This is a genomic window from Actinomadura alba (assembly GCF_014323705.1).
GTDB classification, from domain to species: Bacteria; Actinomycetota; Actinomycetes; order Streptosporangiales; family Streptosporangiaceae; genus Actinomadura_C; species Actinomadura_C alba.
On sequence record NZ_JABVEC010000031.1, the window covers coordinates 1 to 83,517 of the forward strand.

General features: G+C 71.7%; 75 protein-coding genes and 1 riboswitch. Of the genes, 32 read left to right on the forward strand and 43 right to left on the reverse strand.

Annotated elements, in window-relative coordinates:
* Window positions 1–9: 9 nt before the first annotated feature.
* The 7 genes from HKK74_RS30135 to HKK74_RS30165 all read right to left on the reverse strand — a co-directional run bounded on the left by HKK74_RS30135 (window position 10) and on the right by HKK74_RS30165 (window position 7,441).
* Window positions 10–537, reverse strand: a complete 528-nt coding sequence (locus HKK74_RS30135) for a hypothetical protein (RefSeq protein WP_187246778.1) — start codon at window positions 535–537, stop codon at window positions 10–12.
* A 134-nt stretch (window positions 538–671) separates the two neighbouring features.
* A complete protein-coding gene (gene thrS, locus HKK74_RS30140) occupies window positions 672–2,648 on the reverse strand; it encodes a threonine--tRNA ligase (RefSeq protein ID WP_187246779.1) in 1,977 nt (658 codons plus the stop codon).
* A 253-nt stretch (window positions 2,649–2,901) separates the two neighbouring features.
* A complete protein-coding gene (locus HKK74_RS30145) occupies window positions 2,902–4,056 on the reverse strand; it encodes an LLM class flavin-dependent oxidoreductase (RefSeq protein ID WP_187246780.1) in 1,155 nt (384 codons plus the stop codon).
* A 12-nt stretch (window positions 4,057–4,068) separates the two neighbouring features.
* Window positions 4,069–5,082, reverse strand: coding sequence for an ABC transporter substrate-binding protein (locus tag HKK74_RS30150; protein WP_187246781.1), 1,014 nt, complete (start codon window positions 5,080–5,082; stop codon window positions 4,069–4,071).
* Window positions 5,079–5,921 carry an ABC transporter ATP-binding protein gene (locus tag HKK74_RS30155; RefSeq protein WP_187246782.1) on the reverse strand — a complete coding sequence of 281 codons (843 nt, stop codon included), beginning with the start codon at window positions 5,919–5,921 and terminating at the stop codon, window positions 5,079–5,081. The genes HKK74_RS30150 and HKK74_RS30155 overlap by 4 nt, the downstream gene beginning before the upstream one ends.
* On the reverse strand, window positions 5,894–6,658 hold the full coding sequence (locus HKK74_RS30160) for an ABC transporter permease (RefSeq protein WP_187246783.1): 765 nt from the start codon (window positions 6,656–6,658) through the stop codon (window positions 5,894–5,896). The genes HKK74_RS30155 and HKK74_RS30160 overlap by 28 nt, the downstream gene beginning before the upstream one ends.
* 282 nt (window positions 6,659–6,940) lie before the next feature.
* Window positions 6,941–7,441, reverse strand: coding sequence for a cysteine dioxygenase (locus tag HKK74_RS30165; protein WP_187246784.1), 501 nt, complete (start codon window positions 7,439–7,441; stop codon window positions 6,941–6,943).
* 273 nt (window positions 7,442–7,714) lie between these two features.
* Between HKK74_RS30165 and HKK74_RS30170 the strand changes: the two genes are divergently transcribed.
* Entirely contained in the window at window positions 7,715–8,977 is a 1,263-nt protein-coding gene (locus HKK74_RS30170; protein WP_312881935.1) for a sensor histidine kinase, read from the forward strand.
* Between the two features lie 9 nt (window positions 8,978–8,986).
* Window positions 8,987–9,664, forward strand: a complete 678-nt coding sequence (locus HKK74_RS30175) for a response regulator (protein WP_187246785.1) — start codon at window positions 8,987–8,989, stop codon at window positions 9,662–9,664.
* On the opposite strand, the gene HKK74_RS30180 is transcribed toward HKK74_RS30175, so the two are convergent.
* The 3 genes from HKK74_RS30180 to HKK74_RS30190 form a co-directional block, all read right to left on the reverse strand.
* Complete coding sequence (locus HKK74_RS30180; RefSeq protein WP_312881936.1) at window positions 9,640–11,073, reverse strand: acetate/propionate family kinase; 1,434 nt, start codon at window positions 11,071–11,073, stop codon at window positions 9,640–9,642. The genes HKK74_RS30175 and HKK74_RS30180 overlap by 25 nt on opposite strands.
* Window positions 11,070–13,166, reverse strand: coding sequence for a phosphate acetyltransferase (gene pta / locus HKK74_RS30185; protein WP_187246786.1), 2,097 nt, complete (start codon window positions 13,164–13,166; stop codon window positions 11,070–11,072). The genes HKK74_RS30180 and pta overlap by 4 nt, the downstream gene beginning before the upstream one ends.
* Before the next feature lie 140 nt (window positions 13,167–13,306).
* Entirely contained in the window at window positions 13,307–14,077 is a 771-nt protein-coding gene (locus tag HKK74_RS30190) for an SDR family oxidoreductase (protein WP_312881937.1), read from the reverse strand.
* A gap of 46 nt (window positions 14,078–14,123) precedes the next feature.
* On the opposite strand from HKK74_RS30190, the gene HKK74_RS30195 reads away from it, so the two are divergent.
* From HKK74_RS30195 to HKK74_RS30205, 3 genes are all read left to right on the forward strand, one after another.
* Entirely contained in the window at window positions 14,124–15,347 is a 1,224-nt protein-coding gene (locus HKK74_RS30195) for an acyl-CoA dehydrogenase family protein (RefSeq protein ID WP_187246787.1), read from the forward strand.
* Window positions 15,344–15,985: a TetR/AcrR family transcriptional regulator gene (locus HKK74_RS30200; protein WP_187246788.1), complete on the forward strand. Its 642-nt coding sequence runs from the start codon at window positions 15,344–15,346 to the stop codon at window positions 15,983–15,985. Before HKK74_RS30195 ends, HKK74_RS30200 begins: the two co-directional genes overlap by 4 nt.
* 182 nt (window positions 15,986–16,167) lie before the next feature.
* The gene (locus tag HKK74_RS30205) at window positions 16,168–16,938 is read left to right on the forward strand and encodes an FAD:protein FMN transferase (protein WP_187246789.1); all 771 of its coding nucleotides are present in this window, start codon (window positions 16,168–16,170) and stop codon (window positions 16,936–16,938) included.
* A gap of 13 nt (window positions 16,939–16,951) precedes the next feature.
* Here the strand turns inward: HKK74_RS30205 and HKK74_RS30210 are convergent, their stop codons facing one another.
* Entirely contained in the window at window positions 16,952–17,614 is a 663-nt protein-coding gene (locus HKK74_RS30210) for a maleylpyruvate isomerase N-terminal domain-containing protein (protein WP_187246790.1), read from the reverse strand.
* A 371-nt stretch (window positions 17,615–17,985) separates the two neighbouring features.
* On the opposite strand from HKK74_RS30210, the gene HKK74_RS30215 reads away from it, so the two are divergent.
* The gene (locus HKK74_RS30215; protein ID WP_187246791.1) at window positions 17,986–18,480 is read left to right on the forward strand and encodes a TetR/AcrR family transcriptional regulator C-terminal domain-containing protein; all 495 of its coding nucleotides are present in this window, start codon (window positions 17,986–17,988) and stop codon (window positions 18,478–18,480) included.
* A gap of 39 nt (window positions 18,481–18,519) precedes the next feature.
* Here the strand turns inward: HKK74_RS30215 and HKK74_RS30220 are convergent, their stop codons facing one another.
* Complete coding sequence (locus HKK74_RS30220; RefSeq protein ID WP_187246792.1) at window positions 18,520–18,942, reverse strand: plectin; 423 nt, start codon at window positions 18,940–18,942, stop codon at window positions 18,520–18,522.
* Window positions 18,943–19,049: 107 nt separating this feature from the next.
* Between HKK74_RS30220 and HKK74_RS30225 the strand changes: the two genes are divergently transcribed.
* The gene (locus HKK74_RS30225) at window positions 19,050–19,625 is read left to right on the forward strand and encodes a TetR/AcrR family transcriptional regulator (protein WP_187246793.1); all 576 of its coding nucleotides are present in this window, start codon (window positions 19,050–19,052) and stop codon (window positions 19,623–19,625) included.
* Between the two features lie 279 nt (window positions 19,626–19,904).
* Window positions 19,905–20,108, forward strand: coding sequence for a DUF5999 family protein (locus HKK74_RS30230; protein ID WP_187246842.1), 204 nt, complete (start codon window positions 19,905–19,907; stop codon window positions 20,106–20,108).
* Between the two features lie 108 nt (window positions 20,109–20,216).
* Here HKK74_RS30230 and HKK74_RS30235 read toward each other — a convergent pair whose 3' ends face one another.
* The gene (locus HKK74_RS30235; protein WP_187246794.1) at window positions 20,217–20,810 is read right to left on the reverse strand and encodes an alpha/beta hydrolase family protein; all 594 of its coding nucleotides are present in this window, start codon (window positions 20,808–20,810) and stop codon (window positions 20,217–20,219) included.
* A gap of 105 nt (window positions 20,811–20,915) precedes the next feature.
* On the opposite strand from HKK74_RS30235, the gene HKK74_RS30240 reads away from it, so the two are divergent.
* Entirely contained in the window at window positions 20,916–21,341 is a 426-nt protein-coding gene (locus HKK74_RS30240; protein ID WP_187246795.1) for a PPOX class F420-dependent oxidoreductase, read from the forward strand.
* A gap of 22 nt (window positions 21,342–21,363) precedes the next feature.
* Here the strand turns inward: HKK74_RS30240 and HKK74_RS30245 are convergent, their stop codons facing one another.
* Together HKK74_RS30245 and gcvP are read right to left on the reverse strand one after the other, a co-directional pair.
* The gene (locus tag HKK74_RS30245; protein WP_187246796.1) at window positions 21,364–22,533 is read right to left on the reverse strand and encodes a tetratricopeptide repeat protein; all 1,170 of its coding nucleotides are present in this window, start codon (window positions 22,531–22,533) and stop codon (window positions 21,364–21,366) included.
* A gap of 109 nt (window positions 22,534–22,642) precedes the next feature.
* Window positions 22,643–25,489: an aminomethyl-transferring glycine dehydrogenase gene (gene gcvP / locus HKK74_RS30250; protein WP_187246797.1), complete on the reverse strand. Its 2,847-nt coding sequence runs from the start codon at window positions 25,487–25,489 to the stop codon at window positions 22,643–22,645.
* Between the two features lie 112 nt (window positions 25,490–25,601).
* A riboswitch (glycine riboswitch) is annotated at window positions 25,602–25,697 on the reverse strand.
* 249 nt (window positions 25,698–25,946) lie between these two features.
* Between gcvP and HKK74_RS30255 the strand changes: the two genes are divergently transcribed.
* Window positions 25,947–28,397 (forward strand): lysylphosphatidylglycerol synthase domain-containing protein, encoded by a 2,451-nt coding sequence (locus HKK74_RS30255; RefSeq protein ID WP_312881938.1) that lies wholly within the window; start codon window positions 25,947–25,949, stop codon window positions 28,395–28,397.
* A 208-nt stretch (window positions 28,398–28,605) separates the two neighbouring features.
* Here HKK74_RS30255 and HKK74_RS30260 read toward each other — a convergent pair whose 3' ends face one another.
* From HKK74_RS30260 to clsA, 9 genes are all read right to left on the reverse strand, one after another.
* Window positions 28,606–29,208, reverse strand: coding sequence for a MerR family transcriptional regulator (locus HKK74_RS30260; RefSeq protein ID WP_187246798.1), 603 nt, complete (start codon window positions 29,206–29,208; stop codon window positions 28,606–28,608).
* Between the two features lie 306 nt (window positions 29,209–29,514).
* Complete coding sequence (locus HKK74_RS30265) at window positions 29,515–29,985, reverse strand: bifunctional nuclease family protein (protein WP_187246799.1); 471 nt, start codon at window positions 29,983–29,985, stop codon at window positions 29,515–29,517.
* Between the two features lie 125 nt (window positions 29,986–30,110).
* Window positions 30,111–30,812 (reverse strand): transcriptional regulator FtsR, encoded by a 702-nt coding sequence (ftsR, locus tag HKK74_RS30270; protein WP_187246800.1) that lies wholly within the window; start codon window positions 30,810–30,812, stop codon window positions 30,111–30,113.
* Between the two features lie 33 nt (window positions 30,813–30,845).
* Window positions 30,846–31,373, reverse strand: coding sequence for an FHA domain-containing protein (locus HKK74_RS30275; protein ID WP_187246801.1), 528 nt, complete (start codon window positions 31,371–31,373; stop codon window positions 30,846–30,848).
* 206 nt (window positions 31,374–31,579) lie between these two features.
* A complete protein-coding gene (locus HKK74_RS30280) occupies window positions 31,580–32,335 on the reverse strand; it encodes a DUF881 domain-containing protein (protein WP_187246802.1) in 756 nt (251 codons plus the stop codon).
* Window positions 32,332–32,664 carry a small basic family protein gene (locus HKK74_RS30285; protein WP_187246803.1) on the reverse strand — a complete coding sequence of 111 codons (333 nt, stop codon included), beginning with the start codon at window positions 32,662–32,664 and terminating at the stop codon, window positions 32,332–32,334. Before HKK74_RS30285 ends, HKK74_RS30280 begins: the two co-directional genes overlap by 4 nt.
* Window positions 32,661–33,581: a DUF881 domain-containing protein gene (locus tag HKK74_RS30290; protein ID WP_187246804.1), complete on the reverse strand. Its 921-nt coding sequence runs from the start codon at window positions 33,579–33,581 to the stop codon at window positions 32,661–32,663. The genes HKK74_RS30285 and HKK74_RS30290 overlap by 4 nt, the downstream gene beginning before the upstream one ends.
* Before the next feature lie 76 nt (window positions 33,582–33,657).
* Window positions 33,658–36,156, reverse strand: coding sequence for a mannose-1-phosphate guanyltransferase (locus tag HKK74_RS30295; RefSeq protein WP_187246805.1), 2,499 nt, complete (start codon window positions 36,154–36,156; stop codon window positions 33,658–33,660).
* A gap of 19 nt (window positions 36,157–36,175) precedes the next feature.
* A complete protein-coding gene (gene clsA / locus HKK74_RS30300; RefSeq protein ID WP_187246806.1) occupies window positions 36,176–36,844 on the reverse strand; it encodes a cardiolipin synthase ClsA in 669 nt (222 codons plus the stop codon).
* Window positions 36,845–36,918: 74 nt separating this feature from the next.
* On the opposite strand from clsA, the gene HKK74_RS30305 reads away from it, so the two are divergent.
* The 4 genes from HKK74_RS30305 to HKK74_RS30320 all read left to right on the forward strand — a co-directional run bounded on the left by HKK74_RS30305 (window position 36,919) and on the right by HKK74_RS30320 (window position 43,306).
* The gene (locus HKK74_RS30305; RefSeq protein ID WP_187246807.1) at window positions 36,919–37,458 is read left to right on the forward strand and encodes an NUDIX hydrolase; all 540 of its coding nucleotides are present in this window, start codon (window positions 36,919–36,921) and stop codon (window positions 37,456–37,458) included.
* A gap of 164 nt (window positions 37,459–37,622) precedes the next feature.
* On the forward strand, window positions 37,623–39,107 hold the full coding sequence (locus HKK74_RS30310) for an MFS transporter (RefSeq protein WP_187246808.1): 1,485 nt from the start codon (window positions 37,623–37,625) through the stop codon (window positions 39,105–39,107).
* 58 nt (window positions 39,108–39,165) lie between these two features.
* Window positions 39,166–39,924 (forward strand): class I SAM-dependent methyltransferase, encoded by a 759-nt coding sequence (locus tag HKK74_RS30315; RefSeq protein ID WP_187246809.1) that lies wholly within the window; start codon window positions 39,166–39,168, stop codon window positions 39,922–39,924.
* Window positions 39,925–40,219: 295 nt separating this feature from the next.
* Window positions 40,220–43,306 carry a hypothetical protein gene (locus HKK74_RS30320; RefSeq protein ID WP_187246810.1) on the forward strand — a complete coding sequence of 1,029 codons (3,087 nt, stop codon included), beginning with the start codon at window positions 40,220–40,222 and terminating at the stop codon, window positions 43,304–43,306.
* Window positions 43,307–43,344: 38 nt separating this feature from the next.
* Here HKK74_RS30320 and HKK74_RS30325 read toward each other — a convergent pair whose 3' ends face one another.
* The 4 genes from HKK74_RS30325 to HKK74_RS30340 all read right to left on the reverse strand — a co-directional run bounded on the left by HKK74_RS30325 (window position 43,345) and on the right by HKK74_RS30340 (window position 46,653).
* Window positions 43,345–44,211, reverse strand: coding sequence for a universal stress protein (locus HKK74_RS30325; RefSeq protein ID WP_187246811.1), 867 nt, complete (start codon window positions 44,209–44,211; stop codon window positions 43,345–43,347).
* A 109-nt stretch (window positions 44,212–44,320) separates the two neighbouring features.
* Entirely contained in the window at window positions 44,321–44,569 is a 249-nt protein-coding gene (locus HKK74_RS30330; RefSeq protein ID WP_187246812.1) for a DUF1876 domain-containing protein, read from the reverse strand.
* Window positions 44,570–44,686: 117 nt separating this feature from the next.
* Complete coding sequence (locus HKK74_RS30335) at window positions 44,687–45,688, reverse strand: CapA family protein (protein WP_312881940.1); 1,002 nt, start codon at window positions 45,686–45,688, stop codon at window positions 44,687–44,689.
* A complete protein-coding gene (locus HKK74_RS30340; RefSeq protein ID WP_187246813.1) occupies window positions 45,685–46,653 on the reverse strand; it encodes a universal stress protein in 969 nt (322 codons plus the stop codon). The genes HKK74_RS30335 and HKK74_RS30340 overlap by 4 nt, the downstream gene beginning before the upstream one ends.
* Window positions 46,654–46,851: 198 nt before the next feature.
* Between HKK74_RS30340 and HKK74_RS30345 the strand changes: the two genes are divergently transcribed.
* Together HKK74_RS30345 and HKK74_RS30350 are read left to right on the forward strand one after the other, a co-directional pair.
* Entirely contained in the window at window positions 46,852–48,225 is a 1,374-nt protein-coding gene (locus tag HKK74_RS30345; protein WP_187246814.1) for a WS/DGAT/MGAT family O-acyltransferase, read from the forward strand.
* A 150-nt stretch (window positions 48,226–48,375) separates the two neighbouring features.
* The gene (locus HKK74_RS30350) at window positions 48,376–49,587 is read left to right on the forward strand and encodes a M20 metallopeptidase family protein (RefSeq protein ID WP_187246815.1); all 1,212 of its coding nucleotides are present in this window, start codon (window positions 48,376–48,378) and stop codon (window positions 49,585–49,587) included.
* Between the two features lie 108 nt (window positions 49,588–49,695).
* Here HKK74_RS30350 and HKK74_RS30355 read toward each other — a convergent pair whose 3' ends face one another.
* The 3 genes from HKK74_RS30355 to recQ form a co-directional block, all read right to left on the reverse strand.
* Window positions 49,696–50,964: an RNA polymerase sigma factor gene (locus HKK74_RS30355; protein WP_187246845.1), complete on the reverse strand. Its 1,269-nt coding sequence runs from the start codon at window positions 50,962–50,964 to the stop codon at window positions 49,696–49,698.
* Between the two features lie 4 nt (window positions 50,965–50,968).
* Window positions 50,969–51,364, reverse strand: a complete 396-nt coding sequence (locus HKK74_RS30360) for a YciI family protein (protein ID WP_187246846.1) — start codon at window positions 51,362–51,364, stop codon at window positions 50,969–50,971.
* A gap of 132 nt (window positions 51,365–51,496) precedes the next feature.
* Window positions 51,497–53,347 carry a DNA helicase RecQ gene (gene recQ / locus HKK74_RS30365; protein ID WP_187246816.1) on the reverse strand — a complete coding sequence of 617 codons (1,851 nt, stop codon included), beginning with the start codon at window positions 53,345–53,347 and terminating at the stop codon, window positions 51,497–51,499.
* A gap of 180 nt (window positions 53,348–53,527) precedes the next feature.
* Here recQ and HKK74_RS30370 point away from each other — a divergent pair, with 180 nt between their 5' ends.
* Both HKK74_RS30370 and HKK74_RS30375 read left to right on the forward strand, forming a co-directional pair.
* Complete coding sequence (locus tag HKK74_RS30370; protein WP_187246817.1) at window positions 53,528–54,718, forward strand: hypothetical protein; 1,191 nt, start codon at window positions 53,528–53,530, stop codon at window positions 54,716–54,718.
* A gap of 228 nt (window positions 54,719–54,946) precedes the next feature.
* Entirely contained in the window at window positions 54,947–55,537 is a 591-nt protein-coding gene (locus tag HKK74_RS30375) for an Rv1733c family protein (protein WP_187246818.1), read from the forward strand.
* 79 nt (window positions 55,538–55,616) lie between these two features.
* Here the strand turns inward: HKK74_RS30375 and HKK74_RS30380 are convergent, their stop codons facing one another.
* On the reverse strand, window positions 55,617–57,371 hold the full coding sequence (locus HKK74_RS30380; RefSeq protein ID WP_187246819.1) for a GAF domain-containing sensor histidine kinase: 1,755 nt from the start codon (window positions 57,369–57,371) through the stop codon (window positions 55,617–55,619).
* A 111-nt stretch (window positions 57,372–57,482) separates the two neighbouring features.
* On the opposite strand from HKK74_RS30380, the gene HKK74_RS30385 reads away from it, so the two are divergent.
* The 5 genes from HKK74_RS30385 (at window position 57,483) to HKK74_RS30405 (ending at window position 60,296) form a co-directional block, all read left to right on the forward strand.
* The gene (locus HKK74_RS30385) at window positions 57,483–58,175 is read left to right on the forward strand and encodes a response regulator (RefSeq protein ID WP_187246820.1); all 693 of its coding nucleotides are present in this window, start codon (window positions 57,483–57,485) and stop codon (window positions 58,173–58,175) included.
* Window positions 58,176–58,247: 72 nt separating this feature from the next.
* Complete coding sequence (locus HKK74_RS30390; RefSeq protein ID WP_246492138.1) at window positions 58,248–58,676, forward strand: pyridoxamine 5'-phosphate oxidase family protein; 429 nt, start codon at window positions 58,248–58,250, stop codon at window positions 58,674–58,676.
* A gap of 130 nt (window positions 58,677–58,806) precedes the next feature.
* Window positions 58,807–59,241: a pyridoxamine 5'-phosphate oxidase family protein gene (locus HKK74_RS30395; RefSeq protein ID WP_187246821.1), complete on the forward strand. Its 435-nt coding sequence runs from the start codon at window positions 58,807–58,809 to the stop codon at window positions 59,239–59,241.
* 85 nt (window positions 59,242–59,326) lie between these two features.
* Window positions 59,327–59,938, forward strand: a complete 612-nt coding sequence (locus HKK74_RS30400) for a CBS domain-containing protein (protein ID WP_187246822.1) — start codon at window positions 59,327–59,329, stop codon at window positions 59,936–59,938.
* A gap of 145 nt (window positions 59,939–60,083) precedes the next feature.
* Window positions 60,084–60,296, forward strand: coding sequence for a hypothetical protein (locus tag HKK74_RS30405; protein WP_187246823.1), 213 nt, complete (start codon window positions 60,084–60,086; stop codon window positions 60,294–60,296).
* A 38-nt stretch (window positions 60,297–60,334) separates the two neighbouring features.
* On the opposite strand, the gene HKK74_RS30410 is transcribed toward HKK74_RS30405, so the two are convergent.
* The gene (locus tag HKK74_RS30410; RefSeq protein ID WP_187246824.1) at window positions 60,335–61,480 is read right to left on the reverse strand and encodes a baeRF10 domain-containing protein; all 1,146 of its coding nucleotides are present in this window, start codon (window positions 61,478–61,480) and stop codon (window positions 60,335–60,337) included.
* Window positions 61,481–61,859: 379 nt separating this feature from the next.
* Here HKK74_RS30410 and HKK74_RS30415 point away from each other — a divergent pair, with 379 nt between their 5' ends.
* From HKK74_RS30415 to HKK74_RS30430, 4 genes are all read left to right on the forward strand, one after another.
* On the forward strand, window positions 61,860–62,072 hold the full coding sequence (locus tag HKK74_RS30415) for a hypothetical protein (protein ID WP_187246825.1): 213 nt from the start codon (window positions 61,860–61,862) through the stop codon (window positions 62,070–62,072).
* 100 nt (window positions 62,073–62,172) lie between these two features.
* On the forward strand, window positions 62,173–62,748 hold the full coding sequence (locus HKK74_RS30420) for a TetR family transcriptional regulator (RefSeq protein WP_187246826.1): 576 nt from the start codon (window positions 62,173–62,175) through the stop codon (window positions 62,746–62,748).
* Between the two features lie 214 nt (window positions 62,749–62,962).
* Window positions 62,963–64,048, forward strand: a complete 1,086-nt coding sequence (locus tag HKK74_RS30425; protein ID WP_246492139.1) for an RtcB family protein — start codon at window positions 62,963–62,965, stop codon at window positions 64,046–64,048.
* A gap of 137 nt (window positions 64,049–64,185) precedes the next feature.
* On the forward strand, window positions 64,186–64,629 hold the full coding sequence (locus HKK74_RS30430; protein WP_187246828.1) for an SRPBCC family protein: 444 nt from the start codon (window positions 64,186–64,188) through the stop codon (window positions 64,627–64,629).
* A 33-nt stretch (window positions 64,630–64,662) separates the two neighbouring features.
* On the opposite strand, the gene HKK74_RS30435 is transcribed toward HKK74_RS30430, so the two are convergent.
* The 3 genes from HKK74_RS30435 to thyX form a co-directional block, all read right to left on the reverse strand.
* Window positions 64,663–65,454: an enoyl-CoA hydratase/isomerase family protein gene (locus HKK74_RS30435; RefSeq protein WP_187246829.1), complete on the reverse strand. Its 792-nt coding sequence runs from the start codon at window positions 65,452–65,454 to the stop codon at window positions 64,663–64,665.
* A 79-nt stretch (window positions 65,455–65,533) separates the two neighbouring features.
* The gene (locus tag HKK74_RS30440) at window positions 65,534–66,292 is read right to left on the reverse strand and encodes a gamma-glutamyl-gamma-aminobutyrate hydrolase family protein (protein WP_187246830.1); all 759 of its coding nucleotides are present in this window, start codon (window positions 66,290–66,292) and stop codon (window positions 65,534–65,536) included.
* 801 nt (window positions 66,293–67,093) lie between these two features.
* Complete coding sequence (gene thyX / locus HKK74_RS30445; RefSeq protein WP_187246848.1) at window positions 67,094–67,891, reverse strand: FAD-dependent thymidylate synthase; 798 nt, start codon at window positions 67,889–67,891, stop codon at window positions 67,094–67,096.
* Between the two features lie 256 nt (window positions 67,892–68,147).
* On the opposite strand from thyX, the gene HKK74_RS30450 reads away from it, so the two are divergent.
* Window positions 68,148–70,259, forward strand: a complete 2,112-nt coding sequence (locus HKK74_RS30450) for a molybdopterin-containing oxidoreductase family protein (RefSeq protein WP_187246831.1) — start codon at window positions 68,148–68,150, stop codon at window positions 70,257–70,259.
* A gap of 244 nt (window positions 70,260–70,503) precedes the next feature.
* Here HKK74_RS30450 and prcA read toward each other — a convergent pair whose 3' ends face one another.
* Both prcA and prcB read right to left on the reverse strand, forming a co-directional pair.
* Window positions 70,504–71,343, reverse strand: coding sequence for a proteasome subunit alpha (prcA, locus tag HKK74_RS30455; RefSeq protein ID WP_187246849.1), 840 nt, complete (start codon window positions 71,341–71,343; stop codon window positions 70,504–70,506).
* Window positions 71,344–71,364: 21 nt separating this feature from the next.
* Complete coding sequence (gene prcB / locus HKK74_RS30460; RefSeq protein WP_312881941.1) at window positions 71,365–72,210, reverse strand: proteasome subunit beta; 846 nt, start codon at window positions 72,208–72,210, stop codon at window positions 71,365–71,367.
* A 205-nt stretch (window positions 72,211–72,415) separates the two neighbouring features.
* Between prcB and HKK74_RS30465 the strand changes: the two genes are divergently transcribed.
* Window positions 72,416–73,978 carry a hypothetical protein gene (locus HKK74_RS30465; RefSeq protein ID WP_187246833.1) on the forward strand — a complete coding sequence of 521 codons (1,563 nt, stop codon included), beginning with the start codon at window positions 72,416–72,418 and terminating at the stop codon, window positions 73,976–73,978.
* Between the two features lie 177 nt (window positions 73,979–74,155).
* Here HKK74_RS30465 and HKK74_RS30470 read toward each other — a convergent pair whose 3' ends face one another.
* The 5 genes from HKK74_RS30470 to HKK74_RS30490 all read right to left on the reverse strand — a co-directional run bounded on the left by HKK74_RS30470 (window position 74,156) and on the right by HKK74_RS30490 (window position 80,545).
* Window positions 74,156–74,365, reverse strand: coding sequence for a ubiquitin-like protein Pup (locus HKK74_RS30470; RefSeq protein WP_187238365.1), 210 nt, complete (start codon window positions 74,363–74,365; stop codon window positions 74,156–74,158).
* Window positions 74,366–74,557: 192 nt separating this feature from the next.
* Entirely contained in the window at window positions 74,558–76,075 is a 1,518-nt protein-coding gene (gene dop, locus HKK74_RS30475) for a depupylase/deamidase Dop (protein ID WP_187246834.1), read from the reverse strand.
* Between the two features lie 318 nt (window positions 76,076–76,393).
* Window positions 76,394–78,157, reverse strand: coding sequence for a proteasome ATPase (arc, locus tag HKK74_RS30480; RefSeq protein WP_187246835.1), 1,764 nt, complete (start codon window positions 78,155–78,157; stop codon window positions 76,394–76,396).
* Window positions 78,158–78,362: 205 nt separating this feature from the next.
* Window positions 78,363–79,346 (reverse strand): tRNA (adenine-N1)-methyltransferase, encoded by a 984-nt coding sequence (locus HKK74_RS30485; RefSeq protein WP_187246836.1) that lies wholly within the window; start codon window positions 79,344–79,346, stop codon window positions 78,363–78,365.
* Window positions 79,347–79,378: 32 nt separating this feature from the next.
* Window positions 79,379–80,545 carry a site-2 protease family protein gene (locus tag HKK74_RS30490; protein ID WP_312881942.1) on the reverse strand — a complete coding sequence of 389 codons (1,167 nt, stop codon included), beginning with the start codon at window positions 80,543–80,545 and terminating at the stop codon, window positions 79,379–79,381.
* 122 nt (window positions 80,546–80,667) lie between these two features.
* Here HKK74_RS30490 and HKK74_RS30495 point away from each other — a divergent pair, with 122 nt between their 5' ends.
* The 3 genes from HKK74_RS30495 to HKK74_RS30505 form a co-directional block, all read left to right on the forward strand.
* Window positions 80,668–81,558, forward strand: a complete 891-nt coding sequence (locus HKK74_RS30495; protein WP_187246837.1) for a RecB family exonuclease — start codon at window positions 80,668–80,670, stop codon at window positions 81,556–81,558.
* A 163-nt stretch (window positions 81,559–81,721) separates the two neighbouring features.
* Window positions 81,722–82,924: a sensor histidine kinase gene (locus HKK74_RS30500; protein WP_312881943.1), complete on the forward strand. Its 1,203-nt coding sequence runs from the start codon at window positions 81,722–81,724 to the stop codon at window positions 82,922–82,924.
* Between the two features lie 193 nt (window positions 82,925–83,117).
* A partial coding sequence (locus HKK74_RS30505; RefSeq protein WP_187246838.1) for a response regulator occupies window positions 83,118–83,517 on the forward strand: 400 nt, incomplete at its 3' end.

The following is an 83,517-nucleotide window of genomic DNA, read 5'->3' on the forward strand; positions in this document are numbered from 1 at the left end:
TCGCGCGCGTCAGCTCCGTTCCTGGACATCGCAGGTCTGCAGGCCGGCCCCGGTGATGACGGTGACGCCGATCCGCTCGGTCGCGTTCCGTGGCACTCCAGCGAACTCGAACGTCTGCGGCCGGCCCGTGTTGGTGGCGCTCTTGGTCATCGAATCCCGGCCGGTGACCTCGACGAACGCCGCGACGTAGCCGCTGCCGGGAAAGTGCACGCTCACCCGTACGGTGTCACCGAAGCGCTCGTAACGAGCCGATCGGGCCGGGCACGGCAGGGCGCCGCCGGCCGTCGTGTCCCGGGGCGCCGGCCTGGCCGGAGCGGCGGCCTCGCCGCTGCCGCCGCCGCGCGTCGGCGGAGCGGACGCCGCCGGAGGCACGGCGGGCGTGGCGGAGGCGGGGACGGGAGCGGGGGAACCGCTCACGGCGGCGGATGCCGGAGGCCTGACGCCGGGCTCGTCGCGCATCACCGCGTCGACCAGGATCGCCAGTGCGACGGCGACCAGCAGGAGCGCACCGCCATAGCCGAGAACGCTGGACTTCATCCCGCTCTCTCCCCGCCGTCCGTACCGACGCCGAGATTACCAAGCGGAAGGAGCGCGACGGTCAATCCGGCCTCCCCCGGCCGACTGCGCCGAGGACGAGCCGCGGGCCCGCCCGTCGTGCTTCGGAGGCCGGATCAGATCTGGACGCGGCCCTCGACGGCCTTGACGATCTCGGCCACGGCGGCGTCGACGGAGACCCCGTTGTTCTGTTCCCCGCTGCGGTAGCGGAACGACACCGCGCCCTTGGCGACATCGTCGTCGCCGGCGAGCAGCATGTACGGGACCTTCTGCTTCTGCGCGTTGCGGATCTTCTTCTGCATCCGGTCCGCGGAGGTGTCGACCTCGACCCGGATGCCGCGCTCGCGCAGGCCGGCGGCGACCTTCTCCAGATGGGCGATGTGGTCATCGGAGATCGGGATGCCGACGACCTGCACCGGGGCGAGCCACGGCGGCAGGGCACCCGCGTAGTGCTCGAGCAGCACTCCGAAGAACCGCTCGATCGAGCCGAACAGAGCCCGATGGATCATGACGGGCTGCTGCCGGGATCCGTCGGCCGCCTGGTACTCGAGCCCGAACCGCTTCGGCTGGTTGAAGTCCACCTGGATGGTGGACAGCTGCCAGGTCCGGCCGATGGCGTCCTTGGCCTGTACGGAGATCTTCGGGCCGTAGAAGGCCGCCCCGCCCGGATCGGGCACGAGGTCCAGCCCGGAGTCGTCGGCCGCCTCCTGCAACGCGGCGGTGGCCTCGGCCCAGTCCTCGTGGGAGCCGATGAACTTCTCCGAGTCGTCCCTGGTGGACAGCTCCAGGAAGAACTCACTGAGCCCGTAGTCGCGCAGCAGCCCGAGCACGAAGGTCAGCAGGCTCTTGAGCTCCTGCGCCATCTGCTCCTTGGTGCAGTAGATGTGGGCGTCGTCCTGGGTCATGCCCCGGACCCTGGTCAGCCCGTGCACGACCCCGGACTTCTCGAAGCGATAGACGGTGCCCAGCTCGAACAGCCGCAACGGCAGCTCGCGGTAGGACCGGCCGCGGGCCCGGAAGATCAGGTTGTGCATCGGGCAGTTCATCGGCTTGAGGTAGTACTCCGCGCCGTCCATCTCCATGGGCGGGAACATGTCGTCCTTGTACCAGCCCAGGTGCCCGGAGGTCTCGAACAGGTCGCCCTTGGTGATGTGCGGCGTGTTGACGAACTCGTACCCGGACTCTTCGTGACGCAGGCGGGAGTAGTCCTCCATCACCTTGCGCACGACGCCGCCCTTGGGATGGAAGACCGCCAGCCCGCTGCCGATCTCGTTCGGGAACGAGAAGAGGTCGAGCTCGACGCCGAGCTTGCGGTGGTCGCGCCGCTCGGCCTCCTCGAGCAGCTTGAGGTACTCGTCCTGCTTGTCGCGGGACTCCCACGCGGTGCCGTAGATGCGCTGCAGCTGAGGGTTCTTCTCACTCCCCCGCCAGTAGGCGCCGCCGGTTCGCATGAGCTTGAACGCGGGAACGTTGCGGGTGGTGGGCAGGTGCGGGCCCCGGCACAGGTCCTTCCACCGCAGGTCGCCGGACTTGGCGTCGAGGTTGTCGTAGATGGTCAGCTCGCCGCCGCCGACCTCGACGCTCGAACCGTCATCGGACGACGCGCCGCCCTTGAGCCCGATGAGCTCCAGCTTGTACGGCTCGTCAGCGAGCTCCTCGCGGGCGGCGTCGTCGGAGACGACCCGCCGGGAGAACCGCTGGCCCTGCTTGACGATCTCGCGCATCCGCTTCTCGACGCGCTTCAGGTCGTCGGGGGTGAAGGGGTCCTTCACGTCGAAGTCGTAGTAGAAGCCGTTCTCGACCGGCGGGCCGATGCCGAGCCTGGCGTCGGGGAACAGCTCCTGGACGGCCTGGGCCATCACGTGGGCGGTGGAGTGCCGCAGGATCGCCCGGCCGTCGTCGGAGCCGATCTCGACCGGTTCGACGGCGTCGCCGTCCCGTACCTCGTGGGTGAGATCGCGGAGCTCGCCGTTGACCCGCGCGGCGATGACCGTCCGGCCGTCGGCCCCCAGAGCGTCCCCGGCGGTCGTGCCGGCCGCCACCACACGCTCGCTGCCGTCGAGGGTGATGCGTAGCTCAGACACGGTCGACACGGGAACTCCTTGATCGGAAAGAGATGCGGGGATACGGGTCTCGCTGGACTCCGATGTTATCGACTCGGGGTCGGTGCCGGGTGTGACCGGCTTCATGATCGCTCCTCTCGGGCGGGAGCGATCCCGAAAGCCATGAGGCCCCGGGATCGCTCCCGGGGCCTCATCGCGCTGCTCAGGTGGGTCAGCGCACGCGACCGGCTCGCCGGGCCGAGCCCGGCGTCGTCGTCTCCAGTGCCACTGCCATGCCTCGATGCTAGCGGACGAGTGCTTCGTCGCGCCGGATCACCCCTCGGCGGCGCAGTTCGGGCAGGACGCCCTCCCCGAACCAGTACGCCTCCTCGAGGTGCGGGTAACCGGAGAAGATGAACTCCTCGATGCCGAGGTCGGCGTACTCCTCGATCCGGTCGGCGACCTGCTCGTGGCTGCCCACCAGCGCGGTGCCCGCTCCCCCGCGCACGAGCCCCACGCCCGCCCAGAGGTTCGGATAGATCTCCAGGTCATGCGAGGATCCGCCGCCCCTGAAGTCCGCGTGCAGCTCGCGCATCCGCCGCTGGCCGACCGAGTCACTGGCGGCCAGCGCCTTCTGGGCCTGCGCGATGTGGGCGGGGTCGAGGTCGTCGAGCAGGCGGCCGGCGACCGCCCACGCCTCCTTGCCGCTGTCCCGGCTGATGGTGTGCAGCCGGATGCCGAACCGCATGGTGCGCCCTTGGTCGTCAGCGAGCTTGCGGATCCACGCGATCTTCTCCGCGACCAGCTCGGGCGGCTCACCCCACGTCAGGTAGACGTCCACGTGCCGCGCCGCGACCGCGCCCGCCGGCTCGGACGAGCCGCCGAAGTAGACCTCCGGCAGCGGGTCCGGCGGCTCGGCCACCAGGGCACCCTCGACCTGGTAGTGCTCGCCGTCGAAGTCGTACGGCTCTCCGGTCCACGCGCCCCGGACGACGGACAGGAACTCGTCCGTGCGCGCGTACCGCTCGGCGTGCGGCAGGTGGTCGCCGAAGCGGCGCTGCTCGACGGACTCGCCCCCGGTGACGACGTTCAGCAGCAGCCGGCCACGGGAGATGCGCTGGTACGTGGCGGCCATCTGGGCCGCGAGTGTGGGCGAGACGAAGCCGGGCCGGAACGCCACGAGGAACTTCAGCCGGGACGTCTCGCGGATCAGCGCGGCCGTCACCAGCCAGGCGTCCTCGCACCAGGTGCCGGTCGGGGTCAGCACGGCCTCGAAGCCGAGCTGTTCGGCCGACCGTGCGATCTGTGCGAGGTAGTCGATGTCCGGCGGGCGGAACCGGTTGGCGCTGCCGGAGCGCTCGTCGGGCCGGCCGATCCCCTTGGGGACGCTGTGGCCGCCGCCCACGAGGGTGCGGCCATCGCCGGTGGTGGGCAGGAACCAGTGGAACTTGAGTGTCATCGGAGCCTCCGTTCAGCCGGCCGGGACGGTGTCGTTGAACCGGGGATCGATGAAGTCGGCGATCTTCACCTTGCCCGGCAGCACTTTCGCCTCGGAGAACGAGTCGGCGAGCTGCTGTTCCGAGGAGATCAGCGTGTCGTCCAGCTTCACGATCGTGGTGAGCCGGCGTTCTACCGCCTTCTCGGCGACCGGCACCGGCAGGCCGGTGTCCTTCGCCCAGATCGCGGCCCACTCTTTCTGGTGGTCGTTGGTCCACAGCACCGACCGCTGGAACCGGGCCAGGAAGTCCTTCAGCGCCGCGGTGCGGCCCGGGTCGTCGAGCGCCTTCCGTGAGGTCACCTGGAAGCCGTAGCCGTTCACGTAGCCCTTGCCGTCGACCAGGATGCGGGCGTTCGCCTGGGCCTCCGCCTGGGCGGTGTACGGCTCCCATGCGGCCCAGGCGTCGACCTTCCCGCCGGTCAGGGCGGTGAGCGCGTCGGCGGGCTGCAGGTACTGCGGCTGGATGTCGGCGAAGCTCAGGCCGTTCTTCTTCAGCACGCCGAGCAGCTGACCGTGGGCGGAGCTGCCCTTGGCGACCGCGATCTTCTTGCCCCTGAGGTCGGCGGGCGAGCGGATCGCGGAGTCCCGGGGCACCAGGATGGCCTGTCCGTCCAGCCGCACGTCGGTGCCGCCCACGATCACGATGCTGGAGTTCGCGGCCGCGGCGAAGATCGGCGGGGTGTTGCCCACCGAGCCGAAGTCGACCGCGCCCGCGTTGATGCCCTCGAGGATCGGCGGGCCGGATGTGAACAGCGACCAGCTGATCTTGTACGGGGTGCCGTCGAGCTCGCCCGCCGCCGTCAGCAGGGACTGGATGCTGGAGCCCTTCTGGTCGCCGACGCGCAACGTCACCTTGGCGAGGTCGGCCGGCCCGTCCGCTGCCGAGGCGCCCTCCGAGTCGTCGCCCCCACCGCACGCAGCGGTCACCGTCGTGAGGACGAGTGCGGCGATGAGCGTGATGAGCCGTCTGGTCGTGTGGTTGGTCATGCCGTTCCTTCGGGGGTGACACCGAGCTGGGTGAGCAGGGCGGAGCGGAGGTCGATCAGATCGGGATGGTCGCGGTGGCGGGGCCTGGGCAGGCTGACCCGCGATTCGTGCGCGATCGCGCCGCCGTCCAGGACGAGCACGCGATCGGCGAGGAGCAGGGCCTCGTCGACGTCGTGGGTGACGAGCAGGATGCCGGGTCCGTGCCGGCTCCACAGGTCGAGGACCAGCCGGTGGATGGTGATCCGGGTGAGCGCGTCGAGCGCGCTGAACGGCTCGTCCAGGAGCAGCAGGTCGGGCTCGCGGACGAGGGCGCGAGCGAGCGAGGCGCGCTGTGCCTCTCCGCCGGAGAGGGTGAGCGGCCAGGCCTGGGCGCGTTCGGTCAGCCCGACCTCCGCGAGCGCCGCCTCGGCCGCCCCGCGGGGATCGGGCAGCCGCAGGCCGAGGGCGACGTTGGCCCACACCCTCTTCCACGGCACCAGCCGGGGCTCCTGGAAGGCGACGGCGACCGTGCCGTCCACGGTGAACTCGCCGCCGGTGTCGCGGTCCAGGCCGGCCAGTGCCCTCAGCAGCGTGGACTTGCCCGAGCCGCTGCGGCCGAGGAGGGCGACGAACTCGCCGCGCCTGATCTCCAGGTCGACACCGTCCAGCACGGTGCGTTCACCGAACGCCTTGGTCAGTGCGGTGGTGCGGGCCACCGGGCCGCCGGTGGCGGGCGGGCCGGGCGGCGCCGCCGCGCCGGTCGCGCCGCCCGGCACGTCCTCGGTCACGCCGCCGGACACGGCGCTGGTCACGGCGCTGGTCACGTCACCGGTCACCGGGCCAGGAATCCGCGTCGCCATGCGAGGGCCCTCCTCTCCAGCAGCCGTACGATCGCGTCGGTGACGAGCCCGAGCACCGCGTAGACCAGCAGGCCCAGCACGACGATGTCCGTGCGGAGGAACTCACGGGCGTCATTGATCATGAACCCGAGCCCCTTGTTGGCGTTGATCTGCTCCGCGACGATCAGCGCGAGCCAGGCGACGCCGAGGCTCTGCCGCAGCCCGACGAGCGCCTGCGGCAGAGCGCCGGGCAGCACGATGTGGCGGATGAGGGCGAACCGGCCGAGGCTGAGCACCTGACCGACCTCGGCGAGCTTGCCGTCGACGCCCCGGATCCCGGCGAAGGTGTTGAGGTAGAGGGGGAAGGCGACACCGAAGGCGACCAGCGCGACCTTGGGCGTCTCGCCGATGCCGAACCAGAGAATGAACAGCGGGATCAGCCCGAACAGCGGCAGTGCCCGCAGCATCTGCATCGGCGGGTCCACGGCGTTCTCGCCGATCCGGCTGAGCCCGGCGACGAGGGCGAGCCCCACGCCGATCACCGCGCCGATGACGAACCCGGTCGCCGCCCGCTGCAGCGACACCGCGATCGCGCTGGTGAGGGTGCCGTCGCGGAACAGGTCGAGCCCGGCCGCGGCGATCTTGTCGGGGGCCGCGAGCAGCCGTTCGGGAAGCACTCCGGTGCTGCTGGCGAGCTGCCACAGCACGAGGAGCGCGAGAGGGCTGGCGACGCGGTGCAGTACGGCCCGCGAACGCATCGCGGGTGGTTTGAGGCGCGCCCGTTGCGGAGGGCGCGCAATATCCAGGGAGGAGGTGGACACGGGCGGGACCCCTTCGAAGTATGGCGAAATCCCACTAAGTCTATAGGCTAACTAGGTTTTAGGACATGAACGGCCGCCATGGCCGCCCGCCGTCCGGCCGGACGGACGTGCCGACGGGACGGACCCGGGCGCCCCGCCGGCCGGCATGGCGCGGGGTGTCGGCACGGCGCGGGGACGCCGGGGCGGATCAGCCCCGTGCCGTCCGCGCCGCGGAGGGCGTCACCAGTCGTCGGCGCTCTCGGTGGCGAGTTCGACGAGCCGGCCGTCGGCGTCGAGGTCGTACCGCCGCATCGTGGCCAGCGGCGGCGAGTACACGTGCACGCTCACCGCCGGAGCCGTGGAGGTGTTGCGGACGTCGTGGACGTAACCGGCGCCGAACCGCCGGCTCTCACCACTGGCGAGCACGCGCCCCGTAGTGACGCCGCGCTCCTCGAGGCTGCCGAGCACCACGGTGAAGGCGCCCGCGGCACCGCCGTGGTCATGGAGTCCGGTGGACTGGCCGGGCAGCCAGCTGATCAGCCATACCTCGTGCTCATCGTCCAGGTGGACGCGCTCGTACCAGCGCCCATCGGCGCTCAGCCGCACCCGGTGCAGCCAGTTCTCCGGGTGGTCGGCGAACCTCCGCGCCCTGGCGGCGAGTTCGGCCGGGTCGAGGCCGGGCGAGTCAAGGCCGGGCTGGGCGATTTCGGGCAGGCGGGTATCGGTCGCGATGGTGGTCATGCGGTCTCTCCTCGGCGTGCTGGGTCAACGGGCGGATCGGCGAACCGAACCCGGACACAGCGCGCTGGCCTGCCGTCGCAGGTCGACGTGCAGGCGCACATGGAGGAGCCTCGCGGAACTCACCCGATGAGCATGGCGCAAATTACCTATTAAGTCAATCGGAAATAGCGGCAAGCGGATCGCCGGCAGAACGGGCCGATACCTGTGGGGCGTACGCCGAATCACTCTCCGGACGCAGGACACCACCGTGATCCAGCGCTTAGCTTTGGATCGGTGAACGGCAGCGAAAAGATCAGGACGGGTCCATGGGCGCATCTGCCCCGGGCCGCGCGCGACGCGGCCGTGCACGGCCCGAAGGAGCCCCCGCGCACGCTGCTGTGGCCGGCCAGGCCCGGCCTCGCGCGCATCCTGGTCGTGGTGGTGTGCTTCGCGCTGGCCATCGGGTTCACCGGTGGCTCGATCGCGATCCACGCGCACGTGCTGGACGTGCCCACGAGCCAGGCCTGGCTGCTGGGGCTGGCGCAGTGCCTCCCGCTGCTGATCGCGGCCCGCTGGCCGCTGATCGCCTGGCGGGTCACCGCGGCCGGGCTGCTGTGCGGCGTGATCGTGATGGCCACCAAGGACGAGTTCTGGCCCTGGCCGGTGACGTCGTTCCTGTCGCTGGTGTTCGTCCTGTTCGCGGTCGCCGTCTCGTACGAACGCCGCACCTCGGGCGGCGCGGTACTGCTCACCATCGTGGGGGTCATCGCGCCGGCGGCGCTGCTCGCCGGGATGCCCGTGTGGTTCGGGATAATTCTGACCGGCATTGTCCTCATCGTCTTGGCCTTCGGCGACGCCGTCGGCGGGCGCTACGCGGCCGAGGCCAGCCTGGCCGAGCACGCCGAGCTGCACCGCCAGGACCTGGCCCGCCACGCCGTGCTCGAGGAGCGGGCCCGCATCGCCCGGGAGCTGCACGACGTCGTCGCGCACCACATGTCCGTCATCGCCATGCAGGCCGAGGCGGCCCCGTACAAGATCCCGGAGTTGCCCGATGCGGCCAAGGACACCTTCGTCGTGGTCCGCGATGCGGCCCGTGAGGCGCTCGCTGAGACCCGCAGGGTCGTCGGCCTGCTGCGCGCCGACGACGAGGCGGCCGAGCGGCGGCCGCAGCCGGGCCTGGACCGCCTCGACGAGCTGACGCGCGGCGCCACCCAGTCCGGCCTCGCCGTCCGCGTCCGCGTCGTCGGGGTGCCCCGCCCGGTCGCCGCGGGCGTGGACCTGTCGGCCTACCGCATCGTGCAGGAGTCGCTCAGCAACGCCTCCCGCTACGCGCCAGGCGCGCGAGTCGACGTCGAGGTCCGATACGGGCCCGACCTGCTGAGAGTGCGGGTCGTCGACGACGGCGCGCGCACGACGCCGCAGGAGTCCGGCGGCGGCCACGGCCTGATCGGGATGCACGAACGGGTCGCGATGCTCGGCGGCACGCTGTCGGCCGGGCCCGATCCCGGCAACGGCTGGTCGGTCGTGGCGGAACTGCCCTACGGCGATCCACCGTGAACGGGCTCTATGGTGGCCCTTGTGGCTATTCGCGTACTGATCGCCGATGACCAGCTGATGATCCGAGACGGGCTGGCGTCACTGCTGTCGTCCGACCCCGAGATCGAGGTGATCGGCCAGGCCGGCAACGGCCGGGAGGCCGTCGAGCTCGCTCACGAGCTGAAACCCGACGTGATCGTCATGGACATCCGGATGCCCGAGATGGACGGCCTCGCCGCCACCGCCGAGATCGTCGGCGACACCCCCGCCGAGCCGTCCGACGCCCCGAAGGTCCTGGTGCTCACCACTTTCGACCTGGACGAGTACGTGTACGAAGCGCTCGGCGCCGGGGCGAGCGGCTTCCTGCTCAAGGACGCCTCGGCGGCCGATCTCATCTCGGGCGTGCGGATCGTGGCGGCCGGCGACGCGCTCCTGGCGCCCTCGATCACGCGCCGGCTGATCAGCGACTTCGCCCGCCGGCGCCGGCACGAGCGGCCCAGCCCGAACGCCACGTCCACGCTCACCCCCCGCGAGCTCGACGTGCTCCGCCTGATCGCGCGCGGCCTCTCCAACGCCGAGATCGCCAAGGATCTCTTCCTCGCCGAACAGACGGTGAAGACCCACGTCGGGCACGTGCTGACCAAGCTGGCCCTGCGCGACCGCACCCAGGCCGTCGTCTACGCCTACGAGAACGGCCTGGCCGGCTGATCGTGCCCGAGGGCTCTACCGGGCGGCCGGCTCTCGCGCGCGACGAGGTCCCGGGGATCCGGGCCGGCCCGGCCGACGCAGCCGAGCGTCTGAGTCGCGATCTCCAGCTCCTCGTCGGTCCTGATCACCAGGACCGCCACCTCGGCGCCGTCGGGTGAGATCACTCGACCGGCGTTCGCCGCGCCGTCAACGAAGCCCTCCGCCGCATCGTCGCGAATCGGGTCGTTTCGGATCGGGTCGTTTCGGATCGGGTCGTTTCGGATCGGGTCGACGGTGATGCCGAGACGGTCCAGGCCCGCGAGCGCGCTCGCGCGGACGCGCGCGTCGTTCTCGCCCACCCCGGCGGTGAACACCACCGCGTCGACGCGGCCCAGCACGGCGTAGTAGGCCCCGACGTACTGGCGGATCCGGTGGCAGTAGACCCGCACGGCCAGCAAGGCGTCCGGATCCCCCGCGTCGACCCGGCGCCAGACGTCACGCAGGTCGTTCGCGCCGGCCAGGCCGAGCATGCCGCTCCGCCGGTTGAGGGCCGTGTCGATCTCGTCGAACGTCATGCCCGTCTCGCGGTGCAGGAACGCCGGCACCGCCGGGTCGACGTCGCCGGACCGGGTGCCCATGACCAGGCCGGCGAGCGGGGTGAACCCCATCGAGGTGTCGACGCTCCGGCCGCCCTCGACCGCCGTGGCGCTGGCGCCGTTGCCGAGGTGCAGCACGATCATGTTGAGCCGGTCGAGCGGCCGGCCGAGCAGTTCTGACGCGCGCCGGACGACGTGGGCGACGGAGGTGCCGTGGAAGCCGTAGCGGCGCACCCCGAACTCGGCGGCCCACTCCCTCGGCACCGCGTAGGTGTGGGCCCACGGCGGGATGGTCTGGTGGAACGCGGTGTCGAACACCGCCACGTGCGGAACGCCGGGAAAGATCCGGCGGGCCACCTGGATGCCCCTCAGGTTCGCCGGGTTGTGCAGCGGGGCGAGCGAGGTCAGCTCGGCGATCACTTGCTCGACGGCGTCGTCGATCAGCACCGGGGCGCCGAACCGGCGTCCGCCGTGCACGACCCGATGCCCGATGGCGATCACCTGGTCGAGCGCGGGCCCGGCCGCGTCGAACGCGGCGAGCATGGCCCGCAGGCCCTCGTCGTGGTCCCGGTACGGCTCCGCGCGCCGGAGGTCCCGGAGGCCGTGGTGGGTCAGCGCGCTCTCGCCCTCGCCGATGCGCTCCACAAGACCGGCCGCCAGCCGGTTCACCGGCTCCATCTCGAGGAGCCGGTACTTGATCGAGGACGAGCCCGTGTTGAGCACCAGCACCTGACCGCCGTCCGGGCCCGGCGGGATCCGGCCCGCCCGCCCGTCGCCGTCACCGTCGCCCCCGTCCGCGGTGGATGCGGCCGGTGCGTCTCGCTCGTCGCTCACTCGGCGGCCCCCTGTGCCTGGATCGCGGTGATGGCCACGGTGTTGACGATGTCCTGCACCGTCGCCCCGCGGGACAGGTCGTTGACGGGCTTGCGCAGGCCCTGCAGCACCGGGCCGACCGCTATCGCCCCGGCACTGCGCTGCACGGCCTTGTAGAGGTTGTTCCCAGTGCCGAGGTCGGGCACGACGAACACCGTGGCGCGGCCGGCCAGCCGGCTGCCGGGCAGCTTCGCGCCGGCCACGGTTGGGTCGACGGCCGCGTCGTACTGGATCGGCCCCTCGACCAGCAGATCGGGCCGCCGCTCGGCGACGATCCGGGTCGCGGCGCGCACCTTGTCGACCTCCTCGCCGTGGCCGGAGTCGCCGGTGGAGTACGAAAGCATGGCGATCCTCGGCTCGACGCCGAACTGCGCGGCGGTGGCGGCCGACGAGATCGCGATGTCGGCCAGCCGGGCGGCGTCCGGGTCGGGGTTGACGGCACAGTCGCCGTAGACCAGCACCCGGTCGGCGAGGCACATGAAGAACACGCTCGAGACGATGCCCGCGCCGGGGGCGGTCTTGATGATCTCAAAGGCCGGCCGGATCGTGTGCGCCGTCGTGTGCGCCGCCCCGGACACCATGCCGTCGGCGAGCCCGAGGTGCACCATGAGCGTGCCGAAGTACGACACGTCCGTGACGGTGTCGCGTGCGAGATCCAGCCCGACGCCCTTGCCGGCGCGCAGTGCGGCGTACTCCTCGGCGAACTGCTGCCGCAGCTCCCGGTCGTACGGGCTCAGCACCTTGGCCGCGCCGATCTCCAGCCCGAGCTCCGCGGCCTTCGACCGGATCTCGGTCTCGTCGCCGAGCAGGGTCAGATCGGCGACGCCGCGCCGCAGCAGGATGTCGGTGGCACGCATGATCCGTTCTTCGGCGCCCTCGGGCAGCACGATGTGCCGCCGCCCGGCTCGCGCCCTGTCCACCAGCTCGTACTCGAACATCAGCGGGGTGACGGCCGCGGCCCGCGTGACCTGGAGGCGGCTGAGCAGGGCGTCACCGTCCACGTGCTCGGCGAAGAGCCCGAGCGCGGTCTCGATCTTGCCCAGGGCCTCCGGGGTGAAGCGCCCCTCGACGACCGACAGTTCGGTCGCGGTGTCGAAGGTGTCGTCCTCGGTGATGATCACCGGCAGCCGCACCGACATGCCGTCGAAAAGGCGGGCGACCGGATCGGGCAGGTCCATGCCCCCGCTCAGGATGAGCCCCGACAGTGCGGGGAAGGTGGCGGCGACGTGCGCGGCGGTCAGCCCGGGCAGCAGCGAGGCGGCGCGATCCGACGGAATGATCACCGCTGCCCCCTCGGTGAGCCGGTCGAGGATGTTCGGCAGCGACATCGCCCCGACCATGAGGCCGCCCACCTCCCGGGCGAGCTGGCGTTCCTCGCCGAGGAGCAGGTAACCGTGGCAGGCGGCCATCAGGTCGCTCATCGTGGGCGCGGACAGCCGCGGGTCCTCGGGCAGCACGAACACCGGCGGCCGCTCACCCGGCGCTCCACCGGCGGCCGTTCCGCGCTCGGCCGCGCCGGTGAGCCGCCCGGCGACGACGCGAAGCCGGTCCGGGGCGACGCGGGTCACCACGGTCGCGAGCTCGGTGGCGTGCTCGTGGCGGAGCTCCTTGCGGGCCAGCTCGACGGCGGAGGCGATCTCCTCGGGCGCACGGCCGAGGCCGTTCACCACGAGCAGCACCGGAGCGGCGAGGTGCGCGGCGAGGGCGGCGTTGACCGAGAACTCGGTCGGATCGCCCACGTCGGTGTAGTCGGTACCGACGATCACCACGGCGTCGCAGCCGTCGGCGAGCGCGCGGTAACGCGAGACCACGTCGGCCATGGCGCGGTCGGGGTCGGCGTGCATCTCCGCATAGGAGACCCCGGCCTCGGACCGGACGATCCCGAAGCGGCTCCGCAGCGTCTCGACGATGTTGTCGGGCCGGTCGGGTCGCACGACCGGCCGGAAGACCCCGACGCGCCCCAGCCGGCGGGCCAGCAGCTCGGTCATGCCGAGCGCGATCGCCGCCTTCCTCGTCGCGGCGGCACTGGCCGCGATGTAAACCGCGCGCGTCATCGTCCGTCCTCCGTGACCGTGCCCTGGTGGCGGCGCGTCCGAGTGCCTCCGGGCACCAGCCTACGCGCGCCGTGATCTCCCCGGCGTGGTGTTCGGCCCGAGGGGCGGCCCGGTCAGGGTCGCTGAGCAGGGCGGCCCGGTCAAGCCCGCTCGGTGCGGGGGCCGGGGACGCCACGGAAGCGGAACGGCTCAGCCGGCCGGCCGGGCACGACGTACCAGCACTCCCCCGTACCGTCGGCGGTCAGGATCCCCATGAAGGCGTCCACGACGTCGTCGACGGCGAGAATGGGGAAGCCGGTCCGAATCAGTTCGCCCTTCAACGGGATCAGGATGTCGGTGTCCGCGAACGACGGGCACAGCGCGTTGACCCTGATCCGCTCGGTGGCGGTCACCGGGCCGAGCGCCCGGACGAGGCCGACGACAGCGGCCTTGTTGGCCCCGTAGACCGGGTCGAAGGGGGTCGCGGTGAGGCCGGCCATGCTCGCGGTCGCGATGATGTCCCCGCCGCCACGGGCGCGCAGCGCGGGCAGTGCTGCCTGCACGCCGAAGGCCACCCCGTCCAGGTTGATCCCCATCGCGCGCCGGTACGAGCCGAGGTCGAAGTCGTCGCCGAACGGGGTGCCGGTGGCGACGCCGGCGTTGAGGAAGGCCACGTCCAGGCCACCGAACCGTTCGACCGCCGTGGCGACGGCCGCCACGCTGTCGGCCGGCTCGGTGACGTCGCACCGGGCGAACGCGCCGTCCACCTCACCCGCCACCGCGCTCCCGCGGTCGGCGTCGACGTCGGCGACCACGACCCGTGCACCCAGGCCGGCCAGCCTGCGGGCGACCGCCGCACCGATCCCGTTGGCGCCGCCGGTGATCAGCGCGACCTTGCCGTCCAACGAGGCGTTGCCGTTCAAGGAGACCACGTGCCTCTCCCTCCCATATGACTGACTAGTCAGTTACTGTAGTCGTATGGACTTCGAACCGAGCGCTCGAGCGCAGGACCATCTCACCCGGCTCCAGGACTTCATGGACTCCCATGTCTACCCGGCCGAGCCGGTCTACGGCGAGCAGCGCCGTGAGCTGCGCGCCGCGGGCCACGAGCACGAGGTCCCCCCGATCGTCGAGGAGCTCAAGGTCGAGGCGCGCAAGCGCGGGCTGTGGAACCTCTTCCTCCCCGACGCGCAGGACCCCGCGCACGGGCTCTCGGTTTCGGAGTACGCACCGCTGGCCGAGCTCACCGGCCGCTCCCCCTCGATCGCCCCCGAGGCGATCAACTGCGCCGCGCCCGACACGGGCAACATGGAGGTCCTCCATCTGTTCGGCACCCCCGAACAGAAGGAGCGCTGGCTGCGCCCGCTGCTCGACGGCGAGATCCGCAGTTGCTTCGGGATGACCGAGCCCGCCGTCGCGAGCTCCGACGCCCGCAACATCTCGACGCGCATCGAACGCGACGGCGACGACTACGTCATCAACGGGCACAAATGGTGGATCACCGGCTCCGCCGACCCCCGCTGCAAGATCATGATCCTCATGGGCAAGACCGACCCGGACGCCGAGAGTTACCGCCAGCAGTCCATGGTGCTGGTGCCGCTCGACACCCCCGGAGTCGAGATCATCCGGCCGCTCCCCGTGTTCGGCTACTCCGACCAGCACGGTCACTGCGAGATCCGGCTGACCGACGTACGGGTCCCGGTGACCAACCTCGTCGGCGAGGAGGGCGGCGGCTTCGCCATCGCCCAGGCCCGGCTCGGCCCCGGCCGCATCCACCACTGCATGCGGTCCATCGGCATGGCCGAGCGGGCGCTCCAGCTCATGTGCGAGCGGGCCACGTCACGGGTCGCCTTCGGCAAGGAGATCGCCCGCCAGGGGGTCGTCCAGCAGTGGATCGCCGAATCCCGCATGGCCATCGAGCAGGCCCGGCTGCTCACCCTCAAGACCGCCTGGCTGATCGACCGGTACGGCCCCAAGGGCGCCCGCAAGGAGGTCGCCGCGATCAAGGTCATCGCTCCGCGAATCGCCCTCGAGGTCGTCGACAAGGCCATCCAGGTGCACGGCGCCGCCGGCGTCAGCGACGACACCCCGCTCGCCTCGATGTGGGCCGGGCTGCGCACGCTCCGGCTGGCCGACGGTCCCGACGAAGTGCACATCCGGTCGGTGGCCCGCGCCGAGCTCGCGCCGTACACCGGCGCATGACCGCACGGCAGCGGCTGCCGTTCGCGCTACGCCGGGAGCAGCTCCTGGCGGTCGCCCTCGAGGAGTTCGGGCGGCGGGGGTTCCATCTCACCCAGATGGACCATGTCGCGTCCGCCGCCCAGGTCTCCAAGGCCCTCCTGTACCAGCACTTCACCTCCAAGGAGGAGCTGTTCGCCGCCGTGACGGCGGCCGTGGTCGCCGACGTCACCGGCCGGCTGAGCGCCGCGGTCCTGCCGGAGGAGAGCTCCCTCGACCGGGTCCGCGCCATGGTGCGGGTCCTGTTCGACTACGCCACCGAGGAACCGGACGGCTGGGCGCTGGTCGTGCGGCACCTCGACAAGCCCGAGGTCGGCGCCCCGCTGCGGGACCTGCGGGAACGGCTGGGGTCGTCGTTCGCGGACCTCATGCTCGCGCACCGCCGCGCCGACCCCACCATGACCCCGGCCGCGCTCACCGCCAACGAGCGGCGGGTGCGGCTGCTTGTGCCGCTGATGTCGGGGGCGATGCTGTCCCTGGTCTCGTGGTGGCTCGAGCATCCCGACACCCCGCGCGACCGGGCGGAGTCGATGGCCGTGGAGTTCATCTGGCTGGGACTCGACCGCCTGCGCTCGGGCGAGCGCCTTCCGCCGTCGCCATGACCTCGCCGAGTCCTCGTACGGCCCGCCTCCGCCCGCACGAGGACCGCCTCCGCCCGGACGAGGAGCGCCTCCGCCCGCACGAGGACCGATCGCGGCCGAGCGCGAGCGGCTGACCGGCGGAGGTGCCATAGATAGGTATTTATCCCCTAATACCTGGATCGGGTTCCGGCCATCCTTCGGACATGACCGTGCGCATGTTGCGTTGCCTGGGGCGATTCCTTGGCGTGTCCGTCTCCCTGGACATCCGCGACCCCCTGCCGGGTACGACGCTGACCCGGCTCGGCGACGAGGTCGCCGGCTGGCTGCGCCTGATCGACGAGCTGTTCAATGTCGCGCACCCCTACAGCGAGGTGAACCTGCTGGATCACGGGTATCTCCGGCCGGGCGAGGCCGGTCCGCTGGTCCGTGAGGCGCTCGCCACGTGTGCCCGGCTGCACCTGCGCACCGACGGATACTTCGACGTGCACGCGACCGGCCGGCTCGACCCGTCGGAGTACGTCCGGGGCTGGGCGATCCAGCGGGCCTCGGTCCTGCTGACCCGCGCCGGCGCCGGGAACCACTGCCTGCGCGTGGGCGACGACGTGAGCACCTCGGGCCGGCCGACCCCCGACGGCACCTGGCGGGTCAGGATCCAGGACCCGTGCCGGCCCGCCTCGGTCGCCTGGGCGCTGTCGGCCAACGACGCCGCGGTCGCCACGGTGGGCACCGGCGGTCGCGCGCCCCGCTGGATCCGCAACCCGATGACCCGGCGGCCCGCGTCGGGGCTGACCTCGGTGACGGTCGCGGGGTCCGATCTCGGCGTCGCCAATGCCTACGCCACGGCCGCGGTCGCGATGGGGCCGGCCGGCCTCGATTGGCTGCGCGGACTCGACGACCACGCGTACGCGGCCATCAGCGAGGACGGGCGGCGTCACCACGGCGGTCGGCTGCCCGGGCTGTTGCTGATCGCCTAGCCCGCCGGGGGCGTCAGACCCGGCGCCGGCTTCGGGCCGGCGTGCGCGACCGGTCGGCTTCGGGCCAGTTCGGCGACCGGCCCGACGAGCGCAGGACGGCGCGCCACGGGTCGCCCGGGAGCAGCGGCAGGTGCGGAACGCCCCAGTGCCAGGCCGCGACGAGTACCTCGGGGTCGCGTGGCCGGTAGTCGTCGCCCATCGCGCGCGCGAGGTCCCACGCGTGCAGGTGCCACTCGACGCACGCCGCACCGACATGATCGCCCACCGTGTACTTCGTGCCCCGGTAGATCAGGTGCGTCCGATCCCAGGCGTCGGGGACCAGGTCCATGTAGGCGCCCGCCGAGACCAGGAACGACATGATCCGCTCCGGCCCCGGCTCGGCCGGCAGAACCGCCAGCTCGGCCGCGTTCTGCCGGGCCTGCTGGCGGATGAGCACCGCCGACGCGGCGTCCTGCGCGAAGAGCTTGGAGAGCCTGCTGTCAGGGGCGTCCTGGAGGTACTCCAGGTAATTCTCCGCGACGCAGCGCAGATGCCCGGCGAGATCGACGGCCTGCCAGTCCGGGCACGGGGTGGGCGCGCTCCAGTCGGAACACTGCGCCGCCATCGCGCGGATGGTCGCCGCTCCGTCCTGGTAGGACTCCAGGATCCGAAGCCGGTCCGGCGGCGTGCGCTCCAACGAAATCCCCCTGCGGTCACTGCGCGATACGAACAGGGCGACGCCCCCGGCGCTTCCCCGAGTGGGTAGATTCTCAGAGTTCGGGGGCCGGTGCCACTCGGCGGTCGTGTGTCCACGGGGTCATTGCACCCCGTCGCTCGTGAGGACGAAAGGTTGACCGAAAAGGGGCTACGATTTCATACCCGAATCACCCACCGGCCGATAACCATCACCACCGAGCGCGCAGCGCGTTGTCCCGCTCACCCCGTGGTGACCATCCTGGGAACGCAATGGAACCAGACGATCTTCTGCCCCGGCATCGTTCCACCAGGGTCCGCCACCAGGTCCTGGGGGCCGCGGCACAACTGGCGCGCGACCGTGCCGTACCCCCCATGACGCCGGCTCAGCTGAACGACGGCCTTCCGGACTCCCCAGCCGCCCTCGGGCCCGATCTGTTCATGATCGTCCTCCAGGACCGGTTGCCCTCACTGGTACGGCGCCTCGACGGTCTCTCGGTGCGCGCCGGCGGTCCCGAGAGCGTCGACGAGATCCTCACCGACGCCGCCCAGGCGATCATCGCCTTCTACGCCGAGATCCAGGTGGCCGGGGTCGGCGCCATCGGGTCCATCCACGAGCTCGTACGGCTGCGCCAGGCCCTGCACGCGCACGGCATCCGGTCCCGGCAGGCGATCGAACCGCTCGCCCGCTACCTGCGCGCTGAGCAAAAGGCCGACCGGATCGCCGCGGACGCCGATCCGGAGCCGGCCGCCGAACTCCTCCTCGGCGGATGCTTCCACCAGGCGTTCGAGGAGATGTTCCCGGGCCGGGACCAGGTCCCCTCCCAGCGGGAACGGGCCGCCCGGACCGTCCGCGGCCTCCGCCTCTAGGTCGCACCGGCCGACTACAACGCCGCCCGGGACAGCGGCTCAGGCCCCGGAGCGGGCACCGGCGACGCGGAAGCTGAGCAGGTGCCGCTCACGAGCCGTGCGCAGCCGGTCGACCTCATCGGTCCACTCTCGTACACCGGGGCGCGCCTTGGCCCTGCGACGGGCGATCTCGGCGTCACGCGTGCCCTTGGCGTTCGCCCCCTCAGGCGCATAGGTCTGGACGCCCATCGCGGCCCGTTCGGCGGCCTCGGCGACGCGCAGCGCGTCGGCCAGCGCGCGGTCGAGGGCGATCGAGAGACCGCGAAGTTCCGCACCCGGCCGACCAGCCTCGGCCTGCGCGGCGCGCAGCGCGCCGTCCGCGTCGGCGACGGCCGCGAGGGCGTCGCGATAGGTGGTGGCGAGCTTCTTGTCGGCGGCATGACGCTCGAGGACGTCCTTGCTCACCCGATGACCCAGCGGCATGCGAGGTCCTTTCTTTCGACGCGGTCTCGCGGGTAAGCGTACGCGTGCCGGCCGAGTGTCATCGGCAGGGCCACCACGAAGCCGCCTTTACGCAGTAAGGTGTTCTCATGTCGCAGAACCGCGAGCCGCTGACTCGTGATCGCATCATCGAGACCGCCCTGCACATCATCGACGGTCAGGGGCTCGGCCGCCTCACCATGCGCAGGCTGGGCGACGCGCTCGAGGTCGAGGCAATGGCCATCTACCACCACCTGCCACGTGGCAAGGAGGAGCTCCTCGACGGCCTCGTGGCCCATGTCGCGGTGCTGCCCGCCGACACCGCCGCGCGCGCCGGCGCGGCCGCGTGGCGGGACCGCCTGCGCGAGTGGGCCGCGGCCTACCGCGCCCGGCTGCTCGAGCACGCGGGCGTCCTCCCGCTGGTGGTCACCCGGCGCAATCCCGCGGCGCTGACCGGCACCACCGAATCGCTGCGGGAGGTGCTCCGGCTCGCAGGCTTCCTCGACGGGGCCGCCGCGTCCGGCGCGCACACCCTGATCGGGTACGTCATCGGGCACACCGCCCTCGAGGTGCGCGGGCGGGAGGCGCGCCGGGCGGCCGGCCCGGAACAGGAGGTCGACTGGGACGGCCGGTTCAACGCGGGGGTCGACGTGGTCCTCGCCGGGCTCGTCACCACACTGACCTGACCGCACACTGACCCGACCGCCGGAGGCGCCGGCCCAGCGGAACGCCGAGCGGCGGTCACCGTTAGGGCACGATTCGGCGTGTCTCCCGGAACAGGGGGTCGACGAGGAGGAACGTGGACATGCGACCTGCGGTGGACAGGTGCGGGGACACAACGGTACCGCGGTATCAGTGCACAACCCTCCCAACGGGCTATGTCGCGCGGGAGTGAACCGCACCACACTTGTATGCGTCGTATCTGGAAGAACAACGCACCGCACAACGAGACCGGAGGCACGCAGATGTGCCCGCACCAGCCGCCCTGTCCCTCGCCCGAGGCGCGGGACCGCGACGCCGCTCGCACTGTGGCCTGTCACCCCGAGCAGGGGTGGAGCCTGCTGTGCAACGGCATCGTGTTGTTCGAGGACACCGGCGAGCTGCTGCCCAACGGGGGGATCATCGCACCACACCGTCCGACGGACCTGCCTGCTCCGTCAGCGGCCTGACCGGTCCCGACGGGGGACTAGTCCGAACGGGTGATCATCCTCGGGGGGCGGCCGCCTGCCCGTACAACCGCCCCATACCGGGCGACTTCGCCACGGCGCGGGGGTCGTTCAACCGGCCCAGCGCCGCAGCCACGGCTCCACGCTGTCGCCCACCGCGGCCGGATCGCCGGCCAGATCGTGCCGTTCGCCCGGTAGAACCCGCACGCACGTGGCGTCCGCCGGGTCGGGCACACCGAACGGGTCCCGGTCGCCGTTGATCACGAGTACCTCAACCCCCGCCCCGCGCAGCTCCGGCGCCCTCGATCGCTCCGGCCGGCCCGGCGGATGAAGGGGGAACGCCAGTGCGATCACTCCCCTCGCCCCCGCCGCGCGAGCGGTGCGGCAGGCCACCCGCGCGCCATTGCTCCGCCCGCCCTGGATCAGCGGGATCTCGCCGACGCGGCCCCTGACCGCCTGGACGATCTCCAGCCACGCCTCGTCCTGTTTCACCGCCGATCCGGGCGCCCGCCGGCCCGCGGCCCGGAAGGGCTGCAGCACCCGCGCCACCGCACCGCCGAGCTTGACCGCGACATCGCGCACGGCGAGCACGTCGGCCGCCTCCACCCCGCCGTTCGACCCGTGTGTGATCGCCAGCACGAACCGGGGGTCCGCCACCTCGTCGAGCTCGACCCGGGCGGGCCCGTGCGCGGTCAGGATTTCCATGAGGGCACGCTAACGTCCCGTCCCAGGAACCGTCGCACCAGGTCAGGCGAGGTGGGCGGGAGAACTCCGGGCGTGCTGCGACGATCATGTGGGCAGACTTGGTCCATGGAGCAGATGACAGAGACCGAGTGGCGGGAATTCGTCTCCACCGGCACCCGCACCGGAAAGATCGGGGTGACGCGTGCCGACGGCAGCCCGCACGTCACCCCGATCTGGTTCGTACTGGACGGTCCCGACCTCGTTTTCACCACGTACGGCGAGGGCGTCAAAGGCCGGGCCCTGCGGCGTGATCCGCGGGCGTCACTCTGCGTGGACGACGAGCGGCCGCCGTACTCCTTCGTCACCGTCTTCGGCGAGGCCTCCCTCTCGCAGGACCTCGGCGAGGTGCGGAAGTGGGCGACGATCCTCGGCGGCCGCTACATGGGCGCGGACCGGGCCGAGAGGTACGGCGAGCGCAACGCGGTGCCGGGCGAGTTGCTGGTCCGGCTCCGGATCGGCAAGGTCATCGCTCAGCGCGACATAGCCGGGTAGCCGAGTAGCCGGTCCCGGCGGGCTACCCGCCCGGAGGGTCGGGCCACCGCGGAGGCAGCACCGGCGCCCGCGATCCCATCGCGGCCCTGAGCCGTTCGGCGAAGCTGTCGTGCAGACCGCGACCCCACGCGTACTCGCTGGGCACCCGCACGGCCCGGCCCAGCAGCTCGCGGGTCTCCACGGGGAGATCCGCCACGCCCTCGGCGTAACGCAGCGCGATCAGCGCGTACATGTCGTCGAGCGCGCCGAACACCTCTCCGGTGAGCGAGGGAAGCGTGTTCGCCCGGAGGGCGGACTCGACGTGCGGTTCCCACCACGGTTCGCCGGCCTCGGCTCCGTCTCCTGCCCCGTCACCCGCCTCGTCGCCGGCCGGCAGGTCGCGCCGGAGCCGCGCCCGCACCTGCTCGGCGAGGACGGGATCGGTGAGACCGCGCCGCCAGACCTCGGCGGACTCATCGCCGCGGCCGCGCAGCGGCAGCGTCCGGGCCAGCAGTTCGGTGGCCAGGGCCGCCACCTCGGCGTCGCCGTCTCCGGCCTCGAGTACGGCGCCGAACGCGCCGATCGCCTGGTCGAGGTGGGCGATGCCGATCGCCGCCGCCAGCCGCGCGTAGGCGTACGGAGCGGCGGCGCGGTCAACGAGCCGCAGCGCGTCGGCGAGCACCCGCTGCGCCCGCGCGGACTCGCCCTGTTCCAGTAGCCGGTGGGCGAGGTCGTGCGCGGCGACGGGGGCGTACTCCTCGTCACCGGTGCCGATCGCCCGCTCCCACCACTCACAGGCCGAGGACACGTCGCCCTCGTCGTCGGCGAGCCGCGCGAGCGCGAGGAAGGCCGGGGGAAGGTACGCGGGGTTGCCGAAATCGGCCACGACCCCCCACGCCTCTCCGGCGGGTCCGCGTTCGCCCGCGCGTTCGTGGCTGAGCGCGAGGTGATAGGCCGCACGCGGGCCGTACTCGGCGTCCCTGGTCTCGATCGCGGCCCAGTCGGCCTCCCGGGCGCCCTCAACGTCGCCGAAGTCCTCCAGCACGACGGCGAGCCCGAGGGCGGCCAGCGCCCGCTGCGGAACGTCCCCGAGCTCGAGGACCTCCTCGAACAGCCGGGCGGCGCGTTCGAGGTCACCGCTCTCGGCGAAGCGGCGGGCCTCCTCGCAGCGCAGCGACGGATCCGCGGTCGCCTCGTCGGAAGTCGCGCTCATCACCACGCCCTTGCAGCGGTTCGGCCGGATGCCCGTTGAGCCTACCGATCGCGGCCCCCGGCGTCCCGTGGCGACACCATCACGTCGATGATCCGCGGCCGCACGGTCCTCAGTCCTCGAACGCCTCCGGAGGGGGGCACGAGCAGACCAGGTTGCGGTCACCGTAGGCCTGGTCGACACGGCGCACGGGCGGCCAGTACTTGTTCTCGCGTAGCGACGGCAGCGGGTAGGCCGCCTCCTCCCGCGAGTAGGCGTGCTTCCAGTCCCCCGCGACCAGGCACTCGGCCGTGTGCGGCGCGTGCTTCAGCGGGTTGTCCTGCGGGTCGTACTCGCCGGTCGCGACCTGTTCGATCTCCGACCGGATCGCGATCATGGCGTCGCAGAAGCGGTCGAGCTCGGTGAGGTCCTCGCTCTCGGTCGGCTCGATCATCAGGGTGCCGGCCACCGGGAACGAGAGGGTCGGCGCGTGGAACCCATAGTCGATCAAGCGCTTGGCGACGTCCTCGGCGGTGATCCCCGTCTCCTTGGTGATCTTGCGGAGATCGGCGATGCACTCGTGCGCCACGAGCCCGCCGCGGCCCGTGTAGAGGATCGGGTAGTGCGGGGCGAGCCGCCGGGCCACGTAGTTCGCGGCCAGGATGGCGCCCTCGGTGGCCGCGCGCAGGCCGTCGGGGCCCATCATGGCGATGTACGCCCACGAGATCGGCAGGATGCCCGCGGAACCCCACGGAGCCGCGGAGATCGGTCCGACCCCGGTCGCGGGCCCGGCCTCGGCGCGCAGGGGATGGTTGGGCAGGAACGGCGCCAGGTGCTCGCGCACGCCGACCGGTCCGACGCCCGGGCCACCGCCGCCGTGCGGGATGCAGAACGTCTTGTGCAGGTTCAGGTGCGACACGTCGGCTCCGAACTCACCGAGCCTGGCGAGCCCCACCAGCGCGTTGAGATTGGCGCCGTCGACATAGACCTGACCGCCCGCCTCGTGGACGGCCGCGCACACCTGCGTGATCGTCTCCTCGAAGACGCCGTGCGTCGAGGGGTACGTCACCATGATCGCGGCGAGGTCGTCGCGATGCTTGGCGATCTTGGCGGTCAGGTCGTCGAGGTCGATGTTCCCGCGGTCGTCGCAGGCGACCACCACGACCCGCATGCCGGCCATGACCGCGCTGGCGGCGTTGGTGCCGTGCGCCGAAGAGGGGATCAGGCAGACGGTCCGGCGCGCGTCGCCGCGGGCGTCGTGGTAGGCGCGCACCGCGAGCAGACCGGCCAGCTCGCCCTGCGATCCGGCGTTGGGCTGCACCGACACCCGGCTGTAGCCGGTGATCTCGGCCAGCCGGTCCTCGAGTTCGCCGATCAGCTCGAGATACCCGCGCGCCTGGTCGACCGGCGCGAACGGGTGGATCTGCGCGAACTCGGGCCAGGTGATCGCTTCCATCTCCGAGGTGGCGTTGAGCTTCATCGTGCAGGAGCCCAGCGGGATCATCGAGCGGTCGAGCGCGATGTCCTTGTCCTGCAGCCACCGCAGGTACCGCAGCATCGCGGTCTCGGAGCGGTGGGCGTGGAAGACGGGATGGGTCAGGAAGACGCTGTCTCGCCGCAGGGCGGCGGGGACGGCCGCGGCCGTATCACCGGTCGCACCGGCCGGCCGGCCGACGCCGAACGCCTCCCACACCACGGCGGCGTGCTCGTCGAGGGTGGTCTCGTCGCACGTGATGCCGACGTGGTCGGCGTCGACGGGCCGCAGGTTGACACCCCGTGCCCTTGCCTCGGCGACGATCGTGTCCGCGCGCCCCGGCACCCGGGCCAGCACCGTGTCGAAGAAGGCGTCGTGCACGACCTCGACCCCGCCCTCGCGCAGCCCCGCCGCGATGGCCGCCGCGTGCCCGTGGACCCGCTCGGCGATCGCGGTCAGCCCCTCGGGGCCGTGGTAGACCGCGTACATGCTCGCCATCACGGCCAGCAGCACCTGTGCCGTGCAGATGTTGCTCGTTGCCTTCTCGCGGCGGATGTGCTGCTCGCGGGTCTGCAGCGCGAGCCGGTAGGCCTGCCGGCCGTCCGCGTCGACCGAGACGCCCACGAGCCGGCCCGGCAGCTGGCGCTGGATGCCCTCGCCGACCGCCAGGTAGCCCGCGTGCGGCCCGCCGAAGCCGTACGGCACGCCGAAGCGCTGGGCCGAGCCCACCGCGATGTCGGCGCCGAACTCGCCGGGCGGCCGCAGCAGGGTGAGCGCGAGCAGGTCGGCGGCCACGACGAGCTTGGCGCCGCGCTCGTGCGCCGCCTCGGCCAGCGGCGTGAAATCGCGTACCGCCCCGTCCGCGGCGGGGTACTGCACCAGCACACCGAAGATGTCACCGTCCGGGAGCCCGCCTGCCAGGTCCGCGACGATCACCTCGATGCCGAGCGGTCTGGCCCGGGCCCGTACGACCTCGATCGTCTGCGGCAGCGCGCCGGCGTCCACGAGGAACGTGCCCGGTTCGCGGCGCCGCGAGATCCGGTGCGCCAGGGCCATCGCCTCGGCCGCCGCCGTGCCCTCGTCGAGCATCGACGCGCCCGCGACCGGCAGCCCGGTCAGGTCGCTCACGACGGTCTGGAAGTTCAGCAGGGCCTCCAGCCGGCCCTGGGAGATCTCCGGCTGGTACGGGGTGTAGGCGGTGTACCAGCCCGGGTTCTCGAGGACGTTGCGCTGGATGACGCCGGGGGTGATCGTCCCGTGGTAGCCGAGACCGATCATCGAGGTGAGGACCTCGTTCTGCGCGGCCAGCTCGCGCAGCCTGCGCAGGGTCGCGGTCTCGCTCAGCGCGGGCGGGAGCCGGAGCGGCTCTGCGCTGCGGATGGCCGCGGGCACGGCCTCGTCGATGAGATCGGCGACGTCGGCGTATCCGACGACCTCCAGCATCCGGGCGTGCTCGTCGGGCGAGGGCCCGATGTGGCGGTCGGCGAAGGTGCGCTCAGCGGTCATACGGGAGCCTCCTGGGCTGCTGCGGTGCTCAGGCCGCCACCGGGCGTGCCGGTGGCAGGTCTCCCCCTCTGTCGCCGGCTCCCGGTGGTGGAGCGGCCGACTCCAGAGGTGCCTCGCCCACGCGGTCCTTTTGCCTGAGAGGTTCCGGGGAGGTTGCCCCTTCGGCGCCCCACGCCAGGCGGCGTGGGATCTCTCCCGCACAGGGTCGACGGCCTACTGGGTGAAGCCTACCCAACCACGCCGCCGAGCCGATCAACCGAGCCCGGACCCGGACCCGGGACACGCGGGCGGCTTCCTCGCGGACCAGGTATGGCCCGACAGGGGTGACAAGTACGATGTACCCAGTTCACGCAGGGCCGGGGGCGCGAGGTGCGGGTGCCTCCCGACTGGCTCGCCACGTGTCTGGCGGCCTGATCACGCGTTCACTTCGGACGGGTGTCCAAGAGGGTGGTGACGGGTGGCACGGACGCATCATGAGGTGACGACCCCGGCGGTCGATGAGCCCGGTGGCGTACCCGTGGACGAACCGCCCCGCCCGTGGCGCATCCGCAGGCCCTCCGACGCCATCCGCTTCCTCGCCTTCGCCGTCGCGCTCGGTGTGGTGCTGCTGCTGCCGAGCATCGCCACGCAGACGACCAGCGGCCTGCAGTCCGACATCACCCATGGCACCGATCAAGCGCCGCACTTCCTGTTCAACCTCGCGACCCTCGTGTCGAGTTTCGGCGTGCTCGCCGTCCCGGTCGTCTTCGCGGTCGACCGGTTGATCCGCAGAGACGGGCTGCGGATCGCCGTCGGCCTGCTCGCCGCGGTGCTCGCCCTCGGCGCCACGCTCGGACTGGACGAATGGGTGGCCGGCCCGGGCGGGCCCGCCGACTCGCTGAGCTGGGGCGGCCGCGGCTCCGACCCGCTGCACACCGATATCACCCCGGTGATCGCCTATATCACCGCGGTGCGGCTCGCCGGGCGACCCCGGTGGCAACTGATCACTTGGTCGGTGATCGGACTGGCCGCGCTCGCCGCGCTGACCGCCGGCTTCGCCTCGGTGCTGGCGCTGGTCGCCACCTATGTCCTCGGCCGGACGATCGGCTACGGCACGCTCTACGCCATCGGCACGCCCAACCCGCGGCCGCCCGGCACAGCCGTCGTCACCGCCCTGACCCGCATGGGGCTGATGCCGGTGAGCGCCCGGCGGCTTCCCGACGGCCCCCAGGAGACCCGGCGCTACGGCGTCGAGCTCGCCGACCCCGGCACGACGGGTGAGGACCGCGGCGGCGGCTCCGGACCGCCCGACCCCGCCCTCGACGTCATGGTCCTCGACCGGGACCAGCAGACGGCGGGGCTCCTCTATCGCGTCTGGCGGTACGCCCGGCTGCGCGGCGGCACCAACCGGCGCGCCTTCCGCTCCCTGCGCCGGTCGCTGGAGCAGGAGTCCCTGATGGCCTACGCGGCCGCGGCGGCGGGGGTTCGCACGCCACGGCTGCTCGCCGCCTCCGAGGTCGGCTCCGAGGCCGCGCTGCTGGCGTACGAGTACGTACCCGGGCGCAGGCTCGACGTCCTGGGCGACGACGAGATTACCGACGATCTGCTCACCGCCATCTGGCGGCAGCTGCGGCTGTTGCAGGCCCAGCGGCTGGCGCACCGACGGCTGGAGGCCGAGGGCATCCTCGTCGGCGACGACGGCCAGCCCTACATCGTCGATCTGCGGGCCGGCGAGATCGCCGCCAGCGATCTCGTCCTCAGGCTCGACCTGGCCCAGCTTCTCACCACCCTTGCCCTGCGGGTCGGCCCCGAGCGCGCCGTGAGCAGCGCGGCCGGCGTGCTCGGCACCGACACGCTCGTCGCGACCGTGCCGATGCTTCAGCAGGTCGCGCTCAACCGCGAGACCCGGTCGACGCTGCAGCGCGAGAAGGAGCTGCTGACCCGGATCCGCGAGCAGATCCTGCGGCTGCGGCCCGAGATCGACGTCGAACCGGTCCGGCTGGAGCGGTTCCGCCCGCGCACCCTGGTCACCATCATCGCCGGCGCGGCCGGCACCTACTTTCTGCTGTCCCAGCTCAGCAACGTCGACCTGGGCCGGCTCATCGCGCGCTCCGACTGGCAGTGGACGGCGGTCGGGCTGGTCGCCTCCGGCGTGACCTTCCTCGCGGCCGCGATGATGCTGATCGGGTTCGTCCCGGAACGGCTCCCCCTGGGCCGGACGATCCTGGTACAGCTCGCCGCCTCGTTCGTGAAGCTGGTCGCGCCCGCGGCGGTCACCGGGGTGGCCGTCAACAGCCGCTACCTCCAGCGCTCCGGAGTACGGCCGGGTCCCGCCGTCGCCAGCGTCGGCGCCTCACAGCTGTCCGGGATGGTGGTGCACGTCCTGCTGCTGGTGGTGTTCGGCTTCGTCACCGGCTCGTCGCAGAACGCCAAGGACCTCGCGCCGTCCCGCACGGTCGTGATCGTCCTACTCGGGGTGGGCGTGCTGTCCGCGGCCGCCGCCGCCATACCCCGGGTGCGGCGCCTGGTCGTCTCGCGGCTGCGGCCGATGCTCTCCGGCGTCGTGCCACGGCTGGTCGACGTGATCCAGACACCCAAGAAGATCGTGACCGGCCTGGGCGGCATCCTGCTGCTGTCGACGGCATTCATCGTGTGCCTGGACGCCTCCATCCGCGCCGTCGGCGGCTCGCTGCCCTGGACCGTGATCATCATCGTGTTCCTCACCGGCAACGCGCTGGGCTCGGCCGCCCCCACGCCCGGCGGCCTGGGCGCGGTCGAGGGCGCCCTCTCGCTGGGCCTGACACTGTCGGGGCTGCCGGTCGAGACCGCGACCTCGGCGGTGCTGCTGTTCCGGCTGCTGACCTTCTGGCTGCCCGTACTGCCCGGCTGGGCCGCGTTCGCCTACCTCCAGCGCAAGAAGGCCATCTGAGCGTTACCAAAGAGATCTACGCCGTGGAGCGACCGATGTCCCGGCGGTGCCCCGACTGAAGAGGCCGCTCGGGGCGCGGCGCTGTCTGGACTGAGGAGCGAAGGGAGCCTGCGACCGGAGCGACGAGGGAAGACAGCGCCGCAAAGCGCCCCGAGCCGCGCGAGCGGAGCGAGCGCCATGAACACCGCCGCGCCGGAGGCGCGGCAATCTACACGGTTCTGCGCCGCCGGCGGTGCGCCAGCTCGTCGTGGGGGTGCTCGTCGCCGGTGTCGCCGTCGGGCACGGCCCGTTCGGCGGGTAGTTCGGCCAGGCTGCCCTCGACCTCGCGCCAGACACGCCCGAGCGCGATCCCGAAGACGCCCTGGCCACCCTGGAGCAGATCGACGACCTCGTCCGGGGAGGTGCACTCGTAGACGCTCACGCCGTCGCTCATCAAGGTGATCTGGGCGAGGTCGCGCACCCCGCGGTTGCGCAGGTGCGACACCGCCGTGCGTATCTGCTGGAGCGAAACACCGGTGTCGAGCAACCGCTTGACGACCTTGAGCACGAGGATGTCGCGGAAGCTGTAGAGCCGCTGGCTGCCCGATCCGTGGGCCGGGCGGACACTGGGCTCGACCAGGGCCGTACGCGCCCAGTAGTCGAGCTGCCGGTAGGTGATCCCGGCGGCCGAGCACGCGGTCGGGCCGCGGTAGCCGACGTCCTCGGGGGGAGCCGACACGTCGGTGTCGAACAGCAGCCCTTGCTCTCCGGCGCGCTGGGACGCGGTGTGCCTGTCGTGGGTCACATTGCCCTCGCCGCTGCTCGCCGCCACGCGGACCTCCGGCTTCTGTCAGCCGCGGCGTTCCGTCAAGGGGGTTCGACGAATCACACCACGGGTGTTCCACCAGCACGGTAGGTGCCGGTCAGAGTGTGGTCAACGTTCATCGTCGGCGCGTCGCATGCCCGGATGAACCGGCTTCACGTGGGCAAACTGCGCACGTCGCCGCCCACTGACAACCTACCCAGATCCGGGTGGTCCGGAACCGAGCGTGACCTGCGTGACCTGTACGGCCGCAAACAAGCGTCCCCGCACGGGCGTGACGCGGGGTGCGCGGGCGGCGACGAAGCCGACCGGATGTTAGCCGGCCCGGCCGAAATCGTCCGGCGAGATCGTGTTGAGGAACTCGCGGAACTTCTCGACCTCGTCCTCCTGCTCGTCGGGGATCGAGACCCCGGCCTCCTCCAGGACGTCCTCACTGGCGAAGATGGCCGCCCCGGTGCGCAGCGCCAGGGCGATCGAGTCGGAGGGCCGGGCACTCACCTCGACACCATTGGAGAAGATCAGATCCGCGAAGAAGATCCCTTCGCGGAGCGCGGTGATGTTCACGGTGTTCAGCTGCACGTCCAGGGCCTCGATGACGTCCCGGAACAGATCATGGGTGAGCGGACGCGCAGGAAGCACGCCCTGCTGGGCGAAGGCGATCGCCGTCGCCTCCACCGCTCCGATCCAGATGGGCAGGTAGCGGTCGCCGTCCGTCTCCTTCAACAGGACGATCGGCTGATTGGAGGGCATCTCGACCCGGACGCCGACGACCTCCATCTGCTTCACGGCGGCTCCCCAGCGAAAGTAGGCTGCGCTCCAGATCTTGTTACTGGACCTTGTAGCCAACGTACACCTAGGTCCGGAGGGTCCGGCGACTCGAAGGGCCGGTAAGCGCCTCCTCGTCCCCGAAGCTAGCGATTGAGGCTTTCCCGAAGCCCCGCCGAGACAAGGGCCGCGTGCAGTTTCACCGACAGGGCCGCGATCTCATTGGCGGTCTCGTCGGCCCGGGCGTGCGCACCCGGGCTGCGCTGCCGCAGCAGTGGGCCGACGACCTGTTCGATGAGGCCGACCTCGCGGTCGGCCGCCGCCTTCACGGCGCGCAGGTGCCGCGCCTCGAAACCGAAGACCCCGAGCGCGGCGGCCGTGCGCGCCACCGTCAGCGCGTCTCCGTCATAGTGGGAGCCGAGCCTGCGGACGAGCCCGAACTCCTCCAGCCGAGCCAGGAAGGCCTCGTCGACGCCGGCTCCATCGATGAGCTGCCGGCGGGTCAGCCGTACGTCCGGCTCCTCGGCCGTCGTGTCGGCCGCCACCAGCGTGCGCGGTCCGCGGCGGGCCGGCGGTGCGGCGTCGGCTCCCCGGTCCCGTGCCTCCAGCCGTTCCTTTATCACCCGGAGCGGCAGATAATGATCACGTTGAGCCGCCAGGATGAACCGCAGCCGCTCGATGTCGGACTGGCTGAACTTCCGGTAGCCCGCCGGGCTGCGCTCCGGCTCGACCAGCCCCTCGGCCTCCAAGAAACGGATCTTGGAGATGGTGACATCCGGGAACTCCGCCCGAAGCCGGCCGAGCACGTCCCCGATCGTCATGTGGGCCTGGGCAGCGTGAGCGTTCATGGCCTTCCCGTCGGTCGCCGCGTCCCCTACCTCTCAGACGTGCTGCGGGTTGGTGAGGAACACCAACCGGAACTTGCCGATCTGCACCTCGTCGCCGCCGGACAGGCCGGCCTCGTCGATGCGCTCGCGGTTCACGTACGTGCCGTTGAGGCTGCCGACGTCCCTGACGGAGAACGAGGTCCCCCGCCGGCTGAACTCGGCGTGCCTGCGGGACACGGTCACATCGTCGAGGAAGATGTCGCTCTCGGGGTGGCGCCCCGCCGAGGTGCTCTCGCTGTCGAGCAGGAATCGGCTTCCGGCGTTCGGCCCCCGCTTGACCACGAGCAGCGCCGTGCCCGGTGGCAGTGCCTCGACGGCCATCTGGTCAGGACCGAGTTCCTCACCCTGCTCGCCCTCCAGAGCCGCCTCGAGCCCGCTCAGCGAGATGGTGGATGTGGACTCACCCGGCCGTTCCGCCGGCGCGGGTGGCACACCCCTCATGAGAGGGGTGCCGCAGTTCGAGCAGAAGCGGGCATCATCCGGGTTGGCGTGACCACACTGCGTGCAGTAGACGCTCGGCATCGATCGGCTCGGCCTCCTACCTTCGGCGCGCCTCCGGCACGCCCACTACTCCCCCGCCCGCCAAATACGACGGTTGCCGCAACTTAAGCGTGCAAGGCCTGAAGGGTCAACTGGACTCGGTCGCCCTCAAGCTACCTTCGACGGTGATCGCGGGTCTATGCTGCCGCGCGGACGACCTGCGATCACTACCCCCGGCAAGTTCCACCCTAAGACCGTACCGCGCTCACCGAGATCCTTTGATGCTGAGTGATCGATCCGTTCGCCCCGGCCCCCATAAGCGTCTTCATGACTCCGCCGGGGATGTTGAGCGCGGTGGCCAGGGTGTGCGGGTCCCCGATCGCGACGAACCGGTAGGGGGCCTGGAGCCGCCGCCCGTCCACCTCGACACCACCGCCGGGCGAGTCCAGGAAGTGGCTGTCGACGCCGATCCGGACGTCGTTGACCTGGATGACCTCGGCACCGGCGTCACGCAGTTCCTGGAGCGTGTCTAGCAGGACGTCGGCGCGGACCCGGCGCGACGGGTCGGTGATGTCCAGCGTGATGCCCGGGCCGACGGCGGGGAGCGTGCCCGCCAGGAGGCCATAGGTGTGGGCTCGCTCGCGCGCCTCCTCGAGGGCGGTCTCACCCTGCCCGTCCCGTTCGAGGCTCGCCTTGGTGCCCTCAAGGTCGCGGATGTCGCCGCGGAGCCGCTCAGAGCGCCGGGAGAGGTCGGACAGGATGCCGACCAGCTCGTCCTGCCGGGCGGTCACGAATCCGGTGTCGGCCTTGGTGGACTTCACCTGCGCGACGGCCGCGAACCCGAGCAGCAGGCAGAGCAGGCCCACGACCAGCTGGGCCCGGTTCGCCCTCGGCCAGAGCATCGCCCGCAGCCCCGCCGCCTCGCTCGGAGGCCCCGAGGCGGACGGCGGCGCGCCGCGTTCCTCGTCCGCCTCCGGCGGCTTCGTCTCCGGCCGCCCGCTCATGCCTTGAACAGCTTTCTGCGGATGGCGGCGACGTTGGAGAAGATCCGGATGCCGAGGACCACCACGACCCCGGTGGACAGCTGGGAGCCGACCCCGAGCTGATCGCCGAGGAAGACGATGAGCGCGGCGATGATGGTGTTGCTCAGGAAGGAAACGACGAAGACCTTCTCGTCGAAGATGCCCTCGAGCCTGGCCCGCAGACCCCCGAACATCGCGTCCAGCGCGGCGACGATCGCGATGGGAAGGTACGGCTGCAGCCAGAGCGGCACGGTCGGCTGCAGCAGCAACCCGAGCAGGACCCCGGCGACGAGGCCGATCAGTGCGATCACCCGCTGGTCTCCTCACGCGCATACCGAAGCCGCAGCGCCCCCGCCGCCGGCAGCCGGGCTCCGCGCTTCGTGTGAACGTCGGCACGGATGCCGAACTGGTCCTCCAACGCCCGCAGATGACGGTTCGCCGACGAGTCGCCGAAGGCCGCCCTCAGACGGTCGCGATCACCGAGCGCGGTGACCTCGTACGGTGGCGACAGCGGCCGGTAGTCGACCAGGATGGCCTCCCCCGCGGACCTGATCGCCGTCGTCGAGGTCAGCCGCTGGCCGTTGATGCCGATCGCGGTCGCGCCCGCCGCCCAGAGCCCGTTGACCAGGATCTGCAGGTCCTGATCGTAGACCCGGCCGGTCGGTGGCCGGTCATCGCCGTCCGCGCCGCCTGGGGCGTCGTCGAGGGTGACCACCAGCGCCCCGCCCGACGCGGATGTCGCCGCCGCGGCGGCGGCCACCCGCGCGAGCTCGCCCCGGGTCCTGCGGCCGGCGTCGCTGCGGGTCAGGGCGACGGCACGGAGACGCTCGGTCTCGAGACGCAGATCCTCCAGCCGCCGCTGCAGCGCGTCGGTCTCGGACGTACGACCACGGATCTCGCCGACGAGCCGGGCCCGCTCCTTATGCGCCACCGGTTCGCTGCGGCGTACCTCCTCGACGGCCACTGCCAGGAGCAGGCCCACGACGACCAGCACGGCCACGAAGAAGCTGTGGCGCGCCAACGGGCCGGGCCGGGACGCGCCCGGCGCCGCGCCGTCCGCCGTGCTCCCCGCCGCGCTCTCCGCCGCGGCGGCGCGGCGCTCCGCGGCCTCGGCGTAACCCGGGTCGAGCGCCTTGCCGGCGAACAGGTCGGCGAGCAGGGACATCGACGCGTCCGGGCGGCGCCAGCCCCCGGGCGCCCGCTCACGCCGTTCTTCCCGCTCGGTCACCTCGTCATTCTGGCAAGGACCTCCCGGTGCTCGGGCCGTCCGCCGGTGAGACGGGACCTCGTGAGCCGGCCGCGGATCAGGCGCCGACGCGCTCGACCACGGCGGCCCACTGCTCCAGCAGGGCCTGGGCACTGTCGGTGTCGGGGCCCTCTGCCCACACGTGAGTGACCGCCTCGGCCGGGTCGGGCAGCACCAGCACCCACCGGCCGTCCTCTTCCACGACCCGTACACCGTCGGTGGTGTCGATCGTGCGGTCGCCGGCCTCCTCGACGATGTGGCGCATGACGCTCCCCTTGGCCGCCCACGGCGTCGGCACCGACCGCCGGAGCAGGTGCGCCTCGGGGATGCGCTCGTCGATCTGGGACAGCGTCAGCCGCGTGCGCGCCACCAGGCCGAGCAGCCGGATGAACGCGGCAACGCCGTCGACCGTCTTGCTGAACTCCGGGATCACGAATCCGCCCCGGCCGTCGCCGGCGAAGATGATGTCGGGCGCGGCGGCCGCCTTGGTCAGCACGTCCTGGGACGTCGAGGTCCACTCCACCTCGACCCCGTGGAACCGGCACACCTGCTCGGCGACCCGGGTGGTCGTCACCGGCAGCGCCACCCGCCCGCCGCGCCGCTCGGCCGCGACCAGGTCGAGCATCACCAGCAGGGCCCTGTCGTCGCTGATCAGCTTTCCGGTCTCGTTGACCAGCGAGATCCGCTCGGCCACGGGGTCGAAGCGCACCCCGAAGGCGGCCCGTGACGACGACACCAGCTCACCAAGACGCTGAAGGTCGCGCATGCGCTCCGCGAGGGTCTCGGTCGGCGAGGCCTCGTCAAGGGCGTTGTTCCGGGTGAGGACGTCGACGCCGACGCGGCCGAGTACGCTCGGCACCACCAGTGATCCCACGCCCCCCGCGCAGTCGAGCACGACCTTGAGCTCGGCGTCACGTACGCCGCCGATGTCCACGCAGCCCACCAGGTCACGGGAGTAGGTCTCGACGACGCGCGGAGGGTAGCTCAGCTCGGCGATCTCGCCGGGGAACGCCCGGCGGTACTCCTGCCGGCCGAACACCCGCTCCAGCTTGCGCTGCGCGTTCTGGGACAGGTCGCACCCGTCCTCGTCCATGAACATGATGTCGACGCCCTGGGGATCGCCCGGGGTGGTCCGGATGAGGATGCCGCCCACGGCGTCGGTGCGGGCCGTCTCGTAGCGGGCGACCGGGACCGTGCTGGCCTCCAGATCGTGGACGTTGATGGCGCTGGCGGTCAGCGCGCTGATCGCCGCGCGCTTGAGGGTACGGGCGGCGCGGCTGGCGTCACGCGACGTCGTGACCATCGCGCCCTTCTTGAGCGAGGTGGCGTAGGCACTGGTCAGCCGCACCACCAGCTCCGGGGTGATCTCGACGTTGACGAGCCCGGAGACCCCGCGGGGGCCGAACAGGTTGCGCTGCCCGCGGGACTCCCAGATCACGCTGGTGTTGACGACCGCGCCGGCCTCGACCGTCTTGAACGGATAGATCTTGACGTCGCTGGAGACGTAGGCCTCCGCCTCGATGACGCACTCGTCCCCGACGATCGCGCCTTCCTCGACCCGCGTGCCGGCCATCAGGTCGGTGTTCTTGCCGATCACACAGCCGCGGAGGTTGGTGGAGGGCCCGACGAAGACGTTGTCGTGCACGACGGCCCGGTGCAGGAAGGCGCCCTCCTTGACGACCACGTTGCTGCCGAGCACGGTGAACTCGCGCAGTTCGGCTCCCGCCTCGACCTTGGCGTAGTCACCGACGTAGAGGGGGCCCTTGAGGACCGCCTCGGGGTCGACGTCGGCGCCCTCGGCGACCCAGACTCCCGGCGAGACCTCGAACCCGTCGATCTCCACGTCGATCTTCCCGGAGAGCATGTCGGCCTGCGCCTTGAGATAGCTCTCGTGGGTACCGACGTCCTCCCAGTAACCGTCGGCGATGTAGCCGTACAGCGGGGCGCCCTCCTGCAGGAGCTTCGGGAAGACGTCGCTGGACCAGTCGACGGACTGCCCCGGCGGGAAGTGGTCCAGGACCTCGGGCTCCATCACGTAGATACCGGTGTTGACGGTGTCGGAGAAGACCTGTCCCCACGTGGGCTTCTCCAGGAACCGCTGGATGCGGCCCTCTTCGTCCACGATGATGATCCCGAACTCGAGTGGATTGGGGACCCGCTTGAGGCCGATGGTCACCATGGCGCCGTTCTTCTTGTGGAACCGCACCATGTCGGACAGGTCGATGTCGGTGAGCGCGTCCCCGGAGATCACCAGGAAGCGCTCGTCGCGCAGCGCGTCCTGGGCGTTCTTGACGCTGCCCGCGGTGCCGAGCGGCATCTCCTCCGTCGCGTAGTGGAGCGACATCCCCAGTTCTTCCCCGTCGCCGAAGTAGTTGCGGATCAGCGCGGCGAGGAATTGAACAGTGACGACGGTCTCGGTGAACCCGTGCCGCTTCAGCAGCCGCAGCACGTGCTCCATGATCGGCCGATTGATTACGGGCAACAACGGCTTGGGCTGGTTCGCGGTCATCGGACGCAGTCGCGTCCCCTCACCACCTGCCATGACAACGGCCTTCATCGAGTCGCCCCAGCTCCTCTCATGCCCCTGTTCCAGGGGTTCGGCCCCCGACCTGAGACGGATCGGCGGCCTGGAGCCCGCGATCCGGATCCAGCGGCGGGGTTGTCCGGCCGCCCAGCAGGCGCCGCACCTGAACGGCATAGAGCGCCGCCGCCCACCAGTACAGTGCCGTTCCCCAAATGGCGAAAGCCCAACCGATGATCTTGGCGGTCGCCGCGGCCCCGCCGGGATGATCTCCCCACAGCAGCAGCGGGAAGGCATAGAGCAGGCACAACGTCGCCGCCTTGCCCACGAAGTGCACCGGGAACGCCTCGTACCCGAGCCGCCGCATGACGGCCAGCAACAGGGCCATGAAAAGCTCTCGCGCCAGGAGCAGCGCGGTCAGCCAGAGTGGGACGATGTCGCGGATGGTCAGCCCGACGAGCGTCGCGAAGATGTAGAGCCGGTCGGCGGCGGGGTCGAGCACGGCGCCCAGCCGGCTGAACTGGTTCAGCATCCGGGCGAGCCGCCCGTCGAGCCAGTCCGACAGCCCCGCGGCGACGAGCAGGCCGAGGGCCCACCAGTCAGCCTCGATCAGGACGAGCCAGAAGAACACCGGGACGGCGAGCAGGCGCGCCAGGCTGAGCGCGTTCGGCACCGTCCAAACGCGGTCAGGCGCCTGCTCGAGCTCAGTGCTCTGCTCACTCACGGTGGTGCGTCTCCTTGCCGTTGCCCCCGACCCTATCCGCCGCCCCGCCCGCCCTAGCGATAGCGTCCCGGGTCATGCGCTGGACTTTTCACGGGGAACGATCCATCTACCGCAGCCCGTGGCTCGATGTCCGCCTGGCCGATGTGGAGTTGCCGGACGGCCGCCGCTTCGAGCACCACCTTGTCCGGGTCCGGCCATCGGCCGGGGTGGCCGCCGTTGACGGCCTCGGGCGGGTCCTGCTGATCTGGCGGCACCGGTTCATCCCCGACGCCTGGGGATGGGAGATCCCCGGTGGGCGGGTCGAGCCCGGCGAGGACCCCGCGCAGGCCGCCGCCCGCGAAGTGGTGGAGGAGACCGGCTGGCGACCCGGCGAGCTCCGCCCGCTGCTCGACATCCGGCCGTCACCAGGCCTGACGGACGGCCTTCACCACCTGTTCCTCGCGGACGGCGCCACGCTCGTCGGCGAGCCCACCGACGTCGAGGCCGAGCGCGTCGAATGGGTGCCCCTCAGCGACGTGCCCGGGCTGATCTCCCGCGGTGAGATCGTGGCCGGCTCGACCATCTCGGCCCTCCTCTACCTGCTGGCCACGGCCGGCGGCGACGCGCCCGCGTGACCTGAACCCCGCCGCGCCCGATCACGGGGTGATCGAGCGCCGGTCGAGGTGGATACCGGGCTACGATGCGCTCCACGTCCCCGACGAGCACAGGTGCCGCGCCTCGCCGGAGCGGCTCGCGGGCGCCGTCCACGGGAAGTGCGGCAGAGGCCAGGAGAGACCGCGTGACCGAGGCACCGCGCGACCCCGCCCGCCGTCGAGGGGCCGGGAAGCACGCGGCGCCACGCCGCCGGAACCGCTCCCGTCCCCCGCCCCCGGGCCGGCACCGCTGGCCGGCGCTCGCGGTCGTGCTGCTCGCCGCGTTCATGGACCTGGTCGACGTCACGATCGTCAACGTGGCCCTGCCCCGCATCCACGACGACCTCGGCGGCTCGCGGTCGGCCGGTCAGTGGGTCGTCGCCGGGTACGCCCTGGCGTTCGCGCTGACCCTCGTCACCGGAGGACGGCTCGGTGACATCGCCGGACGGCAGAAGATCTTCCTGATCGGAGTGCTCGGCTTCACGGCGGCCTCGGCCGCGGCCGGCGCCGCCGTCTCGCCCGGGATGCTCGTCGCCGCTCGCGTCGCTCAGGGCGTCTTCGGCGGGATCATGGTGCCCCAGGTGATGTCGGTGATCACGACACAGTTCCCGGTCGGGCGGGCGCGGACGACCGCACTCAGCCTGAGCGGCCTGGTGCTCGGCCTGGCCACGGTCAGCGGCCCGCTCCTCGGCGGCCTGCTCACCTCCGTCGACGCCTTCGGCCTCGGCTGGCGCCTGGTCTTCTACGTGAACGTGCCGGTCGGTCTGATCGCGCTGGCCGGCGGCGCGCTCTGGCTGCGGGAGTCCCGGTCCGAGCAGCCGGCCCGGCTGGACCTGCCCGGCGTGTTCCTGCTGGCCGCCGCGTCCCTGCTCCTGCTCGGCCCGCTGCTGCAGGGCCGGGAGCTGCACTGGCCGTGGTGGCTGCTCGCCGCCCTGGCCATGAGCCTGCCGGTCACGGCCCTGTTCGTACGGCACGAACGACGCCGCGAACGATCGGGCGGCTCCCCGCTGGTGCCGCCTCGGCTGTTCGGCGAACGCTCGTTCACCCGCGGCACCGTGCTCAGCACGGCGCTGAACTCCAGCACCACGTGCTACTACCTCGCGCTGACCTGGGCGCTGCAGAGCGGGCTCGGGTGGAGCCCGCTGCGCCTGGGGCTGACCTTGCTGGCCTGGCCGCTCGGGATCGCGTGCACCGGGCAGTTCACCAACTGGTACGGCCACCGGGCGGCCCGGCTGTTCGTCGGGGTCGGGTCGAGCGTGATGATCCCCGGCCTGCTCGGCCTCGTGTTCGCCCTCCACTGGCACGGCACCGGGCTGCGGAGCGCGGACATCGTGCCATGGCTGTTCCTCAGCGGGATCGGCATGGGGATGATCGCCCCCGTGCTGCCGCACGTGACGCTGAGGAACGTGCCCGCGGCCCTCGCGGGAGCCGCCTCGGGCGTGCTCAACTCGGCCAACCAGATGGGCGCCGCGATGGGTGCCGCGGTCACGGCGACGATCTTCTTCGCCGGCGCCCCGGTGAGCCCCGCCGATCACCTGCGCGCCGCCGAGCGGACCCTCCTGTACAGTTTCGCAATTCTCGCGGTCACCGCCGGCGTGTCACTGGTCCCCAGGTACCGTCGCCGGCGATGACCGCCCGGTGGTTTCCGCCATGTCCGCGCGCAGAACACCAGGTCATCAGGAGGCCGAGATGGACGCGCCGCACCGAGCGACGCTCGCCCGGTCCGTACGGCTGCTCAAGGCCTTCCGCACCGAACAGACCGATCCGGAGCACTTCTACGGGCTCATGGCCCGCGACACGGTGGCGCAGCTCCGCTCCTACACCCGTCTGGACGGCGCGACGGTCATCGACGTGGGAAGCGGATCCGGATTCTTCACCCGTGAACTCCGCGCAGCGGGCGCCCGCTGCGCCGGCGTCGAGGTCGACGCCGGCGAGATGACCGCCTTCGGCCGGGCACCGGGCGACAGCGTTCTCGGCAGCGCGCTGCAACTGCCCTTCCGGACCGACGGGGCGGACGTCTGCTTCTCGTCCAACGTGCTGGAGCACGTGCCCGAGCCGTGGCGCATGGCCGGTGAGATGGTGCGGGTGACCCGGCCCGGCGGCATCGTCTACCTGTCGTTCACCAACTGGCTGTCACCGTGGGGCGGGCACGAGACCTCGCCGTGGCACTACCTCGGCGGCGACCGCGCCGCCCGCCGCTACGAGCGCAAGCACGGACGGCCGCCCAAGAACCTGCACGGGACCAGCCTCTACCCCGTCTCGGTCTCGGCCACGCTGGGCTGGGCCCGGGGGCGGGCCGACGTCGAGGTGCTCGACGCCCTGCCGCGCTATCACCCGCGCTGGGCCAGGGGCGTCACCCGGATCCCGGGGATCCGCGAGGTCGTGACCTGGAATCTCGTGCTCATCCTGCGCAAGAGGCCGCGAGAGGCGACGAGGCACACCGGCTGACGCCTCACCGCCTCCGTCCACACCGCGTCAGGTTCCGCCGGCCGGTCCGCCCGGCCGCGCAGTTGATCAAGGATCGGCGTAGCCAGGGGTGCTGCGATCCTTGATCGTCATTGAAGTGCCGTGCCTTGCCGCGTCGAGGCACGACCTGGTTGCCGTCCGCCCGGATCTTCGGGTGTTCCAGGGCGGCGCGGGGACGGCGTCCCCGGCGGGTCCCGGGCGACACACCGCCTCTCACCGGACTATCCTCCCGTTCTGTCCATGGACGACGAAACGACCACAGCCGATTGCGGGTGGCATGGAGACGCCGGACAGCTCGGAGGCACCGGACCGAGCGACCGATGAGCGGACCACGCGGGAGGGCCCAGTTGCACCGGCGGACGGCTCATTCCATGAGCGGACGGTAACGGCCTACGCGCCCCTGACGGCGCTCTACCGGCTCTTCGACGGCCGGTTGCGGGAGGGCGTGCCACAAGACCCTGAGCCGATCGGCTGGCGGCCGCACCTCGAGGCGCTGGCCGCTCTCTCGGAGGGACGCGTCTCCGGAGACCTGGAGGCGCTCGCCCGGCTGCTTGTCGATCCGGCCGCGCTGCCGGAGGAGGACCGGCCTGGGCCCGCCCTCGACCTGGGTGGTGCCGTCCAGGACCCGGAACCCGCCGACGCGACCCCGGCCGGCAACGATCCCGCGGAGACCATGGCCCTCCCGGTGCTTCCGGACCCGGTCGATACGGCATCGGCCGCACCTGTTGAGGTCACGCCCGACGAGGCGACTCCCGCCGAGACCATGGCGCTCCCCATCCTGCCCGACCCCGGCCAGACCCCACCGGCCGCCCCCGAACCACCCGAAACGGCACTAGCGCACATCGACCCCGTAGGCACTGCGGACCTCTCAGAGACGGCCCTCCCGGCTCCCGTGTCCTCCCCCGCGCCGGTGGAAACGCCTGCCACGCCCCCCGCGCGGCCGGCTCTCCCCGCCGGCGGGCTGGAGATCGCGCAGGTGGCGGAGCAGGCCGCCGAGGCCGGACGCGTACACCTGATCCGATCTCTGGGGACCGGCGCGGACGCGGCGGTCATCGCGGAGTTCGTACGGCGGCGGTCCGCCGGCGGTGCCCGCACCCTGCTGCTGGTGCCCACCGCCGACGCCATGGACGGTTTCCTGGCCGGCATCGGCGTCGACGAGGGGGTCTTCGCGGTGCGGATCGAGCCCCGCGTCTCCCCGGCGGGCGAACCGTCCTGGCCCGAGGACCGGATCCACGGCGGCGTGGTGCGCGCGGTGGGCACCTCCTACCAGCGAGCCTGGGAGGCCGAGCGTCAGCGGCTGCGCCGTGACCTGATGTGGCTGGAGCAGTGGCCGCGCGACCTGGCGGCGCTGGCGGCCGTCCGGGCCGAGCACGAACGGCGCTCGGGACTGGTGTCCGAGAACGAGGAAGAGCTCACCGCGCGGATTCGCGAGCGGAACGCCGTGGTAGCGGCGGCCGAGCAGGAGGTCCTGGCGGCCCGCGAGGCCGGCGAGAGCCTGGTGGAGCACGAGAGCCGGGCCGCCGCCGAGGCCACGCGGACCCGCACCGAGTGGGAGCGCCTGCAAGGCGTCGCCGACGCCGCGGCACACGTCGCCGAAGAGCGCACTCGCGGTGCCGAGTCGGCCGCGGAACGCCATAGGGAGCTGTCCGAGCGGCATGCCCGGTGCGTCGAGGAGTTCGACGCGGCGCGGCAGCGCGAACGGTCCCTCATCGAGGAGCTCGCCCGCGCCGAGGACGCGCTCCCGGAGGCGGACGCCGACGTCGAGCGGTTCACCGCCGCGGCGACGCAGGCCGCCGCAGTGGGGCACGCGTGCTACTACCGGATGGCGGCCGCCGAGTCGGCGCTCGCCGCGGAACGCCGCAAGCTGAGCCTCGCCCAGCGAATGCGCATCGTCCCGTCCGAGCCTGGCATGGCGCGGCTGCGCCGCGAGCTCTCCAGGCACAAGAAGGAGGCCGAGGAGGCCGCGGCCCACGCCAGGCAGACCAGTGAGGCGCTCGACAAGGCGGAGCGGCACCGCGACGGGCTCGCGACCTTCCTGGCCGGTGGCGCTGACCAGTTGGCGGCCGTGCGGCAGGAGCAGGCCCGCCTCAGCGCGGACATCGCACGTGTGTCCGCCGAGCGGGACGGTGCCGAGGCCGAGCACCGTGAGCACGCCGAGCGGGTCGGGGAGGCCGTTGAACGGGCCACCGAGACGGGTGCGGCGGCCGCCGGGGCCCGCGCCGTAGGCGAACAGGCCGAGGAACGGCTCGCCGAGGCCCGGCGCGCGCGTGAGGAGGCCGCGGCAGCGACGGATCGGGCCGTCGCCGAGGCCGAGACCGCCAAGCGGCGGCTCGGCGAGTCTGAGGCCGAGCTGCGGCGCCGCCGCGAGGAGGGCGCGGTCGAGCTCGCCGACGGTCTGGCGGAGATCGAGGCGGCGGCCGAAGCGGCGGCCGGCTCGCGCGGCCACGTGGCGGAGATCTGCGGGACCGATCCGGTGAGCGCCGGAGAGGACGTCCTCGCCGACCACCGGAATCAGACCATGGCGCGAATCGAGCGAATCTCCACGTGGGCGGAGCTGCTCGGGGATCCCGCCGCCGGCGTGGGCTCCGCCGACCCGTTCGGCACGGGCTCCGCCCCCCTTGCCACCGGCGCGCTCGACGGCGATCCGGTCGACGGCGGACCCGTGGACCTCACCGGCGCCGTGGGCGCCATCGAGGCGGGATCGGCGGAGGCCGCCGGGGAGCCGACCGAGGACCAGCCGTCCGCGGCGGTGGCGCCGGTTCCGGCCGGCCCCGATCCGCTCGACGCGCTGGGCGAGATCATGCTCGCGACCGCTGACGTGGTGTGCGGGACGGCGCTCGGAATCGCCGCCTGTCCCACCGTGGCCGGCACCCGGTTCGACACGCTGCTCGTGGCCGACGCCGGGCGGATCTCCGATGGAGAGTTCCTCATCGGCGCGGTCCGGGCTCGCGGGTGGGTTCTCATCGGGGACGAGCGGCGGCCTCCCGCGGGCGTGCCTGAGCCGCTCGAGGTCCACGTTCGCGCGCTGACCCTGCTCGGCATCGCCGACGAGTCACCGGACGGCGACCTCGACGCGGCCGCCGAGGCGATGCCGGCGCCCGGCGGCGAGGCGGACCGGGCGTCCCCGCAGCCGGCCGTTCGGACGGAGGCCGAGCGGCTTCGCGCCGAGGGGCTCTGGGAGAGCCGTTATCGGGACGCCTACGACAGGGCACTGCGGCCGCTGAGGGACCGCGGCGAGCCGGGTCGCACCGCGGATCCGCGGCGGGACCTGGTCACGGCGATGGCCGACCGGCTGGGCCGCGGCCCGTTCGGGCGCGCCGTCATGACCGCTCCCGAGCCGCCCGAGCCGCCCTCCGGCGCGTAGCGCGCGGCCGGACGGCTCTGGACTCCGGCGAGTCCCCCTCAGTCGCGGGGGCGTACGACGGCGACCGGGCAGTGCGAGTGGTGGATGATCCCGTGGCCCACCGAGCCGAGCCGGATCGAGCCGAGGCCGATATGGCCTCGCGCCCCGACGACGACCAGGTCGGCCCGGCCGGAGGCGTCGACCAACGCCGAGACGGGATGATCCCGCACCACGTCCTCGACGATCTCCACATCGGGGTGCCGCTTCCGCCACGGAGCGAGTGCCTGGGCCACGTTCCAGCAGTTGTCCTGCTCGATCTCCGTGAGATCGAAGGGGTACTCCGCCGCGATCAGCGGCGCCGACAACTGCCAGGCGTGGAGCACCCGGAGCCGGGCGGACCGCACGTTGGCCGCGTCGAAGGCGTACTCGAGGGCCGCGGACGGATCGTCCGGCAGGTCCAGCCCGACGACCACCTCGCCGTTGACCCTGCCGCCGTCGCCGCGGACGATCACGACGGGGCCGGCCGCGCATCCGGCGACGCGCAGCCCCGTCGACCCGAGGAGCAGGCTGGTGAACCCGCCCAGGCCCCGATGGCCCAGCACCAACTCGTACGCCTGCCTGGACAGGTCGCAGAGCGCGTGCGCGGTGGAATCCTGCGCGAGCTCGGTCGTCACCTCCGCGGGCCCGCGCTCGCGCGCCAGGGCCTTCGCGTCGGCCAGCAGCCGCAGCCCCCGCTCGGACAGCGACTCGCGCATGCCGGGTGGCGGGAAGAGCGGAATGTCGTGCACCCAGCGCTCGATGACGTGAACGATGCGCAGGGGCCGTCGATGCCGCATCGCCTCTTCGGCCGCCCATGTGACCGCCCGGTCGGCCGGCGGCGAGCCGTCGGTGCCGACGACCACAGGGGCGAACGTCGGATCGGGCATCGGACCTCCCTTCGATGAGCGGGCTTCGGACAGCACGGCCGCCCCTGTCGGCACGGCCTTCGGCACAACCGGTCCGCCGGTGGGGCGGCGGCGGGCCGGCGGCTCGCTCCTACGCCGGGCCGGCCAACTGGGCGATGTCGTCGGCGGCCACCGTCCGCAGGCGATCGGCGAGATCCGCCAGGGCCCTGCTGGCGGCCAGCTCGTCGCCGATCTCCGGAATGGGGCGGTCGCCGGGGTTCCGCCGGGCCCGACCGACCCCGCTGATCCTCATGCCGTCCCTGAGGAGGACGGCGCGCGCGACCGTGTCGTCGCGATCCTCACTGATGTAGACCTGGACGGCCCACTGTTTGCTCTCCATGGCGCCCCCTCGCGCGTCGGTCCCACCTCGATCTTCCGTCGCGGGGACGTCACCCCCTGAGGGGCACTGGTCCCCATATCTAGGGACCTCTGGGCCTTTGCCCTGCACGTTTCATCGTCAGGCCGATCTGGGGGCCGCCACGGCCAGCCGGCCGTCCTCCGCGCGCACGGTCGCGCCGAAGGCGCCACACGCGGCGGTGAAGCGACGCCTGATCCAGTCCCGCTCGGCACCCTCCGCGAGCCGCGTACGGCAGTAGTCCAGGGCCAGCGGGACCGCCTCGATCAGCTGGGGCCCCCGGTCGTCCAGCGTCACGATGAACAGCAGTCCCAGGTCGTTGCGCCTCCAGGGGTCGACCGCGTAGTCGTCGATGAAGTCGCCGGCGTCGTACACGACGGGCCAGTCCACGCCGTGGAAGACGTGCGCGGAGTGGCCGGCCACCAGGGCGGCCCCCGCCGCCACCAGGACGCGGGCCGCCTCCCGGACGTAGGCCGGCGGCTCGGTGGTCATGTTGGGCCCCCAGTGCGGCGTGACGAGGACGGTGCCGGCGTCACGCCGCAGCCGCCTCACCTCGTCGACGAGCCAGTCCGGAACCCCGTGCCGCAGATCGGCATAGGCGACGCCGGGGCGATCGGAGGCGGCGGCGAAGTCCGCGGGGTGGTCGGTCACCCCCAGCACGGCCAGCCGTGTGTCCCGGACCCGCAGGACGGCGGACGCGCGCGCCTCGGCCCGGTCCGCGCCGGCTCCCACGGCGCGGATGCCCGCGCCGGCGAGATGCTCGCGCGTGTCGGCCAGCGCCTCATAGCCGAAGTCGAGAGCGTGGTTGTTGGCGAGGGTCACGCAGTCCACACCCAGTGCGGCGAGCGTCTCGACCGCCCGGGGCGGCGCCCGGAAATGGAAGAGCTTGCCCGGCGATTCCCAGGGCCTGCCCCGCTCCGACACGCAGCACTCCAGATTGAGCACGACGAGGTCGGCCGTGGCGACGATCTCTCTCAGCTCACCGGAGAACAGGTCCGGGGGCTCCACCGTGGCGAGGCGGTCGGCGACCTTGCGCCCGAGCATCGTGTCGCCGGCGACCGCGACCTTGATCGGTGTCCGCTCCGATCCCGCACTCCGGGTCACGACGGCCGCCGCCGCCCTGCCCCTCGGCTCGGCCCGACACCACGGCCCGGGCTCATGCGGTCGAAGCGCGCCGGCCGGGCCGGCTCCCCCCGGGCCCGGCCCGCCCGATCGTGGTGCTCCTCGCCGCCGGAGAACCACAAGGGGTGCGCCACGGTCACCGAGCACGGCGCGTGGAGCAGCAACTCCCGGCTCACCGCACCCAGCGTCAGCGGCGAGGGGCCCCCGTTTCCATGATCGCCGACCACCAGCATCTCGGCGCCGACGGCCGCCTCGGTGAGCGCGCCGCGTGGCGGCTCCGGCACCAGGTGCGTCCAGGCGGACACCTGCGGGTACTTGTCCCGCCAAGGGGCCACGGCCCTCTCCAGCATCACCCCGGCCCGCTGCCTGAGAATCTCGGGGTCGATCTCCGGTGGCCGATCGGGATCGCCGAAGCAGTGCACAGCGTGCAGGTACCAGCCCTTCAGGGCCGCCTCCTCGAACGCGAACGCCAGAGCCGCGTCGCTCGCGGCCGATCCGTCCACCCCCACGATGATCCGGCGGTCCGCGGGCTCCACGCCGCGGATCACGACGACCGGGCAGCTCGCCCTCGCGGCCGTACGCACGGCGATGGACCCCCAGTGCAGCTCCCCGCCGCCGTGAGAGCCGACCACGATCAGCTCGGCGTCGTCGGCGAGGTGCAACAGGGCCGAGGACGGCGGGCCGGGCAGCAGGGCCTTCCTCACCGGCACGGTGGGCGCGCTGGTCCGCGCGATGAAGACGCCATGGTCGAGCACGTGCTCGGCCATGCGCTCGACGGTCGCCGGCCAGCCCGGATAGAGCTTCGTCATGGGGCGCTCCCATTGCCACGCGTGGCAGACGGTGACCCCGATCCGGCGCAGCTTCGCCTCGGTGACGGCCCAGCGGACGATCTGATCGCCCGCTCTCGACCCGTCATAGCCGACGACCACGTGCGAATGCCGGCTCATGCCCCCTCCTCGGACCCGTGCCTGTGCGACCGGCGCGACGGCCGGCGAACCGGCGCGGTGGCGTCCCTTCAGGACATCCGGTCACGAAGACCGGTTCGTAGGGCCGTACGTCCCCGGCGGCGGGACATCGGTCCCTTGCCGGCACCGGTCGCGAAGCGGTGCCATGGAGGGGCCGGCGGGAGCGGATCGGGAGGCGACATGGAACGCATGAACGCGCTCGACGCCGGATTCCTCTTCGCCGAACGGGAGGACACCCCCCTGCACATCGGCTCGGTGACGGTGTTCGAAGGGCCTGCCCCCGCCTACGGCGACCTCATCCGGATGATCCTCGGCAAGCTCGCGAGGGTGCCCCGGTACCGGCAGCGGGTCCGTACCGTGCCGCTCAACGTCGGCCGGCCGGTCTGGGTCGACGACCCGCACTTCCAGATCCTCTACCACGTCAGGCACACCGCCGTGCCGGCGCCGGGCGGCGCCGAGGAGCTCCGCAACCTCGCCGGCCGGGTGCTCGCGCAGCGCCTCGACCTCAGCAAGCCCCTGTGGGAGGTGTGGCTGGTCGAAGGACTCGAGGGAGGCCGCTGGGCGCTGATCGCCAAGGTGCACCACTGCGTGGTGGACGGGGTCGGCGCCGGTGATCTGATGACTCATCTGCTCGACCTCACCCCGGACGCCGAACCGCCCGCGCGACCCGAGCCATGGGACGTGGAGCCGGCACCGTCCACGACCTCGCTGGTGCTCCGCGGCCTGTGCGACGCGGTGGCCGAACCGGTGGGGCGGTGGACCGGCTCGGCGGCGCTCGCCCAGCGGATCAGCGACATCCGGGGTGTCATGGACTTCGTGGGCGGCCTGCCCGGCAGCCTGCGGCGGGCCTCCGAGCCCACCGCGCGGTCGTTGACGGGCGCGGCCGGCCCGCATCGGCGGTGGTCCTGGATGGAGGCCGACCTCGACAAGGTCAAGGCGATCCGCAAGGCGCTCGGCGGCACGGTCAACGACGTGCTGCTCGCCGCCGTCACGCGGGGCCTGTGCGATCTGCTCGAAGCGCGCGGCGAACTGACCGCGCGGACCCGGGTGCGCTCCCTGGTCCCCGTCTCGGTGCGCGGGGACGACGAGCACGCGATGCTGAGCAACCGGGTGTCCGGGGTGATCGTCACCCTGCCGTGCGGCGAGCCCGACCCGGTGGAGCGGTTGCGGCTGATCCGCGAACAGATGGAAGGCCTCAAGGGAACCCACCAGGCCGTGGGCGCCGACGCGCTGGTCCGGCTGGCCGGCTACGCGCCCACGCTGCTGTCGCTTGCCTCGCGCGCAGTGCTCGCCGCCGCGCGACCGCTGTTCCAGGTGGTGTCCACGAACGTGCCCGGCCCGCCCTTCCCGCTGTACGTGATGGGCCGCAAGGTCGTCCAGCTCTACCCGTACGTCCCCATCGCCGCCGGCGTCGCGGTCTCGGTAGGGATCTTCTCCTATCTCGGGCGGCTCTACTTCGGCGTCACCGCGGACTTCGACTCGATGCCGGATCTCGATGTCTTCACCACCGGCGTACTGGCCGGCATCGAGGAACTCCTCGACTCTCCCGTCTGACCCCGGCCGGATCAACGGATCCGGGGCGGAGTCGACGGTAAAGCCCAGGTGGGCCGCGGTCGAGCCGGCATCGGGTGAGCCGCGGATGGGTTACTTTGTGTCCTGAACGCCGTGCGGCGCACGCCCCGGCATGGACTGCGAGAGGTGTGCATGGGGTCGTCGCTCGGGGACGCGGGACAGGCGGGTTCCGCGCCGAGGCGAACGCGGGACGCGTGGATCGAGAAGTTCCGTGCCGCGATCGCCGACGAACTCCCGGCCGCGGTCGCGTTGCGCCACCGGCTGCACGCCGACCCCCGCGTGTCCGGAGACGAACACGACACCGCCAATGCGGTGGTCCACGCTCTCGACGCCGGCGACGGGACGGCGGTCGCGGGCACCGGGCGAATCGTCCGGATCGGCGGCGAGGGCCCGCCGGTGGTGCTCCGCGCCGAGCTCGACGCGCTGCCGATCATCGAGCAGACCGAGGTGGACTGGGCGGCCAGATCGGGCGTGATGCACGCGTGCGGGCACGACGTGCACATGGCCGGGCTGGTCGCGGTCTGCAGGGCGGCCGCGAGGATCGGCATCGCGGTCCCGATCCTCGCGCTCCTGCAACCGCGTGAGGAAACCGCACCGTCGGGCGCCGAGGACGTCGTCGCCTCCGGTGTGCTCGACGACGCGCCGGCCGTCATCGGGGCGCACGTCCAGCCGCGGCTCGCGCACGGGGTCGTGTCGGCCACGCCGGGGTCGGTCAACGCGGCGGCCGACGAGTTCGAGATCACCATCGCGGGCCACGGCGGGCACGGCGGCTACCCGCATGTGACGCGCGACCCGGTCCTCGCGCTGTGCCAGGTGGTGGTGAGCCTGCAGCAGGTGGCCAGCCGGCGCTTCGACCCGGTACTCGGGGCGGTCTGCTCCGTGGGACAGGTCACGGCGGGCAGCGCCCCCAACGTCATCCCCCGGACGGCCACGGCGCGCGGCAACATCCGGGTGATGCGCAACCAGGACCGTGCGGTGGCGGCCGACCTGATCCGCGAGATCGTCACGCACACCGCCGCGGCGCACGGCTGTGAGGGAGACGTACGGATTCACCCGCTGCAGCCCGTCCTGCACAACGACCCCGCGCTCGCGGGCCGGGCGGCGCGGTGGCTGACCGACCTGGGCGCCGCCGCCGACACCGGCTTCCGCTCCTACGGCTCCGACGACTTCTCGCACTACTGCGAGATGTCCAGGGGACTCATGATGTTCGTCGGCACGGCCGAGGACACCTCACCCGACTCCCCCGGCCTGCACCACGCCCGGTTCCTGCCGGACGACGCGCTGGTCGGCCAGGTCGCCGGCGCCTACCTGGCCGGCTATCTCGCCGCCGTTGAGGACGGTTGACCGCCACCGGGGATCCGGTGGCGCGCCACCGCGCCGGCGAACATGCCGCCGCGGCTGGATCCACGACGCGATGACCGAACCCGGCACTGGATCCGGCAACGCCCGACCTTACGGCGGCGGCTGCCGGCCGGACGCGGTGAGCCGGGCGGCGCGGGTGGTGAGGTAGTGCCGCTCCGGCACGCTGGTGGTGAGGTTGGCCGCCAGGCGGTAGCTCTCGGCGGCCGCCGACCGTTCGCCGGCCATCTCGAGCAGGTGGGCCCGGGCCGCATGCAGGCGGTGATGCCCGGCCAGGCGCCCGTCGGCGTCGAGCGCCTGGAGCATCTCCAGACCGGTGGCCGGGCCGTGGACCATCGCGGCGGCGACGGCGCGGTTGAGCGAGATCATGGGGTTGTCGGACATGCGCTCCAGCAGGCCGTACAGCGCGAGGATCTGCGGCCAGTCGGTGTCCTCGACCCGTTCCGCCTCGTCGTGGACGGCCGCGATCGCCGCCTGGAGCTGGTAGGGACCGACGGCGCCCTTGGCCAACGTGTCGGTGATGAGCGCGACGCCTTCGGCGATGGCCGTGCCGTCCCAGCGGCCACGATCCTGCTCCGCCAGCGGGACGACCTCCCCACCCGGGCCGGTCCGGGCGGGGCGCCGGGCGTCGGTGAGCAGCATGAGCGCCAGCAGCCCGGCGACCTCGCAGTCGTCGGGGAGCAGTTCGCGGACCGCCCTGGCCAGCCGGATGGCCTCCTGGGACAGCTCGACGCGCTGCAGGTCGGGACCGGTGCTGCTGGCATATCCCTCATTGAAGATCAGATAAAGCACGTGCAGCACGGAGTGGAGGCGGTGCGGCCACTCCTCACGGGTCGGCAGGCGGAACGGCACGCCGGAGGTCCTGATGCGCTGCTTCGCCCGGCTGATCCGCTGGGCCATGGTCGCCTCGGGCATCATGAACGCGTGGGCGATCTGGGCCGTGGTGAGGCCGCCGACCGAGCGCAGGGTCAGGGCGATCGCCGACGTCGGGGTCAGCGCGGGGTGGCAGCACATGAAGAGCACCGCGAGCGTGTCGTCGCGATCCGTCTCGTGCTCACTGTCCGCGGGCGGCGCGGACTGCCGGTCGGAGGGCACCCGCAGGGCCGCGAGGCCCTCCCTGCGGCGCCGCGCCTGCTCGCTTCGCACCTGTTCGGTCATGCGGCGGGCGGCGACCTGGATCAGCCATCCCCGCGGGTTGCCGGGCAGCCCCTGCTCGGGCCATTGGGTCGTCGCGGCCAGCAACGCCTCCTGCACCGCGTCCTCGGCGGCGTCGAAGTCCCCGAAGCGCCGGGCGAGCACGCCGAGGACCTGCGGCGCCAGCCGGCGCAGCAGGTCCTCGATGCTCGGATCCGCGACGGTCAGTCCGCTACAGCTCCTCGGGCGGGGCCGACATCACCTGTCGTACCTCGATCGGCATGTTCAGCGGCCGGCCACCGGGGCCCGGCGCCGCCGAGACGTACGCGGCGATCTCGATGGCGCGCTCGGGACTCTCACAGTCGACGATCCAGTAGCCGGCCAGGAACTCCTTGGTCTCGGGGAACGGGCCGTCGCTGACCACGGGCTCCCGCCCATCGCCGCCGCCGCGGACGATCTTCGCCTGGTCCGGCATGGCCAGCCCCTGAGCGTCGACCAGTTCACCGGCATGGATGAACTTCTCGTTGACGCTTCCCATGAACTCGATGTGCGCCCTGACGTCCTCGGCCGGCCAGGTGTCGATCGGCGGGAAGTCCGTCTGCGCCTGGCTGAACTGCATCAAAAGCATGTACTTCACGTGTCTGCTCCTCGGTCTCGCACGCCCTCGATCGGCGCTCTCGCGGATAGGTAGAAGCACGCCCCGGATTCTCGACATCCCGGCCCGGAATCTCGGCGAAAAAATTTCCGGTGGGCCGTGCGCCTAGGCCGACAGGACATCCAGGACCTGCCGGCCGTACTTCGCGAGCTTGTTCTCACCGACGCCGGTCACCGCCGCGAGCTCGGCCGGCGTCGAGGGCAGCATCGTGGCGATCTCGCGGAGGGTCGCGTCGTGGAAGATGACGTAGGCGGGGACGCCCTGCTCCTTGGCGGTGGCGGCCCGCCAGGCGCGGAGCCGCTCAAAGACCGGCACCGCGGCTTCGGGCAGCTCGGCGGGCACGGCCCGGCCTGATCTGGCGGCCTTGGCCGCCTTGGCGGGCCGGATCCGCTCCGGCTCACGCCGCATCGGGACCTGACGTTCTCCTTTGAGCACGTCGGCGCTCGCGGCGGTGAGCACCAGCGTGCCGTAGTCGCCCTCGACGGCCAGGAGGCCCTGCGCCAGCAGCTGGCGCACCACCCCTCGCCACTCCCCGTCGCGGAGTTCGGTGCCGACGCCGAACACCGTCAGGGTGTGGTGACCATGCTGGTCGACCTTGGGCGTCTTCTTGCCGAGCAGGATGTCGACGATCTGCCCCGTACCGAACTTCTGGCGCCGCTCGCGGTCGAGCCGGTAGATCGTCGACAGGACCTTCTGGGCGGCGATCGTGCCGTCCCACGACTCCGGCGGCGACAGGCAGGTGTCGCAGTTGCCGCAGGGGGCACCGCGCTGGCCGAAGTAGGCGAGCAGCTGCACCCGGCGGCACTCCACCGTCTCGCAGAGGGCCAGCATGGCGTCGAGGTGGCCGCTCAGCCGGCGGCGGTGGGCATCGTCGCCCTCGGAGGTGCCGATCATCTTGCGCTGCTGCACGACGTCCTGGAGACCGTAGGCGAGCCAGGCGGTGGAGGGCTGGCCGTCGCGCCCGGCGCGGCCGGTCTCCTGGTAGTAGCCTTCGACGGACTTCGGCAGGTCGAAGTGGGCGACGAAACGCACGTCGGGCTTGTCGATCCCCATGCCGAAGGCGATGGTGGCGACCACGACCAGGCCGTCCTCGCGCAGGAAACGCGACTGGTGCGCCGCGCGGGTGCGCGCGTCGAGCCCCGCGTGGTAGGGTACGGCGTCGATGCCGTTCTCGACCAGGAACGCGGCGATCTTCTCGACGGAGGACCGCGACAGGCAGTAGACGATCCCCGCGTCGCCCGCGTGCTCGGACCGCAGGAACTCCAGCAGCTGCCGCTTGGGCTCGTTCTTCGCCACGATGCGGTACTGGATGTTCGGGCGGTCGAAGCTGGCCACGAAGTGGCGGGCCTCCCGCAACCCGAGCCGGGCGGTGATCTCGGCGTGGGTGGCCTCGGTGGCCGTCGCCGTCAGCGCGATCCGCGGCACGTCGGGCCACCGCTCGCTCAACTCCGAGAGGGCCAGGTAGTCGGGGCGGAAGTCATGCCCCCACTGCGCCACGCAGTGCGCCTCGTCGATCGCGAAGAGCGAAATCGTGCCGCGGTCGAGCAGCCGCAGCGTCGACTCGACCCGCAGCCGTTCCGGCGCCAGATAGAGCAGGTCGATCTCGCCTGCGACGAAGGCGGCCTCGACCACGCGCCGCTCGTCGAGGTCCTGCGTGGAGTTGAGGAACCCGGCCCGTACGCCCAGTGCGGTCAGGGCGTCGACCTGGTCCTGCATGAGCGCGATCAGCGGGGAGACCACGACGCCGACGCCCTTCCGGACGAGCGCGGGGATCTGGTAGCACAGCGACTTCCCGCCGCCGGTCGGCATGAGCACGAGCGCGTCGTGACCGGCGATGACGTGCTCGATGATGTCCTGCTGGCCGGCGCGGAACGAGTCGTAGCCGAAGACGCGCCGCAGTACGAGCGACGCCGGCGACGGGCCGCTCGTCTCGGGGCCGGGTTCCGGGGAGGCCATCCGGTGATTCTATGAGGATCCGGGGGTCCGCCGGGGCGGGTGCGGGCAGTCGTGCGGCGAGGGGTGCGCGCGGCCGCCACCGGCCCGGTCACCCGCCATGCGCTGGTACTGGTACTCGAATGAGGGACCCGGTCCGGAGAGGATACTCGGCCGGAGGAGAACCCGGCCCGAGGAGGCACCGTGGAGGCCGCCACCGAACGCGTCCTTGGCCTGCTCGGCAGGGCCGACCAGCTGAGGGTCCTCACCGCCGTGTCCGAGGCCCGGCTCGTGTCGGGTCACCCCCTGGACGACCCGTCGCACATCCTGCTCCGCGAGATCGCCATGGCCGAGGGCCTCGCCGCGGTGCGCGCCTACCTCGATGAGCCGTCACGGCGGGGCGCGGCCCTGGCCCGTACCGTACGGCGGCTGGAGAACACCGGGTACGAGGCGCTGCGCGAGCACGGCATCGATCCGGACGCGGTTCGCTCGATTCCCGGCGCCGCCCGTGCCGCCGCCCGCCGTCTTCTGCCCGGCTCGGCCACCGGCCGGGTCGACGGAGGCACCGTCCACTGGGCCAACCGCCATTCCTTCGCGGTGCTGCGCACGGGCGCCACCGAGCACCACGCGGGGCAGCCGTTCGCTGCGGTCACCGAGCACGCGGCCTCGGTCTTCGCCCGCCGCTACTACGGATTCACCGTGTCGGACCGCGACTCCTTCTTCTGCCGGCCGGAGTCCGTCCGGGTGGTGGCCGCCGGGTATGACTGGCTCGCCGGACAGGCCGAACCCGTGCCCGGGCTGACCGCGTGGCAGCGCCACGGCGTCGCCCGGCTACGGGACATCCCGGCGGACGCCGGCGGAGGACGCGAGCGGCAGGTGCTTCGCATGTACTGCACCCACGAGGTCGCGCACACCTACCGGCTCGATGGGCGGGAACCCGTCCTGGACATGCTCCGGCGTACCGGCCACGACCCCGGCGACGCCTTCCGCCACGGGATACCCGGCCCGCGCCACCTCGGCGCGTGGGACCGCCTGGCGAGTGGCGGCGGCCCACCGGCGAGCAACACCTTCGACGTCACCTTCCTGCTCTCCGACGTGCTGGCGACCCTCACCCAGGCCATCGCCGGCCCGGACGAGCTCGTCAACCGGCTCCAGGCCGCCTACCTGTGGCAGGCCGTCGCGCCGCCGACGCCGGCGAGTCCCCGGCGCGGAGTGATCGTCAGCCTGCGTACCGCCGAGTCGCTGGACCTTCACGGTCTCATGCGAGAACTCGAAAAGATCTTCGTGGCGGCCCGTACCTCGCCCGCCACGGTGCCCGCCCTGCTGGCCGCACTGGAGCACCACAGCCTGCGGCTGCTGCACGACCGTTTCCCGTACGCCGTTCCGACGCCATGAACGGCCCCTGATCCGGACCCGTGTCCGGCGCCCCTGTCGTGCCCGCGTCCGGACCCGCCGTCCGGCCCGTCGTCGTCATGGATCGCCCTATACGGCGCATTCCGGACCTTGTGGCCCGAAGGCCCCATCCGGCAAGGACCTGTGACCCTGCCGTCAGGGCCGAGCCCCTGCCTAGCGTCGAAAGAACACCTCACGCCGACGGGCACCAGGGCAGGAGGCGAATCGACCATGCGCGGGATCTGGGCAAGGCTGGACCGGGCTCGTAGACGACTCGGCCTCGACCGCAACGACCTCCGGCGCGGCGTCGACCGCGTGCAGTGGGCGCTGGCCAGCGCCCTGCTCATGGTGTTCCTGGCGGCCGCACCCGCGACCGCGAGCATCGTCGCCGACCACGTGTACGACTCCGGCGTGCGCACCGAGCACCGGGAGAAGGCGACCCGCCACCAGATCGACGCCACCGTCATCGGCGTCGCCGAGGCCTCGCGCACCGGGCAGACCGGGGCGACCGTTCCCACCGTGCGGCTGCGGTGGTCGGCACCTGACGGCACCCCCCGTACCGGTGAGGCCCCGGCGCGCGGCTCGACCGCCACCGGCACCACCCAGCGGATCTGGATCGACGACTCCGGCGCCGCGACGGCCCGCCCGCGCCGGCACGTCCAGACGGTCGGCGCCACGGTCTACGCCGCCACCGGGACGACCACCGCGATCGGCGGCCTTCTGCTGATCGCCTACGGCACGGTGCGCCGCCGCTGCGACCGGTGCCGCTCGCGGCTGTGGGACGTCGACTGGGCCCGCCTGGACCGCCGCCGGACCGGCTGACACAGGAAGACACAGGAAGACCCGCGCCGGGCCGGCGGATCCGGCAGGGCCCGAGCCGCCGATCGGTCGCGTGCGCCGCTCAGGTGTGCTCGGCGGTCGGAGGCACCCGCCACTGGAGCAGGGTTCCCCCGCCCTCACGCCGCCGGATCGTGAAAGACCCGCCCAGGCCCTGTGCCCGGTCGGCGAGGTTCCGCAGGCCGCTGCGCCGGCCCTCGGCCGGGACGCCCACTCCGTCGTCCTCCACCCGCAGGACCAGGTCGCACCCCACGTCGACCGACACGGTCGCCTGGCTGGCCTGGGCGTGCCGTGCCACGTTGGACAGCGCCTCGTGCAACACCGCCAGGAGCTGTTCGCCGACCTCATCGTCGACCGCGGTGTCGAGTAACCCGTCCAGGCGCACCGACGGGGCGAAGCCGAGACTCTCGGCAGCGCTGTCGACGATCGTGTGCAGTCGGCTGCGCAGGCCCTCCTGGCCGGGCGAGGTCTGCAACGCGAAGATCGTTGAGCGGATCTGCCGGATGGTGTCGTCGAGGTCGTCGATCGCCCGCCGTACCCGGTGCGCCACGTCGGGCCTATCGATGATCTTGATGGCGCTCATCAGGGTCATGGCCGTGGCGAACAGGCGCTGGATCACGGTGTCGTGCAGATCCTTGGCGATGCGGTCCCGGTCCTCCAGCACCACAAGGCGTTCGGCGCCGCGCCGGTGCTCGGCCACCGCCAGCGCGACGGCCGCCTGCCCGGCGAAAGCCTCCAAGAGCCGTCGGGCGGACTCCCGGAACACGGGGCCGCCGGGCGGGTTGGCGACCGAGATGACGCCTCGGGCACCCGTGCCCAGGCCGAGCGGCACCATCAGCACCGGGCCGATGTCTCTCCTGCAGAGCACCTCGGCGTCGGTCGCGGCCTCGCGCGCGTCGGGCAGCACCACCGACGCGCCGCCCCGGTAGACCCGGCCGGCGAGGGCGTTGTCGATGGGCACGCGCACGCCGCACATCTCGTCGGAGGCGTCACCGTGCACCGCCTCGATGACGAACTCCTGCGCCGGAACGTCGACCAGCGACACGATCGCGAGCGCCGCGTCGGCGATCTCGCGGGACCGCTGCGCCACCAGCGCCATGACGTCCTGCGGATCGGTGCCGGACAGCAGCGCCGTGGAGACCTCCGCCGACGCCTCGAGCCAGCGCTCCCGGTGCCGGCCGTCCTCGTACAGCCGGGCGTTCTCGATCGCGACGCCCGCGGCGGTGGCCAGGGCCGTGACGACGGCCTCGTCCTCCTCCTCGAAACCGCCGCCGCCGACCTTCTCGGTCAGGTAAAGAATGCCGAAGACCTCGTCGCGGACCCTGATCGGCACTCCGAGGAAACCGTGCATGGGCGGGTGACCCGCCGGGAATCCGTACGACTCGGGATGAGCGGAGATCTCGCCGAGCCTCAGCACGTGCGGCTCCTTGATGAGCAGGCCGAGAATGCCGTGGCCGTGCGGCCAGTGGCCGATCGCCGCGATCTGCTCCTCGGTGACGCCGACGGTGACGAACTGCACCAGTCGCTCGCCCTCGTCGCCGATCACGCCCAGTGCGCCGTAGCGGGCGTCCGCCAAGGTCATGGCGCCCTCGGTGATCCGGCGGAGCACGGTCTCGAGATCGAGGTCGCTGCCGACCGACACCACCGCCTCGAGCAGCGCGTGCATCCGATCACGGGTGGAGCGCGCGGTCTCGAGCCGCGTCTGCAGCTCGGTGAGCAGGTCGTCCAGCCGCAGCTGCGGCAGGCTCAACCTGGCGCGATCCTCCCCGGGTCGATCGTCGGGCCCCACACGGCAAGTATGCCTTGCTTCCGGCTCCATGTCCGGACCGGGACCTTGGTCCCCGCGATCACGGGACCTACGCTCTACCCAGGTCAGGGGCACAATGGTTACCGTCGGCGGCGTTACCCTGCCGGGGAGAGGGACCACGCCATGATCAGTCAGCCCTTCCACAGCCGGGACACCATCCGGGTGTTCCTGATGGACGACCACGAGGTGGTCCGCCGGGGTGTCGCGGCGCTGCTCTCCGAAGAGGCGGACATCGAGGTCGTCGGCGAGGCCGCGTCGGCAGAGCAGGCGCTGGCGCGCATTCCGGCGGCCCGCCCGGACGTGGCGGTGCTCGACGTGCGGGTGCCCGACGGGGACGGCGTCAGCGTGTGCCGGGAGGTGCGCTCCCGCATGCCCGAGGTGGCCTGCCTGATGCTCACCTCCTTCTCCGACGAGGAGGCCCTGTTCGACGCGGTGATGGCGGGCGCCGCGGGCTACGTGCTCAAGCAGATCCATGGCTCCGACCTGGTCGGCGCCGTCCGTACGGTCGCCTCCGGCCAGTCGCTCCTGGACCCGAGGAGCACCGCGCAGATGCTGCAGCGGCTGCGCGACCGGGCAGTGCGCAAGGATCCGCTCTCCGAGCTCTCGGACCAGGAACGGCAGATCCTCGAGCTCATCGGTGAGGGGCTGACCAACCGCCAGATCGGCGAGCGCATGTTCCTGGCCGAGAAGACCGTCAAGAACTACGTGTCGAATCTCTTCACCAAGTTGAACATGAGCCGGCGCACCCAGGCGGCGGCGTTCGTCGCGCAGCTCAAGGCGGCAAGGCCCAAGCCGGAGCGGCAGGGCACCGAGTGAACCGCGCGGCGACCTCCCGCGCATGGGTTCTTCTTTAAGGACCTTTTTCCCTATCCCTACACGACGGCCTGGATGACCATGTCTGTCATGCCCTACGACGCCGGCGGCCTGGAGATCCTCACCGCCGAGGAGTGCCGGACCCTGCTGGCCGGCGGCCTCCTCGGCCGCATCGTGTTCACCGACAGCGCGCTTCCCGCGATCCAGCCGGTCAACTACGCGATCGCCGACGGCGACCTGGTGATCCGGACCTCCACGCGGACGAAGCTCGCGGCGGCCGCGAGCGACGCGATCGTGGCCTTCGAAGTGGACGACTTCGACGCCGCGACGGGCCGGGGGTGGTCGGTCGTCGTGACCGGACACGCGCGTGCCGTCTCCGACCTTCGTGAACTCGCCGAGCTCCGGAGGCTGCCTCTGCGTCCCTGGACACCGGCGGACGGTGGCCACTACATCCGCATCCAGCCGGTGGTCCTGTCCGGTCGCCGCGTTCCCGGCACGGTGTGACCGCCACCCGTTGGCCTTTCCCCGGCAGAGGCGAAGGTCCATGCCGGCCGGGACCTCGAGCGGCGGACGCGGGCTCAGGCTGGGACGTTCGCCCCTGCTGTCACCGGCGCGCGAGTCACACGATGGGTGCATGGACGATGCCAACGGGCTCGAGATCCTCGATCGGCGGGAATGCCTCGCCCTGCTGGGCTCGGTACCGCTCGGCCGGGTCGTGTTCACTGAGCGCGCGCTGCCGGCGGTGCAGCCGGTCGACTTCGCCCTCGACCGTGACTGCGTGGTCATCCGGATGGCACCCGGGTCGAGGCTCGCGACGGCCATGCGCGGAACCGTGGTGGCGTTCGAAGCCGACGACTTCGACGGCGACAGCCGCACCGGCTGGTCGGTCACCGTCGTCGGCCAGGCCAGCGCGGTACGGGACCCCGCCGAGGTGAACCGCTTGTCCCGGCTGCCGCTTCGACCCTGGGCCCCCGGCCGGCGGGACCAGTTCATCCGGATTCCGAGCCAGCACGTCACCGGCCGCCGGATGAATCCGGCCACGCGCGGGAACGGCGGGCAGGCCGCCTAGGAACCGCGCCGCCGACGCGCGATCACCGACTCCGGCCGCCCCGGCCGCACGTCTTGCGTCCCGTCAGCTCGAGAAGGAGCCGTCCATGATCGTGCGAGAGGCGATGAGCACGCCGGCGGTGACGGTGCCCGGCTCGTGGTCGGTGCGGCAGGCCGTACGCCTGCTCCATGAACGCGGCGTCACCGCGGTACCCGTCGTCGACCAGGCCGGGTACCTGGTCGGGGTGGTGACCGAGACGGATCTGCTGCGCGGCGAGTTCGAGACCGATCCCGCCGCGTTCCTTCGAGCGACCGCCGCCGCCGGCGAGCCGCCGGTCGTCCGGGTCGAGGACGTCATGACCACCGAGGTACGGACGGCCTCGGAGAGCACCGACCTCGCGGCACTCGCCGAGCTCATGATCACGATGGGGCTGGGGATCGTCCCGGTGCTTCGCGGGGATCGCCTCGTCGGCGTGCTCAGGCGCCATGACCTCATGAGGCTGGTCTCCGACAGCGACGCCCGGGTGCGAGACGACGTCCTGGCCGCCATCCGCGAGCGCTTCCCCGCCGGGCCGCACTGGACCGTCACGGTCAGGGCCGGTGTCGTACGGCTCCAGGGGACCGCGGGCGGACACGCCGCGCGCGCGGTGCACCTGCTCGCCCGCACCGTGCCGGGCGTGACCAGGGTCGCGGTCGTCGACGCCCCGAACGCCGTCTGAGCCGGGGGCTCACCGCGCGGGCCGCGAACCAGGGCCGGAGGACGGGACAGCGGTGACGAAAGTCCCTTCGGGGTCCGCGGATCGGAGCGGACCCTGGGAGTGAGCCGGGCCCGCCAGGCCCCGCAAGTGATGCGAGGAGCAGACCATGACAAGGCAGATCGCCGTCGGCGCCACCCCACCCTCACCGGCCGTTCTCGAGGTTCGCATCCGGGAACTGGAGGCGAGGACGGCCACTCTCGCCGAGGTGGTCCGGCTCCTGACGCACGCGTTGGAGAGCAACCCGATGGCCGGACCCGGGGACACCACGATCAACACGGCGGCGCGGAAGGCTCACGAGATCCTCATGGCCGCCCGCTGACACCGGGCCCACCCGGCCACGGCGGCGACCGGCCACGGTCACGCGCTCAAGCCCGTGACCGGGAAGCGCAGGCGGGCGGCGGCACGCGCGCCGTCCAGCTCCGTTCCCCCCGGAACCTGGTCGACCGCGCCACCCGCGTCCAGCACCAGCACGATCGCCTCCCCGATGACGTCCGGAACCGCCCGCACCGCACCGGCGCACGAGGCGCAGGCCTGGCCGGTCAGCGACAGCACACCGCATCGGTCGCACGCGAACCCGCAGGCCCGATCGTCCGCCCGGACGAACAACTGCGCGATCGCGCGCTCACCGACGGCCTCGAGGCACGCTTCGAGCCCGGTCACCGCGAGGCCGCCCGCGGCATGCTCGTCGATCGCCTGTCGCACGCGCCGGCGGTAGCGGTCGTGCCGGAACCGGTCCGCCACGCCGTCCGCGAGGGTGCGCACCCTCGCGGCGGTCATCGTGTGCGGATCGATCAGGAAGGTTCCCGCCAGGCGTTCACGCAGGTCCGCAGTCAGCTCGGCCAGGAACCGGGACAGGGTGTGCTCCTGCCCGCCGACGATCAGCTGGTCCACGTCGCGTTCGCACATCGCCTGCCGCAGAAGGTCCGCGGTCCGGCGGAAGTGACGCTGCTGGATGCGCTCGGCGCGGTTGCGCACCCGGTACTCCGTGAGCCCGTGCCACCCGCCGTAGTCGGGCTTGCGCGGGCCGGCCGTCGTGAGCCGTGACTCCTCCAGCACTCCCTCGGGGCCGGACGTGCCGATCCAGGAGTGCTCGGCGTCCACGACCGCCGCGCAGTACGGGCGGGACCGCTCCCGCGCCTCCAGCAGAGGCCGCACGTAGGGCCGGATGTCGAGAACGGCGAGTACCTCGGGGGCGTGGGGCAGCCGTACCTCGTCGAACAGACCGAGATCGCCGGCCGCGAACAGCGCCACGCCGCTCCCCAGCCACTCGCGGGCGTGCTCCGCCGCGCGGCGGACCGCCGCCATCTCGGCCGTCACGGCCTTGCGGTGGGCCGCGTCCAGGCCGGCCCGGTCGGCGAGTGCCCCGAAGGCCACGTCGAGGCGTGCGGGCACGCTGCGCAGCTCGGACGGATCGGGTCCGAGCCGGAGGTACACCGACAGCACGTCGGGATGGCGGGAACGCATTCGCAGCAGCTCGGCGAGCCGCTCCAGGTCCGTGGTCATGACGGCGCCGCCGTCGCGCCGGCGCCCCGCGCCGTCGCCGGGCCGTACGGCCCGCGCTCCGCGGACCCGACCACCCGGCGGAGACACTCGATCCCGGTGAAGGACATGAGATCCCCCTCCGTTCCCTCGGCTCCCGTTCACCACCCTTCGCGCGCCCGCACACCAAGGGAAAGGGCCCTGCGCACCGCCCTGTGATGACCAAAGTCCTGAGCCGGGCACCCGTGGGCGCGGTTCGCGGGGCCTCCGGCGGCGCGAGCGGAGATCCAGGACCTGCGCCTGGCCGAAAGTGACCAAAGTCCCTGCTGAGGAGGGCCGGGCACGGCCGAACCTGAGCAAGGGGAACGGGTCCGTCGAGCGCCAGGTGATCAAGGAGCAGAGCATGAGCAGGCAGATAGCCTTCGGGGCGCGCGGCCCGTCGCCGGCCGTACTGGAGGAGCGCATCCGCCGACTCGAGGCGAGGACGGTCGCGCTGGCGGAGGCGGTCCGGTTGCTGACGTACGCGCTCGCCGGCACCCGGCAGAGCGACCCGGGCGAGATCGCGGTGTCCCAGGCCGTCCGCGAGGCGCACGGACTGCTCACCTCGAGCCGCTGACCGCATCGGACTTGACGCGCTGATCGATGACGCTATTCGCTTGCATCCGTCGGCGTCGGAGCCGGAACCGGGGCCGGACCGCGAGGAGGCGAACGCGATCATGGGCACGGAGCGAGATCGGTCTTTGCGTGACGAGTTGCTCGTGGCCGCCGCCGAACTGCTCGCCCGGCGCGGCTACAAACGCCTGCGCATGCAGGACGTGGCGGACGCGGTCGGGGTGAGCCGGCAGACCGTCTACAACGAGTTCGCCGACAAGTGGGGTCTCGCCCAGGCGGTGGTGCTCCGCGACAACGACGCCTATCTCGACGGTGTCGACGAGGCGCTGTCCCGCCATGAGGACCTGCGCTCCGCGGTCGCCGCCGCGGTGACCTACACCCTCAAGACCGCCTCCGACGACCCGCTCAAGAAGGCCATACTCACCGGCGCGGACAGCGAGGATCTGCTGCCGCTGTTCACCACCCGGGCCGACCCCCTGCTGTTCGCCGCCCGCGCCCGCATCGTCACCCACGCGGTGAGCCAGTGGCCGGACCTCGACCGCGACACGGTCGCCGAGATCGCCGACGCCGCCGTCCGGCTCACCCTGAGCCATGTCGTCCTGCCCGCCGAACCGCCCGAGACGGTGGCCCGGCTGATCGCCCGCATCGTCACCCGCTATCTCGGCGAGGCCGCCCCATGACCCGTCGACCGGCCCCCTGGTAGTCGGCACAGAGCCCGCCGGTACGGGCGGGATAACCCGTTGGCGCGAACCGACGGGACCGCTAGGGTCGAACCGACCTCGCGGCTGCTGAACCGCAGGCACACGGCGGCACGCCCGCCCGTCGCGGCGTGCCCCCTCCCGGCGCACGCCCGCCCCCACTCGACTCCTGTCATCGCCCGCCCTCGCGTCGCCGATGACGACGTTCAGCGACCCGGAAGGTCCCCATGACCGCGCGCCAGGACCCGCGCCTTGTCCGTACCGACGACCACTGGCTCCGCCTCCCCAACCCCTGGGACGTCCCCGTCGACGTCTGCGCGGGCACCGACGTACCGCTGGAGAGCAGCGCCGTCGACGAGATCCTCACGGTGCTCGAGACCGCCGGCACCCTGCGGCGGTTGGCCGAGGCGACACCCGGCCGCTCCGGTCCCGAACCGCGCATCACCCGTGTGGTGCCGAGCTGCAGTACGTCTCCGCGGTGCACGACGGGCCGGCCGCGTACGCCTGGGGGCTGTCGCCCGGTGCGATCGTGCTCATGGTGCACAGCGGATCACTCTCGCTCGGGCACCAGGCCAACGCGACCGGCCGCCACCGGGTCCGCTCGGTCTGGCCGGCCGGCCTGCCGATGCCGGGCAACGGGATCCTGCCCTTCCTGCTGGACGAGCGATCTGAACCCGCTCGCCGCCGCTACCTCGACGCCTTCGGCAACGCGGCCAACTTCGCGGTGGGCAACCGGTTCTTCCTCGCCCTGATGATGCGGTCGGCACTGGCGGCCGCGTGCGGCGAGACGTCCTCGCGGCTGGTCTACGACGCGCCGCACAACCTGTTCTGGGCCGGCGACGGGCGCGTGGTGCACCGCAAGGGGGCCACACCGGCCGGCGGCTTCGCAGAGTCGGGGCCGTACGGCATGTGGGGCGAGCCCGTCATCGTGCCCGGTTCGATGGGGGCGCCCAGCTACGTCCTGCGCGGCTCCGGCCACCCGCGTGCCCTCGCGAGCGCCTGCCACGGTGCGGGCCGCCGCGTTCCGCGCGGCGCCTCCGCCAAGGCGGGTGAGGAGGAGCTCGACGCGTTCCTGTGGGAGTTCCGGGTGGTCACACCGCTGAACCACCGCGATCCCGGCGTGGCACGGCGGGCCGACGTCATGGCGGCCTGGCGGCGCGACCTCAAGCAGGAGGCGCCCTGGGCCTACAAGGACATCGGCCCGGTGGTGTCCAGCCTGCGCGGTGCCGGTGTCGCCGACCCGGTCGTCGAACTGCGGCCGCTGCTCACCGTCAAGGGCTGAGGCAGTGCACCGGAGATCGCCTTTACGCTGTAGATCACATCGGGCCGGAGAACGGGGCGGGCGCCCGCCTCGCGCGTTTGCCCTCGTGCCGTGCGTGGGCAGAGCATGAGAGCACGCGTCTCAAGGAGGAGTCCGCCATGCCCAAGCCGTACGCCAGCGCCGTCATCAACGCCACGGCCGACGAAGTGTGGTCCTATGTCCGCGACTTCGGCAACATCGCCGAGTGGCTGCCCTCGATCGAGACCTGCGAGATCGAGGACCAGGGCGACGGCGGGGGCGGCTCGGGAGTGGGCGCGGTGCGGCGGCTGACCGGCGCGGGCGACGCGGTCTTCCGCGAGCGGCTCGTCGCGCTCTCGGACGCCGACCGCTCGCTGTCCTACGACTTCGTGGAGAGCCCGTTCCCCGTCCGTCGACAGCGCAGCACGATCCGGGTCGCGCCGGTCACCGACACCGGGCAGGCCTTCGTCGAGTGGTCGGGCGAGTTCGACGCCGACGCCGGTGACGAGGAGCGCATGACGAAGATCTTCGCTAAGGCGGTCTACGCCGCCGGCCTCGACGGGCTCCGCAAGCACTTCGGCTGAGCTCCGGGCCTGGCCGGGCCGGGCCCGGCGGCGTCAGGTGAATCTGGGAGGGCGCTTCTCGCGGACCGCCGTGACACCCTCCCGGATGTCGGCGCCGGTGAAGCCGAGGAACTCCATGGCGAGCGAGGCGTCGAAGGCCGGCCCGGCCTGCCGCAGCCAGTTGTTCAGGGCGTACTTCGTGAACCGCAGGGCCTCGGCCGATCCGCGTGCGAGCCGCCCGGCGATCTCCAGCGCCCTGTCGTGCACCTCGTCGTCCTCGACACACAGGCTCACCAGGCCGATCCGCTCGGCCTCCTCACCGGTGAGCGTCTCGCACAGCAGCAGGTAGTACTTCGCCTTGGCCAGGCCGCACAGCAGGGGCCAGACGATGGCCGCGTGGTCGCCGGCGGCCACGCCGAGCCGGGTGTGCCCGTCGATGATCCTCGCGGTCCGGCCGGCCACGGAGATGTCGGCGAGCAGGGCCACGGCCAGCCCGGCGCCGACCGCCGGGCCCTGGATCGCGCTCACCACCGGCTTGGAGCAGTTGAGCACGTTGTAGACGATGTCGCGTGCCTCGCCGAAGATGCGCGTGCGGACCGCGTGATCGGACATCATCTCCTCGATCATGGCGAGATCACCGCCGGCGGAGAAGGCCGTCCCCTCCCCGCGCACCACGACGGCGCGCACCTTCTCGTCGGCGTCGATGTCCCGCCAGATCTCCGCGAGCTCGCGATGTCCCGTCATGTCCACCGCGTTGAGCTTGCCCGGCGTGCTGATCGTGACCCGCAGGACCCCTGGCGCGGCCCAGTCCGTCTTCAACCGCTCGTACGACTCGTAACCGCTCATCCGTCGATCACCACTCCCTCACCGGCTGCACGCGCGTGGCCATTGTGACGTCTCGCCGGCCACCCGCGGGCCGGTGGGGTCAGCGGCCGGCCGCCTCGACGGCGAGGGCCTCGAACAACCGCAGGTCACCCGCCTCCTCGGGATTCCACTGGACGCCGAGGCCGAACCGGTGACCCTGCAGCTCGACCGCCTCGACGACCTGGTCGTCGGTCCAGGCGACGGCGACCAGTCCCTTGCCGAGGCGCTTGACCCCCTGATAGTGGTACGTGGGCACCTCGGCGAAATCCCCGAGGATCCGTCCGACCGTGCTGGTGACGCCGATCCGTACGCGATGGGTGCCGAACCGCGCGGGCGCGGGCGCGTGCCCCTCATGGCCCACGGCGTCCGGGAGGTACTGGACGAGGCCGCCGCCCCGCGCGACGTTCAGCACGTGCATGCCGCGCCCGATGGCGAGGAAGGGCAGGTCCGCCTCGATGACCGCGCGGATCAGCCCGAGCTCAAACCGATCCCGGTGCGGCTGCGGCGGCCCGGTGCGCTCGTGCCGCTCGGCTCCGTACAGCGCCGGGTCGACGTCGGCGCCGTCGGCGAGGACGACGCCGTCGAGTCCGTGGACCAGCGCACCGACGCCCCGTGAGCTCGTCGGCGGCAACAGCACGGGGACTCCGCCGGCCCGCTCGACGGCGCGTACGTACGGCACCGGCAGCAGCGCCGCCTCACGTACCCATTCCCCCCAGCGCGCCGGTTCGAGGTAGGTCGTCACCCCGATGAGCGGCGGGGCCGTGACCTGGCCGCGGTGCCCCCTTCCACCTCGGCCGGCCTCCTGCGTCGGCTCTCGCATGCCCGGATCCCCTTCCTCGGAGCAGTTGGCCACGACTAATCATGTGATGTACGCCTTTTTGCCGTTTTGTAGATCATCACGTCGCGTCGCCTGCCATTCGGGCTCGATCCCCCCGCCCCTACGGTCAGCTTGCCTCACCATCTCGGCTTGCGCAGGCCGAAGAGGGCAGAGCGGAGGGGCGTACGCGGATTCGGCCCAGCGAACGACACGACCCCGTCAGGCCACTGACCTGTGGCGAACCTGTGGGGAACCTGTGGCGGACGAGCAATGAGAACAGTTCCTGTTCCGCGCATAACGTCGCCATTCATCGGTACCCATCGGTATTCGACTTGTCGATATCACTATGGGTGACAAAGAATCATCGTTTCGCTACGCATTGTTTTATGTCGGCTGTTTTCACCTGAAACGGTTGAGCCCCAGCCGGATGCGGTGTCAGACTTCTCGCCGACGAAGTGCGCGTCCACGGTACGCGATCATGCCGCTGAGGGGGTGGCGTGATCCGTGGTGTCGGAGCGCCGGCGCGAAACGACCGGGAGGCAGGCAGGACCGACGACCTCGGAACCTCCCGGACCGGCAGAGACCCGGCAGAGGGACACCGGCATGGGGACACATCGTTCGGCGGGGCCCCACCAGCCGGCGCGCTAACGCAGGAACAGAGCGGTGCGCTCGTCGCCGGGTAGAACGACTCGACCGCCGGCTCGGCCAGGGTGATGTCGCCCGGTGTTCCGAAGGTCGCGATGGTGCTGAAGAACGACAGCTCCACGCCATCGCGACCGGTCGCACGGCACCGGGCCGGCCGGGTCAGACCTTTCGCCAGCCCGGCACCCAAGCTCCGTCCTCGACCACGTAGTCGGAGAACAGCGCGGGCGCCTCCTGCCGCATCAGCTCGCCGATCCGGCCGAAGAGCAGCCGGATCTCCTCCTCGGCACCGGCCGCCGTCCGGGCCTCGATGGTGTGACGGAGCGTGCGCACGTTGGCCGTCCACACCAGCCCCGTGGCGACGCCCTCGGGGGCGAACCGGCGCATGAACGAGGTGTGGTGCTTCTTGACCGAGAACGGCACCCCCTCCTCGTCCAGCCCGAAGTGACCGGCCATCCAGCCCTGGAACTCCTCCATCTGTTCCAGCAGGGCGGTGGCCCGCTTCATCAGCTCCTGGTCCTCGCGCGCCCACTCGGGGAACCAGAACGGGATGTCCTGCAGCCGCACGAAGCGCAGCGACTCCTGCGAGATCGCCACCCCGGGCCGGTGCCTGACCAGCTCGTGCGTCAGCACCCGGCTGACGTTGTGCAGCACGAAGCTGAAGTTCACGTGCTCGAGCACCGAGCCGTGCAGGCTGCGCAGGATGTTCTCAAGGTACTGCGTCTGGTCGGTGCGGACCCTGGACACGTTGGGGTTGAGCCCCGGCTCCCAGGACCGGTAACACAGCCGCCCGGCGAACTCGGCGAGGTTCTGAGGGTCGTTCAGCTCGGCGTCGAGGTCACCCCGGTCGAGCCGCTCCAGCCAGCTCTCCCCGCCCACGTCACTCAGGTAACGCGCCACCTCGGCATAGTCGAGCTCTGGCCGCGCGACCAGGAACACCTCGGGTTCGACGCTCTTCACTCTGGCAACCCCCACGGTCGGAACACACTCTTCTATCGCCCCCAAGCAAACCAGACGGCGGCGGCGTGCGCCCGTCCGCCCCACCGTCCCCCGGTCGCGCTCCCCTTCGCGCCGCCGGTAATGCGCGTCCCGATGTCACGCTCCTGAATTGCTTGCCGCACACTAGGGGGATCCATCGACCACGCCCATCGACGCGCACATCAACGCGCATATCGACGCGCATATCGACCACGCCATCGACCATGGAGGTGCGACCATGACGGTCACCGAGCCGCCCGGCGCAACCGGATCGCGGCCCCGCACCGAGCTCGAAGTGCTGGGCGCGTGCCCGCTCGACTGCCCCGACACCTGTGGCTGGGTGGTGACCGTACGGGACGGGCAGGCCGTCGGGCTGCGCGGGGACCCGCGTCACCCGTTCACCCGGGGTGCGCTGTGCGTCAAGGTCAACCGGTTCCTGGAGCAGGCCGCCGCGCCGGACCGGATCCTGCACCCCCTGCGCAGGACCGGCCCCAAGGGCTCGGGACGGTTCGAGCGGATCACCTGGGACGAGGCCCTCGACGAGATCGCCGGACGGCTGAGTCAGATCATCGACGAGCACGGCGGCGAGGCCGTCTGGCCCTTCTGGGGCACAGGCACGCTCGGCTACCTGCAGGGCCTCGAGGGCTCCCCCGGGCGCCGGCTCTTCAACGTGCTCGGCGCCTCTCAGCACGACGACACGATCTGCTCGGTCGCGGGCAGCACCGGGCTGAAGTACACGATGGGCACCTCGGCCGGAATGGACCCCGAGGACCTGGCGCTGTCCAAGCTGATCATCCTGTGGGGCACCAACACACTCACCAGCGGCCACCACCTGTGGAAGTTCATTCAGCGGGCCCGCGCCGGCGGCGCACACGTCGTGGCGATCGATCCGGTGCGCACTCGCACCGCGCAGCAGGCCGACGAGCACCTCGCCCCGATCCCGGGCACCGACGCGGCGCTGGCCTTCGGGCTCCTGCACGTGATCATCGGTCTCGGCGCCGAGGACCGGGACTTCCTGGACCGGCACACCATCGGGTGGGCCGAGCTCAGGGAGCGCGTCACCGAGTTCCCCCCGGAACGGGTAGCGGCCATCACCGGCCTCCCCGCCGAAGCGATCATCGCGCTGGGCGAGCGGGTCGCCCGTACCCGCCCGACGGCGATCCGGGCGACGATGGGCATCCAGCGCCACGCGGGAGGCGGCAACGCCCTGCGCGCCCTCGCCTGCATCCCGGGCGTGACCGGCGACTGGTCGAGGCCCGGTGGCGGGCTGTCGTACTCCACGGGGGGCCATTTCCCCCTCGATCACGCCGCGCTCGTGCGCGACGACCTGCTCGCCCGGCCGACCCGCACCCTGTCGATGACCCGGCTGGGTGACAACCTGCTCGACCTGGACGACCCGCCGGTCAAGGCGCTGTTCGTCATCGCGGCCAACCCGGCCGCCAGCAACCCGGACCAGAACAAGGTCCGCCGCGGCCTCGCCCGCGAGGACCTGTTCACCGTCGTGCTGGAGCAGTTCCCCACCGACACCGCCGACTACGCCGACATCGTGCTGCCCGCGACGATGCAGCACGAGCACGTCGACGTGCACAACGGCTACGGCCATCTCTATCTGGTGTGGAACGAGCGGGCCGTGGCCCCCGCGGGTGAATGCCTGCCCACCTCCGAGACCTTCCGCCGGCTGGCGCGCCGCCTGGGACTGACCGAGCCGAGCCTGTACGACTCCGACGAGGAACTGGCCGGGCAGCTCCTCGGCTCCGGCCACCCCCGGCTCACCGGGATCACGCTGGACCGCCTGCGAGAGGAAGGCCATGTGCGGCTGAACGTGCCCAAGCCGTTCCTGCCCTTCGCCGACGGGTTCCCGACGCCGTCCGGGAAGCTGGAATTCCTGTCCACCCGGGCCGCGCGGGAAGGGCACGACCCGCTGCCGGACTACGTGCCGCCGGCCGAGGTGACCGACACCGAGCGGGCGGCGCGGTTCCCCCTCGTCCTCGTGTCGGCCGCGTCCCATCACTTCCTGAACACCGTGTTCGGCAACAACCCGGAGCTGCGCCGGCGCGCCGGCGCGCCGTCGATCACTCTGCACCCCTCGGACGCCGCGGCTCGGGGCCTCACCGGCGGTGAGCGGGTCAGGGTCGGCAACGACCGCGGATCCTTCGAGGCCGTCGTCGAGGTCGGCGACCGGGTCAGGCCCGGCGTGGCCGCCACGACCAAGGGCCACTGGGCCAAACTCACCGGCGGCGGCAACGTCAACGCCACCGTCGCCGAGCGCGACTCCGACATCGGCGGTGGTGCCGTGTTCCACGACAACCGCGTCGAGGTGGAGCCGACGGAGCCGCCGCCCGCGCCGTGACGCTCCGGCCCGCCGGTTACAGGTGCGCCGCCGGTTCAGGTACGCGGCGGGGTCAGGTACGCCGGTACGGATCGAACGGGTCGGTGCCTCCCGCTACCGCAGCGTCCGCCAGCCGGGCGGGGCTTATCTGCCACCAGATTGTCAGGAACGCGCCGCCCGGCCGCCGTACCGGACGCGCGACGGCGCGGAGCCCCTTCCGGGTCTCCGCGCCGTCGATCTGATCGTGAGATCGTCGCAGCCGGGATCAGGTGCCCTTCGGAGCCTCCGTGCCGCCCGCGCCGTCGCCGCCGTCCCCGCCGTCGGCTCCGCCCGCCTCGCCGGCGCCCTCCGTACTCTCGGCGCCACCGGTGCCGCCGTCCTCGGCGCTCTCCTCGGCGCCCTCCTCGGACGGCCCTTCCCCGGCGGCCTCGGTCAGCAGTTGCTCGATGCGCGACGAGGTGAGCCTGCGGAACAGCCGGTGCTCACGGTTGCGATCGAGCACCGCCACCTCGAGCGCCTTGGCGTCGAGATGCCGGTCGGCGTCCTGCTGCTCGAGGGCGTGCACACCGGCGCGCAGGGCCTCGGCGAGCCCCAGCCCATCGCGATAGCGCTCCTTCAGCGCCTCGGCGACCGCCTCGGCCTGGCCGCCCATCGCCACGAAGCCGTGCTCGTCGGCGACCGAACCGTCGAAGGTGAGCCGGTAGATCTGGTCGGTGGCGGCGTCCTCGCCCACCTCGGCGACGACCAGTTCCACCTCGTACGGCTTGTTCTGGTCGGTGAAGATCGTGCCGAGCATCTGCGCGTAGAAGTTGGCCAGGCCCCGGGACGTGACGTCACTGCGGTCGTACATGTAGCCGTTGACGTCGGCATAGCGCACACCGACGAGCCGGAGGTTCTCGAACTCGTTGTACTTCCCGACCGCGGCGAACGCGATCCGGTCATAGATCTCGCTGACCTTGTGCAGAGCCCGTGACGGGTTGTCGGCCACGAACAGGATCCCGTCGTCGTACTGGAGCACGACCACGCTACGGCCCCGCGCTATGCCCTTACGCGCGTAGTCCGCCCTGTCCTTCATCTGCTGGTCGGGCGAGACGTAGAACGGCATGGACACCGGTGGGGATCCCTTCTATCGCAGCGGGGCGGCCGGGCCGCCCGGCGCCTGGTATCGAGCGTCGACCACGGTCTGCGAGAGGCCGCCGGCCTCGTCGTCGGAGAGCCTCCTGAAGCCGTCGGCCGTCACCGACGCGACCATCGGGTAGATCCGGCGGATCATGTCGGGACCTCCGGTGGCTGAGTCGTCGTCGGCCGCGTCGTACAGCGCGTGGAGGCACGCGAGCGCCGTGTCCTCTTCGGACAGCTCGGGCCGCCACAGTTTCTTCAGCGCTCCGCGGGCGAACACCGATCCGGACCCGATCGAGTGGAACTCGCGCTCCTCGTACTTCCCGCCGGCAGCGTCGTAGCTGAAGATCCGGCCCGCGCCGTGGTCTTCGTCGAAGCCGGCGAACAGCGGCACCACGGCGAGGCCCTGCATGGCCATCCCGAGGTTGCTGCGGATCAGGGTGGCGAGCCTGTTGGCCTTGCCCTCGAGGGAGAGCATGCGGCCTTCCATCTTCTCGTAGTGCTCCAGCTCGACCTGGAAGAGCCGGACGATCTCCAGCCCGATCCCCGCCGTGCCCGCGATGGCGATGCCGGACAGCTCGTCGGCCCGGAAGACCTTCTCGATGTCGCGCTGGGCGATCATGTTGCCCGCCGTCGCCCGCCGGTCGCCCGCGAGGACGACACCGCCAGGGAACGTCGCCGCCACGATCGTCGTGCCGTGCGGGATCTCCTCACCCGCCGCGACCGCCGGCGGCGTGCGCCCGCCCGGCAGCAGCTCAGGGCGGTAGGACCCGAGGAAATCCGTGAAGGACGACGGCCCAGGGCTCGTGAATGCCCCCGGGAGCCGTCCAGCGTGCGAATCGTGAGACGCCACGCGACTCCTTCCCTCTTCACCGTGGACCGGGAAGTCCCGGCGCACCATGGAACTGCTTACGACCCTACTGTCCCGGCAACGCGCCGCGCATGCGGCGTGATCCTTCCCTGAGTCCGCTCACGGCGAACCTGCCCCGCGACCCCTGCCCCGCAACGGCCTTGAGCACTCCCGCCGCACGGGCGCCCGGCACCATTACGATGACCATGTGGCGTCGGAACCCTCTGGCCTGTCGGGGCCGTCCCCGGACGGCCCGCCGTTGCCCGGCCGGGCGGACCGGCACGGCCTGCCCACCGTGCCGGGCATACCGATTCCGCCCGGCGCGTCCTATCGGCCGGTCCAGCCGATGCGGCCGCCGCCGGAGGTCACCGGCGCTCCCCCGCATGACCCGGCGGTCCCCCCGCCCGTCGGCGAACCCCCCGCCGTGGAGGGCGACCCGTTCACCCTCGCCGAGCACCACACGCGCGCGGCGGTCACCGGGCCGTGGTGGGCCGGTGCCGCACCCGCTCACCGCCGGCAGGTGCTCGCCCCCCACCTGCTCATGCTGCCCGACCTCACATGGTGGACGTACGGTGCCTGGGCCCGCTGGTACCGGTGGCACCCCTCGGACGGCCGCTGGGTCCCCTGCCCGCCGCCCGGCGCCGCCGCCGCCCGCCGGTCCGCCGTGCCGGTGGGACCCGGCACCATGCCACCACCCGTACCGGCCGAGATCCTGCCCGCCGCGCACGATGCCGGCCCGGCTCCCTGGCCGCCCCGGGCCGTCGCGGGACAGGACGTCCCGGACGCGCTGGCCGACCGGCTCCGGCAGGTCGTCACCCAGGCCGCGCTGACCCCCGCCGCCGACTACCCGCTCGCCTGGAACCACTTCCTGCACGGGACGCCGAGCACCATCGCGGCCACCTGGAGCACCATGGTGTGGTGCGCGTCCGTGCCGCTGTTCGACTCCGAAGCGGAGAACGATCTACTCGGCCTCTGGAAGCCCTATCTGGCCCACCCGGTGGGCGGCCCCGGCCGTCTGCGCTGGCTGATGCCACCGCCGCTGCGGACCATCGCGGGCCTGTACGCCGAACGGCTGCGGGCCGGCCGCCCCGACGCCGCGAGCCAGATCGCACGCAACATGCTCATGACCGCGCAGGCGGTGCGCGACGATCAACGTTTCGAGCCCAAGGCCTCCGCGCTGCAGGCGATCCTCGAACCCGTCCTCGAGGGCCCGGGGATCGACCATCCCGCGATCCCCTACGGCGATCAGGCGATGGAACGGCACTGGAGCATGCGCTGCCCACCGGCCCTCGCCCCGACGCTCTTCGCCGACACCGCGCCCGGCCCGGGCTTCCAGCTCGCCCTCTATGACCTGGCGGAGGCGGTACGGCCGCTGTGCGGCGACCCCGAGGACGCGGACTTCGTCGAGCCCCGGCACGCCGCCGTCGCGCTGCTCGCCGCCGACCTGGAGGGTTACCGCCCCGACCTCGCGACGCCGATCGGCGAGTGGCTCGACCCTGAGACCCGCGGCATGCTGGCGGCCGTCCTGCGCGAACCCGGCCATCGGCTACGGGCGCTGTGGCCGTCCCGGGGAAGGCCTCCTGAGCCGTTCCGGCCGGCGGACGCCGAGGAGGCGGCGGCTGTGCTCGGCGCGGCGGCGGCCGTGGATTTCGCATGGTGCCGCCTCGTGCACGACATCCCCATCCCCGCCGGCGGTTTCGCCGTTCCCGGCGCCTACGCCGCGACGCTCGGCGAACTCCGCGGAACGAGTGACGGCGTGGAAACACCCTGAGAGCGGGCCGCCCCGGTGCGTGCGCCGGGGGCGTGCCCCATCCTGAACGTCTTCGCGCGGTGCCCGCCGCACACCGGGACCGTGCGTCTTCTTCTGCCTAGGACATATCCTGCGGCGCACGCCAACGGCGGTCGCGCCTTCTCATCCGTCGCGATAAACCAGCTTTACCGCGATTATTCACTGGCCGCCTTTTTGCACGTAGGAACGGACGAATTCCTCGGCGTTCTCTTCGAGCACCTCGTCGATCTCGTCGAGAATGGCGTCGACGTCGTCGGTGAGCTTGTCCTGCCTGTCCTGGACATCCTCGGTGGTCGAGGCCTGAGCCTCCTCCACCTCCTCGTCACGCCGGGTGGTCTGCTTCTGGCCACCCGTGTCCTTCGTCGCCATGCTCAGCCTCCGTAAATGCCGGGAGTCCGACTCTACCCTCGACCACCCGCAACGAGCGAAGATCACAGCCCGTTCCGCCCGTCGCCGTCGATCGAGGGCCCTGCCGGGGTTATCGCCCGTATCCGGACCACTGAAACGGGCAAACCGGTCACGACCCTGCGACAGCCGCAACCGGGTCGTGTGACCGGAGTGTCAGTTGTGACCGGTGAGCGCGGCGACGAGGTCGGAAGCGGTCCGGCATCGGTCGAGGAGCCCGCCCACATGCTGCTTGGTGCCCCGCAGCGGCTCCAGCGTCGGCACCCGCTGCAGAGACTCCCGGCCGGGCACATCGAAGATCACTGAGTCCCACGACGCCGCGGCGACGGCGTCCGCGTACTGCCGCAGGCAACGGCCGCGGAAGTAGGCCCGGGTGTCCTCGGGCGGGTCCTCAACGGCCGCCGTCACCTCGGCCTCGGTGACGATCCGCTCCATGCGGTCGCGCGCCACGAGCCGGTTGTAGAGGCCCCGGTCGGGCCGGATGTCGGAGTACTGCAGGTCGACGAGCTGCAGCCGGGGGTGCGACCAGTCGAGCCCGTCACGGCTGCGGTAGCCGTTCAGGAGTTCGAGCTTGGCCACCCAGTCGAGCTCCCTCGACAGCTGCGAGGGGTTCTCGCCGAGCCGGTGCAGCACGGACTCCCAGCGATTCAGCACATCCGCGGTGCTCTCGTCGACGTCGGCGCCGAAGCGGTCCTCGACGTACTTGCGGCTCTGCTCGAGGTACTCCATCTGGAGCTGCACGGCGGTCATCTTGCGGCCGTCCCTGAGCGTCAGGAGGTGTTTCAGGCTCGGGTCGTGCGACACCGCCCGCAGCGCCGCCACCGGCATGTCGACGGACAGGTCGACGGTGAGGAAGGAGTCCTCGATCATGGCCAGCACCAGCGCGGTCGTGCCCACCTTGAGGTAGGTCGACACCTCGCTCATGTTGGCGTCACCGATGATCACGTGCAGGCGCCGGTACTTCTCCGGGTCCGCGTGCGGTTCGTCGCGAGTGTTGATGATGGGCCGCTTCAGCGTGGTCTCGAGGCCGACCTCGACCTCGAAGAAGTCGGCCCGCTGGCTGATCTGGAAGCCCTCGCCGCGCCCGTCGACGCCGATGCCCACCCGCCCGGCCCCGCACACCACCTGGCGCGAGACGAAGAACGGCGTGAGATGCCGGACGATCTCGGAGAACGGCGTCTCACGCTTCATCAGATAGTTCTCGTGGCAACCGTAGGAGGCGCCCTTGTTGTCGGTGTTGTTCTTGTAAAGCTGGATCGGCTGGGTGCCGGGCACCATCGCCGCGCGCCGGGCGGCGTCGGCCATCACCCGCTCCCCCGCCTTGTCCCAGATCACGGTGTCGCGCGGGTTGGTGCACTCGGGGGTGGAGTACTCGGGATGTGCGTGGTCGACGTACAGCCGGGCGCCGTTCGTGAGGATCACATTGGCCAGTCCGAGATCCTCGTCGGTGAGCTGGCTCGGGTCGGCGACCTCACGGGCGAGGTCGAAACCCCGCGCGTCCCGCAGCGGGTTCTCCTCCTCGAAGTCCCACCGGGCCCGCCGGGCCCTCGCCGCCGAGGCGGCGAGATAGGCGTTGACGACCTGTGAGGAGGTCACCATCGCGTTCGCACCTGGCTGACCGGGTACGGAAATGCCGTACTCGGTCTCGGTCCCCATCACCCGCCGAACACTCATATGGACGAGCCTAGTGTGCTTTGGGCCATGGCCCGAGAGGCACCACGGGATCGTGACCCGAATGGGCGCTCGCACAACACTGTCATCAGCCCCCCGAATAGATCATATTTTTGCAGGTGATGACGGCATTACGGGAAAGCCGCCATCTCGACCCGCCGGGAGCCGCGCATGACACCGGATGCGACTTTCCAGGTACGGATCGCGTCGGGCGCCACGGTCGGCGGCCGTCCCTCCCCACCGCGAGGGGCCGCGGGACCACTTCGCGCCGGTGTGTCGTCACCCGGCGGCACGTGGCCCCGCAAGCCCCGCGCTATGACCTCATAGGTACTGACCGGTGTTCGCCACCGTGTCGATCGACCGTCCCGCCTCGGTGCCCTGCTTTCCGGACACCAGGGTGCGGATGTAGACGATCCGCTCGCCCTTCTTACCGGAGATCCGCGCCCAGTCGTCCGGGTTGGTGGTGTTGGGCAGGTCCTCGTTCTCACTGAACTCGTCAACGCATGCCGCGAGCAGGTGGTTGACGCGCAATCCCTTCTGACCGGTGTCGAGGAACTGCTTGATCGCCATCTTCTTGGCCCGGTCGACGATGTTCTGGATCATCGCTCCGGAGTTGAAGTCCTTGAAGTAGAGCACTTCCTTGTCACCGTTGGCGTAGGTGACCTCGAGGAAGCGGTTCTCCTCGGTCTCGCTGTACATCCGCTCGACGACCCGCTGGATCATCGCCTCGACCGTCGCCTCGTGCGAACTGCCGTGCTCCTTCACGTCGTCCGGGTGCAGCGGCAGGCCGGTGAGGATGTACTTCGAGAAGATGTCCCGGGCCGCCTCGGCGTCCGGACGCTCGATCTTGATCTTGACGTCCAGCCGGCCGGGCCGCAGGATCGCCGGGTCGATCATGTCCTCGCGGTTCGAGGCGCCGATGACGATGACGTTCTCGAGACCTTCGACGCCGTCGATCTCCGACAGCAGCTGAGGGACGATCGTGTTCTCGACGTCCGAGGACACCCCGGACCCGCGGGTCCGGAAGATGGAGTCCATCTCGTCGAAGAACACGATCACCGGAGTTCCGGCGGAGGCCTTCTCGCGAGCCCGCTGGAAGACCAGGCGGATGTGCCGCTCGGTCTCGCCGACGTACTTGTTGAGCAGCTCGGGGCCCTTGATGTTGAGGAAGAAGCTCTTGCCCTCCTGCCCGGTCTTCTCCGCCACCTGCTTGGCCAGCGAGTTGGCGACGGCCTTGGCGATGAGGGTCTTGCCACAGCCCGGCGGGCCGTACAGCAGGACGCCCTTCGGAGGACGGAGTTGGTGTTCGCGGAACAGATCGGCGTGCAGGTACGGCAGCTCCACCGCGTCGCGGATCTGCTCGATCTGCGGGCCGAGCCCGCCGATCTCCGAGTAGGAGATGTCAGGGACCTCTTCGAGGACGAGCTCTTCGACCTCGGCCTTGTGGATCTTCTCGTAGGCGTATCCGGATCGGGTCTCGAGCATCAGCGAGTCGCCCGCTCTCAGCGGGACGCCGCGCAGCGGCTCGGCAAGCTTGATCACACGCTCCTCGTCGGCGTGCGCGATCACAAGGGCGCGCTCGCCGTCGGCGAAGACCTCTTTGAGCATGACGACCTCGCCCTGCTCTTCGAAGTGCAGCGCCTCGACGACGTTGAGCGCCTCGTTGAGCATGACCTCCTGGCCACGCTTGAGCTCCTCGACCTCGACACCCGGGCTGACGTTCACCCGCAGCTTGCGCCCGCCGGTGAAGATGTCGACCGTTCCATCGTCTCGGGCCTCCAGGAAGACGCCGTAACCGGACGGCGGTTGCGCCAGCCGGTCGACCTCCTCCTTGAGGGCGATGATCTGCTCCCGTGCCTCCTTGAGTGTCGACACGAGACGCTCGTTCTGACCGGTTACGGCGGCCAGGTTGGCTTGCGCCTCATGGAGGCGTTCTTCGAGCACACGTACTTGGCGGGGGGATTCCGCGAGCTTGCGGCGCAGCACCGAGATCTCCTCCTCGAGGAAGGAAACCTGAGTTTGGAAGTCACGAACCTCCTTGTCGTGCTGCGCCCTGCGCGCCCCAGCATCGTCACGAGCGGCCACGCCCCGTCACCTCCTCACGAAGAGCCGACGACCTACTCAGAACCCTACCTATCTGGAGCGGTTCCGTAACCTGCCCAATAGGTGGCCGTGTCGTGCCGAACCGATCACCCTGCGTAAGGGCGGGTGACTGTGGGGAAGGCAAAGGCCCTTCCGAGGGCACGGTAGCCACCGAAACCATCACAGACGAGCATGAAAGCCGCAAACTTCACGCACCCGAGGATTCGGAGCCGCCCGCCGCGGGCGGCAACCGGCTCTGTGTGAATTCGACGTTAATCCCGTCGCCACTCGTGGTGTCCGGGCGCTCCTCGTCGGCGCCGCCATAGGCGCCCTTCGCCGGCCGGCGGCGGCGGCGAGGCGGCACGACCCCGTCGGCCAGCCGCCGGGCGGTGACGAGGAAGCCGGTGTGCCCGACCATCCGGTGATCGGGCCGTACGGCGAGCCCCTCGACATGCCAGGAGCGCAGCATGGTCTCGAAGGCGTACGGCTCGGCGAACGAGCCCTGCTCGCGGAGCGCCTCGACCACCCGGGACATCTGCGTGGTCGTGGCGACGTACGCGCACACCATCCCGCCCGGGATCAGCGCCTTGGCGGCGGAGTCGAGGCACTCCCACGGGGCCAGCATGTCGAGCACGACCCGGTCGACATCGGTCTCGTCGATGGCGTCCTGCACCGAGCCGACGGTGAGCCGCCACGACGGGTGCGGACCGCCGAAGAACCGCTCCACGTTCGACCGCGCCACCTCGGCGAAGTCCGGACGGCGCTCGTAGGAGGAGACGAGTCCGCGTTCGCCCACCGCGCGCAGCAGCCAGCAGCTGAGGGCGCCGGAGCCGGCCCCCGCCTCGACCACCCGGGCGCCGGGGAAGACGTCGGCCATGGTCACGATCTGTGCCGCGTCCTTCGGGTACACCACGGCGGCGCCGCGCGGCATCCGTACGGCGTAGTCGGCGAGCAGCGGCCGGAAGGCCAGGTACTCGGTGCCGCCGGTGGAGCGCAGCACAATGCCCTCGGGACGGCCGATGATCTCGTCGTGCGGCACCGAGCCCTTGTGCGAGTGGAACAGCTTTCCCGGCTGGAGCGTGATGGTGTTGATCCGCCCCTTGGGGTCGGTGAGCTGAACCTGGTCGCCGGCGCGGAAGGAACCGTGCGGGATACGGCCGGTGGAGTCGCTGATCGAAGTCGGTTCGCTCATGATGGGTCAAGGCTATCGGGACCCGGCGGGGCTCAGACGCCGGCGAACGCCTGATCGATATCGCTGACGGCGAGCACGCCGTAGACGCCGCCCGTCGGCTCGACGAGCAGGTACTCCGACGCCGGAGCCCTGCGGATGGCGACGACGAGATCCTCACCGGACAGGTCGGCGGAGAGCTCGAGACCGGGCTCGAGACCCCGGGACAGGTCACCGACCTCTATCCAGGGCCGCCGGTTCTGCGGGGTGGCGAGCACCGCCTTCTCGCTGACCAGGCCGGTGGGCCGTCCGTCGTGGTCGACGATCACGATCGCGCCGGACCCCTCCTCGTGCGCCCTCCGTACCGCCTCGGCGAGCGGGACCCCCGCGGTGACCAGGGTGGCCCGGCGCGCCAGCCGGCGGGCCTGCAGCAGCGGGATCCGGTCGCGCAGGCGTTCGGTGCGGATCGCCTGGGTGGCGCCGACCCAGATGAACGAGGCGATGAGGGCCGACCAGATGAGCGACACCCAGCCGAAGCCGAGATCGTCGGCGCGGTAGGTCGCGGCGAGGGCTCCGCCCATGAGCACCAGGACGGCGACCGCCCGGCCGACCCATCCGGCCACGATGGTGCCCATCCTGGGCTGTCCGGTGAGCTTCCAGATGGCGGCCCGGATCATCCGGCCGCCGTCCAGTGGGAGGCCCGGCAGCAGGTTGAACACGGCGACCACGAGGTTGGCGAGCGTGACCGCCTCGATCAGCAGGGTGGCCACCGGCGGCAGGGTGACGAACAGGGTGGTGAGCAGCCCTGCGGCGCCCAGCAGCAGCGACAGCAGCGGCCCCGCGAAGGCGATCAGGAACTCGCGGCCGGGCGTGCGCGGCTCTCGCTCGATCTCGGACACCCCGCCGAGGATGTGCAGGGTGATCGCCCGTACCGGCAGCCCGAACAGCCGCGCCACGACCGAATGACTGAGCTCGTGGACGAACACCGACGCGTACAGCAGCACGGCGTAGGTGAACGCGACGAGATAGCTCACGGGCCGGTCGACCACCTGCGACGCGGGCGCCTCGAAGATCCAGGTGATCACGACGGCCACGATGAACCAGGTGGGCGAGACGTACACCGGGATGCCGAACAGGCGTCCCATGAGCAGTCCCGGCCGCCGGCTCGCACGCTCGTCGTCGGGCCCGGATTTCCCCCCGGATTCGGGAGTTCTGTCTGCCACGATGTCGATGCTATGCCCTCGGACGCCGTGGCCCGGGCGGATGTGCTGATCATGACCGGCGGGTACGCGCACGACGGCGGGGTGCGGGAATTCGTCGCACCCGTCCCCTACGCTTTCGGCTCATGACGACCACAGCCGATCCCGCCGTGCCAGTGATCGGATCGCTGTCTCCCTCCCGGGCCGGGGACTTCATGACCTGCCCGCTGCTGTACCGCTTCCGGGTGATCGACCAGATCCCCGAGAGACCGAGCCCCGCCGCGGTCCGCGGCACCCTGGTCCACGCGGTGCTCGAGCGGCTGTTCGACCTGCCCGCCGCCGAGCGGACGGTGCCCGCGGCACTGGACCTGCTCGACCCGCAGTGGGAGCGGCTGCTCAGCGAGGACGCCGGCCTGGCCGAGCTGTTCGACGGCGACGCGCAGGGGACGGCCGAGCAGGCCGAATGGCTGGCCCAGGCCCGGCAGATGCTCGAGCGCTACTTCGCGCTCGAGGACCCGCGCCGGCTCGAGCCGGCGGAGCGGGAACTGTTCGTCGAGACGGTGCTGGAGTCGGGACTGAAGCTGCGCGGATACATCGACCGGGTCGATGTCGCGCCCACCGGCGAGGTACGCGTCGTCGACTACAAGACCGGCGCCGCCCCGCGGGTCGACTTCGAGGCTCGGGCGCTGTTTCAGATGAAGTTCTACGCTCTGGTGCTGTGGCGGCTGCACGGCACGGTGCCGAGACTTCTGCAGCTGATGTACCTCGGCAACGGCGAGATCCTGCGCTATGCCCCCGACGAGGCGGATCTGCGGGCGACCGAGCGTAAGGTCGAGGCGCTCTGGCAGGCGATCCGGCGGGCGATGGACACGGGTGAGTGGCGGCCTCGCACGAGCCGCCTGTGCGACTGGTGCGATCACAAGCAGCGCTGCCCCTCGTTCGGCGGGACCCCGCCGCCGCTGCCCTCGGTCCCCGCCGCCCGCACCTCCCCCGCCGACGAGGAACCGCCGTCACGCGACCGCCGCGCCGACGTCTGAGCGGACCGGGCCCGGCGCCGCGCGCCGCGACCGGATCGGACCGCCCAGGAAACCCGGCGGAACGGGCGAACAGGCCCGCTGACCGGCGAGTCATCCTTCCGGAGGAGACGAGATCCCCGTTCAGGAGGGCTCGCCGCCGGACACGACGCCCTACTGTGAAACCGTGTCACCGCCCAACCGCGGCCTCCGGCTCTGGCTGCACACCCACCCCACCACCCGTGACGGCGTCATCGCCCTCATCCTCATCGCGGTGGGACTGCCGCACATGTTCCTGCAGAAGCTGCCGCCGGAGCTGGCGTACAAGGACGCCGACGCGCTCAACGTGGTCATCGTCGTCGCCTCGATCGCCGTCCTGACGCTGCGGCAGCGCTACCCGCTCACGGTGCTCGCGTGCGTGCTGGCCGGCGAGATCGCGCTGACGGTCCTCGACTATCCCCCCGCCGCCGGGGACATCCTGGCCTTCCTCATCGCGGTCTACACCGTCGCGGCACATCGTGGTCTCGCGCACAGCGCGTTGGGCGGCGTCATCGCACTCGCCGCCTTCTTCTTCATGATCTCGCACATCAACGAGGTCACCTTGGCCGAGCAGATCACGAACGTGGCGCTGCTGATCGGGGTGTGGTGGCTCGGCCGGGGTCTCCGGCTGCGCCGCGCCTACCTCGCCGAACTCGAGCACCGCGCCATGCGGCTGGAGCGGGCCCGCGGCACCGACGCGCGCGCCGCCCGCGTCGAGGAGCGGTCCCGCATCGCCCGCGAACTGCACGACGTCGTGGCGCACCACGTCAGCGTGATGACCGTGCAGGCGGGAGCGGCCCGCCGCATCCTCGACAAGGATCCGGAGCGGACCCGTGAGGCGCTGAGCACCATCGAAGAGGTGGGCCGCACCGCGCTCAGCGAGATGCGCCGTATCGTCGGCGTGCTGCGCACCGAGCGCGACGCCGAGCCCAGCGGGCGGGAACTCGCGCCGCAGCCCGGCGTGCACGACATCGGCGGCCTCGTCGACCAGGTCCGCGAGACGGGGCTGTCCGTCCAGCTCTGGATCGAGGGAGAGCTCCGCCCGCTCTCACCAGGCGTGGACCTGGCCGCCTTCCGGCTGGTCCAGGAGGCGCTCACCAACACGCTGAAGCACGCGGGCCCGCAGGCTCGCGCCTGGGTCCGGCTGAACTACGGCGACCGTCAGCTCACGGTGGACATCGAGGACGACGGGCGCGGTGTCGCGGCCGCCCTCGGCGACAACGGTGACCGTCCCGGTCACGGCCTGGTCGGCATGTACGAGCGCGTCGCCCTCTATGGTGGCGAACTACGGATCGGGCCCCGCAAAGGCGGAGGTTTCGAGGTCCGGGCCCGATTCCCTCTGGAGGCATAGAATCTCGTGACGACCGTGCACAAGTACGCCCGTACCCCACGTCAGGGCGCCCGCGAGCAGCCGAGCGGAGCGAGGCCATGAGCCGCGAGTGGCGCGGTGGCGGCTGGACTGAGAAGCGCAGGGAGCCTGCGACCGGAGCGACGAGGGAAGCCGCCACCTCGAAGCGCCGCGAGCAGCTGAGCGGAGCGAGGCCATGAGTACAGTCCGGGTGCTGCTCGTCGACGACCAGCCGCTGTTGCGCACCGGCTTCCGGTTGATCTTGGAGGCCGAGAGCGACATCGCGGTGGTGGGTGAGGCCGGTGAGGGCGCGACCGCGGTGGATCTCACCCGCTCTCTGATGCCGGATGTGGTGCTCATGGACATCCGCATGCCGGGAGTCGACGGAATCGAGGCCACCCGGCGGATCGTCCGCGAGGGCGCCGCGACCCATGACCCGCGGGTGCTGATCCTCACGACGTTCGATCTGGACGAGTACGTCATCGAGGCGGTGCGGGCGGGTGCGAGCGGCTTCCTACTGAAGGACTCCCCGCCGGAGGATCTCGTGACGGCGATCCGGATCGTCGCGGCGGGTGACGCGATCGTGGCGCCCAGCG

Coding starts and splice junctions, on each gene's coding strand:
- HKK74_RS30240 (WP_187246795.1), top strand. CDS start 20,916: ATGGAGCAGATGACAGAGACCGAGTGGCGGGAATTCGTCTCCACCGGC.
- HKK74_RS30225 (WP_187246793.1), top strand. CDS start 19,050: ATGTCGCAGAACCGCGAGCCGCTGACTCGTGATCGCATCATCGAGACC.
- HKK74_RS30145 (WP_187246780.1), bottom strand. CDS start 4,056: ATGACACTCAAGTTCCACTGGTTCCTGCCCACCACCGGCGATGGCCGC.
- ftsR (WP_187246800.1), bottom strand. CDS start 30,812: ATGAACGCTCACGCTGCCCAGGCCCACATGACGATCGGGGACGTGCTC.
- HKK74_RS30395 (WP_187246821.1), top strand. CDS start 58,807: ATGGACGATGCCAACGGGCTCGAGATCCTCGATCGGCGGGAATGCCTC.
- HKK74_RS30280 (WP_187246802.1), bottom strand. CDS start 32,335: ATGAGCGGGCGGCCGGAGACGAAGCCGCCGGAGGCGGACGAGGAACGC.
- HKK74_RS30385 (WP_187246820.1), top strand. CDS start 57,483: ATGATCAGTCAGCCCTTCCACAGCCGGGACACCATCCGGGTGTTCCTG.
- HKK74_RS30155 (WP_187246782.1), bottom strand. CDS start 5,921: ATGGCGACGCGGATTCCTGGCCCGGTGACCGGTGACGTGACCAGCGCC.
- prcA (WP_187246849.1), bottom strand. CDS start 71,343: ATGCCGTTCTACGTCTCGCCCGACCAGCAGATGAAGGACAGGGCGGAC.
- HKK74_RS30235 (WP_187246794.1), bottom strand. CDS start 20,810: ATGGAAATCCTGACCGCGCACGGGCCCGCCCGGGTCGAGCTCGACGAG.
- HKK74_RS30435 (WP_187246829.1), bottom strand. CDS start 65,454: ATGAGCGGTTACGAGTCGTACGAGCGGTTGAAGACGGACTGGGCCGCG.
- HKK74_RS30195 (WP_187246787.1), top strand. CDS start 14,124: ATGGACTTCGAACCGAGCGCTCGAGCGCAGGACCATCTCACCCGGCTC.
- HKK74_RS30495 (WP_187246837.1), top strand. CDS start 80,668: ATGACGACCACAGCCGATCCCGCCGTGCCAGTGATCGGATCGCTGTCT.
- HKK74_RS30275 (WP_187246801.1), bottom strand. CDS start 31,373: ATGCCGAGCGTCTACTGCACGCAGTGTGGTCACGCCAACCCGGATGAT.
- HKK74_RS30135 (WP_187246778.1), bottom strand. CDS start 537: ATGAAGTCCAGCGTTCTCGGCTATGGCGGTGCGCTCCTGCTGGTCGCC.
- HKK74_RS30415 (WP_187246825.1), top strand. CDS start 61,860: ATGAGCAGGCAGATAGCCTTCGGGGCGCGCGGCCCGTCGCCGGCCGTA.
- HKK74_RS30410 (WP_187246824.1), bottom strand. CDS start 61,480: ATGACCACGGACCTGGAGCGGCTCGCCGAGCTGCTGCGAATGCGTTCC.
- HKK74_RS30165 (WP_187246784.1), bottom strand. CDS start 7,441: ATGACCACCATCGCGACCGATACCCGCCTGCCCGAAATCGCCCAGCCC.
- HKK74_RS30485 (WP_187246836.1), bottom strand. CDS start 79,346: ATGAGCGAACCGACTTCGATCAGCGACTCCACCGGCCGTATCCCGCAC.
- HKK74_RS30175 (WP_187246785.1), top strand. CDS start 8,987: ATGGTGGCCCTTGTGGCTATTCGCGTACTGATCGCCGATGACCAGCTG.
- HKK74_RS30200 (WP_187246788.1), top strand. CDS start 15,344: ATGACCGCACGGCAGCGGCTGCCGTTCGCGCTACGCCGGGAGCAGCTC.
- HKK74_RS30340 (WP_187246813.1), bottom strand. CDS start 46,653: ATGAGCCGGCATTCGCACGTGGTCGTCGGCTATGACGGGTCGAGAGCG.
- HKK74_RS30405 (WP_187246823.1), top strand. CDS start 60,084: ATGACAAGGCAGATCGCCGTCGGCGCCACCCCACCCTCACCGGCCGTT.
- HKK74_RS30245 (WP_187246796.1), bottom strand. CDS start 22,533: ATGAGCGCGACTTCCGACGAGGCGACCGCGGATCCGTCGCTGCGCTGC.
- HKK74_RS30295 (WP_187246805.1), bottom strand. CDS start 36,156: ATGAAGGCCGTTGTCATGGCAGGTGGTGAGGGGACGCGACTGCGTCCG.
- HKK74_RS30375 (WP_187246818.1), top strand. CDS start 54,947: ATGCGCGGGATCTGGGCAAGGCTGGACCGGGCTCGTAGACGACTCGGC.
- HKK74_RS30215 (WP_187246791.1), top strand. CDS start 17,986: ATGACGCCGGCTCAGCTGAACGACGGCCTTCCGGACTCCCCAGCCGCC.
- HKK74_RS30380 (WP_187246819.1), bottom strand. CDS start 57,371: ATGGAGCCGGAAGCAAGGCATACTTGCCGTGTGGGGCCCGACGATCGA.
- HKK74_RS30220 (WP_187246792.1), bottom strand. CDS start 18,942: ATGCCGCTGGGTCATCGGGTGAGCAAGGACGTCCTCGAGCGTCATGCC.
- gcvP (WP_187246797.1), bottom strand. CDS start 25,489: ATGACCGCTGAGCGCACCTTCGCCGACCGCCACATCGGGCCCTCGCCC.
- HKK74_RS30440 (WP_187246830.1), bottom strand. CDS start 66,292: ATGCGAGAGCCGACGCAGGAGGCCGGCCGAGGTGGAAGGGGGCACCGC.
- HKK74_RS30160 (WP_187246783.1), bottom strand. CDS start 6,658: ATGCGTTCGCGGGCCGTACTGCACCGCGTCGCCAGCCCTCTCGCGCTC.
- HKK74_RS30150 (WP_187246781.1), bottom strand. CDS start 5,082: ATGACCAACCACACGACCAGACGGCTCATCACGCTCATCGCCGCACTC.
- HKK74_RS30390 (WP_246492138.1), top strand. CDS start 58,248: ATGACCATGTCTGTCATGCCCTACGACGCCGGCGGCCTGGAGATCCTC.
- recQ (WP_187246816.1), bottom strand. CDS start 53,347: ATGGCCTCCCCGGAACCCGGCCCCGAGACGAGCGGCCCGTCGCCGGCG.
- dop (WP_187246834.1), bottom strand. CDS start 76,075: ATGAGTGTTCGGCGGGTGATGGGGACCGAGACCGAGTACGGCATTTCC.
- HKK74_RS30400 (WP_187246822.1), top strand. CDS start 59,327: ATGATCGTGCGAGAGGCGATGAGCACGCCGGCGGTGACGGTGCCCGGC.
- HKK74_RS30315 (WP_187246809.1), top strand. CDS start 39,166: ATGGACGCGCCGCACCGAGCGACGCTCGCCCGGTCCGTACGGCTGCTC.
- HKK74_RS30360 (WP_187246846.1), bottom strand. CDS start 51,364: ATGCTTTTGATGCAGTTCAGCCAGGCGCAGACGGACTTCCCGCCGATC.
- HKK74_RS30350 (WP_187246815.1), top strand. CDS start 48,376: ATGGGGTCGTCGCTCGGGGACGCGGGACAGGCGGGTTCCGCGCCGAGG.
- HKK74_RS30425 (WP_246492139.1), top strand. CDS start 62,963: ATGACGACGTTCAGCGACCCGGAAGGTCCCCATGACCGCGCGCCAGGA.
- HKK74_RS30345 (WP_187246814.1), top strand. CDS start 46,852: ATGGAACGCATGAACGCGCTCGACGCCGGATTCCTCTTCGCCGAACGG.
- HKK74_RS30230 (WP_187246842.1), top strand. CDS start 19,905: ATGTGCCCGCACCAGCCGCCCTGTCCCTCGCCCGAGGCGCGGGACCGC.
- HKK74_RS30450 (WP_187246831.1), top strand. CDS start 68,148: ATGACGGTCACCGAGCCGCCCGGCGCAACCGGATCGCGGCCCCGCACC.
- pta (WP_187246786.1), bottom strand. CDS start 13,166: ATGACGCGCGCGGTTTACATCGCGGCCAGTGCCGCCGCGACGAGGAAG.
- HKK74_RS30205 (WP_187246789.1), top strand. CDS start 16,168: ATGACCGTGCGCATGTTGCGTTGCCTGGGGCGATTCCTTGGCGTGTCC.
- HKK74_RS30325 (WP_187246811.1), bottom strand. CDS start 44,211: ATGCCCGATCCGACGTTCGCCCCTGTGGTCGTCGGCACCGACGGCTCG.
- HKK74_RS30470 (WP_187238365.1), bottom strand. CDS start 74,365: ATGGCGACGAAGGACACGGGTGGCCAGAAGCAGACCACCCGGCGTGAC.
- HKK74_RS30420 (WP_187246826.1), top strand. CDS start 62,173: ATGGGCACGGAGCGAGATCGGTCTTTGCGTGACGAGTTGCTCGTGGCC.
- HKK74_RS30330 (WP_187246812.1), bottom strand. CDS start 44,569: ATGGAGAGCAAACAGTGGGCCGTCCAGGTCTACATCAGTGAGGATCGC.
- HKK74_RS30320 (WP_187246810.1), top strand. CDS start 40,220: ATGGAGACGCCGGACAGCTCGGAGGCACCGGACCGAGCGACCGATGAG.
- HKK74_RS30430 (WP_187246828.1), top strand. CDS start 64,186: ATGCCCAAGCCGTACGCCAGCGCCGTCATCAACGCCACGGCCGACGAA.
- HKK74_RS30305 (WP_187246807.1), top strand. CDS start 36,919: ATGCGCTGGACTTTTCACGGGGAACGATCCATCTACCGCAGCCCGTGG.